This is a genomic window from Arthrobacter sp. BB-1 (genome assembly GCF_006151685.1).
GTDB lineage: Bacteria > Actinomycetota > Actinomycetes > Actinomycetales > Micrococcaceae > Arthrobacter.
In genome coordinates, this window is sequence record NZ_VDEV01000015.1 from 113,700 (window position 1) to 209,134 (window position 95,435).

Sequence of the window (95,435 nt, forward strand, 5' to 3'; positions counted from 1 at the left end):
GCGCCTGTGACCGGAGAACGCGCGCTGATCCGGCCCATCCTGTGACGGTGAGGACCAGGATGACGGTGCCCAGCCCTGGTGGCAGGAAGGCGGCCAGGATGACGAGCAGCGGCAGGCCGGGAAGGAGGAGGAAGACGTTGGTCAGCAGCGACAGTGCTTCGTCGATGAATTTGCCGAAATAGGCCGATGCCAGGCCGACGAGGATTCCGATGAAGGTGGATGCAAGCCCGACGGTAAGGCCTACCAGCAGGGAACTCCGGGCGCCGTGGATGGTCAAGGCAAGCACGTCCTGGCCCTTGGCGTTGGTGCCGAGCCAGTGTTCGCTGTCCGGTTCCAGTGAGGCCATCCCGGTGATCCGGGAGGGGTCGCCCGGGAACAGTACCGGCGCGGCCAGGGCCAGGACGATGAAGATGAGCATGATGGCCATGCCGGTCATGGCCTTCTTGTTGGTGATAAGCCCGTGGATGAAGCCGCGGTTGGTTTTGCGGGCAGCTTTTGCTTCGGTGGGCTGCTGGAGGATAACGCTGGTCATGGTCGGTCCCTTGGTTACTGGGTAAGCGCTGTTCAGTTGCTGCGCACGCGGGGGTCGAGGCGGACGTAGAGGACGTCCACCAGGAAGTTCGCCAGCAGCACGGCGGCGGTGATGGTCAGGAACAAGCCCTGCATGAGCGGATAGTCCAGGCCCTGCACGGCGTTGAGGAGCTGGTAGCCGACGCCGGGGTAGGCGAAGACGACCTCGGTGAGGAGGGCGCCGCCTACGACGAACCCCAGGCCCATCCCGAAGCTGGTCACCGAGGGCAGCATGGCATTCCGGGCGGCGTAGCGGAGCATGATCCGCCCGGGGCGCAGGCCCTTGGCTTCGGCCATGGTGATGTAGTCCTCGGAGTTCGTGGCGATCATGGTGTTCCGCATGCCAAGCATCCAGCCGCCAATGGAAACCAGGACGATGGTCAGCGCCGGAAGTACGAGGTGGGCGGCTACGTCGCCGATGAACTCGGCAGTGAACGCAGGCTCAAGTCCGTCGGTGAACGCGTGGCGGATCGGGAACCAGCCCAGCACCACGCCGAACAGGTATAGGGCGCCCATTGCTAGCCAGAAGTAGGGGAATGATCCGATGAAGACCAGCACGGGCGGCAGGGCCGAGTCGATGGCACCGCCGCGGCGCCATGCTGCGAGGATGCCCAGCAGGTTGCCTACGACGGCAGCAATCACCAGTGCGGTCCCGCCGAGCAGGAGGGTCCAGCCGATCTGGGACGAGATGACCTCGGTGACGGGGGTGGGAAAACGTGTAATCGATACCCCCATCTGTCCGGTAAGGATGTTCTGGATGTAGCCGGCGTACTGCTCCCAGATGGGCCGGTCGTCCACGCCAAGCAGCTTGCGCAGGGCCTCGAGCTGTTCGGGCTGCATCCTGTCCTGGGAGCGGGCGAACATGCGTGATACGGGGTCCCCTGGCATGAAGCGGGGGAGCAGGAAATTCAGGGTGATGGATGCCCAGAAGGCGATCAGGTAGAAACCCAGTCGGCGCAGGATGAAGCGCACGGTTTCCCTCCAATTCGGGAGTGGTCAAGATTGTGGGTACGCCCGACGGCCGGCCGATGGCATGAGCCAGGCCGTCGGGCGTAGGTGGCGTGGGACCAGGTGGGCCTCAAGCTCGGCGGTGGATGGGCCCACGCCGCCCAAGGTTCCCTGGCCGAAGCGCAGCGAGGTCAGGGCGGCGGTGGGGACTACTTGCGCGGTTCCAGGCTGGTCAGCACCAGAACCGTGGTGGGTGCGCGAACCGAGAGGGTGGCGTACGGGTTGTCCTGCGTGGGCCAGCCGGTGAAGCGGGTGTCGTTGTACGCACCCCATTCCGGGCCGGAGAACAGCGGCACCACTGGTGCGACGTTGTTGTATTCTTCCTGCAGCTTGTTGGCAATATCCTTTTGTTTGGACTGGTCCGTCGCTGCAGCGAAGTCGCTCAGCAGTGCATCGGCTTTGGGGTCGCCGAAACGGTGGTAGTTGTCGAACGTCTTGGTGCCCACCGGCTTCACCGTTGTGGTGCCCATGGTGGTGTTGAAGTACTTGTACGGGCTGGGGTCGTTCGCGCTCCAGACAATGCCGGAGTCAAAGTCGCCGGTTTCGTACCCGGCCACCACAGCGGCCCAGTCCGGGGAGTCCACTTTCGCGGTCACGCCGACCTCTGCCAGGTTCTGGGAGATGACGTTGGCCACGGAGAGCCAGTCGGACGAGGTAGCACCGACGGAGATCTTGAACTCGAATGGTTTGCCGTCCTTGAGCGTCCGCTTGCCGTCGGGGCCCTTGGGGTAGCCCGCCTTGTCCAGCAGGTCGTTGGCTTTCTGGACGTCGTGCTTGGTCCAGGTGCAGTTGTCCTTGACCTGGGTGTTCTTCCAGGTCTCGTAGTTACCGGACAGGCCGGTGCAGTCGGCGGGCTGGGCGTACCCGCTCATGCCGATCTTGGTGACCTGGTCCCGGTCCACGGCCATGCTCAGCGCCTTGCGGACGTCAATATCGTTGAAGGGCGCCTTGGTGGTGTTGAGCTGCCAGTTGATCATGGCGCCCGTCGGCGGGAACCAGTAGTGCCGGTGGTCCTTGTCCTTTGAGACGAAGGTCTTTTCGATGTTCGGGATGTACTGCGGGGCCCAGTCAACGTCGCCGTTGGCGGCGGCGAGGTTCGCGCCGTCGTTGCCTGCGAATGCGAGCATCTTGATGCCGGCGATCTTTTGCTTCTCCGGCTGCCAGTAGTTGGGGTTTTTCTTCAGCACGAAGGACTGGGCCTGGAAGTTGTCCACCTCGGTGTATGGTCCGGTGCCCACAGGCTTGGCGTTGGCGTCCTTCTCGGGGTCGGCCAGTGTGGACCAGATGTGCTTGGGCAGGATGCTGAGCTGGCCGACGTCGTACAGGGCGGGGGACCAGGGCTTGTTGAAGTTGAACGTGACGTTGTTGCCTTGTGCCGTGACGCCGTCGAGGTACTCGTAGCCGCCTTTCAGCTTCTTCTGAAGGTCGAACGTGTAGGCGACGTCGTCGGCAACGAAGGGCTGGCCGTCGGACCACTTCACCCCGTCACGCAAGGTGAAGGTGATGGACTTGCCGTCGTCCGCGGCCTTCCAGTCGGTGGCCAGCCACGGCACGGTGTCCCCCTGGGCCGGGTTGAAGACCAGGAGGGATTCGTAAATGGACTGCTGGACCATGGGGTTGACGGTCGGTGCGAACGGGTTGAAGTTCTGCACGAACGTGCCCATGTCTTCGCGGGGAATGGTGAGGAACGCGTTGGCATTGGCCGCGGCGTCGGTGCCGCCGGACTTGTTGCCGGTGGCTGCGCAGCCGGTCAGCAGCATTGCGCCTACCGCCAGTCCGGCCGCGGCGATGCGGGCGGACTTGAGGAACCTGGTTTGTGTCATGATGGGGTTATCTCTTCCTGTTTTCATCAGCAAGGTGAAGGGTGGGTGGGATTTGCTCTTCGACGTTGATTTCGCGGTCAGACCGAAGAGCGTTCTAACAGCGGACAGTCGACCAACTGCTGATTGGCAGTGATCGGCTGTCCGGCTGTAAGGGTGGCGAGCGTCTGGACTCCCAGAGCGCCCATCTTTTCGAACGGCAACGCAACAGTAGTCAGCTTGGGCCTGAGGTAGGCCGCGATGAGTTCCTGGTTGTCGAAGCCGATCACGGCGATGTCACCGGGGATGGCTAGGCCACGTTCCTTGATGGCGTCGTAAGCGCCCATGGCCATGCGGTCATTGAGGCAAAAAAGTGCGGTTGGCCTGTACTTGGCTGGGTACCGGTCAAGGATTTGGCAGGCAGCCTCGTAGCCTCCGTCTGCGGTTGCATACCCTGCCACTACGAGCTCCGGATCAAGTTCCACGCCGGCGGCGGCCAGCGCCTCCCGAACCCCCTGCAGACGCCCGACAGCTGCCGGGATGCGCGGGTCCAGGTTGATCACACCGATCTTGGTGTGGCCGGCCCTGAGGAGGCGTTCGACGGCGACCCGTCCGCCCGCGCGTTCGTCAGGGACGATTGAGGGCAGCTTCCCGTCCAGGTCGAAACAGTTGACGAGAACCGTGGGTACTTCGTGCGCGCTGCGGGGCACATGGACACCGCGGTGGTGTGTTGCGGCGTAGAGCAGCCCTTCCACGCGCTGCTCCAGCAGCTTCTCAACAGCGGCATCCTCCATCCCCTGGTTGGGGCCGGCCGCATCACCCTGGTCCGACGGGGCGATCAGGAGGAATCGACGGTCAATCCAGGCCTGGTCCTGGGCACCCTTGATGATGTCCACGGCGAAGGGTGCGGTGACGATCTCCGTGACGATGCCGTACCAATCGCTGCGCTGGGATGCCAGCGCCCTCGCCCCGGCATTTGGACGGTAGCCCAATGCCTGAACCGCGTCAGCGATGCGGGTCCGGGTCTCCTCCGAGATGCTGGCGTCTTCGCGGTTGTTCAGCACGAATGAAACGGCTGTCCGGGACACTCCGGCATGCTTGGCTACGTCATTCATTGTGACGCCACGCTGCCGGGGGGTGCCGGCTTTGTCGGGGGAGGCGGTCTTCGCCATTGAATGCTCCAGAGGTCTTCATTGAGCTGGGGTTGCCAGTACTGATGCGAATGTAACGTGGTGTTGTTTGAGTCAAGTAACTCGCGTTACTTCGGGCTGTGATCTAAGTTACCCGCGTTACTAGAAGGTGTCAACACAATTCTTCAGTGGCGGATTGGGCGCCGGGCTCTTCGTCCGGGGCGCTGCGGCAGCACTCCGGACGAAGAGCCGCTGGTGTGCGCGGACATCCCCGCCGTCTTCCGGCCGGGACGTTCGGCGGTTAGGGGCGGGTTTTGAAGGACTCGACCTTCCCCGGGTCTTTTTCGACGACGGGGCCGAGGACGTCATCGATCCTAAGGAGCAGTTCCGGGTCGAGGTTGACTCCTGAGGCCTGGACGTTGTCGACGAGTTGCTCGGGCCGGGATGCTCCCACGATGGCTGCCGAGACGTTGGGGTTTTGGAGCACCCATGCGACCGCGAAGGCTGCCATGGACAGTCCGGTCTCTTCGGCCAGGGGCTTCAGTTTCTGGACGCGGGTGAGGATGTCCTCGTTGAGAAAGCGGTGGTCATTTTTCAGCTCGCCGTTGTCGCCGCGGAAGCGGGAGCCTTCCGGGGCCGCCGCGCTGGGCGTGTACTTGCCGGTGAGTACTCCCTGGGCGAGCGGGGACCAGCAGATCTGACCAATGCCCAGTTCTTCGCTCAGGGGAACGATCTCCTGCTCGATGACGCGCCACAGCATCGAATACTGCGGCTGGTTGGAGATGAGCTGGACCCCGAGGTCCTTGGTAAGGGCACCACCGGCTCGTATCTCGTCCGTCGTCCACTCCGACACCCCGATATAGTGTGCTTTCCCCGCCCGGACAATATCGGCAAAAGCCTGCATGGTCTCTTCCAGCGGGGTCTCGTAGTCGTACCTGTGCGCCTGGTACAGGTCGACGTAGTCAGTCTGGAGCCGGCGCAGCGACGAGTTAATGGACTCCATGACGTGCTTGCGGGACAGGCCACGGTCGTTCCGGCCATCCCCGGTAGGGAAGTAGGCCTTGGTAAAGATCTCCACGCTCTCACGGCGTGTTCCTTTAAGCGCCTCACCCAAGGCTTCCTCGGCCCGGGTTCCGGCATAGACGTCGGCGGTGTCGAAGGTGGTGATGCCCAACTCCAGTGCCTGCTTGACGCACTGCGTCGCAGCGTCCTGGTCGATCTGCTCACCGTGGGTGCCCCAGTTTCCGTAGGCGATCTCGCTGATGTACATGCCGGAGGATCCCAGTTTGCGGTATTCCATTAGGCATCGTCCTTTCTGAAGTTCGTGAGTTGAAGCACGGCATTGGCTGTGCCGCCGGTTGAGTAGAGGGCGAGGGATGTATGAGCTGGATCCGGGAAGATCAATTCGGTCACGGAGACGAGCCCGTCATTCGCGAACACTTCCACCGAGCAGTGGTCGATAAAGATCTGCAAGGTGTAGTTACCATCCCCGCCGGCCGAAATTGGGGCGCGGCTGGTGGAGGAAAAGGCTTCGTGGAAGCCGGTATCACCGGAGTGGGTGCGGTCCACGATGAGGTCCCCGCTGAGGGGCCGGATCCCGATCCGTGTCCCGACCGTCCCGTCGGCTGACCCTCTGGCCACTAGGCCGAACTCCTCGGCGTCACCAGGGGAAAAGGTGACGTCAATAAGTTGTACTGCCGCCCCGCCCTCAACCGGTGTCAGCCCGTCTACGGTGACCCGGTGCACGGGACCGGGTTTCGACGTTGCCCTTACTTCCGGCGCAGGGTTCTGCACGAGCCGCGGTTGCCCGTTCACGGTAACGAGGGATACGTCCCGGACCAGGCTCATAGGGCTGCGCCAGGGCGAGGTGGGGATGTAGTTGGCGTACTGCCAGTTGTTCATCCAGCCAATCATCAGCCGCCGCCCGTCCGGAACGTTGCTGAACGAGACCGCGGCATAGTAGTCCCGGCCCCAGTCCAGCCACTGGTAGTCGGGCACGCGCTCCGGATCCTGCATCCCCACGGTGAGGGTTGTTTCGGAACTGAACGTGACGCCGTCGAACTCTCCCACGAAGTACTGCCCGGCGGACCCGCCGTTAGGGCCGCCGGGGTTCATGTTGACCGTCAGCACCCACTTCATTGCTGCCACGTCTTCGTCCAGGGGCAGCTCAAAGAGGTCCGGGCATTCCCAAATCCCGCCGGTGGCGTTGGCGGGACCGAAGGTGCTGAGGTATTCCCAGTTCTTGAGGTCGTTGGAGCGGTAAAGCAGGACGGTAAAGTCGTGTGCTTCCACGGCCACCATGACCCAATAGCTGCCCGCGGGGCCGTCGTAGCGGAAGACCTTGGGGTCTCGGAACTCGGATGAGTTCCGGGTGAGGACCGGGTTACCGGCGTACTTGGTCCAGGTGTAGCCGCCGTCCGTGCTCCACGCGATGGACTGGGCCTGGGTGCCCTGATGCAGGGAGCCCGGCTTGTACGCGCTGGTGTAGATAGCCACCAGCGGAGCCTTCCCGTCCGCGCCGAATCCGCTGGTGTTGTCAGCGTCCACCACGATGCTGCCGGAGTAGATTTCCTCGACGTCATCGCAGGGGATCGCTACCGGTTGTTCCTTCCAACTGACCAGGTCCGTTGAGGTTGCATGGCCCCAGGACATATTGCTGTGGACGTTTCCGAAGGGGTTGTTCTGGTAGTACAGGTGGTAAGTGCCCTCGTGGAAGACAAGCCCGTTGGGATCGTTGAGCCACGTGTCTTTGGCGGCGAAATGCATGGCCGGCCTGTAGGTATCAACGGTGGTGGTAACGCTGTTCATTGTTCTCTTTTCATGGCCGTGCGTGAGGTCCGCGGACCTGTGGTGGAAGCATGGGCTGGCGTAAGGGGAGCACCGCGATATCGAAAGGGCTGCCGTTGCAGGAGCCGGGTGCTCTCGGGTTCATCGCGTTTGGCGAACGCCTGGCTCGACCTGAAGAAAGAATCTGGTTTGTGTCATGATGAGTTATCTCTTCCTGTCTTCATCAGCAGGGTGAAGGGTGGGTTGGGTTGTGCTCTTCGACGTTGATTTCGCGGTCAGACCGAAGAGCGTTTAGTAGCGGATAGCCGATCAATTGCCGGATGGCAGTGGTCGGCTGTCCTGCTATAAAGGCGGAGGGACTCCCGGGTGCTTGTTTACCAGGACCCACGTCTGCGAGGGGGTCCTCAACCCCCACGTGTGGCAGCAGCCTCCTGGCAACGTTAGGCCTGAATGATTCGGGGCCCGGCTTAGGGAGCGTTCTCCGTCATTGATGCTCCAGAAGTCTCCGTTGAATTGGACGATTGACGCTAGTCGTGGATTGTCGTGGGATCCCCGGTAACTCGCGTTACCTTCGATCGTGATCTAAGTTACCCGCGTTACTTGATCGGTGTCAATGAGTCTCTTGATGCTTCCTGAGTCATCCACTACTTTCGGCGCTGACTCGACACGATACGCCCACAAGAGCCGCGGCCAAGACGACATCGAATCCCGCCGGTGGCCCCTGCGTGTCCACACTCTTACTTTTGGCTTGTGACACCCTGCTGAGGCTGACGGAATCACCATTGTGGGACTTTAAGCAATCCGCCTGCTAAAAGTCGGCGTGTTCCCGCTACCGCCGGTGGGTTTTCGCGCCGAGGTTCCTTGCCGAAGAGGGCTTAGCTGGAGACCAGTTCCGGCTTGCTGATCCTGCAGTGACAGGGATGAATGCTTTAGCGTTCAGGGTGAGTGCTTCTTGGGCCCCGAAGGCGCCCGGTTGCTGGTCGCCAAGCTGAGTCGATCGGTGGGGTGCCCGCCGCTAGATCCCACCCAGGCCGGTGCTTTGGCGAACAACAAGTTCCGGAGTGAATTCCACGGCCCGGTGGGTGGGGATTTGAGACTCCACCTCTTCGGACAGCAGTTCGATGGCCGTTCTGCCCAGCAGCTCCGTCGGCTGGCGGATGGAGGACAGCGGTACCACGGCGGATGCCGCGAAGTCGATGTCGTCATAGCCGATCAAAGCCACGTCTTCGGGAATCCGGAAGGTGTGGGTCATGGTGAGCGACTGCATGACGCCGAGGGCCAGGAGGTCGTTGGCGCAGAAGATACCCTCTGGCAGCTCACCACGACCCCGCTTCACCAGCACATCGCCCACGCTGCGTCCCGCCAGGACTGTGTGGCCCTCCGCCTCCAGTACCTCAAGCGTGGCATTTGATTCCTCCCTCACGGCGCGCTGGGCCCCGTGGAGGCGGTCTGTCACCTGTCGGATGGACGCATTTCCCCCAACAAAGGCGAGCCGGCGGCGGCCGGTGTCCAGCAGGTGTCGGGCGGCAAGGTACCCTCCGGCGTCGTCATCCACAGCCACTGAACTGAACTTTGATTCGTCAGCGAGCCGGTCCACCAGCACTGTGGGTACTCCACTCTCGCGGAGGTGATCCAGCCTGTCTGTGACGTCGCCCACCGGCGAGATCAGAAGGCCTTGGACGCGCTGTTCCTGGAAGAGGTCGATGTAGTTCGCTTCCCGGCCGGCGTCGTGGCCGCTGTCGCCCAGCAGGACGGCGCTTCCGCGGAGCGCTGCGGCGTCCTCGGCCGCGCGGGCCACTGACGTGAAGAAAGGATTGCCCACGTCCAGGACGATGAGGCCGATGGTGCGGCTGTGGCCAGCGCGCAGTTGGCGGGCGGCGTCATTGCGGACAAAACCAAGTTCGTCGATGGCGCGCAGGACCCGCTCCTTGGTCGGGTCCGACACTCGGGCCGGATAGTTCAGGACGTTGGAGACTGTGCCCACGGCCACACCCGCCTGGCTGGCCACGTCCTTGATGCTGGCTGTGCGGTTCATCGATTCTCCGTGCCGGTTTGCCCGCGGAGGTTCCTTCCGCGCGGGGATCAAATAGCTTCTTTTGTGGCTTGACACCTGATCGAATCCAAGAGTACTTTGAATCGAGCTAATGAAACGATTCAAAAACCACTGGTCCTTCAAGAAATTTTCAATAGGAAAGCCTGCTGCCGCAATAGCCTGCCGTGGCCGGACCGGGCTGCAGAACCAACCTGGCTCGCGCAGCGAGGCACCCGTAAACGCACAGACAGCGACTCAAACACCGGAAAGAACCCATATGAATGACGTAGCAACGGCGCTGGGCAGGCTCGAGGAGCTTGCGATCGAGGTCCCTTCGTGGGCCTATGGAAATTCCGGTACGCGCTTCAGGGTGTTCGGCACGCCCGGCACCCCGCGTACTGTCCAGGAGAAGATCGCGGATGCTGCCAAGGTCCATGAGTTGACGGGCCTGGCGCCGACTGTGGCGCTGCATATCCCGTGGGACAAGGTGGGTGACTATGCCGCTTTGAAGGATTACGCGGCGGGCCTGGGTGTGGGCCTGGGAACCATTAACTCCAACACCTTCCAGGATGATGAGTACAAGTTCGGTTCGCTGACCTCGTCCAACGAGGCCGTCCGCCGCCGTGCGGTTGAGCACCACCTGGACTGCATCGAGATCATGCACGCCACAGGGTCTAGGGACCTGAAGGTGTGGCTGGCGGACGGCACGAACTACCCGGGCCAGGATGACATGCGCGGCCGGCAGGACCGCCTGGCCGAGTCGCTGCAGGAGATCTACGCTGCCCTGGGCGATGAGCAGCGCCTGGTGCTGGAGTACAAGTTCTTTGAGCCGGCTTTCTACCACACCGATGTTCCGGACTGGGGTACTTCCTACGCCCAGACCCTGGCACTGGGTGAGAAGGCGTTCGTCTGCCTTGACACCGGCCACCACGCCCCGGGCACCAATATCGAGTTCATCGTGATGCAGCTGCTGCGCCTGGGCAAGCTGGGGTCCTTTGACTTCAACTCCCGTTTCTATGCCGACGACGACCTGATCGTGGGTGCTGCCGATCCGTTCCAGCTGTTCCGCATCATGTATGAGGTGATTCGCGGCGGCGGGTTCGGCAAGGATTCCGGCGTCGCTCTGATGTTGGACCAGTGCCACAACCTGGAGGAGAAGATCCCGGGCCAGATCCGCTCGGTCCTGAACGTGCAGGAAATGACCGCCCGCGCCCTGCTGGTGGACACCGCGGCCCTGGCCGAGGCTCAGCGTGCCGGGGATGTCCTGGCCGCGAACGGCATCTTCAGCGATGCGTTCTACACCGACGTCCGCCCGGTCCTGGCCGAGTGGCGTGAATCCCGCGGGCTGCCCGCGGACCCGATGGCTGCGTTCAAGGCCAGCGGTTACCAGAAGAAGATCAACGAGGACCGCGTGGGCGGCCAGCAAGCCGGATGGGGCGCCTGAATAGCCATGAGCATTGAGAACACAGCCAACAAGACTGTTGGAGACCTGATTTCCCGTTCCAACCGCCTGGGTGCGGACAAGCGGAACACCAACTTCGCCGGCGGCAACACCTCCGCGAAGGGCATCGAGAAAGACCCGGTCACCGGTGAGGACGTCCAGCTGCTCTGGGTCAAGGGTTCCGGCGGGGACTTGGGGACGCTGAAGGCCCAGAACCTTGCCGTGCTGCGGCTGGACCGTTTGAACGCGTTGAAGAACGTCTACCCGGGCGTGGAGCGTGAAGACGAGATGGTGGCTGCGTTCGATTACTGCCTGCACGGCAAGGGCGGCGCAGCCCCCTCGATCGACACTGCCATGCACGGTCTGGTGGACGCAGCGCACGTGGACCACCTGCACCCGGACTCCGGCATCGCCATTGCGACCGCGGTGGACGGCGAAGCGCTGACCACCAAGATCTTCGGCAACAAGGTGGTCTGGGTTCCCTGGCGCCGTCCCGGGTTCCAGCTGGGCCTGGACATCGCCGCGATCAAGGAAGCCAACCCGCAGGCCGTCGGCACCATCCTGGGCGGCCACGGCATCACCGCCTGGGGCGCCACAAGCGAAGAAGCAGAGCGGAACTCGCTATGGATCATCGACCAGGCCGAGAAGTACATCGCCGAAAACGGCAAGGCCGAGCCCTTCGGGGCCAGGCTGCCCGGCTACGGCGCCCTGCCGGAGGCCGAGCGCCGCGCGAAGGCCGCCGCCCTGGCACCGGTGATCCGCGGCCTGGCCTCTACGGACAAGCCGCAGCTGGGGCACTTCAGCGATGACGCCGTCGTCCTGGATTTCCTGGAAGCCGCCGGGCACCCGCGCCTGGGCGCGCTGGGCACCTCCTGCCCGGACCACTTCCTGCGCACCAAGGTCAAGCCGCTCATCCTGGACCTGCCCGCAGACGCGTCCGTCGAGGACTCGATCTCACGGCTCACTGAACTCCACACTGCCTACCGCGAGGACTACCAGGCCTACTACGACCGCCACAAGGACGAAGACAGTCCTGCGCTGCGCGGCGCCGACCCGGCCATCGTTCTGGTCCCCGGCGTAGGCATGTTCTCCTTCGGCGCGAACAAGCAGACCGCGCGGGTTGCCGGTGAGTTCTACATCAACGCCATCAACGTGATGCGCGGCGCCGAAGCAATCTCCACCTACGCACCGATCGAGGAATCCGAGAAGTTCCGAATCGAGTACTGGGCGCTGGAGGAAGCCAAGCTGGCCCGGATGCCCAAGCCCAAGTCCCACGCCACCCGGATCGCGCTGGTGACCGGCGCGGCGTCCGGTATCGGCAAGGCCATTGCCACCCGCCTCGCCGCGGAAGGCGCCTGCGTGGTGATCGCGGACCTGAACCTGGAGAACGCGCAGAAGGTCGCTGAGGAACTGGGCGGTGCTGATGTCGCCGTCGGTGTCCAGGCCGACGTGACGGACGAGGCCCAGGTCGCTGCAGCGATCGACGCCGCCGCGCTGGCGTTCGGTGGTGTCGACCTGGTGGTCAACAACGCCGGCCTGTCCATTTCCAAACCGCTGCTGGAAACCACCGAGAAGGACTGGGACCTGCAGCACAACGTGATGGCCAAGGGCTCGTTCCTGGTGGCCAAGGCCGCCGCGAAGGTCATGATCGCCCAGGGCCTGGGCGGGGACATCATCTACATCTCCTCCAAAAACTCCGTGTTCGCCGGCCCGAACAACATCGCCTACTCCGCCACCAAGGCGGACCAGGCCCACCAGGTCCGCCTGCTCGCCGCCGAACTGGGCGAGCACGGCATCCGCGTCAACGGCATCAACCCCGACGGCGTGGTCCGCGGCTCCGGGATCTTCGCCGGCGGCTGGGGAGCCAAGCGCGCCGCCGTCTACGGCGTGGACGAGGAGAAACTGGGCGAGTACTACGCCCAGCGCACCCTGCTCAAACGCGAAGTCCTGCCCGAGCACGTGGCCAACGCCGCGGCCGTCCTCACCAGCAACGAACTGTCCCACACCACCGGACTCCACATCCCCGTGGACGCCGGCGTGGCCGCAGCCTTCCTCCGGTGAGCACCCCGCGGGCGGGTGTCGACGGCGGCGTGCCCGCCCAGGGCGTGTTCGCCGCCGTCGACATCGGCGCCTCCTCCGGGCGCGTCATCCTCGGCCGCGTTTCCGGTGGCGGTGTACAGCTCGAGGTGGTCCACCGCTTCCCCAACGGGGTGGTGGAGATCGACGGCGGCCTCCGCTGGGACTTCGAGGGCCTCTTCGCCGAAGTGCAGAGAGGCATCACGGCGGCCGCGACGGTGGTTGCCGTGCAGGGCGAAACCATTGCCAGCATCGGCATCGACACCTGGGCCGTGGACTACGGCCTGGTCAACGCCGCCGGTGAGCTGGCGGCCCAGCCGTTCAGCTACCGCGACGACCGCAGCCGCGCCGCCGTCGAACCGGTCCACCGCAAACTGGACCCCGCACGCCTCTACGGCACCACTGGCCTGCAGTTCCTGCAGTTCAACACCATCTACCAGCTGGCCAGCGAACCGGACCTCTCGGGGGTGCAGGCACTCCTAATCCCGGACCTGATCGCATTCCGGCTCACCGGACAGCGGCGCACGGAAGCCACCAACGCCTCCACCACCGGCCTGTTCGACGCAGCGGCGGGGGAGTGGGCCACCGAGTTCTTCACTGCCCTCGGCCTGCGCAAGGACCTGTTCCCGCCATTGGTCCAGCCAGGCGAAACGGTGGGCACCCTGCTGCCGGAGATCGCCGCGGAGGTAGGACTGCCCCAGGACACCAAGGTGGTGGCCGTCGGTTCACATGACACCGCGTCCGCCGTCGCCGCCGTCCCCGCAACAGCAGACGACGGCGAGGAGAACTTCGCCTACATCTCCTCCGGCACCTGGTCCCTGGTGGGGCTGGAGCTGAAGCACCCCGTGCTCACCGAAGCCAGCCGCGAGGCAAACTTCACCAACGAGCGCGGTGTGGACGGCACCATCCGCTATCTGCGCAACATGGGCGGGCTCTGGCTGCTCAGCGAATGCCAACGGACGTGGGCGCAGGAGGGCTACCGGCCCGAGCTCGCGGCCCTGCTGGAGGCGGCCGCCGAGCTGCCGACGGGAGGGCCGCAGATCAACCCGGACGACCCCTACTTCATCGCCCCGGACAACATGCCCGACCGCATCCGGGCAGCCGTCCGGCGCACCGGCGACATCCTGCCGGACAACCCGGCGGCCACCACGCGCTGCATCATGGACAGCCTCGCTGCCGGGTACGCCCGTACCATCCGGGACGCGGAACGGCTGGCAGAACGTGCCGTCGACGTGGTCCATGTGGTGGGCGGCGGATCCCAGAACCGGTTGCTCTGCCAGCTCACCGCCAACGCAACTGGCCGTCCCGTCATCGCCGGCCCGATCGAGGCCACCGCCTTAGGCAACATACTCGTCCAGGCTCGCGCTGCCGGGGCAGCTCCCGGCGGTCTGCCGCAACTGCGTGGAATCGTGGCGGCCGGGACCAGCCTGCGCCCCTATGAACCGGTGAACGCCACCTCAAACGCCTCAAAGAATTGAACCCTTAAGAAGCGCACCTTCTGCTACCTGCATCCTGGACGCCATGCATTCACATGCAAGGTTCAGGCTGTTGGATTCGTAGTTGCGGTTGCAGCACGTGAAGTACGGGGCTGCAGGTCATGCTCGGGAACCGACTAAGGGCAGCCCCAGCCGCGGGTCTCGTCTCCCGTTCCGGGTACTCCACCCTGATGACCCGGGCGTACAGGTCCGCAGGCATCATGCCCGCGTCCGGTCCGGTCGAAGTCGTGGTCGGGTATTGCACCGGCACAGGGCTCTGTTGCCGTTGTCCTGGAACGCGCCGGCGAGGTGCCGCTCGTCGCCGCGGACATGGCCCATGGTCGTGTCCTTGAACCAGCAGGAAGGCACAAACGGCATCAAGGCGTGCCACCTGTGGCCAGGCGACATGGACACGCACTTCTTGTCGGTGCGGCCACAGGTTCCCGACTGGGCGCAGCCCTCGGAGATGCCCGCCGCCTAAGACGTCGCTCCAGCGGCCCACTTCGTGCTTGACAGCCCGCAGCACGCGCTCATCCACACGCTGGACACTCAATCTAATCGGCCAAAGAAGCCCGGGGCCGCTTTTAAGCGCCAGCCGGGGCTGCTGTCGTCTTTCGAACAACCAGGCGCGGCGGGATCAGGACGTGCCGGGACTCAGTGCGGCCCTCGATGCGTGAGAGCAAAAGCTCTGCGGCCTGGCGCCCCATCTCCACCCCGGACTGGTCCACGGTGGTCAGGCCGATGGGCGGCAGCGCCGTGGCTGGAACGTTGTCGTAGCCGACGATGGAGATGTCCTCGGGAACCCGGATCCCCGATTCGAGCAGGGCGGTGTAGGCACCGAGCGCTGCTACATCCGCGCCACCGTGGAGGGCAGTAGGGCGCTGCGATCGATTAACCAGCCGACGGCCAGCCTGTATACCGCCGTCGGTGCCCCACCGTCCCGGCAGGTGGTCAATCCGCCTTTCCAGGCCGTGCCGGATCATCGCCTGGTCGTAGCCTCGCCTGCGTACTATCTGGGGCATGCTGGGCTCGTTGTCGGGATGGTCGTGGTCCAGGAAGGCAATCCGCTCGTGGCCGAGGGCAACAAGGTGGTCCACAATGAGGCTGCTGCCGGCGATGTCGTCGCTGGCGACGGTGTCGAAGTTGTCTGCGGGGCCGTGGCGGCCAAGGACGACGACGGGAAGGGTCCGCCCCAACCGCTCCAGCTCCTCAACCGCCCCGAAAGGGGCGATCAGCAGGAGCCCGTCCATCCTCCGGTCCACCATGGCGTCGATCAGCTGGCGTTGCGAGTCAAGGCCTCGCCGGCCCTGGCCGATGAGCACCTGGTAGCCCAGATCCTCCGCAACATCGCGGACACCCTCGACAAGGACCGAGAAGAAGGTGTTCGAGAGGTCGACGAGGAAGACGCCGAGCGTGTAACTGCTGCCGCGCATTCCCCGGGCGAGGGCCAGGGGCCGATAGTTCAGAGCGGCGATGGATTCTTCGACGCGCGCCTTCATTCCTGGGCTCACTCCATAAGCGTCCCGGAGGACCTTTGAGACAGCAGCCGTCGAGACGCCCGCATGGCGCGCAACGTCGCGAATCGTAGCGCGCTTCAGCTGCTCTTGCACCCCACGCACACTTTCTCTCACGGAAGGCTCGTTCCGTCGCCTTCGACAACGCAGAGCCCACGAGGGACCCTTTTTTCATCCTAGCCCCTTGGCAAGGCGGTGCGAGGTGCCTTACAGTTGTGCCTGTAGAACGGTCTACATGTCACCAACCACTGCAACAATTCCCTCATAGGGCTGCAGGTTGTCGAAATGAAACGTTTCACCGGGATTTCCCGGCTTTACGAGGAGGTAAAGATGGTCGTATCGACCAAACGCCGCTGGGCTGCAATGGCCGGAGGCCTCACCGTCTTCGCGCTCGCGCTGACGGGCTGCACCGGAGGCGGCGGCGCGGGGACCGGCGGCGGGGGGGAGGCCAAGACCATCACATGGCTGGTCGACCACACCGAGAACAGCGTTTCGGCTGCGGAGAGCGTGATCAAGGCGTTCGAGAAAGCGAACCCGGACGTCAATGTCGAGCTCGAGACCCGCCCGGGTGGCGGCGACGGCGACAACATCGTCAAGACGCGGCTCGCAACCGGGGAGATGGCCGACGTTTTCAATTACAACTCCGGTTCGCTTTTCCAACAGATCAACCCGCAGCAGAACGTTCTGCCGGTGACGAACGAGCCCTACATGCAGAACGTTTCCGCGTCGTTCAAACCCGTCGTGACCGTCGGAAGCGACGTCTACGGAGTGCCGTTCGGCGCTGGCATGGCGGGCGCTGTGCTCTACAACAAAAGGGTCTACGACGACCTGGGCCTGTCCGTCCCCAAGACCTGGGACCAGTTCATTGAAAACAGCCGGAAGATCAAGGAGGCGGGCAAGGATGCCATCATCCAGACGTACCAGACCACCTGGACCTCCCAGCTGTTCGTGCTCGGCGACTTCGCTAACGTCGCCGCCGCGGATCCAAGCTTCGCCGAGAGCTACACAGCGAATAAAGCCAAGTACGCCACCAGCGAGGTCGCTATCAAGGGCTTCCAGCATCAGGAGGAGGCCTTCAAAGCAGGTCTCTTCAACGAGGACTTCGCCTCTGCAACCTATGCGCAGGGCCTGGAGAAGCTGACCAGCGGCGAGGGTGTGCAGTATCCTATCCTGACGTTCGCGCTGAACGAGATCAAGGTTAGTTTCCCCGAGCAGCTGAACGACATCGGACTCTTCCCGCTCCCGGGCGATGACGCCTCGAAGAACCCGCTCACCATTTGGCTTCCGGGCGGCACCTACATTGCCAAGAACACGGACGCTCCGGACGAGGCCAAGAAGTTCCAGGCCTTCGTGGCGAGCCAGGATGGCTGCAAAGCCCAGATCGGGGCCGTGGGCGCCAACGGCCCCTTCCTGGTGGAGGGTTGCGAGCTGCCTGACGACGTGCCGAACGCGGTGAAGGACATGCTGCCGTTCTTCCAGGACGAGACGAAGAACAATCCCGCTCTGGAGTTCCTCTCCCCGGTGAAGGGCCCGGCGCTGGAGCAGATCACGGTCGAGGTCGGCTCGGGCATCCGCTCCGCCCAGGACGCCGCCGCCCTGTATGACCAGGACGTCGAGAAGCAGGCCAAGCAGCTGAACCTCCCCGGCTGGGGCTGACCCGAAACACAGGACTAGGCCGTCCGGGCCGGGCACCCGGCCCGGACGGCTCCCCTTGGAGACACTCATGACAGTCAACACCGCAGCGACCGCACCGCCGGCCGCCCGCTCGCGAAACACGGTCGCTCCTAAGCGCGGCAAGGGCAAGTCCCCGTACCCGTACTGGTTCTACCTGCCGGCCGCGATCATCTACACCGTCCTCTTCCTCATCCCGACCTTCGCCTCGTTCTACTACAGCTTTACCCGCTGGAATCTGACCGAGGCCACCTGGATCGGCCTGGACAACTTCGTCCAGTTCTTCCAGGAGCCGGCCCTGGTCAAGGGCCTGACCAACACCTTCATCTACGGCGTCGTGACCTCTGGTCTCAAGGTCGTCCTCGGCATGCTCCTCGGCGTGCTGCTGACCTCCCAGATCATCGCCCGCGGCTACCTGCGCTCGGTGATATTCTTCCCCGTGCTCCTCAGCAGCATCGGCGTCGGCATCGTCTTCACCGTCCTAATGGACCCGAGCCGGGGCCTGATCAATGAGGCCCTGGCCGTCTTCGGCGTCGACGGCCCCAGATGGCTGACCGACCCGAGCCTGGCCTTGCTGTCGGTGGCGTTCGTGGACGTGTGGAAGGGCGTGGGCCTGGCCACCGTGATCTACATCGCCGGCATCGTCTCCATCCCGTCTGAGTACTTTGAGGCGGCCAAGGTGGACGGCGCCAGCTCCTTCAAGAGCTTCTGGAACATCACCCTGCCGCTGGCCCGCCCGGCCACCGCGACGGTAATCATCCTCTCCCTTATCGGCGGCCTGCGCTCCTTCGATCTGATCTGGGCCATGACCCGCGGTGGGCCCGGCTTCACTTCCGACGTCATCGCCTCGGTGATCTACAAGCAGTACCAGGCCGGGTTCTACGGCCTCTCCACCGCCGGCAACGTCGTGCTCTTTCTCATCGTCACCGCGATCGTCGTGCCGCTGTCCGTGTTCCTGAACCGCAAGGAGGTCGAACAGTGACCGCCTCCCTCAAACGCTACGGGCTGGGCATCCTCGCCATAACCCTCACCGTCGTCGTATTCATCGTCCCGTTGGTCTTCATGGTCCTCACCGCCATGAAGGACCGCCGCGAGGCCAACCGCCTGGAGTTCTCCTGGCCCACCGAGATCGCCTTCGTGGAGAATTTTCAGCAGGTCCTTTCTGCCCGGAACTTCATGCTGGTCACCGCCTTCATCAACTCCACCGTGCTGACTGTGGCGAGCGTGGCCATCATGGTCATCCTCTCCGCCATGGTCGCCTGGGTCCTCCAGCGACGGCGCAGCCGCTGGAACCCAATGATCAATTTCCTCATCCTCTCCGGTTTGATCATCCCACCGGCCGTGGTCCCCACGATCTGGGTCCTGCAGGCCATGGGCCTGTTCAAGACCCTCCCGGGCCTGATCCTGATCGAGGTCGCCTTCAGCCTCTCCTTCTGCATCCTGCTGTTCCGCGCCTTCATCTCCACCATCCCCAGGGAGCTGGACGAGGCGGCCGTCATCGACGGGTGCGGGCCGGTGCGGCTGTTCTTCCGGGTGATCTTCCCGCTGCTGCGCTCGGTCATCGTCACCGTGATCGTGGTCCAGGCCGTGCACGTGTTCAACGACTTCCAGAACCCGCTGTACTTCCTCCCCGGCGACGCCAACGCCACCGTCCAGCTGACCCTGTTCAACTTCCAGAGCCAGTTCACCACCGCCTACAACCTGCTCTTCATGAACATCCTGCTTATCACCGTCCCGCCCTTCATCATGTACCTCTTCTTCAACCGCCAGATCGTCGCCGGCATGACGGCTGGCGCGGTCAAGGGCTGACCCGAGAACCTGAGCAACTCATCGAACCTAACCGAGCCTTAAACCAGACCGAGCGAGAAACGAGAGAACCGCATGCCTGAAGCACGCGTTGACGGTGCTGTCCGCGTCGAGCACGACGCCGGGGTCCCCGGCCTGGGGGCGGCGGCCCCCCGCCTATCCTGGTCCATCCTGAGCGAGGACCCGGAGTGGGCCCAGGAGACTTATGAGGTCGAGCTCACCGACGACCGCGGGGAGGTGCACACCCAGCGGGTGGACTCCGCCGAGCAGGTGCTGGTCCCGTGGCCCTTCGAGGCCCTGCAATCCCGCGCCAGGGCCAGCGTCCGGGTCCGGCTCTCCTCGGCCGGCAGCTGGACCGAGTTCAGCGAACCCGCCGCCGTCGAGATCGGCCTGCTCGACCCCTCCGACTGGACCGCCCGCTTCATCACGCCCCGAACCTTCGGCGGGCTCGACGCCCCCGCTCCACTGCTCTTCAGCCAGGCGCAGGTCGGCCCCGACCTGGCCTCAGCACGGCTCTACGTCACGGCCAAGGGCAGCTACATGTTCTCGATCAACGGGCAGCGGGTCGGCGACGAGGTCCTCGCGCCCGGCTGGACCAGCTACCACCATCGGCTTCGCTACCAGACGCACGACGTCACGCAGCTGCTCCGCGAGGGCGGCAACGCCCTGCAGGCCGTGCTGGGCAATGGCTGGTACCGCGGGAACCTGATGTGGGACATGAAGCGGGACAGCTACGGCAGCCGCCTGGCCCTGCTCGCCCAGCTGGAGTTGCGCTACGAGGACGGCAGCACCGAGGTGATCGGCACCGATGCCTCGTGGCAGGTCGCGGAGAGCAACATCCTGAGCGACGACATCTACAACGGCCAGCGCACCGACCTGCGGATCGGCAACGACGCCCCAGGCAACGACGGCAGGGACTGCGAGCCGGTGGACGTGCTCGACGACGACCTTTCCGTCCTCGTCGCCCCGGACGGGCCGCCGGTGAGGGTCACCGGCGAGCAGCCGGCGACGAACGTCTTCCGCTCTCCGTCCGGGAAGCTCCTGGTGGACTTCGGCCAGAACCTCGTGGGCTGGGTCCGCCTCACCGTCCGCGGCCAGGCGCCCGGCCACGAGGTGACGGTCAGGCACGCCGAGGTCCTCGAGCACGGCGAGCTGGGCCTGAGACCATTACGCCACGCCAAGGCCACCGACAGCTACCTCCTCGCGGGGACCCCCGAAGAGATCATGGAGCCTCAGTTCACCTTCCACGGCTTCCGCTACGCGCAAGTCGACGGACTGAACGACCTTTCCCCTGACGACGTCACGGCGGTCGTCATCGGCTCGGACCTCAAGCGGACCGGCTGGTTCGAATGCTCCAACCCGAACCTGAACCAACTGCACGAGAACGTCATTTGGGGCATGCGCGGTAACTTCCTCGACGTCCCCACCGACTGCCCCCAGCGCGATGAGCGCTTAGGCTGGACCGGGGACATCCAGGTCTTCTCGCCCACCGCGAGCTTCCTGTTCGACACCAGCGGCTTCCTCTCCTCCTGGCTGAAGGACCTCGCCGTCGACCAGTACGCGGACGGCACCGTCCCTTTTGTCATCCCCGACATCATGCGCAGTCCCGATCTACCGGCCACGACGGCATGGGGCGACGCGGCGACCCTCGTCCCCTGGGTGCTCCACGAGCGCTTCGGAGACGTCGAGGTGCTGCGCCAGCAGTACCCCTCGGCGAAGGCGTGGGTAGACCGGATCGTGGAGCTCGCCGGTGAGAACCACCTCTGGGAGGGCGGCTTCCAGTTCGGCGACTGGCTCGACCCCACCGCTCCACCGGACGATCCGGCAGCGGCTCAGGCTGACCCGGACGTCGTCGCCACGGCCTACCTGGTCCGCTCGGCCCAGGTGCTCTCCAAGACCGCCGCGCTGCTGCGCTACGACAGCGACGCCAAGCACTATCAGGACTTGGCGGATGCGAGCCTACAGGCGTTCCGGCACGAGTACGTCACGGGCGCCGGGCGCGTGCTCAGCGACTGCCAGACGGTCTACGCCCTCGCCCTCGTCTGGGACCTGCTGGACCGGGAGCAGCAGAGTCGGCACGCCGGGAAGCGCCTGGCCGACCTGGTCCGCACCGCCGGCTTCAGGGTGAGCACCGGCTTCGTCGGCACGCCACTGATCCTGGACGCTCTAACCGTCGCAGGCTTCCCGCAGCTGGCCTACCGGATGCTGCTGGAGAAGGGTAACCCCTCCTGGCTCTACCCCGTAACCATGGGCGCCACGACGATCTGGGAGCGCTGGGACAGCATGCTGCCCGACGGCACCATCAACCCCGGGCAGATGACCTCGTTCAACCACTACGCGCTCGGCGCCGTCGCCGACTGGATGCACCGCACCATCGCCGGCCTGGCACCCGCCGCCCCCGGCTACCGGCGGGTGCGCATCCAGCCCCTGCCAGGCGGCAACCTCAGCTCGGCGTCCGCAACGCACCTCTCGCCCTACGGAAAGATCAGCGTCTCCTGGACCGAGCAGGGCGGGACGTTCTCCCTCCACGCCGAGATCCCGGTGGGCGTTGAGGCCCAGGTCTGGCTCCCCGGGGCCGACGAGGCCACCGTCGTCCGCCACGGGCGCCACAGCTGGAGTGTGCCCTTTGAGCCGCCGGCCATCCGCAACCACGCCGAGGAGCTGACCCTCGCCGAGCTGATGCGCGAGGACACCCTGTTCAAGCCCATCGCTGCAATCCTCAAGGAGCGCAAGCTCGTCAAGGACCAGTGGCACCTAAAGGAGAAGCTCGTTCCGCACAAGGAAGAGCACGCGTCCCGACTGCTCGACGTCCTGGATGTCCCCGAGGCCCGGCGCGCCGAGGCCGAGGCCCTCATCGAGGACGTCCTCACCTCCTGACCGCACGTTCCTCGTCCTGTCTCTGCTCTATCCTGCCGCGCTGACGCGGCCCCTACCTACCTAGGAGCTTCAGCCATGCCTGCCACCGTTCATCCGGCAACCTTCGAACACCTGCCGCAGCCCCTCGGCGTCGGCACCGCCACCCCTCGCGTCTCCTGGAAGACCAGCGCCGAGCCGGGCTGGACCCAGACGGCCTACCAGATCACCGTGACCACGGCCGCGGGCACCCAGACCAGCGAGCGAATTGACTCTGAGGAGTCAGTGCTGGTGCCGTGGCCGGCCGCTCCGCTCGGCTCCGGCCAGCGCGCCGAGGTCAGCGTCCGCGTCTGGGGCACCGGCTCCGAGGGGCCGAGCGAGTGGAGCCCCGCCTCGGCCGTCGAGACCGGGCTGCTGGACCCCTCCGACTGGACCGCCGCCGCCGTCGCACCCACCTGGGACGAGGACCCCGAGGCGGAGCGCCGGCCTCCGCTGCTGCGCAAGGGCTTCTCCCTCTCCCGTCCAGTGGCCACCGCCCGCCTGTACGTCACCGCCCACGGCCTCTACGAGGTGGAGATCAACGGCCAACGGGTCGGCGACGACACCCTCTCCCCGGGCTGGACCGTCTACAACAAGCGGCTGCGCTACTACACCTACGACGTCACCGAGCACCTCGCGAACGGCGAAAACGCAATCGGCGCATGGCTCGCCGACGGCTGGTACCGCGGCCGCATCGGCTTCCACGGCGGCTACCCCAACCTTTACGGGGACCAGGCCGCCCTGCTGGCCCAGCTGCACATCACGCACGACGACGGCTCCACCACCGTCGTCGGAACCGACGAGAGCTGGAAGGCGTCCTTCGGCCCGATCCTCGAGGCGAGCCTGTACAAGGGCGAGAAATACGACGCGCGGGAGTTCCCTGCGGGCTGGAGCAGCGCTGGGTTCTACGACGGCGGCTGGCAGTCCGTCGTAGCCGTCGAGCGCGACCCCGCAACCCTGGTGGCGCCGGAAGGGCCGCCGGTGCGCTGCACCGGTGAGGTCCGCCCGGTCAGCGTCTGGATCTCGCCCTCCGGAAAGACGCTGATCGACTTCGGACAGAATCTCGTCGGCCGGCTCCGGATCACCGTGCAGGGCGAGGCCGGCTCCTCGGTTACCCTCCGCCACGCCGAGGTGCTGCAGGAAGGCGAACTCTACACCCGACCACTGCGCGGGGCAGATGCGACGGACGTCTACACCCTCGCCGGGGGAGGGGAGGAAACCTGGGAGCCGCGCTTCACGGTCCACGGCTTCCGCTACGCCGAGATCGACGGCTGGACCGGCGGCGACGTCGCCCAGAATGTTGTGGCCCGCGTGTACCACACGGACATGGAGCGCACTGGCTGGTTCGAGTGCTCCAACCCGGACCTGAACCGTCTCCACGACAACGTGCTGTGGAGCATGAAGGGCAACTTCGTGGACATCCCCACGGACTGTCCGCAGCGCGACGAGCGCCTCGGGTGGACCGGGGACATCCAAGTCTTCGCGCCCACCGCGAGCTTCCTCTATGACTGCTCCGGCATGCTCTCCTCCTGGCTGAAGGACGTCGCCGCCGAGCAGCTGCCGGACGGCACGGTGCCTTGGTACGTGCCGGTGATCCCGGGCGGCAGCCACTGGACTCCTATCCGCCCCGGCGCGGTCTGGGGCGACGTCGCGGTGCTCACGCCGTGGACCTTGCACGAGCGGTTCAACGACCCAAAGATCCTGGCCGACCAGTATGAGAGCGCCAAGGCCTGGGTGGACCTTCTCGACCGGCTCGCCGGCGAGAGCCGCCTCTGGAACGGCAGCTACCAGCTCGGCGACTGGCTGGACCCGACGGCCCCGCCGGAGGACCCGACCCAAGCGATGACCGACCCGCACCTGGTGGCTACTGCCTACTTCGCCTGGTCCGCCCGGCACCTGGCGAAGGCCGCCGCCGTGCTGGGTAAGTCCGATGAAGAACTGCATTATCTCGAGCTCTCCCGGACCGTCGCCGATGCCTTCGCCCGCGAGTACATCAAAGCCGACGGGACCATGGAAAGCGATGCCCAGACCGCCTATGCACTGGCCATCGTCTTCGGGCTGTTCCCCGACGACGAGACCCAGCGGAAGGGCGGGGACCGGCTCGCCGAGCTGGTGCGGGAGAACGGGAACAGGATCGGCACCGGCTTCGCCGGTACGCCCGTCGTCTCGGACGCGCTCACCCTGGCTGGCGAGGTGGACGCCGCCTACGCCCTGCTGCTCGAGAAGGAATGCCCCTCCTGGCTCTACGCGGTGGAGCAGGGCGGCACGACCATCTGGGAGCGCTGGGACTCGATGCTGCCGGACGGCACCGTCAACCCGGGCGAGATGACCTCCTTCAACCACTACGCCCTCGGCGCCGTGGCCGACTGGATGCATCGTGTTGTTGCGGGCTTGGCCCCACTTGAGCCCGGCTACCGGAAGATCCTTGTCCGCCCGGAGCCCGGCGGTGGCCTCACCTGGGCCTCGGCACGTCACGAGACCCCATACGGGATGGCGTCGGTGGAGTGGCGGAACGCAGACGGCGGGGGACTAACCGTCGTCGTCGAGGTTCCCACCGGGACGACGGCCCGGATTGAGCTTCCGGGCCAGGAGCCGAAGGAGGTCGGCTCCGGCCGACACGAGTTCGCCGTGCAGCACGCGGCATAGCCGGACGGGAAGGACCGGAGTATGCGGACGCAGGGCGAGGGGACCGCGCAGGACCCGCCCGAGGCCGGGCGCCTGTCGGAGGTGGCGGAGCAATTAACTGAAGCACCGGCCCAAGAGCCGTTGAACGAGGCCGTTATCACTGCCTCGGATTACCGACCGGGGCTGATCAAGCACATTCTGCTCTTCCAGTACCGGGAGGCGACAACCCCGGCCCAGCGTCAGGAGGTCGAAGACCGGTTTCATGCCCTGCGGACATCCACCAGACAAGGGAAGGAGTACATCCTCAGCATCGAGTCCGGTCCCCAGAACAGCCCGGAAGGCCTTCACCGCGACCTCGAGCACGGCTTCATCGTCACCTTCAGCTCCGAAGGAGACAGAAACTACTACCTGGGCGAGCCGCTGGTCATGGATCCTGACTTCTACGACCCCGCGCACCACGAATTCAAGCAGTTCGTGGGCCCACACCTGAAGTCAAACGGCGTTCTCGTCTTCGATTTTCCGGTACAGCAGGGGTGACCGGGGTGGATACTTCAACGACTCGTGGGATCGAGACTCAGTTAAGGAGGTGACTGCCCCGGTTTCGCTGGCACCTGGTGCTCCGGTAGTCTTCCAGCCCTCCCGAAAGGGGTGTGGACAATGTCCACACTTTTTGTCTCGGACTGTGCCAAACAGCCTCCGGACTGGCCCGGATTCCGTATGATTTCGCGGGTTCCCAGCGTTCGCAAGGACTGGAATGTAGTTCGAGTCCCACCTCGGGCACAGCATATTCCCTCGTCAGAGGCGATTTTGCTTTGACGTGTTGACAAAGCTTGTGGTCGCGTCGCTCTGACGGCTGGTTCGCGGGCTGTGGCCTGGCCGCCGCGGAGCTATTCAGGTGTGTGGCGTGGCGGGTTCAAGTCCCTGGCTGGGGGCCTTCCGCCTGCTGTGGGTGGGGTTATGCAGTTCCTCGTTCCGGTTCTGTCGAGTAGGCCGGTAGTGGCTTACACCTATTCATGGTCCGGGGGAGCGGGGACAACATGACTCCGGCGATGTCGCTACAGGACGCCCTCTGGAAGGCGGCCTTAGGCTTGCCCGCGAGAGTCCCGCCCCGCACTTTGTCCTGCCAAAGAGGGTGTGGACAGTGTCCACACTTACATCTCCTTTGTTGGCGGCAGTGCGGGCGTGAGTCCTGATGTCAGGTCGGGACATAAAACCTTTTGATCATGTGCCTGCTCAATCTGGCTGCGATGGAGTGATTTACTGCCATGAATGGCGGCACTTCAGCGCCCCAACATCTTCACCTTCGGAGGCCCCCTCTGCAGGTGTAAGAGGCAGTCAGGCCAGCTTCGCTGCTGCCCGGTTGTCTCGAAACGCTAGCGTTTTGAGGCACAGAGGTTTCGAGACACTCCAGCTGGACTTGTGGGCGGGGTCGGTATCCCTAAGGGGATGGTTAGATGGGACTCATGGGGACCATGTCGGTGGTTGAGGAGCTGCGCGAGCACTACGTTGCCGTGGTCGGCTCCGAACCGGAGCACCACGAGATGCGTACCCGTTCTGGGGAGTCGGTGGGCGTCTTCGAGTGGCCCAAAGGTGCGAGCCGGATGGGCGTCCACCTCTATGCGTCGGCTGGCGCCACCCGTCATGGCCCGGGAGCAGGGAAGCACGCCGTTGAGCTCTTCCTGGGAGTGAATACTGGTTCGGACGCGGTAAAAGAGGGGTTCGCTAACATGATTTTGAGCGTCCTCAAAAGCAACACAGTGCCTCAACACGGCGTCTTTGTCGCGGGCAATTGGAAAGTGATAAAGGGACGGCAATTTACGGGATGGGTGCTGACCGAACGTCCCGATGACCTGATTCCGGAACTCCAGCTAGCGGGTGGCCGGCACGTTGTGTTCCTCGACGCCTTACCGGTCTTTCCCGAGGAAGCCAGGTATAGGCACGGCAATCGATCCGACGAACTCTTCGAAATCTGGGAAGAGATCGGCCTTAAATCCTGGGACTTGGACAGGGACTTACCATCGCTGATCAAGCGAGGCCCAATCCTTCGCTGGCCCTCGTGGGCACAGCGAAATAGAGGACTTTGATCCGTTTGTGATCCGGCTCCGTTAGGGCATCCCTCACCGGAGCTGTACTGGTGAGATACCTAGCCCATTACCGCTCTATTGATTTCGGCAAGCCGATGCAGCGAGATTCCCGTCGATTGTTCTCTAACCAAAGGGTGGTTCATAGACGGGTCAAGGTCTATGTAGGGAACCACTCCTGGCTCCCTGTTATGTACGTGCGTGGCAAGTGAGGTCGTCGACATGTCATAGGGAAGCTCGTTGCAGAGCCAACCGAACACCGGGGGCATCGAGGCTCGTGCTGGGTCATCCCAGCCGTCCGCAATCTTTTGCATACTTTCGTGGCTGAGGGAGACCCAGGCAGACCAACTAAAGACCTCACCGGGGGCGTCAATCAGAGGGATTTCAATGTGCCCCCTAAGGAAGTAATGCCGTTCCCCTCCGACTTCAAGCACGCACATATCGTCGGTTAGTTCGCCGGCCTCGCGTTCGGTTGCGGTCGCATGAACCCAAACATCCGGCGCTTGAGCCCCGAAAACCCTCGCAAGCCCCTGATGCCGCTGTCCGCACGTCCCGCATTTCCATCCGAATCGGCTCCGGCCAAGCATTGATTCCCCCATGTTCGTGATTACTCAGGCTTCCCGAAGCCTACCCGCGAACGATGCCCTTCTTCACTCACGTCCACTGGGGGATCCCCCGACGCTGCGTGCAGCCCGAGTCAAACGTGACTCGTAACCCAGGACCTCGAATCTCTAGAGTTTCGAGGCAGCAAGGTTTCGAGACACTGCGTTTGGATGGGAACCCTCTTCGGACAATGAGTGTTAGCTGAGGACCACTTGTACTGGCTTGAATCTGAAAGGCCCACCACACTCGCGTCCGAAGGGGTATTCGCCGGTGGATTCCGTTTCTATTGGCAGGGCACTCGTTAGGCGATTTCCGGAGGTAGTGCTGGCGTCCACATATATCGAGGTAACGCTGACCGGCGGAGTCAGGTAGGGCGGGGATTGCGGCACTAGCCATTTACCGTCCGCGCTTTTCGTCACCTGCTCAGGAGTGCAGCCCTCGCCAAAACAAGCTGACACCGATTCCGGCGGGGTGGAGAAGGATAGTTCTACATCACCCACGAACGCCCAGCCCATTGCTGGACATGCTCGGTCTGCGCCTGCCATGCTGCCGACCACGAGGGCACATCCCGCCACGGCGGCACCCGCGGTTACTGCAAGCAGAAGTACTCCCCGAGGCTTCATAGTGGGAGCCTACGCCGTCGATCAGTCACAGTCTTGCTCTTGGACTCTTTCGAAAACCGGCCGGGACCTTCGATTGTGCCCGCCTTATAGCTCGACTTCGGCTCGATCTCTTCGAACGCGGCTGGTCTGGGGGACAGTTCCTGTCTGCCGCCAACGCAACTGGTCGTTTTGCTTCCACTCTTCACTGATCGTTTGCCTCCACCCCGTGAGCGGACCCTCGCCAAAATAATCCAACGTCACCGTGTCGACTCCCTCTAGGGAATCGTCAAAAGGATCAGCGAGGGAGAAACTCGCAATCCCTTCCGGAGTGTGGAACATACCCACAGATGGAGACGTTCGACCGCGAACTTCACCAACGGGAAGCGCCCCTGTCGTGCCGTCACGGAGCAACCAAGAGAGTGTCCCGCTGCGTAGAGGGTGGACCGCCAGATTCTCAACGCTGACCTTCACCGCTGAATACCCAGTCTCGTTGTCGGCGGTGATGGTCATCGCGATCACCGGCTGAGGCTTGGTCGCGAAGGCAAGGGCTCGAGTCGAATCCTTTGCGGTACGTCGACTTTCGAGCGCCGCTCCGAAGGCGGCAAAGGCCGCCAGTGCACTAGCGACTGCTGCCACCGAATCGACGTCAAGCTTAAGGCTCCGGATCAGCCAGTACCCGCCGAACAAAAGGATTGCCACGGCAATGACCCACGCCGTCTTCGATGCATTGTGCATCAGACGGCGAATCTTTGCCCATCGGCTCCTAACAAAACCCATCTCTGCACACCCCGCATCTGTTCGAACAACCAGTACAGGGTCACCAGTCGGTTAAGCCGAACCTTCTACGGTTCTTGCCTGACGAGTTCGAGGACATGGGCATAATTCTGTTCGAGGGTGGGAAGCGGGGTAGCCAGGCGCCGTAACGCGACCCGGACGACGTCGACGGCAGTCTTCCTGGTGATACGAACCAGAGGATATCCCTCCACGACTACTTCCCAGTGGGCGCGGGGAACAGTGTGCGTGAGGAGACCTCCGTAGAACATGCCGATGGGGCGGGCAAGCTCCGCCGGCAAACCATCATTGATGGCTTGATCAAGAGTGGCGAGGCTTTCTGCTTTGCGTGGCAGTGTTTGACCTCGCTCTTGGAAATATCTGAGGAGCTCCTCGTATCCGCATACGTTAGTTGGTCGGGGTACCAGGGCATCCGAAGTTACTGGTTTATATTCTGCGTACCTTCTCGGCATTCCCGCTGGCAGTTTCTGCAGAGGTCGTCGGGATCTTCGGGGATGCTCATGTGGTCATCCTAAGCACGCTTATTTGGCGTCGGTCCGATTACGGGGAGCCGAACCTTGAGCGAAACAGAACATATTCACGCTCTCGGCCCTGTCGCGTTGGCTAGTCCGTTTTTGAGAGCTCCATAAGGAAGTCGAGGGTAGTCCGGCCAGCGAGTACAGCCGAAACATGCGCTTCACCTAAGCCTGCCTCAGCCGCAATCGCGAGTGGAGGTATGCCTGACTCACCCATGGCTCGCAGAGCTTCATCTAGCTTGCGGGCATGATCTTGCGCGGCCAGGAGGAGGGCTTGCAGAGTGACACCGTTTTCTCTGGCGACCGCAATCAATTCGGCATCAGGAGCCTCCCAGGAGGGGTCGTCGGAAGAGTACTTGGACTCGAAAGGCTGATCACTCATGGAACCATTGTTCAACGCGGTTAGGCCCAGCTCTCATCGACAGCAATCATTAGCCATCACAGAAGGCTTAGAATCTTTCCTCATGCCGGGAAGACTTCTCTACCCGCTTGGACTTGTTAGTGAATCGAACAACGAAAAGTACAAGTGCCACGGCAATGATGACGCATACGATGAGGAACACCAGCCCTAGCACCCAAGGTCCTTCAAAGAACCTGCCCACTCTATTCCCCCCTAAATTTGCCTTTCAGAAGGTGGGCCAAGGCTACATTCATCGCGCTACTCGTCCTAGTGCAGAAACATGGATTCATACACCCAGGACAATGAAAAGAAGCCCCTGCTCCCGGTGGTCTGTTCGGAAGAGGCCCGCCCGCAAGTCGTCCCGTTAGCCGGTCGATGGAAGGGCGTAACCCCTCGGATTCTCGCCTCGGTGAGGGCTGGTGTCGGGAAGCCCGTATGACCTGCCCGATTTATCACTTAGTGAAGGTCCCCCGATTGGAGCCAGTAAACCGTCTCGTAACCCTTGGGATTCTAGGCGCTGAGGTTGTGAGACCGGGGTTCAGCTGTCTCGGAAGGATCGATAACAGAGACCGGCGCGCGAACCCCGCGCCAGGTCAACGAATCGACGTTCTGGTATCCCATTCCCCCAGCACTATTCGCTTTGAACGAACGTCGCTCGCTTCAGAAACCCAGGGTTCACCTGCGGAGTAAATTGCCCGTAGTGCTTTCACCGCGACGTCTACGGCATGTTCCGTGGCTTTCTGCCGATCTGTGTCCTTTACCTTCTGGCCATGGACGAGATGACTCCGCACCGAGTATGTACTCCCAAGAGACGTCATCATCTTCGACCTAAGTTCAACGTTCTCTTCGAGAAGGATGGCGAGCGAAGAAGTTACTCGATTCACTGTTTCGAGCTTCGTTCCGACCAAGCTTTCCCAGCAGATCACCGCGTCGACCAAGCGATCGTCCGGGTCATATCTCTCGTTAATGGCCGAGACCAGGCGACGAGCTGCGATATCAAGGCTGGGATTGTGGTTCGCGTCAAGGACATTCGCCCAGTGCACAATCCCTTCAATGTCAGGCTCGCGGATCTCGATAGCCTCCTTGGGAATCCCAAACGGGCTGCCGCTCGAACCCCATCCCCCAAGGAACGGCACGATGCGGGTGGAGAATGTCAGACTCGGAGCACGCACACGGCCGTCCTCGGAAGCCAACGCAAATGCCAACGGCAGCAGGTGCCGAACCTGATGTTCATGGGCGTGAAACTCGTCCTGCAGGATTAGTTCGCTTTGATCGCCATGCCCCATTAATACGGTTGTCTTGAGCTCTCCCACCAACACTGCGGTGGTTGGGTTGATTCGGCCTCGTCTGGCTCCTTGGGCGGCTCCCACTGGAACCCCACGAATGACGCCCCATGGCGTGGCAATTTGCAATCCTTCTGGAACAGCTAGTCCTGCCAGGCCGTGAACTAGGTAAATCGTCACTGATTCACCGCGAATTGCACATTTCATCTCGGCAAGGTTTTCTAAGACCCATGTGCAAAACTCGTCTTCAGTGGAAGGTGCCACAATGTTTGCTCGGCGAAGGGCCGGAATAATAAGGCTAGATGGCAACGTCTCTCGTTGAACAATAGAGCCACCTCCTGGATACCGGAAAAAGGTTCCGAAGTCAGTACCTGCTGACCACATCCGTTCAAAATCGCTATCGGAGTTCAACGCGTCGACAGCAGCCTTATGCTGCGGCGAGTTCAGGAGTACCGAAGTTACTCCTGAACTGACGTTGAGCAGTGGCTCATCCTCTGGGTCGGTCAGGTCCCAATAGGTCTGTGGAGGGTTTTGCATTGTTGCGTAGGCCACACGTGCCAACTCGCGAAGCGCAAGCTCAGAGGCCCGATTACGCATCGAGGATCCAGCATCCATATTGAGTCCCCCCCAAGATCTTCGGCGCAACGCTCTCAATCGTGTTGTCAACTGCACCTTAGCTTGTTGTTTACTCGGATGTACCTGCGCGCTTGAGTTCGGTGGCCAGCTGCGGCGCTCTTCCAAGCTGCCCTCGGCGGGAAGTTCTTGGGATCCCGTATGACGCGCCCGCAAAACCTTTCTGGTGGAGGTGTCTAAAATGCGACGCGCCACTGTCTCAAAACCCTTGGGAAACGAGACGTCACAACGAGCGACTACTCGTCTGGCCTGCACAGACACAGGTCTTCTACGGAATCTTGGGCACGCGATGGCAAGCGCGATTCTCGTAACTATGTTTCATAACCTTCTGGCGAAAATCGAGTACTCATCGTTAGTTATGAGACAGGTGCCAGTGTCTTGCAAAACAACAGCTTTTCAAGACACTGACCCGGCGCTCGGTGGGGCCTGCGGTGGCCGGGCGAGTGGGCAGAATAGCCCGTCTCGTAAAGGCGTCTCGCAGTAAATCGTCTCGCGGCAGCTACATCGGGGCTTTTAGAGTCAGAGTTGCTTTGTGAGGCCACTGGGTTACACCCGCGTCAGTACTTCCGGCTGCAGCTGAATGAACTGGTCGCGACGGGTCTGCAGTAGCGCGATGTCTTCGCGGTTGTGACTTCCGGTAGCAAGGCGGTGGCCGATAAAAGGACCCTCGAGTACGCCGAGGAAGGCGACATAGTAGTTGTGTGCGGGTCGACAAGCTGGCCCGGACACTGATGGACGTCCTGAACACGCTGGCCCCACTGCGCGGTGGGGGTATCCATGTCCGGTCCACTAGTCAGGTGAGGGTACCGGTTTGGTACCATGACCGTATGGCTATGAATCTTCGTGTTCCTGAAGACCTCGATCGGCGGCTGGAGAAGTTGGCTGCCGAGGAACATACGTCCAAGTCCGCGCTTCTGTTGCAGGGAGCCGAGTTGGTTCTGCAGCGCCACGCGCGCCGACGTGAAATCAGCGCAGGTCTTGATTTTGTTATGAGTCATGACGCTGATCTGCTGAAGCGCCTTGAAGACGCGTGACAGCGTACCTGGACATCGAGGATGCACTTCAGATAGTTGATCGATACGGCTTCCATATCCGCGACGTCGGATTGCTGGCCTCAGCATTGGCCAGGCCGGCGACCACTGTAATGGGCGCGGAAGCTTATCCGAAGCTCGCGGTGAAGGCGGCAGCCTTGTTGGAGTCGGTCGCCCGGTTCCATCCACTCATCGATGGCAACAAACGGACGGCGTGGACGCTCATGGTGCTGCTGTTGTGGATCAATGGTTCCCGGCATGACTTCACCACGGATGAAGGCTTCGACCTCGTCGTCGGTGTCTCCGCGGGCAGTATCGACTTGCTGGACGCTGCCGCCGAGATTTCCAGGCATTTGGTGCCCCGGTAGTAGTCGCCCAGCGCCACGAAAGGGGGTGTGGACAATGTTCACAGATTTCGCCTCGTACTGGGCCAGATGGCCTTCGAACCGCTCCGGATTCCGCATGTTTTCGCGACTTCCCAGAGTTTGCGCGGGTGGGAATGTAGTTCGAGTCCCACCTCGGGCACGACAGATTCCCTCGTCAGGGGCGATTTTGCTTTGACGTGTTGACAAAGCTTGTGGTCGCGTCATCTGACGAGTTGGTCGCGGGCTGTGGCTTGGCTGCCGCGGTGGCCTGTTCAGGTGTGTCGGGTGGCGGGTTCAAGACCTGGCTGGTGGGCCTCCGCCTGCTGTTGAGGGGTTCTAGCGGCCTCCTCGTTCCGGTTTTGTTAGGTGGGCCTTGGGTGGCCTACACCTGTTCATGGATCCGGGCTGGGGTTACAACATGACTTCCCTATTTTGGTGCGGACCCGCACCTGAACCCTGCCTCCCTGCCCACACGGGAGCTGGGGTGCGCTGTTTGTCCTGCCAAAGGGGGTGTGGACACTGTCCACACTTATGTCTGCTTTAAGGGACTCCGTGCTGGCTAGGAGCAGGAGGGGAAATTGAAAATTCCGGGGGAGTGCGGGACCATGACGGACACGAGCGGATCCCCTGCTGACACTCTGAATGCTTTGACACCAGCAGTTACTCGCAGCGCGGCCTCCCGGCAACCCGACTCAGTTGGCCCTGAAGTACGCTGCCACTTCGTGCCCAGCCGGAAGTGTTGGAACTCAATCCAAGGGATTTTCCGAAGACAACGTCAGGTTAGGGTGTGCTCTAACTAAGCTGGTTATCGCCCTTGCACTGTCCACAAGAGTTCCTTTGGGAATCAGTTAGTTGCACACGGCGGCCAATCTGCACGCAAAGGAGAGCATGTGTGGTCGGTGCCGCAGACGGCCTGCAACTCATGCAAGGGCGGCTTGGGTCTGCGCGAGACTCATCCGGTAGTGACCCTGTACGGTCTTCGGTGGGCCCAGTAGACAGATCCCCCTCGCGCTACGGAGGGCAAGGAGAGCGATCCTGTCAACGAGTGAGGAGCCAAAGGCGCCACTGCGAGTTCTGTGAGGCTATAGCAGCAGTCCTTGAAGGTCTTCAGCGGAGGTGCGAAGCATTTCTCCGAGTTCGGCTCGCAACTGGTCGGACATTCGGTGGGCGGGCACCGAAACGTTTATTCCGTAAAGCGTGCCACTCGGCCCCGCAATCGCTACGGCGACCGAAGTGACGCCGTCTTCGCTTTCTTCCCTGCTTGTCGCGTAACCAATGCGTCGGATTTCGCTGAGTTCGGTTTCAAGGTCAACCCGCGACGTGATTGAATTTGCGGTCAACCGTGGGAGTTCCTTATTCGGGTACAGGGCCCGTAACTGATCCTGGGTGAGCCTGCTCAGCATTGCTTTTCCTGTGGCAGTGCAGTTGGCCGGCAATGTGACGCCCTGCCGGGACCCCACTCGCACGGCCCTTGAGCTTTCGATGGCATCGATGAATTGGGTGTCTGTTCGCTCGAGCCTGGCGAAGTGGACTGTCTCCCGTGTTTTTTGGAAGAGCTGTTCGAGTACGGGACGAGCCAGGGTCCTGATGTCCACTTGGCGTCTGATGGCGAAGGCGATCGAACTGAGCGCCTGGCCTGGTTCATAGGCGCGGGTGGCCGGGTTTTGCCGCACGAAGCCTCGGTAGAGCAACATTCCCATAAGCCGGTGCGCCGTTGAGGATGCGACGCCGAGATAGTTACTTGCATCTGTCAACCGGATACTGGGCTGTGTCTCGAATAACAGGAGAAGGCGCAAGGCATTGTCAACAGATTCGATACGGTACTGCGGGGGTGGACCGTACTTGGACTCGGTGTCCGTATCTGTAGACTGCATGCCTGATATCGTACTCAGCAACGCTGTGGGTGTCTGTTTTCCCGTGCTGGATAGCTTCACCCCGTGGCCTTCAGTCGCGCGATTTCGTGTCTCCAGGCCGTCTGGGTGTTGAACGATCCACCAAGGTCCGGAAGTTCAGCCATGTCCGAGTCGGGAAGGTCCTGGAGCCCTCCCCCGGCTGCCGTTACTTGCAGTGATAACCCTGCAAGCGTGTCTACGCTGATCGCCTGGAGCACTGCTTGCTCCACACTCCCGGCGGCGCTGGTCAGCCCATGGCCGCGAAGCAGCACTACAGGACGGTCACCCATGGCGGTGAGCATTTCCGCCGCCAGCTGGCGGTTCCTGACCAGTACTCCTCGCGGGTATACGGGTACCCCGCCTGCTGCCAGGCGGGTGCCGGGAATATCGAAGGCTCCGACAATCGGACGGACGCCAAGCCCTGCAAGGTCCGCAGCGACAACCCGCGGCGGGTGCGCGTGGACGACCGCGTTAATGTCACTGCGTTGTCGTAACAGTTCGGTGTGAAGCGGAAGTTCGTTCGGGACGGCGTAGCCTCCCTCCAGCTCGCCCTCAGCTGCGGGGTTGCCGTCGAGGTCCACCAACCGGATGTCGCTGGCCTCGGTGAATGCCAGTCCTCGCTCCTGGGGACCCCTGCATCTCACCAGCAGGCTGTTCTCGCTCATTCGAAGGCTGATATGGCCAAGGATTCCGTCTGCCAGGCCGCGGTGCGCCAGCACGCGGCAGGCCAATGCCAAGGCTTCCCTTTCCGCTGCGTGTGCCACGGGCGGCTGAGTTTGTCCCATCATGATGCCGCCAGTGGCTGGGGGTCCAGCATCGGTTCTAGTTTTTCCCGTAGTTCTTGAACCGTTATTCCTGTGCCCATGCCGCGCCGACATGCCAAAAGGGCCTTAGGCCAGTTAACGATTGCTGCACCGCTCAAGTTGATACCGTCGATCGTGTAGAGTGCTGCAAATCGGCCGTGAACTTCCGGATGCCCGATGATCACGTGTTCAGCGTTTCCACCCACCCGGCCTACTACTTGAATCTTCCAATCGTGTTGGTCGCTCCAGACGTATTCGACCGGGGTGTAGGCGCGGGGGTTCTCCGGATGGGTGATGTTGTAAGCTACGCAGGCGGCCTGCTCGACGGCGTTCGTCCAGTGCTCGATCCGGATATCTGCTCCGTGTTTTTGGTGCCGCCACCGTGCAACGTCCCCGACTCCGTAAATATGGGGGGCGTCGACCGTACGGCAGTATTCGTCGAGCACCAATCCGTTGTCCACGAGGAGACCCGAAGAACTGAGCCAGGCGTCGTTGGGAACAGCGCCAATTCCGACCAGGACTGTGGCCGCTTGCAGATTCTGTCCGTTGGTGAGCCGCAGGGTGAAGGAGCCTTGTTCGCCGTCGATGGCCTCGACCCCGGTACCAAAGATCGTCGTCACGCCGTTGCTGCGGTGAAGGTCTCCGAACCATTGGCCGACTTCAGCATTGAAGATCCGGCTCATGGGGACGGGGAGGGGGTCAATGACCGTTACTTCCAGACCGAGCCCTCGTGCTGTCGCCGCGGCTTCTGCACCGATGAAGCCCGCGCCGATGACGGCCAGCTGTCCGCCCTTTGCAAGATCTGCGCGAAGGCTGCGGGCGTCGTCGAGGGTACGAAGAACATGGATTCCGGGCCGGTGTCCCCAGGGGGAGGGCCGGGCAAAGGCGCCTGTGGCTATGACCAGGTTATCGAAGCGCAGAGCTTCACCCCCCTGCAGTTGGAGCAGGTTTCCTGCGACGTCGATCCCGGCAGCGGCATGTCCAAGCTCGAGCTCTATTCCCAGTTCTTGCGCCTGGTCGCGGTTCAGCAAGCAGGCGGAGGCTTCGGTCGCTGTACCCGCCAGGACGGCCTTGGACAAGGGTGGTTTGTCGTAGGGCAGTTCTGTTTCTTCACCGACTAGGACGATGCGTCCTTCATATCCCTCCAGGCGTAGGGACTGTGCCGTGCGCACGCCCCCGATGGAGGAACCGACGATGACAGTTGCTGTATCCAATTAGTCCTCCACTATCAGTGCGGAAACGGGGCAGCTGCGGGCTGCCTCGACGACGCGGGCTCGGTCAGTCTCGGGCACTTCAGTCTTGAGAAGGACTACGATCCCGTCATCATCCAGGTCAAAGTAGTCGGTCGCCCCGACAACGCAGTTGGCGTACCCTTGGCAGGCTTCTAAGTCTGCTTTTACGACGGGCATGATCAAGCTCCTTTGCCTAAGTGTTGTTCTTCTTGAGTTGGGCTGGCTGTTCATCTTCGGTGATGAGCGGACCAAAGGGGTTTCCAATCATGGCGGAGAACGTTGCCGGCGCCTGCCAGGTCAGCGCTTCCAGTTCCAAGGGGCACAAAGAGACCCACTGGCCGGAGCGCGGGGAGGCGATCATCAACCGGGAACCATTGCGTGTCTCCACCCTGCTGATGTGCACTTCGGAAAACTCATTGGCAATGACGATCGGACTTCCGGTGATGTGCGCTTCCAGCCGGACACGTTCCTCTGCCGCGCGAATGGCGGCAAGGCGGTCTTCTTCCTCGCCTTCCCATCCGATTTTCATAGGAATATAGCCAGATTCTGCATCCGGATAACCGACTCGTCCACCATGATCGTCCGGCGGGCGAGTTCCCATCCTGTTCCGGTACGACGCAGAAGGTCTTCCCGGCCGGCGGACACCGTGGCGGCTTCACGCACATCCCCCCGGCTCCGGAAGAGCAGCACTGCCGAATCCACGATGATTTCGTCCGGATTGTCCGTGCGGAACGTTCGAACGTTCGTGACGTAGTGCCGTAATCGTGAGGGAGGGTCTTCTGTCCAGGCATGCTCGGTCGCGAAACGCGCTACCCGGCGGCTGAGCGAGTATCTGTTCTCATCGAGATGGGCCATCCCGGGGGACGTGCTGTAACCGGCCCCGAGCGCGGTAGTGACCCGGACGGGCATGAGATAGTGCACGTCTTCAGCGATTCGTGACATCCAAGCGTCATAGTCCTGGGCGTCCAGGAGATAAGCTTCATCAACCAGCCAGCGGTGCGCCTGAAGGTGGAGGGCATCATCGAACGGAAGGGATTCGCCTGTTCTTTGTGTGCGGGGGGCGTGACCGCCCAGGACGGATTGCTCGGAAAGGGTCTTGCCGTTGCGGTCAGCTTCAATACTCATGGCTAGGCCTCCTTTGACATGATCTTGGCAGCTGGGATGGCGGTACTTCCGGTCGAAGCCCGTGAGGGGTCCGCTCCGCCAGCGGAGGGTGACTGAATCGGATCGGTGCCGACGTGGAGCTGGGCCGCTTTCTCCATCGGCCGTTCAAGGTGGTCAGCCCACCGCCGCAGCAGTTCACGCTGGTTGTATTCGCTGTACCCGATCCGGGTGGAACCTGGCCCTGAATACTGGTCGGCCGTCAAAGGTTCAACCACGTTCTGCCCGTTCTCCAGCATGCCCATGCGGCTGTTGAGCAACAGTCGCCGCGCCATTGGACCGCCCGCAGTGCTGGTCAGAGAGACCCAGTTTTCAACGTCATCCTGTTCGAACATGCCGCCGCTACCGAAGCACATCAGGTATGCCTTGTACGAAAGCGCCTTGAATTCCTCAGACGCATTCTTGTCCACCGCGAACCATGAAACGATTTCGGTCTCGTCTTCGCTGATGGGTTGCCATTGGCGGATGGAGATGAACGGCAGAACTTCGTCGGAGTCTTCTTCTACGCGGGGCCAGTTATGGACGAAACTCATGTTTGGGAAGACCGATGCGGCTGACACCATGAATCCGTCCTTGCCCACTACATCGAGCTGTTCCTGGCTCCACTGCTCCTTCATGCGCGCGATCATGTCGTCGGGGTAACCGACATATCGGAGCCGTTCCTCCAGTGTCCCCTCGGGGAGCTTGTAGGTGGTTCCACCGCCGTTGCCGGCCCAGTACGTTGTTCCGTCCTTGCGCTTCTCGGCCTTCGGCTCGCGGAAGAGGCCAATTTCAACCACCGACGTGTGCGTCTGGGGTGTGTGGTACATATCGCCGGCGAAGTTTTCGGCGCCGATCTTCCAGTTCGCTTTGACCCGCCACCGCTGCGGGCCGCGGAGTTCAATGCCGTCAGCGCTTTGCTTGGTGTAGTAGTCCATGTAGAACTTGAAATCACCCAGGAAGTCCTCGAGAGACTCCGCGTTGGGGTCAAGACTTACGAAAATGAGACCGTTGTATATGCCCAAAGACGGAGCGGGAAGCAGGCTCTGCCCTTTTTTCTTAAAGCCCTCTTCGCCACCGTAGGCCTCCTTATGGAACGGAAGGCCAACAATGCGTCCATCGTTGCGGTAGGACCAGCCGTGGTAAGGGCAACGGAAGTGTGAGGCGTTTCCCATCTCGGCCCTGCAGACCTGCATTCCGCGGTGGAGACACATATTAAAGAGGGCGCGGATTTCACCCTTTTCATCGCGGGAAATGATGAACGAGTCCTCCAGCACCCGGCGCACCACGTAGTCGCCAGCTTCTGGCACCTCCGACTCGTGGGCAACGAAGAGCCAGCTTCTTCCAAAGAGACGCTCTTTTTCGAGCTCGAAGATCTCCTTGTCGTTGTAGATGTGTGCAGGGATCATGCCCCGCTGCACGTCCTGAATGACGCTGGTCTGGTCTGTCATGAAAGGTCTCCTTCATTGGGCCTTCAGCCGAGTTTCTCTGCATCGCAGAGAGTCTTTCTGTAAACAAGAGAGTGACGCAAAATGTGAGGTTCGTCAACCCCTCTCTTTCAAAAGAGAAGGGCACCGCGGAATCAATGGCCGTTTTCGGGGGAGTCAGAGTCCCGCGCGGCCGCCTCGCCCCTGTCCAACCGCCGGATCGCAGTCATTTCGTCGGCGCTGAGCGAGAAGTCGAAGACGGACAGGTTTTCCTTGAGCCACAGGGGGTCGGACGCTTGCGGGATCGGCACGAGGTCCTGTTGGACATGCCACCGCAGCAGGACTTGGGCTGGAGACTTGGCCAAGCGTTGAGCGATCTGGACGATCAGTGGGTCCGCCCGCAGACCGGAGGACCGGCCGATGGGACTCCACGCTTCGGTGACTATTCCCAATAACCTATGGACAGCGCGCGGCTCCGTCCGCGCCAGGTCTGGGCTGAGCTGGATTTGGTTTACGTCCGGTACTACTCCCGTGGCGTCCGTTATTTCCTTCAGGTGGGCAGGTTTGAAGTTGGAAACGCCGATGGCTTTTACACGGCCTTCCTCCAATAACTTCACGAGGCCCTTCCACGCGTCCACGTACTTGCCCAGGGCCGGAACTGGCCAGTGGCACATGAACATGTCCAAATAGTCAAGGCCAAGCTTTCGAAGGCTCTCGTCGTAGGCCCGCTGCACTCCATCTATGCTGTGGGACTCCTTGTTAAACTTGCTGGAAATGAACAATTCGGATCGGGGGACGTCTGCGGTACGGATGCCCCGGCCGACTGCTTCTTCGTTTCTGTACTGGAACGCTGTGTCGACCAGCCGGTAACCGCTTTGCAAGGCCAAACGCACCGCAGCTTCACACTCGTCCTCCAACAACGGCCAAGTTCCCAGACCAAGCCGTGGAATTGCGTGTCCGTGCAGCAATTTCAGCCGGGAAATCTCAGCAGCGCTGGTGTCAATCGTTTCGGTTGTCATCGGGCACCTTTTTCTCGCGAGCTTCAAGCTGATTTTTTCGGAGGGTCCTGCAGGGACCTGATTCTGTTGGTTCCGCGTGGCTGGGAAGGTCTTTTCTGCGAATACCTCCAGCCGCCGGAAGGGTCACGAGGACGCCTGCCGTCACCAGCGCTCCGGCAACAGGGACCACACTCACCAGCAGGGCCATCACAAACGGTGTAAGGAAGAGCGCTGACGCCCTCACCGTGCCAGTCAGGGCGAGAGCATCCCCGCGTTCCTCCGGGTGCACTTCATCTGCAGCTATCGCCGGCCCGACGGTCTGGAGGATCCCCGTACCAATGCCGGAAACCACAAGGGCGACGGCGGCGGCAACTGCGGCGCCGGCCAGTGGCCCCGCCGCGGCCAGGCCCGCCCCCGTGGCCAGGAGGCCTGTGAGGAGGGACATCCTGTTTCCCCGCCTGCGCAGCCAGCTCGCCGATGCACTTCCGACCAGAACGGCAGCATTGGGTATGGCTACCAGGATGCCGATGACGGCGACGGGTTGTCCGGCAAGAGAGAGCACTATGGGAACGTAGGAGTCCAAGAGGCTCTTCCAGGCGCCCGCTCCAGCGTTCATCCAGCAGGCGGCACCGACACCGGGCCGCCGCCAGAGGCCTCGCGCCATTATTCCGCCTGTGGCACGCTCGGGAGCAAACACAGGAAGCTTGGTCAGAAGGGCTGTAGGGATTACGGCCGCCGATCCAGCCACTGCACCCACGATCAGCGGCAACGGTGCTGAAAGTTCCCACAGATAACCTGCAAGCGCAGGCCCCAGCAGTGCCCCCACCCCTGCGGCGAGATTCACGTCAGTCAATCCCTTAACAGAGGAGGTCGACATGCGGACGGCGTGCGTCTGGCTGCTGGTCCAGAACAAGGCTCGAGCCGAGCCCTGGACCAGCTGGGATAGTACGAAAATTGCCAATGCGTCTGAGACAGCGATCAGAGCGCACGAGACGGCAATCATGAGCGCTGCTCCCACGAGGAGAGCTTTGTCGGGAACCCTGCGCATCAGTGCGCCCAGGAAGAGCCGGGTCGCCAACTGCGAGACTGCTGCGAGTGCAACCATCATTCCGACTTCGACCACGCTGTAGCCCACAGCAATGGCCAATATTGGCACCACCACTGTCAGGATTCCGAGGGCGAACGAGAACAATACCGTCGCGACAATGCTCAGGATTCTGTCAGCGCCTGCGAGGCCCACAGTCTGGCCTTTGCATGATGATGGCGCGCCGCCCTTGGGCCGGAGTCCGGTTAGAGACCACGCACGGCGACTTTTGCGCCGTGCTGGGCTTACCCTCGGACATGTTCGAGATAGGTGTTTGCTTCAGCCAGCCCAACAACATCGCCGTATTTGTTGTCAATATCGAAAAGGCTCGCGAGATGCGGCAGCTCAGCCCGGTCTCCGACGCCCTCCTCAACAACAATGGTGTGAAATCCGTAGGAACATGAATCCACGGCGGTAGCTCGGATGCATCCGCTGGTGGTGCACCCGACGAGGATCAGCGTATCGATACCCTTGGACACCAGCCGGGCGGCAAGATCGGTGCCAAAAAAGCAGGATGCATACTTTTTCACCAGCAACATTTCATTGTTTTGACGCTCGAACCTGTCGTCGAGTTCCACCCATTCGCTTCCCTCAACCAGCCAGCTGTTGGACGGAATTTTCTGGATCCACTTACCGGCTTCCTGCAGGTCGGTGTCGTACGCGACAGTTGAAAAGATGATCGGAACGCCAGCACCCCGCGCCCTTCCAAGAAGTTCCTGGGTTGCCTTTAGTTGTTCGTCGAGGTCTCCGGCCAGGGGCGATCTTGCATCCGTGAATCCCCGGATCATGTCAACCACGAGAAGCGCTGGCCGTCTCCCAAACCCGATCCTTCCGCCCAGTCCTTTTTCCTTGAACTGGGACCTTAACCTCTGGTATTCCTCTCGGGCAGCAGTCGCAGACATGCTTTCCCCTTTCTTAGACGGTTCAGTGGTCAGACACCGTGAGCGTGCAGGCTTCCTAGGCCGAGGGCTAGAGTTTGTTGCCCAGCCGCCGTTCGACTGCCCACAGGGCGAGGTTCCCGGCCAGTGCGATTGCCGCGAGGAGCACGATGATGCCGTACATGGTTGGCAGGTCAAGCATTCCGTAGGCCCGCAGCGCCAAGAGCCCAAGTCCGGCACGCGCAGCGAAGAATTCGGCGATGATCACATTGATGAACGCGATGCTGAAGCCGATACGGATACCCACCATGAGCGACGGTGCCATGGCCGGAACGTATATTTTGGTCACGGTCTGCAGCGGAGATAGGCTCAGCGAGCGTGCCAGCTTTGGCAGAAGCGGGTTGATGGCGCGGACGCCAGCGGTCGTTGAGACCATGATGGGGAATACCGCTGCCAACGCGGCCATTGCCGACTGAGCTCCCACACCCACTCCGAAAATCTGGAGAAGAATGGGAAAGAAGATTACGCGCGGGATGGCGAAGGCGCCTGCGACGATGGGGTCGAAGACAGCACCTAGAAACTTACTCCGCCCAATGGCATAGCCCAGCGGAAAGCCTATTGCAGCGGCGATGAGGAACCCAATGGCTACCGCCTGCAGGGTCGCGTTGAGATGCCGGTAAATGGAGCCATCAGCAAACCGTTCCGCCAGCGCGTTAAGCGAGTCCGTGGGCGAAGCGACGAGGTCACTCATGGAAGACAGCAACGCCCACAGGAGCACCAAGGCTAACAGCACGGCGGCACGCCACACGTTGTCCCGGATGACGCTGGATCTGTTCGCACTCTGCTGAGTGGTGATTCTCGGGACCGAAGGAATCGTTACATCGGTACTCACAGCATGTCCCTTCTAATGCGTTTCTCCAGCCAGGTAAGCACGCTGTTGACCAACACGCTGAGAACGATGACAACAGCGATATAGGCCCACATGTCTGCGGTATTCAGTTCCCGATAGTAGAAGCCGGCCCGGAAGCCAACTCCTTGGGACGCGAGGATAAACTCCATGGCAACGGTGCCGATCACGGCGTAAATAAATCCGAGCTTCACACCAGGGAAAATAAGCGGTGTCGCCGCCGGAAATAGCACCTTCAAGTAGTACTGCCGCGGAGAAGCGCTGACAGAATTAGCGAGCTTGTGAAGGATAGGCTTGATGGCATTCAGGGCAACCATCGTTGTCAGGGCAATTGGAATCAGGGACATCGACGCGGCAATAACAATGATCGGTCCCGCGTTGAGTCCCATCAAGGCCAACAGAACCGGGTAGAACAACAGGGTGGGCATCGCGTAGCCGGTGACGATGAAAGGCTCCAGGATGCGCCCTGCGGCCGGTACTCGCCACAAATAAACACCGAGCGGGATTCCCAGCACGAGTCCGATGCTGAACGCCACCAGAATGGTAGTAAGGGTACGGGCGGCGTCTTGCCCAAATTGCTCCGTTGGGACAATCGAGGCCAACCGGGTAAGAATCTCAGATGGTGGCACCATAAGGGACTGGCTGATCATCCCCGTCCGCGTGGTGAACTCAAGGACGGCAACAAGCGCGAAAATAATAACCCAACGGACAAGGGCGGCACGCGGAACGAGCGGGGTCCTTTGCTGGCTCTGGACGGATGAGGTTTTCTCCTGAACCGTCACGCCAGCCGCGCTCCTGGTCCCAACGTTTTCTCCGCCTCAACCTTTACCAGCGCCCAAAGGTGGTCTTCCAACTCACGGAACCTTGGCAGCGCGTGAGTTCCCTCCGGCCGGGGCCGTGGCAGGTCGATGGTTACAACCTCTTTGACGACGGAGGGCCTGGCTGACATGACCCAGACCTCGTCGGAGAGATAAACGGCTTCCTGAATGTCATGGGTAATGAACAGCACGCGATTGCGCGTTTTTTCCCAGATACGGAGCAGTTCCCGGCCGATGAATTGCCGGGTCTGCTGATCCAGAGCGCCGAAAGGCTCGTCCATGAGTAGGACGCGCGGCTCCATGGCCAAGGCCCTGGCGATCGCGACGCGCTGCTTCATTCCACCGGAAAGCTGACCGGGGCGGTGGTCCTCGAAACCGGTGAGCCCGACAAGTTCGATCATTCGGCGGGCGCGTTCGTGGCGCTCCGCTTTCGGAAGGCCTTTGACCTCGAGGCCGAAAGCGACATTGTCCAGGACAGTGCGCCAGTGCAGGGTGGAGTCTTCTTGGAATACCATGGCAGTATCCCGCCGAGGACCCGTCACGCTTTCGCCGTTTATGCTGACCGAACCTTGAGTGGGCTTCAGCAGGCCACCGACCATGTCAAGCAAAGTGCTTTTTCCACAGCCGCTGGGACCGATAACGGAAACGAATTTGCCTTCCGGTATCGCTCCCGAAACGTTAGCAACTGCGTGGGTGACTCCTGTCGCGGTCCCGAAAGTCATTCCGATATTGTCGAAAACGACGTCGCTGTCGTGTTCTACCGAATCGATTGGGGATACCTGGCTCATGAGAGAAAGTTCCTCATGACGATGGCATCCATGTCGGGTTCTTTGGTGATCTGGCCTTGTTCTTTACCGGCGGCGACGACGGCAGCCAGTTGGGCATCCGTAAAGTCCAGACTGTAGAAGTTCTGGGAATTCTTAAGCGCCTCAAGAGCCACCGCGGGCTCGTATTTAATAGCGGTTCCGTAGACGTCGGCGGCCTTTTCGAGGTCGTTGGTGATCAGGTCCATCGCTTTCTTGAGCGCACGGCCCCAGCCCTTCAACGCCTCGGTATTTTCGTCTATGAACGATCCTGTCGCGACGAGGCAGGTGTCCGACCAGTCCGTTACATAGTCGCGGGAACGCCAGATAACCTTCGCTCCGCTCTCGGAGGCGATTTTCTCGGAGAGTGGCGAGGCCGTCCACGCGACGTCAACAACCTTCTGGGAGACGGCGGTCCAGGAGTCGCTCGCCGAGCCGACGCTGATGAGTTCGACGTCCTTGCCCGGAATAATGCCGGCTTCCCGGAGAGTACGGTCTGCGAAATACGAGGAGTTTGACCCGGGCGTGCTGACTGCGACCTTCTTGCCCCTGATGTCCTCGATGGAAGTGACTGGCGAGTCTGGCAGTGCAATGAAGTCGACTGAGGCCGCTGTGTAAACATTGCCGAAGATTTTTACGTCCATGCCCTTCTCGGCCGCAATGAAGACGGGAATAGTGGACGAGGTACCGAAGCCAATTCCCGACTCGATTCCTCGGACGGTGTCAAGCCCGCCCGGGAACTGAATATGCTCGAGGGTCAGTCCCTCTTCCTCGTAGTAGCCCTCCGACTGGGCGATGAAGAAGGGAGCCGAGTGGATGAGGCTGGCCAGACCGGTGATTGCTACGTCTCCGGAATAGCCCTTCTGACCTCCACCGCCACTGCTGGCGCCACTGCTCTGGCCGCAGGCCGTAAGCCCTCCCAGAAATAGTGTCCCGCCGGCTGCGGCCGTGACTTTAATAAATCCGCGACGGCCCATTGCTTCAAAACTCATTCGGTTCTCCCTCGTCTTTGTGTCAGATCCGTGGTTGTTCAAGTGAAACACATCACTTTACTGCTGTACAGATAAAAGTTCTGTACAGCAGAGCTACTGCCGGTCTTTTCACTGCCGCCCCGAACGTCGTTGTAATGGCTCCGATGGCTCCCTCTGCGGGTTACGACAAGAAGACGGGTCTCTGAACGAAGGGTCACGGGCCGGGGCGGCCGGTGATGGAGTTTGTCATTGCCTTCCGCCCCCGCTCGTCCCCAGCCCCTGTATAAATGCCCCCGCTTCGTTCGGGTGGCTAGTCCAGTGCGCTCTGAATTCCACGTCGCTGACGCTACCCATGTCGGCACCCTGGCACCGCGGATGCTCGGCATCGATGAAAAGGGGACCGGTCCGTCGGTGTCCTGCCCCGGCCCCAGTCGTTCTCCCTGGGGAGCCCGAGAAGGCCGACGGCATAGGCGGACAGCGCTAGTAAGCACTTTTGGGTTTATACGGCCCGTCGGATCCCAGGCCGCCACTGACTAGCCGAAAAAGACCGACTATGTCCTGCGGTGAGCGCCTCATCCCATCGATGCGCTATTTGAAACCTCGTAACCTCATGAGAGGTTGTGGGCCAATAGCACCGTAAGCTTTCAATATGACGTATGTCACTGCTATATCGCGACTAGTGAGCGCCTTCGTAATCTACCCACATCCACCGCCGTCGTGATCATGGGCTCCCTCAGACGTATCGCCCAATATTTTGCCGTAGCGATGAGGATGTACGACGAGTCAGCCCACCCGGACGTGCAGGTCACCTCCATGGAGTGGCGGGCTCGAGTTGAAGAAAAGAGTCCTTGGCCTAGCCCCATCGATTCCCGAAACAACCCGTGAGGATCCCCCGTTTCAACATCGACCGGCACTAGCGTTTAATGTTTCGTGGATTGGGCCCGTCCGGTCAAGAATGTCAGACAGCCGCGTAGTCTCTTTTGGCCCGGCAGCGGGACTGTCTGAATAACGGTGTTTGGGGTCCGGCCTGATCCGGAAGGAGACGGCCGTGTCAGAGTCCACGACCGAGATGGCAGGGGTGATGATCGATCCTGTGACGGGAGAGATCATCGATCAGAAGGAGCTTGCGGAGCGGTTGCTCGGGCAGGCCAGGGAGCAGGGCGTGAGCCTGGTGGGCCCGGGCGGGCTGCTGAACCAGCTCACGAGAAATGTGCTTGAGACCGCGCTGGAAGCGGAGCTGACTGAGCACCTCGGGCACGAGCATGGCCAGACTCCGATCGCAGCTAACATGCGCAACGGCACGAGCTCGGAGACTGTGCTGACCGAGATTGGCCCGGTCGAGATTGAGGTGCCCCGGGATCGGGACGGGTCGTTCGAGCCGGTGATCGTGCCCAAGCGGAAACGGCCTCTGGACGGGATCGATCAGATCGTGCTCTCCCTCTCTGCCCGGGGGCTGACCACGGGGGAAGTCGCCGCGCACTTCGAGGAGGTCTACGGGGCCAGGGTCTCTAAGGACACCATCAGCCCCATCACGGAGAAAGTCGCCGGGGAACTGGCCGAATGGTCAGCCCGGCCTTTGGATCCGATCTATCCGGTGCTATTCGTTGATGCGGTCGTCGGTCTTGGTCCGTGACGGGCAGGTGCGCAACACCCCGTACTACGTCGTCATGGGCGTCACCACCAATGGGGAGCGGGAGATTTTGGGCATCTGGGCCGGCGACGGTGGCGAGGGTGCCCGGTTCTGGCTGCAGGTTTTCTCGGAGCTGAAGAACCGGGGCGTGGAAGATGTGTTGATCGCCGTCTGCGACGGGCTCAAGGGTCTGCCGGAGGCGATCACGCGACGGCATCGTCAAGGCGCTCAAGCCCGTCTACACGTCCCCGTCCGAGCAAGCGGCGAAGGACCGGTTCGCCGAATTCACGGCCGAATGGGGCCAGCGGTATCCGGCGATCGTGCTGCTTTGGGAATCCTCCTGGGCGGAGTTCCTGCCCTTCCTGGAGTACGACGTGGAGATCCGACGGGTCATCTGCACGACGAACGCGATCGAGTCGATCAACGCACGCTACCGAAGGGCGGTGAGGGCCCCGCGGGCACTTTCCGAACGAGACCGCTGCCCTGAAATGCCTATACCTGGTCACCAGATCTCTTGATTCAACCGGCGGTGGCCGTGCACGCTGGTGATGAGGTGGAAGCCCGCGCTAAACGCGTTCGCTATCACCTTCGCCGGCCGGTTCGAAGGAACCACTCACCAATGAAACCGGCCGGGCCCCACACACCGTTTATCGGACAGTCCCGGCGGCGGCGGCCGCGAGAAGCGGTTGCCCGGGGGTGAATGCTGCTATCGCGACGGCTGGCGATAGGCCGTCGTTGTTGTTGGGGTTCGCCAGGGGTTGTAGAACACTTCGAATATATGGTCATGTTCGTCGCATCGCATGTCTGACCTGCGGAAACGGCCACTTCCTTCAAGCGTGGGGAGTTCTCGCAGCTACTCCGTCAACCTGACTGAACTGGGACAGAAGTGCTCTAGGGCATGTTGAAGGGCCGTGTTTTGTAGGCGGTGTCTTTGTTCATGTTCCAGCCGGCGACGATTCCGGAGCCGATCATCTGGTCGCTGAGGCGGGCGAGGCGGTAGGCGGGGTCGGTGTCGAGGGCGAGTTGGAGGAATTGGTGGGCTTTGCTGCCTCTGCCTTCCCACCAGTTGATGTAGCCAATGGTTGTGAGGACCGGGGCAGCATGTTCGGGACTGGTGCGGGTGTAGGCGTGGAGGAGCAGTTGTTGTGCCCATTCGATGCGTGACCACTTGGGGGCTTCCTCTGTTTGGGCGAAGAGGACCTGCTGCACTGGTTCGTCCACTCCGGGGATGTCGGCGATGAGCCGGTCGCGGATCGCCGGGAACTGCAGGTTGGTGACGAGGGCGTGGCAGTCGTCGTCGCTTGCGAAGGTTTTGGAGTTGAGCATGTCTGCCCAGAGTTTCCGGCCGTGCTGGAGCGCGGTGTCGGTTGGTTGGGAGGCGATGGTGTCCATGTGGTGTTCGACGGCGGTGGCTTTGGCTGCTTCCTGACCGGTAGTTGGCAGCGTGATCTCATTGGTGGGTTGTACGGCGCTTCCGCGGTAGATGAATTCGGCGTTGATCGCACTGGTCTGGGTTGAGCTGACCGGCAGAGCGAGGCTAGTGCCTGGTTCGCCGTCGTAGGGGGAGAAGGTATCGTCGCCGACGAAGAGTCCGTCGCGGATGGTGATGCCTTGTTCGGCGAGGACCCCCTGTGAGAGCTGCGATGGTCCCGGCAAGTGCGCGAGCAGGCCACGGCATACGCAGCGAAGACAGGCGCCGCGGGATGAGTCCGCCGGTTGATAGTCCATGTTGCCCTTGTGGGCGGGGGAGCGACAGATTGATCCGGTCGAGGAATCAGCTGCTAAAGCTAAGAAAGGAGTGTGGACATTGTCCACACTCCGGGCTTCGTACCGGCCCGTATAGCCCTCGAACTGTCTTGGATTCCGTATGTTTTCGCGGGTTCCCAGTATATTCAGGGCCGGGAATGCAGTTCGAGTCCCACCTCGGGCACAGTGTTTCCGCAGGTCAGTAGCTTTTTGACTTTCAAGTGTTGACAAAGCTTGACATTCTCATTTTCCATTGATGGGTTGGGCTCTCGCTGAATCCGAATCCTATGGACAAACTTTGCTGGTACAGCGACCTGCATCCCGAGGATCTCGCCTGAGACTTTGCTAAAGTCCGAGGGTGACGACTGACTTCACTGCCGAAGCGGAAAAGCTGACCGAAGTATGCTGGGAAATCTTCAAATGAGGCCCAGTGGATCGCAGCCGATGGCTCCCCCACAGTTCGGCGCTCTGCATCATCGACTCGCAAAGATCGAGGGGAGCTGAACATGGACGCTGAAGCGTCAACGGGTAGTGGGGCGTCTGAGGTTGCTCTTCGCGAGTTGGCACGGACCGCCTTCGTGACAATGCAGAATCCTCCACATGCCCCTTGGGACCTGAACGACCCAGAGGATGAGCCACTGCTCAAGGTCAGTTCAGGAGTAACTTCGGTGCTTCTGAACTCACCGCAGCATCAGACGGCTGTCGACGCGTTGAACGCCGATAGCGACTTTGAACGGATGTGGTCGGCAGGTACTGAATTCGGAACCTTTTTCCAGTATCCAGGGGGTGGCTCTATTGTTCAACGCGAGACACTCTCATCTAGCCTTATTATTCCAGCACTCCGGCGGGCGAACATTGAGGCACCCTCCACTGAAGACGAGTTTTGCGCATTAGTCTTAGAAAATCTTGCCGAAATGAAACGTGCAATTCGCGGCGAACCAGTGACGATCCAGCTTGTCCACGGCTTGGCAGGACTATCTGTTCCAGACGGCTTGCAGATCGCCACGCCATGGGGTGTCATTCGTGGGATTCCAGCGGGAACCGCCCAAGCAGCCAGACGAGCTCGACTCAACCCAACAACCGCAGTATTGGTGGGAGAACACGAAACGACCCCATTGATGGGTCGTGGCGATCTAAGCGAGCCAATGCTACAAGATGAGTTTCAAACTCATGAAAATCAGGTCCGGCACCTGCTGCCGTTGGCATTTGCATTGGCTTCCGAGGACGGCCGTGTGCGTGCTCCGAGCCTGACATTCTCCACCCGCATCGTGCCCTTCCTTGGGGGATGGGGTTCGAGCGGCAGCCCGTTCGGTATTCCCAAGGAGGCTATTGAGATCCGGGAACCTGACATTGAGAGGATTGTGCACTGGGCCAATGTCCTTGATGCGAACCACAATCAAAGCCTTGATATCGCGGCTCGTCGGCTGGTCTCGGCCGTCAACGAGAGATACGACCCGGACGATCGCTTGGTCGACGCTGTCATCTGCTGGGAAAGCTTGGTCGGAACGAAAATCGAGACTGTGAACCGAGTAACTTCTTCGCTTGCGATCCTTCTCGAAGAGAACATTGCACTTAGGTCGAAGATGATGACGTCCCTCGGGAATACATACTCGGTGCGGAGTCAACTCGTCCACGGGCAGAAGGTGAAGGACGGAGATCGCCAGAAAGCCACCGAACAGGCTGTAGACGTCGCGGTGCAAGCACTACGGGCGATTTACTCCGCAGGCGAACCGTGGGTCTCGGAAGCGAGTGACGTTCGTTCAAAGCGGATCGTGCTTGGGGAGTGGGATAACAGAACGTCGATTCGTTAACTTGGCGCACGATTCGCGGGCCGTTCTCCGTTAATATCTGGGCCGGTACCACCCAGCGCCGCACGCCCTCGCGGTGGAGGGTTATTGGGTAGGCGCCTCAGCTTCCATCTCGCGCGTAAGGGCGGAGACAGCGGGACGAGGATGCAACAGCCTCGGTGTTGACACTGTCAACACCGCCGGGGGCGGATTGGGTGGGACTGCCCCGGCTTTTGTTGACGGACTTGGTTGCGAAGCACCTCCGCACGGAGACGATCGACATCCGAAGGAGTTGCAGGGCGCTGCGGCGCTCCCGGACCGCGTGCGCGGGTGATGCGCAGCACGCGCAGAGCTTCGACGGCGCCGTCCTTGCTTTTTGGGATGCTGGTGCGTCGGCCATGCAGAGCGGCGCGGGCTGCATTGATTGCGTCCAGATCGTCGTCCTTGCCTTTACGGAGGCGGTCAGACCGGTCGGGCCGGTCGACCTCAAGGATCATGACACCGGGTTTGGCAAGGTGTCGGGTTAGGCCCGCACCATAGGATCCGGCGCCCTCGACGCCGATCCGGGCCAGATCACCGAAATCGCCGATCCAGGCGAGCATTGACCGGTAGCCGGTGCGTGTTGTCGGGAAGCTCTTAGTGCCCAGCACTGTCTCGCCGGCATCAATGACGGCGGCGACGTGCAGTTCTTTGTGCGTGTCGACGCCAGCGAAGACGGGCGTCGGTGCCTGGTCCGGGTCGCTGGTTTCGGCGTTTTGGTCATGTCGTTTTCCTCCGTTCCATCCGATGTGCAAGGGGCACGGCCCCGGGCATCGACCACCGGCGGACAAGACAGTGATGAGCACACTGGCGCAGAACCCTGGGCGCACCCGGCACCAGCATCCTGTCGCATCCATCACCCTGCGAGTCAAGGATCCTCTAGGAATACCGGTTCAGACAGTCTCACTGTCCGAGTGAACCACGGTCCCTTCCGGGCGCGTACCCGCACCGCGTTCTCCAGCCCAGCGACGGCCAGCGAGGACTTCATCCGCGAATCCATCGAGTACCCGACGATCCTGCCGGAATAGACATCTGAAGTCCCGCTCCACGAGGTCGTCGTGAACCGGTGGCCCCGGCTTCCGGTTCAGGCCCCGCTTCTTCGAGAACACCGACCAGATGCCGTGGTCCCTGCACAGGCGCTGGACCCTGTTCTCACCCGCCACGATGCCCATCTCCGGGAGCTCATCGGCGATGAACCGGTACCCGAAGGCCGGGTCGTCGGCGTGGATGTCCCGCGCGGCGTTGACTAGGTGCGCATCAACCAAGTCCCGTTCCGTCACCGGGTTGGCCCTCCACCGGTAATAGCCTTGCTTGCTGAATCCCAACACCCTGCACGTCACCGCCACGGGAACACCGTCGGCGGCAAGATCCGTGACCAGCGGGTAGATCATTTTGGGTTGATGTCCTTGGCCAGATAGGCAGCAGCACGGCGCAGAACCTCGTTCTGCTGCTCCAACAACCGGTTCCGCTTCTTCAGCTCCCGCATCTCAGCCGACTCCGCAGCCGCCGGGCCAGCATCGGATTCCTTGCGTTCGGCAATGGCGATCCAGCGTTTGAGCGTCGTGACCGAAAGCCCGAAATCCTTCGCGATCTGCGCCAGGGGCGCTTCACCCTTGCGGGCTACATCAATAACATCCTGGCGGAACTCCGCCCCATACGGCGTGGGCATGGTCAACATCCTTCCACGAGCACAAGCTCGTTAGGTCAAGGAGTCAACAAAACCGGGGGCAGTCCCTTCATGTTTGTTCGTCCTTCCGCTGGTTTTTCGCATCCACCAGTTCTTGATGGCTAAGGCCGCGCGCAACATGACTTGCTGACTATTCTTTGGATGGACTTGGGTTTGCGGCGGGCCAGGAGTTTCCGCCCTGATACCTGTTCATGCAGGCAAGCGCAGGGAGCGGCATGACATGACAACCGATCCGGTTCTGATCATAAACTCGCCGAGCCTGGCCACTGACGAGCCGGGGCCGGCATCGAGGGCGAGTTGTAAGAATTGGTGGGCCTTGCTGCCTCTGCCCTCCCACCAATTTATGAAGGCGATGTCGGTGAGGATTGGGGCGGAGTGTCCGGTGCTGATGCAAGTGTGTGCTGGGATAAAGCGCCCGGCCCGCACCGCCATCGGGCCGGCCTTGGCTCGTCCGGCCGCCGCATTCTGGACCCCGGATGGTCCGACGACGAGTTGGTACCATTGCCGCCGACACGATAGCGGCCAGCGCCCACCTCGACGTTGTAGCGGTTCCTCAGAGAAGGACCCAAAGGGGATTGCAGCGGCAGCGGACGACGGCGGGAAGTTCCGCCGTCGTCCGCTCACTGCTGCCGCGAAAGCTGCTCGTATGCTGTATGTTCAGGGACCCAGTGCGGGTACCCATTGGACGCTGCGGTGCAGCTGTCCGCTTCTCACGTGATCCAACGCTGTTCTTTGAGAAACGGACAGTCCCTTTAACGCTCCGCAAAGGTCAAACCCTGGTTTGCTCCTGAACAGCCTCCTCTGCGGCCGGACTGGCCCTGAGTCCGCGGCGGGACTTGATGAAGCCGCGGACCGGGGGAACCGCGAGCGCTAGTACAGCAACGGTGAGAAGGACTACTGCGATGGGGCTGCTGTAGACCGTGGCCCATCCATCGATGACGAGGGCTCGGCGCAGGTTCGACTCCGCAAGCGGCCCAAGGATAAGTCCAAGAACGGCTGGGCCGGGAGGGAATCCGAAACGGACCATGAAGAGTCCGACTAGGCCGAAGACCATCATCATGATGACGTCGAAGATACTGCTTTGGACCGAGTAGGTTCCGCCCAGACAGAAGAGGAGAACGATAACCCAGAGGTAGTGCTTGGGCAGTTGCAGGAGTTTCGCAACCCCCCGCATCCGGACGAGGCTGAGGATCAAGGTCACGATGGACGCGATAACCATAATTCCGACAATCGAGGTGACTAGGTCGGGCTGCTCGGAGAACAGTGCGGGGCCGGGAGTGATGCCCCAGACGAGCATTGAACCGATCATGACGGCCATAACGGAGTCACCGGGGACACCCAAAGCCAGGGTGGTCGTGAGGCTTCCGCCGAGGGTTGCGGCGGAGGAGGTGTCACCGGCCGTGAGTCCTTCGAGTGATCCCTTGCCGAATTCTTCGGGATGCTTTGAGGCTTTGCGGGCGTTTTCCCATGCCACGATGCCGGCGATGTCGCCGCCGACGGCGGGAATGAGGCCAATGACCCCGCCGGTGGTGACGCCGATGGCCATGGGTTTGCGCAACCGCTTCATGACCTGCCTGCTGGGCCACCATTCTCCAAGTTGGGTAACGGGCTTAGCCGTCGGGCCCTTCCGGTGGACGATGATCTGGTTCATGATTTCGGCCAGGCCGAACAGGCCGATGATCACTGGAATGAAGGGGATTCCTCCATTGAGTTCGTTGATGCCGAAGGTGAACCGCTGGTCACCGGTGATGGGGTCCCGTCCCACTGTGGCAAGCAGCAGGCCGAATGCGCCGGCTGCGAGGCCCTTCCAGAGGCGGCCGGCGGAGGCCCCGACCATCATGGTGATGCCTACTACGACCAGAGCGAAGAGTTCTGCGGGCCCGAACTGGAGGGCGAACGCCGCCAGTGGAACGCCTGCGACGGCGAGGACCGCCACGCCGGTGAGCAGTCCGACCGCGGTGCCGATAGCGGAGGTCGTCAGCGCCAGGCCTGCTTTGCCTTGCTTCGCCAGGGGATAGCCGTCAAAGGTTGAGGATATGGAAGCTGGTGTTCCTGGAGTGTTCAGAAGGATTGCCGGGAGGCGGTCTCCGAAGGTGGCGCCGACGTAGATGGTGATAAGTATGGCAAGGCCCTGCAGTGGCTCCAGTGTGAGAGTGAATCCGCTGGCCAGCGCCACCCCCATGGTGGAGGTGATTCCGGGGAAGGCACCGACGAGCATGCCTACGAGGAGTCCAACGACGATCCACATGAGGACTGCCGGGTCCAGGACCGCGAGCAGTCCGTCAATTATTGGGTTGCCGTTCATTGGATCGGGACTTTCAGTAGGACGATGAAGAAGAGGTGGAAGAGGATGCCAAGTCCTGCGGGGAAGTACAGCCAGGACGTGAGGTTTCGGCCGCCGAACAGGTAGGTCATGACGCCTGTGACAACCGCCGTGGACAGGGCAAACTGAATGGTGCCCCAGGACGCCACGTATGCGGCCAGGAGGACGATGGCGGCGGTGAGCCGCAGCATCCCGGGGACTGAGATTTGTTCCTGGTCAGACACGGCAGGCGTTTTCTTGAAAAACGCGACCAAGGCTATGGCGGTGCCGGTGACGATCAGGGCGGTGGCGAGCATCGTGGGCCAGAAACGCCCGTTGAGGGCGCTCGGTCCGCTGCCGCGGTCCGTGATGGCGTCCATTTGGAGGAGAACGATCCCGGCAATCAGGAGACATGCTGCTGTGCAGACGACGTCCCGGAAGCGCGACACCGGGCGGGTGTGTCCTGAATGTTCGGTGATTAGGAGAGTGACGTCGTCCTGCGCCTCAAATGGAGGGTGCTGCTGGACGTCGTGTCCCGTCCTGGTGTGCTCTCCGGAGCTCATCACTAATGCCTTCTGCCGGTTCAAGGATCTACTTCTCAGTCAGCCAGGCACGGTACAGCTCGGTCTGCTCATCGACGTAGCCCGCCAGGGACTGAGCATCCTTGTAGGCAACCTCTTGGTTGGTCTTCTTGGCGTGTTCGATAAACCGCGGGTCATTCACCGCCTTCTTGAAGGCATCGGAGAGTGTTTTGAGCACTTCACTGGATGTCGACTTCGGCGCGGCAACACCGTTCCATGAAGCATTTACCAGGTCAACGCCGGCCTCCTTCGCAGTGGGCACATCCGGCAGGGCCGGCAAACGCTCGTCGGCGAATACTGCGAGGTACCGCAGGGCACCGGACTTCACCTTCGGGTCGATGTTGGCAAGGTTGTCGATTACGAGGTCGACCTGCCCGCCGACGGCCGCGGTCACGGCCGGGGCTGAGCCATCGAAGGGGACAGACGACAGCGTGATCCCGGCCTCCTGCTGGAAGCCGTTTCCGGTAGCCTCGAAAATGGAACCGGGGCCCGGGTTGGAGTAGGAGAGACTGCCCGGCGCAGCCTTAGCGGCTGAGACGAGGTCTGCCAGGGTCTTGAATTCGCTATTCGCGGGAACAGCAAGGGCTGCTTGAACGCTGACAATTTGCGCAACAGCAGCGAGGCTCTCTGGTTTCACTTCGTAGCCAATGTGCTGCAGTGATGCCAGTTCAGCGCCGACAAAACCGATAGTGTGGCCGTCGGGGTTCTGGTCTGCCAGCCACTCCATGCCTACCGAACCGCTCGCTCCCGGCCGGTTCTCCACGATGACACTCACTCCCAGGATCTCCTCCAGAATGGGGGCCAAGGTCCGTGCGTTCAAGTCGCCGCCGCCGCCGGCGCCCCAGGGCACGCTGAGGTGGACGTCCTTGGACGGGAATTTCCCCGCCTCGGCTGAGCTCTTTGCGACGCAGCCGGTAGCGGAAAGGCCGACGAGAGCCACCAAGCCCATTGCGGTAAAGGCACGAAGATTCACGGAATACTCCTTTGTATTGTGATCCCGGCGTCACTTCGCACACTTAACGGAGTCGGAAGCGCCGAACCGGGGACAGGGGGTAAGCATCGACCCTTGGGAGGGTGCTGTGACGAGTTTCACCAACAATTTCTTCCTTAGGTAGCGAGTGTTCCACCCACCGAAACGACTGATGGCAGGGGTTGGTCCGGACCAGATGGGGCGCCATCTGTCCCTCGGTCCGGACAAGATTGCGGCCGCCGTCCGTTGGCTGTAGCTCCGCCGTGTCCCGTTGAGCGAGACGGAATGCACCTTTTCGCTGTGAAGCCTGTCACTATCACTTACGGTGCATGCAGGCCGACGGCAGATGGAAGGGAGTCGCAAGGATGCGATCAAGGAAACACGGACTCGGGCGGGATACCGCCACCTCGGTACCTAGTTCACACGTTGGCAGCGAGCAGGTTGCCGATGTGTGCTGAACTTCTGGTCGGTGGGAGAACGGGCGAGGCGACGGGAAGTCATACCCGTCAGGACCAACACCCCGGCGATCTGCGTAAGCCGGCATATCTGATCGGCCTGATCGGTGACGGCGTTCTTCCGTCCCTCAGCCCAGGGATGCATGAGCGCGAAGCCGAATTCCACGGTGTGCGTTTGGTCTACCGGCCGATTGACATGCCCACGCTGACTCTTGGCCAGGGCGATCTCGCACAGCTGCTCCGCCATGCCCGGTTCCTGGGCTTCGATGGACTGAACATTACCCATCCTTACAAGCGATCAGTGCTTGGATTGCTCGATGAAATCAGCGACGACGCCCGGATCCTCGGCGCCGTGAACACGGTTGTCTTCCGGGACGGCCGTATGCTCGGCCACAACACCGACCACGTGGGGTTTCAGAAAGGTTTTCAGGAGGGACTTCCGGGCGCGGAGTTGAACAACGTAGTGCAGATCGGTATTGGCGGGGCAGGGGCCGCGGTGTCACTGGCGCTGCTCCGCCTTGGCGTGCAGCAACTGACGGTCAGCGATCTCTTCCCAGAACGTGCACGACAGCTCGCCATGACGCTCAACAAGGCAGCGGGACGCGAAGCGGTGCAGGTCGCAGATCCAGGGGAGCTGATCGCGTCCATCCGTTCAGCCGACGGGGTGGTCAATGCCACCCCGGTCGGTATGGCCGGCCACCCTGGCACCTCCTTCGACACCGGGCTCCTTAATAAAGGCCAGTGGGTCAGTGACGTGGTCTACCGCCCGATCCACACTGAACTGCTGGCCAGGGCCGAAGCGCTCGGCTGCCGCACGCTCGACGGCGGACGCATGTGCGTGCACCAGGGCGTCGAGGCGTTCAGGCTCTTTACCGGCCTTGAGCCAGCGCCGCAGCGCATGCGTCAAATCTTCCTTTCCCTGATCGAATCCGAAACCCAGAATTGAGCTCGAACATGACAATCTCCGTTAGCGGTCCGGCACCGGCGCCCGGCCACGCACCTACTCCGGTGAAGGCTGCCGTCGCAGCATTCCTTGGTTCCATGGTGGAGTACTACGACTTTTTCATCTATGGCGTGATGGCAACGCTGGTCCTGAACAAGGTCTTCTTCACCGACACCGACCCGGCGACAGGGACCCTGCTCGCGTTGGCCACCTTCGGCGTGGCCTATGTTGCACGCCCCGTCGGTGCCTTCTTCCTGGGCCACTACGGGGACAAGATCGGCCGCAAGAAGGTCATGGTCTTCTGTTTGCTTCTCATGGGCATGTCCACGTTCCTCATCGGCGTCCTGCCGGACTACAACACCATCGGCCTCTGGGCGCCGGCCCTGCTGGTCTTCCTCCGGCTGTGTCAGGGACTTTCCGCCGCGGGCGAGCAGAGCGGCGCGAGCTCACTGACGATTGAGCATGCCCCCTTGGGCAGGCGGGCGTTCTTCGCCAGCTGGACCCTGAATGGCACCCAGGCCGGACTGATCCTGGCCAACCTCGTCTTTATCCCCTTCGCGACCTTGCCTCCAGAACACCTCTACACCTGGGGCTGGCGCGTTCCCTTCCTGTTCAGCGCGGTGCTTGTGGTCATCGCCTTTGTCGTCCGCCGTACCCTGGACGATGCTCCCGTCTTCACCGACCTTGAAGAGGAACACCAGGTCGAGGACATGCCTATCAAGGCGTTGTTCCGCGACCAGTGGCGTGACATCATCCGCGTTGTCGGCTGCACCAGCATCGGTGTCGTCAGCTCCGTTACAGCCACCTTCGGAGTGGCCTACGCTTCGAAGCCGGAATACGGGCACGCCAACTTGGTCTCTTCCAGCACGATGCTCTGGGTGGTTATTGGGGCGAATATCGGTGCCCTGATCGTGCAGCCGCTCGTAGCCATGCTCTCGGACAGGATCGGCCGCAAGCCTGTTCTCATCACAGCAGCGGTGGGATCCGCGCTCTCCTCCTTCTTCTATCTGAGCACCCTCACTTCAGGCAACGGCTGGCTAATCTTTCTCGGTCAGTTCACGCTCACGTCCCTCTTCTATAGCTGCTACAACGCCATCTGGCCGTCCTTCTACCCGGAGCAGTTCGCCGCGAAGGTCCGCTACTCGGGTGTTGCTGTCTCCACCCAGCTGGGCGTGGTCCTGACGGGCTTCGCCCCGTCCATCGCCGCGGCGATCGTCCTCAAGGGAGAAATGGGATGGCTGCCGATCGCGATATTCGTCTGCATCGCGGCCACCATGACGGTCGTGGCCGTGCTGTTCAGCCGCGAAACCTATAACGTTCCACTGGAGGACCTCGGCAAGAAGAATCCGCGCCGGATGGACGTGAAGGCCATACATGCGGAGCGGGTCAAAGAGACTGTTTAATCCTGCGATTGGTCGGATGGCTGCGTTCGCAGCGTAAGCCTGCAAGTCCCAACAGGAGTGGCCCCGTCCCGAACGCCAGTTCGGCACGGGGCCACATTGCTTTAGCGGCAGGAAGGCTGGAATCGGCACGCTCAAATTTTGTTCAGCAGCGTGTTGTTCCTGATCAGCCGGTTGAGTCCCATGGTGGCCGCTTGGACGGCAGGACCCACCCTTTCAAGCTGTACGACGCCGAGGGGCCCGGACACGCTGAGTGCCGCCAACGGCTCGCCGTTCTCGCGCCGGATGGCCGCTGCGGCGCAACACACTCCCGCGGCGGACTCCTCCTGCTCATAGGCCACTCCGTGGGTGCGCACCGACTCCAGCTCCACCCGCAGATCACGTGCAGAAGTAAAGGTCCGTGGGCCGATTTGCTCAAGAGGATCCGCCAGAATTTCCTCCACAACGCTTGCCTCGGCAAAGGCGAGCAGGGCTTTCCCCACCCCGGTAGCGTGGGCAGGCATTCGTCCCCCTACCCGTGACGGCAGCTGCACGCTGTCCCGGCCGCGGAGGATCTCAATATAGACGACTTCCCGGCCTTCACGGACGGCCAGATGCACCGTATGGCCGGTGGCCTGGCGGAGATCGGCCATGGTGGCTAGCGCCAGTCGGCGAAGATCCTTGGGCCGCCGGCTGACCGACCCCAGCTCGAAGACCCGCAGACCCAGCCGAACTGAAGTGCCGCGCTTTTCTAGGAAGTCATAGTCGATCAGCTCGCGAATGATCCTGGAGACCGTGGCCTTCGCAATGCCCGTCCTGCGGGCAATCTCTGAAATACCGAGGTCCTCATCTTCGGGACCAAAGGACCCCAGGATCAATGAGACGCGGCCGATCATGGACTCAGGAACGTCTCGTTCAGTGGGACACATGCTTGGAGTATGGCCTAGAGACGGGCAGTATTCCAAGTGTTCGTTCCATTCACTGGCCGTTATGGGCCGGACCACACCGACGGAGACAGGCATGACCACCAGCACCCGCGACAACGACGCCGCGCAAGCACTTCTTGAGGCCTACCGGACACGCCAGACCGTTGCGCCCCTCACCGAAAACATTCCGGACCTCGACGTCGAAGGTGCCTACGGGATCCAGCTGGCGCAGGTTCAGGCGTGGAAGGTCGAAGGCCGCGCCGTCAAGGGACACAAGGTCGGTCTCACTTCACGTGCCATGCAGGTGCAACTGGGCGTGGACCAGCCGGACTTCGGCCACCTGATGGACGACATGTTCTTCGCCGACACGGATCCAATCAAGGCCGGCCGTTTCATCAGCCCCAAGGTGGAACCGGAGTTCGCCTTCGTCCTCGGGAAGTCCCTGACCGGCCCGGGCGTCACCGCCGCCGAAACGCTCAGCGCCATCGACTACGTCGTGGGGGCCTTGGAGATCATCGATTCACGGATCACCGACTGGAAGATCAAGCTGGCGGACACTATCGCTGACAACGCCTCCTCCGGCGGGGTCGTACTCGGTTCACGGCCCGTAAAACCGGCGGATTTAGACCTGCGGACCACCGGCGTGAACCTTTCCAAGAACGGCGAGCTCGTTGCCAGCGGCGCCGGCGGCGCGGTGCTCGGCTCGCCCCTGAACGCAGTCGTCTGGCTCGCGAACACCCTGGGTTCCCTCGGCGTCACCCTCGAGGCAGGCTCCATCATTCTTCCCGGCTCCATGACGGCCGCTGTAGCCGCCAGACCGGGCGACACCATCTCGGCCAGCTTCGCCAGGGGACTGGGCACCGTCACCGCGAACTTCGCCAACTAGCAAACCTCTAACAAGGCACAGGAGTAACTTCATGGACCACCGTCCACGTCCCATCGCGGCCATTGTCGGCCCGGGAAACATCGGCACCGACCTGCTCGTCAAACTCCAGCGCAGCGGAGCCCTCGATGTCCGCTACATGATCGGCGTCGACCCCGCCTCCGACGGGCTGCGCAGGGCACAGGAGCTCGGGGTCGAAGCCAGCGCCGAGGGAGTCGACTGGCTCCTCGACCAGACGATCCTGCCCGATGTCGTCTTCGAAGCCACCAGCGCCAAGGCCCACGAGGCGAACGCTCCGCGATACAGGGCAGCCGGCATCGCCGCCGTCGACCTCACTCCGGCTGCGGTCGGTCCCTTCGTCTGCCCGGCAGTCAACTTGGAGGATCACCTGGCCGCGGAAGACGGTACCGCCCCGAACATTAACATGATTACCTGCGGCGGCCAAGCCACCATCCCCATCGTTGCGGCCATCTCGAGGGTCTCCCCGGTGCCGTACGCTGAAATCGTCGCGTCCATATCCTCACGCTCCGCGGGACCCGGAACCCGGGCGAACATTGACGAATTCACCGAAACCACTTCCCACGCCATCCAGGCCGTGGGAGGCGCCACCCGGGGCAAGGCGATCATCATCCTCAACCCGGTGGAACCCCCCATGGTCATGCGGGACACTATCTTCGCCGCCATCGGACCTGACGCCGACCGCGGCCCCATCACTGAATCGATCCACCGCATGGTCGCGGAGGTCCAGCGGTACGTCCCGGGCTACAAACTCAAGTCCGAGCCCCAGTTTGAGGATCCCCGCATGGATTGGAACGGTAACGGACGAGTGGCCATCTTCCTCGAAGTCACCGGCAACGGCGACTACCTGCCCCCTTGGGCGGGAAACCTCGACATCATGACGGCAGCCGCAGCACGCGCTGGCGAAAGGCTGGCCCTCGCCTGGAACCTCAGAAGACCGGCAGCCACCAACCAGAAAGAGCAGGTGGCAGCAAAATGACGACCCCCGAGAACAACCACGCCGCAAACCCGCCCGTGCGAATCATCGACACGACCCTGCGCGACGGCAGCCATGCCGTCAGCCACAGCTTCACCATCCAGCAGGTCACTGACATCTCCCGGGCACTGGACAGCGCCGGCGTACCGGTCATCGAGGTCACCCACGGCGACGGCCTCGCCGGCTCCTCCTTCAACTACGGCTTTTCCAGCGTCCGTGACATAGATCTGGTGGCCGCAGCCGCCGAAGAGGTCACCAACGCCAAAATCGCTGTTCTGTTGCTGCCCGGGCTGGGCACGGTGGAGGATCTTCGCGAAGCCCACGCCGCCGGGGCCGGGATGGTGCGCGTTGCCACCCACTCCACCGAAGCTGACGTCAGCATCCAGCATTTCCGGGCCGCCCGGGACCTCGGCATGGAAACCGCCGGCTTCCTTATGCTCTCGCACCGCACCGAACCCGTCCAGCTGGCCAAGCAGGCCCGCATCATGGCCGACGCCGGCTGCCAGTGCGTCTATGTCGTGGACTCCGCCGGGGCACTTCTTCCCGACGGCGTCCGGACCCGCGTCGACGCCCTCGTCCAGGAACTCGGCGAAGACGCCATGGTGGGCTTTCACGGTCACCAGAACCTGTCCATGGGCGTGGCGAACTCGGTGGAGGCCTACCGCGCTGGCGCCCGCAGCATCGACGGCACCCTCCGTGCCCTCGGAGCCGGCGCAGGCAACACACCCACAGAAGTCCTCGTCGCCATCTTCGACGCCCTGGACATCCCCACAGGCGTCAACGTTGAAGCTGCCCTCGCTGCCGCCGAAGAAGTCTTGGCCCCGACCGTGACGCGCATGCCGCTCATGGACCGTGCCTCTATCGTCCAGGGACGTTACGGTGTTTACAACTCATTCCTGCTCCACGCGGAACGCGCCGCGGAACGCTACGGCGTTCCGGCGTACCAGATCCTCCGCCGGGTCGGCGAAGCCGGCTACGTCGGAGGCCAGGAAGACATGATCATCGACGTCGCCATCGAACTGGCGGGCCTGCAGCGCCAGGCCGCCGAACACAACGAAAGAGTCCCCGCATGAGCAATGAAGCCACCACGCCCACGTCGGCCCAGGGGGGCGACTGGACCGAAGACCGCGTCGCGGACGTCCTGTACAAACGTGAATTGGACCGGACCGACGGCGGAAAGATCACCGACGAATATCCCGAGTTGGATCTTGAGGCCGCCTACCGAGTCCAACGGAAGCTCATCGACCTCAAGGTTGCCGGCGGAGAGCGCGTCATCGGCGTCAAGCTCGGCCTGACCGCCCGTGCCAAGCAGCAGCAGATGGGCATCGATTCGCCCCTCACCGCCGTCATCACCGACAAGATGGTCCTCGAAGCCGGTGTTCCGATTCCGATGGATGAACTCATCCATCCGAAGATCGAACCGGAAATCGTCTTCGTCATGAAGGAACGCCTCGCCGGACCCGGAGTGACAGCGGCGACGGCCATGACCGCCGTCGGCAGCGTCCACGCAGGCTTCGAAGTCATCGACAGTCGCTTCACCGACTTCAAATTCACGCTTCCCGATGTCGTGGCAGACAACGCCTCATCCTCTCGCCTCTTCATCGGCGCCTCAGGCACCGATCCGGCAGGCCTGGACCTCGCCCTTGAAGCCGTCATCCTGTCCGTGAACGGCACCGTGGTTGCCACCGCCACCGGTGCAGCCGTTCAGGGGCACCCCGGGGAGGCTCTGGCCCTGGCCGCCAACGCCCTCGCGGAGCGCGGGGAGTCCATCGAAGCCGGAGCAGTTGTGCTGACCGGCAGCCTGACCGACGCCGTATTCGTCCGCCCCGGCGAACAGATCACTGCCGAGTTCACCAATCTGGGAACACTGACGGTCAGCGGCGCCTGACCCGCCCCTCGCACTACCGGAAGCCAATTACGAAAGAAGGGACGGTCATGACCGCCACCGAAGGCCAGAACTGGCAGATCGACGAATTCCTGGACACCTACCGCGAACTGATGGGTTTCGTGCCCCCGCGCATCCAGGCCCGCTTCGACCAACTCCGGGACACCAACCCTGAGTTGCTGCTCGCCGAAGAACGCGTCCGGAACCTGATCTGCTACACGGACAAGCTCGACCAGAAAACCGTTCAGCTGATCCTGTTCGCGGTCCTGGCCGTCAACGTGCGTGATGCCGCCAAGCTGCACGGCCTCGCAGCCCGCCGCGCCGGGGCCAGCTGGGAGGAACTGCAGGCCACGGTCGACCTCGCCTATCTGTTCGGCGGGCTGTCCGTGGCCAACCACGCTCCCGCGATCCTGGACGGCATCGCCGAGCTGGAACAGAAGAACGAAGTGGGCCTTGGCGCCACTGCCGCGCCGCGCTGACCTTACCTGCATTTCAGATTTACCTGGACCACACGTTTCGTGCAAAGGAGCACCATGGTTGACATTTCCCACCACGCCGAACGGCTCACAGATCCACGGGAAGACACGTACAAGGAGCCCATTTATGACGTCGCTCAGCTGGGCCACGTGGAAATCCTCAGCCCGGACCTTCAGGCCACGGCGGATTTCTTTACTCGTGTCTATGGCCTCTACATGGTGGAGGAAACCGCTGATTCGGTCTATCTGCGGGCCTGGAACGACGACGTGCTGACGTCGTTGAAGGTGACGGCCGCGGCCCAGCCCGGCCCCGGCCACGTCGCGTGGCGCTGCACCAGTCCGCAGGCTCTGGGCCGCAGGGTCGCCGCGCTGGAGGCCAAAGGAATCCAGGGACAGTGGGTAGACGGGGACGTCGGGCACGGCCGCGCCTACCAGTACCGCGGCCCCGGCGGGCACCTGCAGGAGATCTACTTCGAGACCGAAAAGTTCGTCGCCCCGGATGGGCAGAGGCCCTACCTGCCGAACCAGCCGCAAAAGTATGATCCGCACGGCGTCGCGGCAGCGCACCTGGATCACATCAACCTCCTGGTGCCCGACGTCGCCCTGGCCAGCACATTCGCCCAGGAATCCCTCGGTTTCAAGTTGCGGGAACGGCTGGTCCCCGCCGGTGGTGACCAGGAGGTCGGGGCGTGGCTTTCGGTCATGACGAAGGCCCACGACCTTGCCTTGACCCAGGAGCCGTACCCCACCGAAGGCCGGCTGCACCACTTGGCGTATGCCGTGGGAAGCCGCGAGGACGTGCTCCGCGCCGCTGACATCTTTATGGAAAACGGTGTGCCGATCGATTTCGGCCCGGCCAAGCACTCCCGCACCCAGGGGTTTTTCCTTTACGTCATCGAACCCGGTGGAAACCGGATCGAGGTGTTCTCCGGCGGGATCCACATCTTCTCCCCGGACTGGGAACCGGTCACTTGGGACACGGAGACTGGCGGGCGCAGCACGGCCTGGGGCCTTGCCACTCCGCCGAGCTTTAAGGAATATGCCACCCCGCGTTATGTTCCCGCCGCAGCGCCGGTGGGCTGAGGCGTGGAGAATTTGCTGGAGGAAAGCGACGGCGACGCCGGCTCCTATGTGGCAAGCTTCTTCACCCTGTCCGGCAGTGGCTTCGGACAACCGCCAAGGCACCCGTTCTCCGACCGGGTCAGCGCCGCTAAAAAAGCTGGCTATGACGGCATCGGCCTGCACCTGAACGAGCTCACCGACCCTGCGTGGAACGAGCTGAACACCGCCGACCCGTCGAGGGTGCTGGACCACATGGCCCGCATTCTGGACGGGACCGGGCTGGACGTCGTCGAAATCGAATTCGTGGGCGGCTGGTGTGACGGGCCCGGCAACCCCGCTGTGGCCAAGGCCGCTGAACTCGTTGGCGAGGTCGCCGGGCACCTGGCCACCGACACTGTTGGGGGGCATCACGTAAGCGTGGGGGAGTTCATGGCCGGACCCGCCGCCGACCCGCAGCTCGCGGGCCGGGGACTGGCAGAATTCGCCGAGGCCCTGTCCGGCACCGGTTACGTCCCCGCGATTGAGGCCTTCGCCTGGTCGAAGATTCCGGACTACGTTCTGGTCCGGGACATTCAGGCGGTCACAGGCGTCGGCGGCGCCCTGGCAGATACGTGGCACGCCTTCAACACCGGAAGCACTACCGACGGGATCACCGGGGGAGAGATGGGCCTGATCGCAGCCGTGCAGCTCAACGGTGGCTACCGCGTCCACGACGATTTTCTGGCCAACGCTCGCTCAACCCGACGGCTGCCCGGGGACGGCGACCTCGACGGTGAAGGCTTCATCCGCGCGGTCCGCGCCGCCGGCTTCACCGGGCCATGGTGCGTCGAAGTCAATTATCCCGAATTCCGCGAGCTCGACGCCGCTGCAGCCGCCGGCAGGAGCATATCCGCCGCCCGCACCCTCGTGTCCGTGGCTCTGTCGGCCTCCCGGAAGCATCAAACGCTTTAGCGCCCAGCCCCGCCCGCCCACACCATCAGAAAGCAGCCCATGTCAAACCGTGTCCTGGTCCTGAACGGACCCAACCTCAACATGCTCGGAACCCGCGAACCTGAAATCTACGGGAGCGACTCCATTGCCGACGTCGAACGCTTGGTCCGGGACCGGGCAGCCAAGCACGGACTGGAAGTGGACTTCCTGCAAAGCAACCACGAAGGCGACCTCATCGACGCCCTGCACCGGGGACGCAGCGAAAACATCGGCTGCGTGGTCAACCCCGCCGGGCTGACCCACACCTCCGTGGCGCTGCATGACGCCATCAAGGCCTCCGAACTGGACGTCGTAGAAGTCCACATCAGCAACCCCCACACGCGCGAAGCTTTCCGCCACCACTCCTTTGTCTCGCCCGTGGCCAAGGCAGTGATAGCCGGTGCCGGGGTCAGCGGGTACGCCTTCGGCCTGGATATCATCGCCGCCCGACACGCCGCACGATGCGCTTCAGAAAGCACGACCGCACAGGAAGGCTGACATGTCACAGTGAAAACTCCGTGCCGGCATCATCGATCCTGGGGGCCTTTGGTGGAAGAAGTGGGGACGCGGACAGCGTCCACACTTCGGGTTCCGGACTCGGTCATACCGTTGCCGGACTGGGTTCGGATTCCGTACCTTTGCGCGCGAGGCTAGTGTCTGCAAGCGCTGGAATGTAGTTCGAGTCCCACCTCGGGCACGACGTTTTCCCTCGTCAGAGGCGATTTTGCTTTGACGTGTGTACAAAGCTTGATTCTCGTCGCTCTGCGGGTTGGTTCGCGGGCTTTGGCCTGGCTGCCGTGAAGCCTATTCAGGTGTGGTGTGGGCGGGTTCAAGTCCCTGGCTGGTGGGCCTTCCGCCTGCTGTTGCCTGGTTACGGTTCCTCGTTCCGGTTCTATCGGGTATTTCGTAGGTTGCGTACACCTACTCATGCCGCGGGGGAGCGGGGACAACATGACTTGTCCGCACCTGCTCTCCTGCGCTGCCGCAGGCCGGTCTGGAGGATCGGTGGAAAGGATGCCTGCATGCCTTTGTCCTGTCGAGCGGAGTGCGTACAGTGTCCACACTTATTTTCGGGACCAAGTTATTGAGCTTGTGCCATCCCTGACAGTTCTGATCACTGCACAAGCCGTCCACCTTATAAACAGCAATGACCCTCAGTTCCCAGATCCTTCGATCATTTGCGAACCCAGCCAGAGGACCTGCGGGAACTCAGGGTGGTCCTTCTCGGCGACCTATTGGGTATGTCGATTTCAGAAGCTAACTGCACAACTCCGGCTGAATTCCGCGGTTTGTGCAGACGGGTTGTGATCGGTTGTTGATCGCTACTCCCGTGCACAAGTGCGCGTGTGCCCTATACCTCGTGTTCACAATTCGCGACATCGATCAGCTCGTACTTAGGCCCAGCACGACGGATGGTCTGCCACTGTGCTCCGGCTTGGTGAAGGGTCCCCCTTGGATGCGGGGAAGGGCATCTGTCGCGGGTAGGCTTCGGGGAGCCAAAGCGGACCATGAAATGGGGGAAATTAATGGATGACCAGCGCGTGAACGGATGGCAGTGCGGGTCCTGCGGACAGCAACACCAAGGACTCGCTACGGTTTTCGGAGCCCAAGCTCCGGATGTGTGGATGCATGCCACCCTAGCCGAACGGGAAGCAGGCGAACTGACCGGCGACATGTGCGTACTTGAAGTCGGAGGAGAACGGCATTACTTCCTTAGAGGACATATTGATATCCCTCTGCTTGATTCCCCCGGCGAGGTCTTTAGCTGGTCTGTCTGGGTCTCACTCAGCCAAGAGAGTGCCCAAAAGATCGCGGACCACTGGGATGACCCGGCACGAGCCTCTATGCCCCCGGTGTTCGGTTGGTTATGCAACGAGCTTCCCTACGACCTGCCCACGACCTCAATTGCGACGCACGTGCATAACAGGGAGCCAGGAGCGGTTCCCTACATCGAGCTCGACCCGTCCGTTGACCATCCCTTGGTGAGAGAACAAGCGACGGGAATCCCGCTTCACCGGCTGGCCGAAATCAACAAAGCGGTAATGGGCTAAGTTCAACAACGGTACATTATCAGTCCTGACTTCCAAGGAGTTCGGCCGCGTTCCGCAAGGCCGACCGCCACCTCAAGGTTCAGATAGCGGTACCGAATGACCCTCCGGCTGATCCGTATGCGTACGTGGTTCACGCCATGCGGGATGCCGTGGACGCAGCCGAAGCCTGGTCCGTGCGTCGGCGCGGCGACTTCGACGCCGAGCCATTCCGGTTCCTGCTCGCCATACTGAAGGAGGATCTGTGAAGGACTTGAAAATCGATGGTCATTGATCTGGGCATACGGACTAGCCGAGTGGAGAGCTGACGAGCGAACCAAAGGGCAAGTCCTCCGAGACGCCCTTAAGTACCTTCAAGTAGTCGAATACGAAGACCGGGACGCCGAGGAGGCCTGGCCCCTTTGGTATCTGTGGGACGAGCTCGGCAGCACCTACGACCCGCCTAGGACCGATGCTGAGACTTGGGCCGATGTAGACAGCTACCTCAAGAGCTTCGATTGACCTATTGCTCAACCGCGGTGTCTCCAAACGCTAGGAATTTGAGCCGCGAGGTTTCGAGACACGAGCTGGAAGAGTCCAGGCGACGTCCTCGTCTCCGAGAAGGCTGATAAGTCGGGCGCCGTCTTAGTTCGTGAGACCGTCTGTATATGACAGCACCAATATTCATATCCTGCCTCGGTAGCTGTTGACGTGGGAATGAGAAGCCTCAAGGCACGAAGGATGCCATATGAAGGCCGGGTCCTGTGGCGGGACGGCCAGACTGAGCGTGCTAGGAGAGTCGCGCTTTGTGCACTGGATCCGCTGCCCCGAGCTGCGAGCGAGCGCCTCGCAGGTCTGCGTGACGATCCCGCCTCAAATCTTCGTCTGTCTTCTTCTTGGGGTTTTGCTTGGAGGCCGTCAAGGGTTGTGCGGTGCTTTCCCGCGCCGGGGAGGAGGGGAGGGGCTTACGGTTCGTTTTGGCGTGGCTCCTGTACGTTTCGGCTTTGTGCGTGTTGGTGTGTGCGCATTTGGAGCAGTGCGGCGTCGAGCAGGGGGGTTGGGACGTGGAGGGTCTTGGCGCGGGCGGCCAGGGCTCCGAGGATGTGTTCGGATTCGACTGGGTCACCGTGTTGGAGGTCGCGGTATAGCGAGGATGTGAACGATGAGTCCGGTTCGGTGAGCATCTTGATGCTTTAGGCGTGGCTGCTTGCCGTGACGGGGTGACCTGAAGCGCGTGCAACATCTTCGGCCTCTGCTATGGCTTGCAGGATGTGGTGTTCCCCACCGGCGGCGAGGATATCCCCGATAGCGCCGCGGAAGAGGCAGGTGATCACTCCTGCAGCGGCGATGAAGGCCCACTTTTCCCACAGGCGCGTCAGCATATCTCCGTCGACGGTGAGTGCGATGCCTGGAACGCTGAGTGTTTCCCTGAGGTCGGCGTTCAGGGGTGTCCCGTCGAGGGTGCCCACAGTCATGGTGCTCAAAGAGGTCTTCTGGAGCACCGCTCCTGACCCGTCAAGGGTGGCAACGATTTTCACGAGGCCGCCGAGAACGTGGCCAGGGTATGCCGCCTGCAGTGTGTCCAGGTGGTCCATGCCGTTGAGTATGGGCAGAATCATTGTTTCTGGCCCGATGGCAGGTGCTGCTGTTTTGAGCACCTGTTCCAGGGCTGGTGCTTTCACGGCAGCGATCACCAGGTCGTAGTGGTCATCGGGCTGAATTGAGGTGACTGCCCGCACCTTCAGTGTACGGCGGCCGTCCGGAGCGTCCAAGGTCAGCCCTGCGCGTTGCAGGGCGTCGGCTCTCTTCGGACGGGCAAGGAAAGTCACGTCTCGTCCCGCCTCGATAAGGCGGCAACCGTACGCGCCTCCGGTGGCTCCGGCTCCGGTGATCAGGATTCTCATTGTGGCTCCTCAAGTGTTTGAACCATGACGGCGGGTCATAAGGACCATTGTTTCGCGAGGGCCTGCCGGCTGTGGAGGCGGCTGGGCTACTGGGGTAGGTCGCGCAGTGCGGAGGACTCGCACAAGATCGGCGGCTTTGTCTCTGCCGCGTCCGGCTGCAGGTCGGCGGGGTCGGCATTAAACTGCCTCCGCCCTTCTTAGACCCACCAGAACAGCAGGGCCCACCAGACGGTATTGCTCCAGGAGTCCTTGGTGCCGGGCTTGGTGCGGTTTTCTGTGCCGTCACCGGCGGTTTTTGCCGTCTTCGCACCCGGCGCCGGCTTAGTGAACACGTTTTTGGTAGCGAGGTAGAGTCCGGTCGCCATGGAGGCGAAACCCAGGAGACCGATGATGAGGTTGGTTGCGGGGTCCGGCAGTGCCAGCCCGGCGAGGAGGACCGCGATGCCGGCAACTGTCAGTAGAACGCCGCCTATGACGAGTCGGCTGTTTGAAGGCCGGTCCGGTTGGGACTCCATGGCCTGGGCAAACTGGGGGTCGTCGGCTTTGAATTGCTTCTCCAGTTCCTCCAGCTGTTGCTGTTCGCGCTCGGTGAGGGCCATCAGGGCGTCCTGCCCGTGTGTTGTGCATGGATGAGGGGTGGGTGTTTACGTGCGCTGCGCAGGGCGGGGGACGGCGCGCTTGTGCTGTGTCTGCTGGGTTGGCGGGTAGCCATGGGTTTTCTCTCTTGCTTGTTCGTTGGTGCGGGCAATTGATGGGGGAGCGTGATGGCCAGCCGAGGCGCAGGAGCGGTGCCCGCGGTTACCGCGAGTACCGCTCCTGGCCCCGGCCGGTGAAGAGCGCCCGGAGGGCCTACTGCTGCTGTGGTAGCTGTTCTTGCGGTGGGCGGCCGTAAGTCTCGAGGAGGCGGAGCCATATCTCGCTGACGGTTGGGTAAGCAGGGACTGCGTGCCAGAGCCGGTCAAGGGGGACTTCGGAGACGACGGCGATGGTGGCTGCCTGCAGCAGGTCGCTGACGTCCGGTCCGGCGAAGGTCACGCCGAGGATGACTTTGCGTGCCTCGTCGACGACCATCCGTGCCGTGCCCTTGTAGCCTTCGGCGTGCAGGCCGGCCCCGGCAACGTGTCCGATTTCGTAGTCCACTACCCGGGTGTTGTACCCGGCGGTGGCGGCGGCTTCGGCGGTCAGACCGACGGAAGCGATCTCAGGGTCGGTGAACGTGACCTGGGGGACCGCGGTGTGGTCTGCCGTTGCCACGTGCCGCCCCCATGGGGCGTCGAAAACCGCTGCGCCGGTAGCCCGCGCCGCGATCACGTCTCCGGCCGCGCGTGCCTGGTACTTTCCTTGGTGGGTCAGCAGGGCACGGTTGGTCACGTCTCCGGCGGCGTAGAGCCAGTCAAAGCCCGGGACGCGCATGGTGTCGTCGGTTTCTATCCAGTCCCCGGGGGTGAGTCCTACTGTGTCCAGGCCTGCATCCCGGGTGTGAGGTGTGCGGCCGGTGGCGATGAGGACTTCCTGAGCGGTGATGGTGGTGCCGTCGCCGGTTTCGATGGTCACGAGGCCGTCGGCGCGGTGGACGCTGGTGGTTTTGGTGTCCAGGAGCAGGGTGACGCCCTGCTCCCGCAGGGACTCCGCGACCAACTCCCCGGCGAAGGGCTCCATCGTGCTGAGCAGGCCGCTGCGGGAGATGAGGGTCACGGTGGTGCCGAACCCGGCAAACGCTGTTGCGATTTCGGTGGCGACGACACCGCCGCCGATGATGGCCAGGCTTTCCGGGACTGTCTTGATGCTGGTGGCTTCCCGGCTGGTCCAGGGACGGGCGTCCGCCAGTCCTTCGATATCGGGTATGAGCGCTCCGGAGCCTGTGGCCACGGCGACGGCGTGCCTGGCGGTGAGTTCCGTCGTCGAGCCGTCCGCCGCGGTGACGGTGACGCGCTTTGTCCCGCTGATTCGCCCGTGACCCCGGATCAGGTCGATGCCGGCGCTATTGAGCCATTGGACCTGCCCGGCGTCGGACCAGTTGCTGGTGTAGTAGTCCCGGCGTGCCAGGACAGCTTGGACGTCAAGGTCCCCGGTGACGGCCTCGGCGGCGCCGGGCAGTTGTCGGGCTGCCCGAAGTGCCTGGGCGGAACGGAGCAGGACCTTGGAGGGCATGCAGGCCCAGTAGGAGCACTCTCCGCCGACGAGTTCGTGTTCGACGATGACGGTGGTGAGGCCGCCCTGGACGGCGCGGTCTGCGATGTTCTCACCGACGGCACCACCGCCCAGGATGATCAGGTCATATTCCGTCGTACTGGACCCGCTCATCGTCCGGGCGCCCGGGTGAGGACTTCCTGCAGGAACCAGCCGTTGCCGTCCGGGTCACTGAAGGAGGCAAAGGAGCCGTAGTCTGCCCTGTCGGGGGAGGGTCCGCTGACCCGGTTCCGCCCGCCCGGGCGGTGGAAGAGCCCGTCGGCGTCGTGCCAGACTTCGCTGATGTCGATCCCGCGGTTGTGCAAGTCCGCCTGCGCTTCGATGATGTCCTTGACGATCAGGTGCAGGTTCTGGACCGACCCTGGCTCGGACTCCGTGACGCCGGTGCCGAAGATGATCGACATTTCCGAGCCCGGAGGGGTGAGCTGGATGATGCGCAGTTCTTCGCTGATGTTGAAGTCGGCGTCGAGGCGGAAGCCGGCCTTCTGGTAGAAGTCTTTTGCTCGGTCGACATCCGAGACGGGCAGGACAAGGACTTCCAGCTTCAACTCAACAACCGGCTGTTTCTCGGCCGCTTTCTGACTTGTGTTAAGGCTGTAGCCGGCGTCGGAGAGGGTCTTGGCCATGTGGTCCGCGTACCAGGCTGGCCATTCGGCGTCGTGGACGCCTCCCAGGGTGTCGGCTTCGTAGACTCCGTGGTCGGTGGCGGCCTGGTCCAGGGCGTTCTTCAGGATTTCGGTGGTGGGGGTAGACATGGTGGTGCTCCTAATGGGTGGGGTGTTTGTTGTAGTGGCGGTGGCGGGGGATGTCAGTTCAGGGGGCGGAGGTCAGTCAGGTCCAGGAGGATGGCGGCGAAGGTGTGGATTCCGTTGTTGTCCTTGTCCCGGAGCAGGACCCGGCGGCGGGTGGGGGCGGCAAGTCCCTGGAAGTCTTTGTGCTCGGAGGTGTAGTGGGCCACTTCAGCCCAGCCGTTGACTTCGACGTCATAGTCCATCCGCCGCTGCAGCCCTGTCTCGGCGTCGAAATAATAGGTTTGGACCTCGCTGTGGCTGTGGATGGACTCGGGGAAGGTCACCTCGAGCCGGCGCCAGGTTTCGCCGTCTTCGTCCCAAGGATCGATTTCACGGGTTTGGACACCGGGGAGTGTGAAGAGCAGCGGTTCTGCCAGGTAGGTCCAGGTGGCGTAGGAAATGAAGTAGCCCATCTGGGTCGGGGACCACCGGGTGTCGCCCAAGTAGCCGGCCATGCTCAGCCGGGGGGCGCTGAGGCTGTCAACGACCGCACCTGTTGCGTCGGTAATGGTGACAAGGTCCTGGGCGGCGTCAAAGGTTAGGGTCTGCCCCTCACCGAACGGGGTCATGCTGATCCGCTGGCGGGTGAGGTCAGCCGTCACCGTGACGTCTCCAAGGAGATCCGGCTGGCCCTTGAAGGGCCAGAACACTCCGTGAACACGGAGTTTGGCCGAGACCGCCCGTGCGGTTTCCCATGACGGATTGCTGCCGTGTTTGGTCTGGACTAATTCAACGAGGTCGTTCATGGTCTTCTTCTTTCGTGGGTTACTGCGTGTGTTTTTTGCATGGGGTGCTGCGGGGAGGAGCGTCTTTTGGTGGGGCAGCCGGTTCGGGAGCTTGCCCCCGCCGGTTACGGCAGGTCTATGGGGTTTCGATCTTGGAGAACAGGCCGGTGAAGGTGCCGCCTGCGGCGGTGAGTGCTTCGAAGAACGCTCCCGCTTCGGGCGTGGCCACGGCCCTGGCTGCGGATGCGTAGTCGGTGAAGTACAGGTCCAGCGTCCGGTACGCCGGTGTTGGCGTTCCGTCCTCCTTGGGCCAGACCTGGGCCGACTCAATCCGGAGCAGTTCGGGGAGGCCCTTGGCCAGGGCAAGGAGTGCGGGGGCTTGTTGCTCGAACGCTTCCGGAGTTGCCGGGTTGTCGATGATGAGAGTGAGTTTCGTCTGCATGGTTTGTCCTGGTGGTTGGGGGAGCGGTGGGGCTGTTGGGGTTAGTTCCGGGTGAGGAATGCCAAAACTTCGGCGGCGAATTCGTGCGGGTACTGGAAGAGGAATCCGTGGTTGGCGTTCGGGTAGATGATCAATTCGGCGTTCGGGATCGTGCCGGCAAGAAGGTAGGAATTGGCGGTGGGAACCATGATGTCGTTATCGCCGTTGGCCACCAGGGTGGGGGCCTTGATCGCGGCCAAACGGGACAGTTTCGCCGGATCCGGAACTCCCCATGCAATGTTCGCTGCGGCCTGGGCATCGCGGGCGGTCAGTGAAACGTCGGCGTCACGGCCCTCGGTGCGGGTGAAGATGCGGCCGATGAATTCATCACCCCTGCGCTTGCTCTCCGCGGTGGTGTTGAAGAAGAGGTAATGGATGTCCCCGCCGTTCTGGACGTCCTTCATGGCGTGTGCCCGGGGCTCATCGGCCCAGCCGTTCATGTCACGACCGCCCTCGGGCCCCGTGCCGGCCAGGATGATGCGGCGGACCAGGTGCGGGCGCTGCAGCGCAACTTCCTGGGCTACGAAGCCGCCGATGGAAAAGCCGAACAGGTCCGCCTCTTCCAAACCGATGGCATCGATGAACGCCAGGGCATCGCGGCCGAAGTCCTTGAAGGTGGCGGGCACCTGTCCGGTCGAACCCGCCACCCCACTGGCATCAAAGAGGATAACTTCCCGGTCCGCGGCGATTGTGTCGACAAGGGCCGGGTCCCAACTGTCGAGGTTCCCCCGGAAATGCTGGAAAAAGACGAGGGGTGTGCTGCCGGTCCTGCCGAACCGGCGGTAGGCGTAGGTGGTGCCGTTGCTTCCCGTGACGCTGAGGTTCGGGGCGCTGTACTGGGACATTGCAAAGCCTTTCATTGGAGAGTTAGTAGACCGGTCGTCTACAAGTGAGCAGTCGGAGGTAGGTGCCTTATGGGACCAGAGCTCAGGCCAGGACGTCCGAGTAGACGGTTTCCAGAAAGCCGTCGAGAGGCGCCCGTGAACGTGTTACTTTCGAGCGGGCGACCGCGCCTTCGAAACTTGCGATGATGAAGCCGGCGAGCCGCCGCGGATCGCTGCGGTTGGAGATCTCCTCCTCGGCTTGCGCCTCTGCAATGGCCGCCGCAAGCTTGTCTGTCCACAGGGTGAGGGATTGTTCAACAACGGCTGTCACCACAGCGCTCTGGGAGGGCATTTCGTTGGAAAAGTTCCCCAGCAGGCATCCCCGCTGAAAGTGCTCCGCCTCCGCCATTTTCGTGATGTGGGCCAGGTGCTCGCGAATCCGCTCCAAGGGAGACTGAGAGGATTTCTCGAGAAGCTCGTACCTGACTACGCCCTGGTACTGCTTCACTGTTTCAACCGCGAGGGCTTCCTTGCTCTGGAAAAAGTGATAAAAGGAGCCCTTGGGAACGCCGGCCGCCCGGGTGATGTCCAGCACGCCTGTCGCAGAGTAGCCGTTCGCATGGAAGAGTTCGAGGGCGGTGCTAAGGATGCGATCCCTGGTGTCGGTGCTCATATCGGTGCCGTTCTGTGAGGGCGATGACCTAAGACTAGACCGGTCGTCTAGTAAAGGCAAGAGTTATTTTTTATGAGTACGGATAAATTCCATCAGTGACTCCCCGTCTGCCGGAAGTACCGAGGGGTCCGGGGCGGAGTCAAGAGAGACGAACACTCGTCCCGTGGCTACGATTCACAAACCGGCATGGGTGGAAACCAGTGAACATTGCCCGTAAAAACGTTCCATTGCCTATGGGGTTGGAGCTCTCCCAGTCACCTCTACTGCCGGTATTTAAGAGCCGGTAATGGTGATTCCGTAAAGGCGCATAGCGCCTCGACGATCCATAGCTCTGTGCCCGACGGCGGGGGACTCAGTCCACGGCGGCGACCCCGAGGTCCGCGGCGTGGCCGCTGATGGTGCGGGCCAGGTCGATGTCGCGGCTGGTGATCCCGCCGACATCGTGGCTCGAGAGCGTGACGCCGACCTCGGGGTAAGTGAGCGTGAGGTCGGGGTGGTGGTTGGCCTCCTCGGCGGAGGCGCCGATGCGGTTCACGAGTTCCAGCCCGGTTGAGAACTTCCGGGTCCTGAAGGTGGCGGTGAGGGCCTCGCCGGTCAGGCGCCAGCCGGTGAGCCCGGCTTCGGCGAGCTCGGCGCTGGACAGCTTTCGCTGGGGATCAGTCATAGTGCCATCATGGCTCCGGAGGGTTGCCGTTAGCTACCCCTGGAAGGCATCACGCCTCCCAGCGTCCTGGCCCGCTGGCAACTTCGGTAAAACTCCGCACTGTGCGGGGATCCGCCTGCCGTGACTGGGTTGCTGCGGTACCTCGTTCCGGTTTTATCGGGTGGGCTGCTGGTGGCCTACACCTATTCATGGCAGGGGGAGCGGGAACAACATGACTTCAGCGATCCCGCTATGTGACCCGCCCGGGAGGCGGTCTTATGCGCAAAGGCGTGTCCTGCGCCGCGCTTTGTTCTCACAAAGAGGGTGTGGATGGTGTCCACACTTATGTCGGGTTTATTCGATGACAGTGGGAGCGGCTTTCCCCAGTTCGGTTTGGGCCTCGGTGTCCCTTCCGGATTGCATTACATCCGTTTCGAGCTCTCCGGCTCCGGGTCGCCGCTGGCCTGGAACGGCGAACGTCCCGACGAGCTCTGGATTGGGCACCGCAACCGCCGCAACGAACTTCTCCTGCGCGACCCGGCGCTCCTGTCTCGGCCGCCGCGCAGATGTCCCGGATTCCGGGAGGCCATGCCGAGGGCCACCGACTGTGGGACGCCCGCCATCCGGGGAGGCCGCCCATCCTCCTTGTATGGGCGGCTCGCTGTATCCTGCAGCCTTCGATGATTGGTCTGGGATCAGTGCGCAGTCTCTAGTCTTGCTGCAGGAGCTGGGGAAATGCATGCACAAGCTCTAGGGCCAGGAGTGTGGTCATAGGGTTTTCGTTGATGGGCCGCCCGAGAAGCTCGACGGCCCGGCCCGTTTGACGCGGTATGCCACGGTATTCGTTGCCAGATGAAGGGCTTGTGCTGCGGCGATCCGGCTCCTGCCAGCCAGCAGGAAGTGCCGCAGGGTGTCGCGGATGTCGGTCACTCTTTGGTCCGGACCCAGCAGCCCGGCAAGCTGTACCTGCACAAATCTCGCGGCGCCCTGCGGGTCAGCGATGAGCAGCGCAAGCGTAGCGGCGTCGTCGTAATCCCAGAATTTCTGCCTCGGCGATAGCTTGGCGACCCGGGCCGCCTGCTGCGCCTCAAAGTGGCTTTCCCGCAAGCCCGCAAGCCCGCCAGCCCGGAGCCGGGCCGTCCGGCCGCAAGCCGGATCCAGTCGGGGCGCGGCACCCGCGACAACGCCCAGCCTGCTTGAATTCGCGGACCCGGCCAAGATCGTATACGGAAGCGATAGCCCCTTCGCGCCCAGCCCAGCCGTCGAGTTCATGACGTCCTCTCTCGACCAGTTCAAGATGAGCAACTCACAACAAGTGGCAATCAACCGAGGGAACGCTCACGCACTCTTCCCAAGACTCCAACCATCCGCGGGCCGGTGAAGACTCGGAGAAATGACACCCTCGGAGTTGCCGTCTGCCCTTCGGACTGAGGATGTTCTCTAGAGCCGTCGCGCCTGGCAGCTCAAAGTGCTGAATTTGCCTAGCCCACTGTAAGTGAGCAGGAAAGCCCCTCGACTGACGTGGACAGCCGAGGGGCTTTCCCATTTTCGCTGGGGCTTATCTAAATCCCCGTGGGGGCGGCCGTGATGCCTTCCGGCCGCCGGACCCGCCACTGTCAGGCCCCGCGTGCCGCGGCCTCGGCTCTCGACGATAGCGAGCGGGTCCGGGCTTTTCCGTGCAGTCACGCAGCCTGTGCGCCTGACTCGATTCGCGGGCTGCGCTCTGGCCGGTCTTCCGCCCCTACCTCGACGTGCTCGACGAGGCCGCAGCGGTTAACCGTGAGGTGCGCAACTTGGTCGAGGTATGGCATGAGGAGGTTATCTCGGACATCGTCCGCGGCCTGCATCTGGCCAGCCGCTTCCGCGCGGAAACGCACCACATCCGCGGACGCTGGCCTTTTACGCAACTCGACTACGTCGCTACTCTCCGGACCCGCCGCAGGCTCGAGCCGAACCGCGATCACGCGCTGGAGGTGCTCGCCGACAGCTGTACCACCTGCTCTGCGACGAAGGCTGAACCCGCCCGACACACAGATCCGTTGGGAGGCGGACCTACCGGGTCCGTCCCGCGAACGGCGGTGAGGGTGTTGCCGTCCAGGTCGTGGTGTAGTTGGCGACGACGGCGGTGCCGTTCTTGACCTGGGTGACCCGCCCGTCGGCGTCGTAGGTGTAGCCGGTGACGGCCCCCGTCGGGGCTCGTCAGGCCGGTCAACCGGGAGGCGGCGTCGTAGGCGAGCGTGAAGGTACGCCCGGCCCCGGGTGACGGCGGTGAGCCGGTCCAGGGAGTCGTAGGCGTAGGTGGTGGTCCCGTTGGGGTCGACCATGGAGGACGGTTGCCGCTGGCTTCATAGGTATAAGTCGTGCCTGTCCGTGCCCGGCAGATCCGCCTTGGTCTGCCTGCCCGCGGCGTCGTACTTATAGGACGTGACGGCGTTTTGCGGGTCATTGACGGTCGCGATTTGGTTCCGTCTGGTGTAGGTCAGGCGGGATTGCCCCGGCTCTTGTTGACTCGCCGTCTTAGCGAGGGAGGTGAGCAGCCTCGTGCTGACTCCGAGGCGGGCCAGGCCGAAGGCGACATAGCCCGGTGATCCGCCTGGGTGCTCGTTGGTGCCCCACGGTGTAATGACGATGTCGGTGAGGGATTCCCCGATCACGACGGCGTCCGACGCTTGCCGTGGAGGGCAGGGCCTGGCGCGGTTGTGCATGTCTGTCTCTCCTGGCTTGGGGATTCCCTATGCGATCTGCGTGACGTGAAGGTTGTTGATCGTTGCTGTACCGCCGACGGCGAAGACCCCGAGGTGGGTGCTGTTCTCGGCCGGGAAAATCAGTTCTGTCATGGTGACCTGGCCGCCTTGGGCAAACACTTCAACGGAGCAGCGGTCAACGACGATGCTGAGGTCGTAGGAACCGGAGGTTGACCGGACGGGCGCGGTGTCGAGGGAGGGAAAGGACTCGTGGAAGTTAGTCTCCCCGGACTCCCGCCGGTCGATGAACAGTTGGCCTTCGTCCGGGCGGATGCCCACACGGGTCCCTTTGGCACCGTCGCCCCGCAGGACAAGTCCGAATTCTTTTGCACTTCCGGGAGCGAGGCTGACGTCGATGCGCTGGACCGTGCCTGCCGCGCCCGGCAGCACCTGTTCGCCGTCGTTGATAGTGGTTTCCGCAAGTGAGAACGGCTCTTGGGCGGCCAATGCGGTCCAGTCGCCTGCTGGTTGCTGAACCAGTGAGGGATGTCCGTCGATGGTTTGGAGGGAGACTTCGCGGGCCAGGGTCATGGGGCTACGCCAGGGGGTGGTGGGGATGTGGTTGGCGTACTCCCAGTTGTTCATCCAGCCGATCATGAGGCGGCGGTTGTCCGGGGCGTCGTTGAAGGAGACGGCCGCATAGTAGTCCCGGCCCCAGTCGAGCCATTGGTAGTCGCCCCGTAGGTCAGCGCCGTTAAGGCCTGAGGTCATCGTGCTCCTGGAAATGAAAGAGGTTCCGTCGAAGTCACCGACGAAGTATTGGCCGGCAGAACCGCGGTTGGGGCCGCCGGGGTTGAGGTTGACGGTCAGCACCCACTTGGCGTTTTCCGGGTCGCCGTCCACTGGCAGTGGGAAAAGGTCGGGGCATTCCCAAATGCCGCCGGTGGCGTTCGCGGGGCCGAAGGTACTCAGGAATTCCCAGATCTTAAGGTCTTCGGACTTGTAGAGCACCACCTTGAAGTCTTTGGCTTCAACGGCGACCATCACCCAGTAACTGCCCTCGCTGCCGTCGTACCGTATGACTTTAGGGTCGCGGAAGTCGGCTGACCCGCGGTCAAGTACAGGGTTGTCGGCGTGCTTTGTCCAGGTGTAGCCCCCGTCCAGGCTGTATGCCAAGGACTGGGCCTGGATCCCCTCGTGCTGCGAGCCCGCTTTGAAGGCGCTGGTGTAAATGGCCACGAGCGGGGCAACGGAACCGGCGCCAAAGCCGCTGGTGTTGTCCCGGTCATAGACCATGCTCCCGGAGAAGATGTCTTCGTTCTCGTCGCAGGGGATAGCGACGGGATGTTCTGTCCAGGTCAGCAGGTCCGTGGATGTCGCGTGTCCCCAGGACATGTTTCCCCAGACGTTGCCCAGCGGGTTGTTCTGGTAATAGAGGTGGTAGACGCCCCCATGGAAAATGAGGCCGTTGGGGTCATTGAGCCAAGTGTCTCGGGCTGTGTAATGCAGGGCAGGCCTGTAAATGTCGGTCGCTGCTGCTTTGTTCGTCGCGAGGGTTTCCATGAGTTCCTTTCGAAAGCAGTTATTTACTGGCGCCGGCGGTGAGGCCTTCTCGCAGGGTTCGCTGGCCGAAGATAAAGACGACCAGTGCCGGCAGCATGGACAGGATCACGCCGGCGAGGACCACGGAGATGCTGCCGGTGCCGAGGTTGCCTTGGAGCGTGACCAGGCCGAGGGGAAGGGTGAAGTTCTGTTCGCTGATGGTGAGGATCAGTGGCCGGAAGAACTCGTTCCAGTGAAAGTTGAAGGCAAGGATCCCGACGATAGCCATGCCGGGGACCGCCAGGGGGACGTAGACCGAACGGAAGATCCGCCACGGTCCGGCGCCGTCCAGGGCGGCGGCTTCGGCGAAGTCGTTTGGCAGGCCAAGGAAGTACTGGCGCATCAGGAAGGTGCCGAACGCTGTGGGAATGGCCGGCAGGATCAGGGCCAGCAGGGTGTCGGACAGGCCCATGCCCCGGATCAGCATGAACACCGGCACGATGGTGACCTGCACCGGGACCATCATGGTGGCCAGCACCAGCGAGAAGATGGCGTTCTTGCCGCGGAAGTCCAGGCGGGCGAAGGCGTACCCGGCCAGGGTGGCGGACGCCATCTGGCCAAGCGCGATCAGCCCGGTCACCAAGGCGCTGTTCAGGACCAGGAGACCGACGTTGATCTGCTTGAACACCTCCTGGTAGGCGGTGAAGTCAGGGTTGATGGGCAGGAACGACGGCGGCAGGTTGAACGATTCCGACGGCGTCCGCAGCGAGGTGGACAAGGTCCACAGGACAGGGCCGAGGGTCAGCGCCGCCGCCAGGGCCAACGCCGCGTATCTGCCGACGGTGCCGGCTGCGGGCAGGCGGCGTGTGCGGGAGGGCCTACGGGTGGCGGGCGGTTCGGCGGTGGAACCGGAATGCTTGCCGGTCCCGGTCTGCAGAGTCTGGCTGGACATGGGGGACCTCACTGGTAGAAGACGAAGCGGCGGCTAAGGCGGAATTGCAGGGCAGTGACGGCAAGGATCAGCACGGTGAGGACCAGGCCAATGGCGGAGGCTTTGCCGAACTCAAGCTGCTGGAAGGCGGATTCAAAGATCACCATGACGGCGGTCCGGGTGGAATCGCCGGGACCGCCGTTGGTCAGGACGTACGGCTGGTCGAAGACCTGCAGGGCACTGATGATGGCCATGACGGAAGCCACGAGCACCGTGGGGCTGATCAGCGGAAGAGTCACATTGCTGAACTGTTTCCAGCCCGTGGCGCCATCCAGGTTGGCTGCTTCGTGCAGTTCTTTCGGGATGTTGGTGAGGGCGCCGAGGAAGAGCAGGAAGGAGAACCCGAAGTTTTGCCAGACGTAGACCAGGACAACGACGGCCGCGGACGCCGCGGGACTGGTCAGCCAGGGCACAGCAGGGATCCCGACGAGCGAGAGGAGCCAGTTCACGACGCCGAACTGTTCGTTGAACATGTAGCGCATGAAGATGGACACCGACGCGGCGGACAGGACCAGGGGGAAGAAGAAGGTGGAGCGGAGGAATACCCTCAGCCAGGACGGCATCCTTGCCTGCAGCATGGAGGCCAGGCCAAGGGCGATGCCCAGTTGAAGGATTACCGCGATGACTACGAACCCAATGGTGTTCAGGAAGGACACGCGGACGGTGGGGTCCTGTGCCAGTGAGGCGAAGTTGGCGAAGCCGACGAACTGCGGCGCGGAAATGATGTCCCAGCGGAAGAACGCAAGGACCAGTGAAGCGATGATCGGCAGGAAGGTGAACAGGGCCATGCCGAGCACTGTGGGTGCCAGGAAGATCCGTGCCAGCCATCGCTCAACAAAGGAGCGGCGCACGGCCGGTGGTTTCACTGTTTGCCGTGGGGCGGTGGAAGTGGTGGTCATGAGCTCCTCCTCAGAGCCAGTTCAAGGTCGCGCTGCAGGTTGCCCATCGCTGTCCGTACATCGGCGGAGCTGCCGCTGACGGCGGTGGAGACGTTTTTCATCAGGGCAGTTTCGACGGCGGCCTGCTGTGGCGGGGCGGGGATCGGGCCGGAGGTGGGGAACCTGTCCAGGGTGTCGTAGAAGACTTTCCAGTGCCGCGGCCCGGTGGCGGCGTAGAAGGACTCGTTGACCATCGAGCGGCGGGTGGGTGTGGTGTTCGGCTTGGGAATGGCCAGTTGCATGGCTTCGCGGCTGGAGCAGAACTTCACCCATTCCCATGCCGCGTCCTTGTCTTTCGCGGTGCGCATGATCGCGTAGCCGGCGGCCCCGAACTGATGCCGCTGGGTCCGCCAGCGGGGGAAGAACTGCACGTCGAATTGATCGGCGGTCATCCCGGCCTCGTGCAGGCCCTGCGCCCAGTAGCCGCCTGCGGGCGTGGTGCCGATGCGGTTGTTGCCGAAGAGACCGACCAGGGCGTTGCCGCCCCCGGATTCGGGACGCACGCCGAGTCCTTCGGCTACCAGTTCGCGCAGGTAATCGAAGGTCTCGAGAACCCGCCCGTCCTCGGCGTTGGGAGCCAGCCATTGATATCCGCCGCCGCGGGTGCCGCGGGCTGGATCGTTGGGGTAGAAGCGGTCCCAAAGCCAGTCCCCGCCGGGAGCCTTCGTTTCGGACAGGAAGCTGGTGTCGTTGGCGTAAAGCCAGGGCACAACCCCGCCGAAAAGCCGGTTGGTCCAGTAGTACGGGGTGAAATCAGCCGGGCGGGCCTTGCGGAGGGCGCGCAGGGTGGCGCTGAAGTCGTCCTTCGTCCAGTCGTCCTTTGGCCGGTCAAGCCCGGCTTGAGCGAAGGTGGTGGTGTTCAGGTACATGTTCGCCGCGTTCCAGTCCAGGGGAAGCTGGTACAGGCTTCCCTGGTACATGAAGGCTTCCAGCAGGCTGGGATGAACGTCGTCAAAGTAATCGATCATCGCTGCCGCGTCCCGGCGGACATAACCGTCCAGGGGCTCAGCGAGCTTGTCGGCAAACAGCTGGGCGCCTTCGGTGGCGACATAGACGACATCCGGCGGCGTTCCCGCGGCCACCATGGTGAGGATCTTGGAAAAGAAGTCTTTCCAGTCCGCCCCCTGGATGGCTTGCAGCTGCACCGGGATATCGGGGTGGGCGGCGGTGAAGGCCTGGATCAGGCCCTGGCGTCCCGCGGCGTCCGCTGCCGTCCCCAGGATGGCGATGTTCAATGCCTTGCTGCCGCGGCCCGGGATGTCGGTTCCGGTCAGTCGGGGCCAGGCCCCCACGGTGGCTCCTGCCACGGCGAGCCCGGTCAGGCCCAGCATGGAACGGCGGGTGAGTTGTGAGAGTTTGCTGCTGGACCGCAGCGGATGCGAAGGGGCTGGTTGCCCCGGTGTCTTTTCAGACGTCATTGTCGGCTCCTCCTAACACGTGTTAAGTAGGTTAGGAGACGCACCTAACACGTGTCAAGAACTATTTCGAGCGGTCACTGCCGGCGACGCAGACGGAAGGAAATCAGGGCAACAGCCTTACCTGGGGACTGCGGAGACAGATCGAACGTCCCGCCGAAGCGGGGTACCGGGCATCGGCCGCGACGCTTGGGAAATGCAGCGGATCAGGAAGCCGGGGGAGCGCCGGTGGATGCCCGGTGGATGACCTGGCAAGGTACCAGCACGGTTTCGCCGCGAGGCATCTCTGCAGCGGGCGTTTTTCCTTCAACCTCGTCCAAAAGCATGGTCATCGCCGTAGCCCCGATTTCGGCGTGCGGAAGTGCCACGGTGGTGAGGGCGGGAACGAGGTTGGCGGCCACGTTCTGCTGATCGTCGTATCCCACCACGGACAGATCCTGCGGTACCCGCAGTCCTGCCGCGGCGGCGTACAACAAGACGCCGGTGGCCACCCTGTCGTTGGAGCATATGATCGCCGTCGGCCGGTCTCCGCCGCCCAGCACAGCGGACGCGGCCCGGTAGCCGTCATCGATGTCCCAGCCGGCGAGGTGGACATCTTGTTGCTCGCGGCCTAGTCCCGCTTCTTCCATGGCCTCGCGGTAACCCTGTTCGCGCTGCGGGGCGGCGGGGGAGCTGAGAGTCCCGGTCAACAGGGTGATGCGTCGGTGGCCGAGGTCGATCAACAGTTGGGCGGCTGCACGCCCGCCGTCGACCTCTGCGGGTATGACCGAGCCGAACGGGGAGGCGGCATCGGTGCAATTGGCAAGTATCGCCGGCAAGGTGCGCATCGTGGCCGGGGTGGTCACTTCGCGCAGGCTGCCGGTGGCGTACATGATGCCGTCCACTTGCCGGTGCGCGAGTTGCTGCGCCGCAGTGCTTTCGCGCGACACGTCATGCTCTGAATCAACAACAAGAACCATGTACCCACGGGCCAGGGCCGTGCGTGAAGCGCCGCTGATCAGCCGGCCGGCGAAGGGGCTGGTGACGATATCGTCTGTGATGACTCCAATAGTTGACGTCTGTTGATTTCGCAGACTCAAGGCAACCGAATTGGGCGTGTAATCCAGTTCCGCGGCAGCGCGGAGGACGCGCTGCTGTCGTTCCAGGGTGACGTTGCCATCGGCCCTGCCGTTAAGCACCAGCGATACAGCGCTACGGGACACTCCTGCCCGTCGTGCGACATCCAGTGCCGTAGCTTTACGTTTGATCATGCCGGTCCCCCTTGCTTTCCCAATAGCATAGCTAACTCGTGTGAGGTTGGGGGTCTGCGCCGTTACCCCACGAGTAGCTTCCCTGCCCAAAACCAGCCACTATGGCCGCTAGAACGTGTTCTCGGCTCTAAACGACCCACAGCCGGATCGGCCAGAATCCTCGGGACGAAACCCGGAACGGCACCAGTCGCTGTCATCCCCAAAATCCTGGAACGTGCAGGAAACCTGAAGCTTCGGCGGTCAGTGCAGCAAATCCGGGTAGCTTCAACGTGATCGAAGTCGAAGGAACTGGCGGCTATTGACTACCTCGAGAAGTTCAAACGCGTGGCTCCGCCGCCGTGGGATCTAGCCCTAAGCACCCCTGCCGCGGCCGCTCCCGAAACGCCGATAATAGTGACTCCGTCGACCTGATCAGGCTCGGACAAGCGGGCGGTGGCGACTCTATTCTGTCACCAGTTGGGGTCAATTCGGGTTATCCAAGGCTGAAGGTCGGGAGCCGCTGGGGAGCTCCTATAGCAGCAGCGGCGGATAACTCATAGGAATTGTCCCCGTGTGGGTACGGCGGCAGGACTCAGCCTCTCACCGGACCCAGATCTAAGTCCACTATTCTGTGTCCAAGCCAAGACGCCCTGTGTCAGTTTTGGGTGTAGCTTTGCCGCCTATCAGGCGCCGCCGACGGTTAGTTACCCGTCGGCCCGCCTTGGTTTTTGTTCGGCGTCCTGACCAAGTCACGTTGGGCCCCGGGAAATCATGTCAAGCTGCCCGCCTGGGTTGTTTCGTGGAATCATTTGGTTTTGCCCGGATGGCGGGTTGGGGTTTGGTGCCCTGCTTCGCGGTGGTCAGGGTCAGTAGCTCCGTGAAGAGGGCCTGGATTTGGCGTTGGATGCGGCCGGGTTAGAGACTTGTTTTCGCGTTTCAGACGGGTTTTGAGGGTCTTGATGATGGTGCCGGTGTTGGCCAGGACGCGCTGGTACGGGGTCGCGGGCTTATCGTAGGTCTTGGTGATCTTCGCGCCGTTCCGGACTTTCGCGAGGAGTTTTTGCTTGGGTCCGAAATGGTTGGTCAGCAGCCGCTGAAGCGCCCAGTTCCGGTTGAGCAGCTCCAGCTCGCCGGGTGTGTCGTAGCGGTGATAGCCGACAGTCTGGCGAACGATGTGCCAGTTCTTCTGCTCGACATGGGCGCCGTCGTTCTTGTTCCCGGACCGGGACCTGGTGAAGGTCAGTTTCTCCTGCTCGCACCAGCGGAAGAGCTCCCGGTTGATGAACTCAGAACCGTTGTCCGAACCGATCCCGAGGATAGGGAACGGGAACGCGGCAGTGGGCGTCTTTGATCCGCCGCGAAAACCCATTTTTGGGCCTTGTTTCCGCACCGAGCGGGTTTCCGTCCAGCCGGTCGCAATGTCGGTGATATCAAGGGTGAACAGAACTCACCCTGGTTATTGCCGCCCTCGTGGCCGACCAGATCGATCTCCACGAACCCGGGCACCCCGTCGTTCCACTCGGCCCAGGTCCGGATCGGCATCGAGTCTTTCAGCAGTGTTCCGGGCTTGGTGTGGGACCGGCCGCGGGGCTCCAGTTTCGCCCGGTCGGCCTTGAGCCTGCGGTCGATCGATGGTCGCCGGGGAGATCGTCAGCAGCTGCGCGGCCGTGCCGACATCAAGGTTCAGCTCCTTGAACCGCCGCAGGCGCGGCACCAGGTCCGGCAACGCTGCCGCGGGGAGCCGCCCGCCCGGCGTTCCCTGCACCGCCCAGCAGAACCGCAACGCCTCGACCACGGGCTCCCGGTAAAGCGGCGGCCGGGGCGTCCTTGCCCGCACGGGTTTCAGTACCAGTACCTGCCGCAGGGCCTTGCGGGCGTGGTCGCGGTGCCATCCAGTCGTCGCACACAGCTCATCCAGAATCTGCTTCTTCCCGGCCCGGTCCGTCCGGGCATAGCGGGTGGCGATGACCTTCGTGACAGCCCTGCGTCCACTCGTCGAAAGCTCCATGGCTCGCAATGCCGACGCGGCCGAGACCGCCCCGGCGGACACGCCGCTACGCGGGCATTCTCAAATGATTCTTCGAATACCGCAACGCGAGGATCTTTGATGAGTCAACGCGGGGCCTAGACCGCGGACAGACGTTGCCCTATGGTTGGGGCATCAACGGTCCTTGGCCGGGTGGAGCTCCACCCGGGAGGTGCATCATGGGTATCATTTCATCCGGTTTCCGTGGACGGCGGTCCGAGAATCCCGCCCTGCCTCCCGGGCAGCATGAAACGGCGGATTTTCCTGTGCTCACGGCGGGGCCTGCCCCCCTTATCCGTATTGACGATTGGGAGTTTTTCATTGCCGTGGAGACCGGCCGGCGGCTCTCTTGGTCCTGGGACGAATTTATGGCTTTGCCGCAGGAGGAAATCACTACGGACATTCACTGTGTGACCAGCTGGTCAAAGCTGGGAACAGTGTGGCGTGGCGTTTCGGTGGACACGCTTTTCGAAGACGTCGAAAGCACCAGTGATTTCGCTACGGCCTATTCCTTCGGCGGTTACACAACCAATGTTCCTCTGTGGGACCTCCTGGGCGGCAAGGCGTGGGTGGTATGGGAATTCGATGGCAAGCCTCTCGAACGCGCCCACGGGGGCCCGGCACGGCTTTTGGTGCCGCATCTGTATTTCTGGAAAAGCGCCAAATGGATACGCGGTCTGGAGCTGATGGGGGAGGACCTGCCCGGTTTCTGGGAATCGAATGGCTACCATCTTCACGGGAACCCGTGGCGCGAGGAGCGGTACTCATGAGGCGCGTGCCGTGAGCAGCCAGTGGCAGGTCGCCGAAGTGGTGGGCGGGTTCCCGGAAAATGCCACTGCCCGGACCATTACCCTGCGTGTGGATGGTTTGACGGGACACTTGGCCGGCCAGCACATCGACATCCGCCTCACCGCCGAGGACGGGTACGCCGCAATCCGCTCTTACTCCGTGGCATCGGCAGGTATGGATGAGCATCTGGACATCACCGTTGACGAGCTGCCCGACGGCGAAGTGTCACCGTATTTGGTCCGGGACCTGGCCGTCGGGGACAGGCTGGAAATCCGCGGGCCGGTGGGCGGCTGGTTTGTCTGGAGGCCCAGTAACGCGAATCCTGTACAGCTGATCGGGGGAGGGTCAGGTGTGGTGCCGCTGATGTCGATGATCCGCGCCCATCAGGTTTCCTCCAGCGAGTCTCCTTTCAGGTTGCTCTATTCCCTTAAGTCACCGGAGACCTCGTTATACAGCGAGGAGCTGCGTCGGTTGGACCGGGAATCGGACAAGCTGATGGTCGACTATGTCTATACGCGGTTGGCCCCGGAAGGCTGGGCGGCCCCGCCGGGGCGCCTTACGTCGGATACGCTTCTGCGCAAGATCTTCCCGGCTGAGGAGAATCCGGATGTATTCATCTGCGGCCAAACGGTTTTCGTGGAGACCGTTGCGGACTGGCTGGTGAAGGCCGGCTACCCGGTGGCGTCGGTAAAGACCGAACGGTTTGGCGGGACGGGAGGCATCTGATGAACGGCGCGGACGATTTCGCTGTCCCCGACCCGGGCGACCAAGATATTGCAGCATCACCCCATGATCCGATTCCGTATCTGGACGGTAACGCAACGGCCGGGGCACTGTCGGAAGTGTTCCGCGTCGACATCATCGCGGCGCTCGCACGCTGCAGGCATTGCGGTTCAGTCAGGGCTTTTGGCGAGGCAATGGTGTTCGCCGACGCGCCCGGCATTGTGGTGCGCTGCCGCAACTGCCAGGGCGTGCTGCTGAGGCTGGTGGAAACACCAACCCAGTACTGGTTGGATCTGAGCGGCCTTAGCTACCTGGAGATCAACCGCGAGGAATAGGCCGCAGGAATCCTGCATCACCCAGGTCAGGAGGATGTGGTTGAGCAGGGAATCCCTGCTGGTCCTCCTTAACTTCTTCCATGACTGCACGCGCTGCGGCCACGCCGTGAAGGTCGGGCAGGTCCTTCTCCCTGCTCTTCGATTTTGCGGCGGAGGAAATCACGGGCGGTTTGTCTCATGATCCCGAGTGCTTCGCCAATCGGAGCCTTAGTCCGCGCGCCCTCAGGCGCAGGTTGATGACCCATCAGCGCCTGGCCGTGAGCAGCCCGACGGACTTCGCCGTCGCACGGCAGGCCTCCAGCGCTGCAACTTCCCTTACCTCCGTAAGGAACTGTGCTGGGGCCGCCCGTGTCTGGCCCGCGGGCTGAAACACCCGGGACCGGAGGCTGGTTCTCCGGCTACTGGAGCCAGTGGGGCACCGCCACGTGCCACAGGTTGCTGGCACATGTCGGTGATGTGGCCCATTCCGGCATACTCGCGCATGTCCCGGATTCCTGCCACGGCAGAGGCTTTGTCGGGGAAGGCGCGGGAGGTGGCCATTACTGCACCGTCGGGGCCTGTGATTCTGAACCTGAAGTTCGAGTCTTCGTCGTTGAAGAGTTCGAACATTCCTGCCATGGGTCTCCTCCCGGCCTGGCCACTGTCGCCGGCCTTGGTCCTTGTTGCCAGAAGGACAGCGCGACGTTGGGCTGCCATCTGGACGGTCTAGCGGATGCAAAAGACTTCAATCGTGGAAATCAGGGACGCCACGCGCCCCTTCGCCAATGTACGCGGCGCATCAGTTACTTGTCAGTAGAACTTTCCCTCCACAGCCACCGAATGTTCCCGCCGAACACAAGACCCTGCTGCAAGGGATCCTTCTGGAAGCCAGCCGAAGCCAGGAAAGGAACCTGTCTTGTTCGTCTGATGGCGACTGTGACCGCAGGCGAGGACCTTGGCGTTGAACTTCGCTCAACCGTTGGGAGGCTGCCTCCCCGACGCCTTAACTGCCCATCCGCTCGCCTGAGAAAACACAGGCAGCGTGCAATACGGCGCGGACTTGTCTGCATTGTGTGGCACTCCCGCCACACTTCAACGACCCCGATCCCGTCGCCAAGCGTACTTCACAGCAGATCATCATCCGACCTGTCCGGCTCTCCCGGACGGGAGCACCGTTTTCCGTTTTCCGCAGTGACTCTGACGGCATGGGGGGTACGGGCAGATGTTTAGTCCCGCGGTTCATTGTTTACCCGTATCGTGTTAGCACCAAACTCAGATTCAGGATTGGGCCAGCGCCGGTGAGAGAGCCGTCAGTGGCCTCGTTTCGATCGAACTGACGGGTGCGTAGCTTGACAGCAATTGAAAGGCAGCCATGAAAACACATGATCCATTTGCACCAACATCCGGGATCGAATCCTTCGAAGTCATCAGCGAATCCTTCGAGGATGGCCAGGTTCTTCCGGAAGCCCAACGCAGCGCCGTCCTGGGAGCCGGCGGGCGGGACGAATCGCCCCAGCTCACCTGGTCGGGCGCGCCTGAGGGAACCAGGAGCTACGCAGTCACCGTCTTCGACCCCGATGCCCCAGGCGCCGGCTACTGGCATTGGGCTGTGGTGAACATCCCGGCAGACGTCACGTCCCTCCCGGCCGGTGCAGGTTCCCGGGACAACTCCCGGTTACCGTCTGGTGCAGTGCAACTGAAGAACGATGCCGGATTTGCCGGTTTCGTGGGAGCTGCCCCGCCTCCCGGGCACGGTCAGCACCGGTATTTGCTGGTGGTTCATGCCGTGGATGTTGAGCGGCTGGACCTTCGCACTGGAGACGCCCCGGGCGCCCTGCAATCCGCGCTCTCCACCCACACCTTGGGCCGGGCGAGGCTGACGGGAACCTTCGAACGCCGCTAGGGCGTGTCTCCCAAGCCCTGAGGCGGTTGCCCGGAATGCATGATGCGTGTTTGGACTGATCGGCAGTCGGCCCTTATTTAGCCGTTACTGCCGTCTTCTATTTCTCGCCGGGATCGCCCTTTCCGGGACGACCGGCGGGTGGTCAGGGGCCTTGTATATCGATACCGCTGCGGGATCGCTCACCTGCGGTTCGGAGATGCTTCGAAGTGGCAAAAGAGAGTGTTGACACTGTCAACGCCTTCGGCGCCCGACTGGGCGATATATCGGCCGGACGGCCTTCGGATTGGTATTATTTTCGCGGCATCCCAGCGTTTGCAACAGCTGGAATGCAGTTCGAGTCCCACCTCGGGCACGGTGTTTTCCCTCGTCAGAGGGATTTTGCTTTGACCTGTGTACAAAGCTTGTGGTCGCGTCGCCCTGACGGCTGGTTCGCAGGCTTTGGCCCTGCCCGCCGCGGAGTCTTTTGGGTCCTCATCTCTGTTCCAAGCGACTGGCTGGGGTAAAGACAAAAGGCTGCACCTGTGGCTCGCAGGATGGGCGCCCCGCCCGTACTGGCGCAGGGGAATCGACGTTGCTGCTGATTGGCTAGCCGCCATGGGCGAAACTTCGTCAGCTACCAGTCAAGGACCCCTGATGCCAGCGGCCGTGACCCTGTAGTGAAAGCACCTGCCCGCCAGGTGCCGCGCCTCCGCAATTTCGCCTTCATACACTGGCGTTGGCGGAAGAAAATCGTGTCTTGTGGTGACCGGCGATCACTGGGACACTGGGCAGTGCGTCGCGCCGCTCCCTCGATAGTTGAGGAGGTGCCACGAGGCCTGCTCGGTACCATCCCAGCCGCAAAGCCGTTCCAAGGAGGCCCGCCATGAAAACTGTCGTGGAGTATGGAATCCACCAGGTCGAGCCGGGTGAGGGAGCATGATTGAAGTTGCATTGTCCGTGATCTTGAAGGCCAAGCCCGGCAAGGAGGAGGACGTCGCGGATTTCCTCCGCGGCGCGCGCTCCGTCGTCGAACAGGAGGAAGGTACGCGCGCCTGGTTCGCCCTCCAATTCGACGAATCGACTTTCGGGATCTTCGACGTATTCCCCGACGACGACGCCCGCCGGACCCACCTTTCAGGGGGTGTCGGGCAAGCACTTGCAGCTCAGGGGACAGAGCTGTTCAGCGCGGAACCGAACATACAGCACGTCGACGTGCTCGCATACAAGCTGCCCGGTGAAAGCGGATAGAGGCCTACCACGCGCCGTCGCAGCACGACTATGCTGCTTTCCTGCGTTCCATTTATCTGTGGCCCGAGGCGCCGGCGCGATGTTCGGCCACCGTTTTCCTCAGGCGTCGGCCGGCAAAGGCATCGGGCAGGAGGGCCTCCTCATGCACAGGCGTAGGAGCAAAGCGTGACACGTTCGGACACTAGCCGTGCCGAGGCGTTCAGCGACGCCGTTATCGCGATCGTTATCACGCTCCTGGTACTTGAGCTCACGCCGCCCGAAACCGAGCCAGGGGGGCTGCTGACTGGCTTGCTGGGTCAATGGCCGACATACCTGGCGTATGCGGCCTCCTATATTTACCTGGCCGTGATCTGGCTCAACCACAAATCCGCCTTCTCCCGTATCCGGGAGATGGACATCGGCCTGCAGTGGGCCAACCTGGGAATCCTCGCGACGCTCGCGCTTTTACCTTGGCCGACAACCGTGATCATCGATACCGCCAAGACGGGCAATCCTGCCGACGAACGGGTCGCTGTCGCGCTGTATGCGCTCGTTGGGGCACTGCTGTGCCTGTCATGGCTGGTGTTCTTCTCGCACCTGGCGCGGCATCCCGAGCTCACCGAGGAGGAGGTGGAGGAGTCATACTTCGCACGTGAGCGACCGCGTGCTCTTGCCGGGGTCGTGCTGTACCTCGCGGCGGGGACGGTGGGTGTCCTGGTCTATCCGCTGGTCGCATCGGTGATTTTCGTGATACTGCCCGTTTTCTACGGACTCACCAGCCACGGGCTCGACCATCGGCCAGCCTTCCTCCGAGGTCTGTAGACCAAATGGCAGGAAAGCGTTTAGGGCGGAGGCCGGCCAACCCGGTGGGTCCTGGACCCAAGGTGTGATGTCAGGGGCTACAACCCCCTTACCGCGCCAGTAGGCGCACCGCGCAGAACGTGGACCCGAGGCCAATCGGGTCCAGTGTTCTTCACCGGCACCCAGACTGCTGCCTGGTATTCGCCGGATTATCGGCCGGCATGCTCGTATCCGGCTAACTTATGAGACGAAGTTTGGCTGCACGCTGGAAGAGGACTGGGACGTAGCCGCGGGTTGGCCCGTCATTGAGCAGTTGATTCCTCGGTGACTATCTCCTCGACTCAGGCCGCAAGAGGCTCCGTCAATGCAGGCTTGGCGAGGGATCAGAGCCGCCGATGCCGCGTGTTTGCCTGACAGCCTACGCGAGCCGGGTCGGTGCCAGGGACAACACCCCCGGCTGCGAGGAATTAGCGGTGCTCTGGAGCACAGTTGGGGGAGGGGCTGGCAGAAGGCTCCTTAGGCTGTCAAAGCCAGCCCGGGATACATTCCCTGGCATTCAATAGGATGTCAGCGGGCTCCCTGTCGCGTTCGGCGGCGGCGGTTCACGGTGTCGGAAACTGCTACGCCTACGAGGGGAAGAACGGCTCCCGCGGCGGCAACGAAGGCGGGGAGGAGAAGGCTGAAATTTGCCAGCACCACCAAGGCTCCAATGCCGAAGAGATCAGATGAGTGGCGTAGGCCCAGTACCCGTCGAATAAAAAAGCCCCGGCTGGCAAGGAAGAGAGCCGGCCCACTAAAGAGAAGTAGAACTGTGGACAGATCGGGGCGGGCGGCCGGATCGCTGATCACGAGCTGATCACCAACCGCCACCAGGATCAGGCCTGCCAGTAACACGACCAAGGTGTTGCCAGCCAAAATGCCGGGCCGAAACTGATCATCGACAGAAGCAAGCTTTTCCAGGATGTCCTGTTCGAGGCCATGGAAGTAGCACCACCAGATCGCGACGCTTCCGGCCAAACTTATGGTTCCGGTCAGAAATATCCAGGGGTCGTCCAGATTGCCTGCAATGGCCAGACCGGTTGAAAGGATCGTCTCGCCGAGCGCGATCAGGTAGAACAACCCGAACCGCTCAAAGATCCTCTCTCCCGGGAGCGGGACCCGGCTTCCTTCGGTTTTCCGGCCCGGCAACCGGTGCGCCAGCATATGGCCGCCCAGATCGATCGCGGCAGCGACACCCCAGAACAGCAAACGCGGCCCCGGACCGAAGAAGACGCCGGCAATCCAAAACGGCGCACTCATACACCCCCAGATCAGAGTGCGCACGAAATGGTTGTGGGTAGTGCGGTCAAGTCCGACAGTCAGCATCCACGCACCCCGGCCCAGCTGGACCAGGAGATAGCTCGCAGCAAAAAGCCAGCCGAAGGCGCCAAACGCTGAGCCGATTGAGGCGTTCATGAACAATGTGACAAGCATGACGATCAGCAGCATCCACTGCACCTCAAGCCGCGAAGTTTCCAGCAAAGTCGCCGACCAGGTCGTGTACACCCACACCTTATAGACCGCAAGAAGAAGCACAAATGTCTCGCCGGCCCCAACCCAGGAGGGATGTTCCAGCAAATGGTGGGACAGCTGCGCTAGCGCGAAGACAAAGACCAGATCGAAGAATAGCTCGAGGCGTGTGACCCGGTCTCCTGAGGTCGCGGAACGCATCAGCGACCTGGCACGGAACATCAGTATCCTCCACTGGACCAGGAACGGACGGATTCGCCGCCCTGTTGTCGACAAGACTGACGACGGTCATCAAGAAAGTCAAGAGGG

80 protein-coding genes and 7 pseudogenes (1 of these 87 only partly in view) are annotated in these 95,435 nt (G+C 62.4%); 31 read left to right on the plus strand and 56 right to left on the minus strand.

The window, feature by feature from the left end; genetic code table 11:
• The 7 genes from FHJ30_RS09040 to FHJ30_RS09070 form a co-directional block, all read right to left on the minus strand.
• Positions 1 to 532: the 5' portion of an ABC transporter permease gene (locus FHJ30_RS09040; protein ID WP_139028969.1), read on the minus strand. Its footprint begins 395 nt before the window's first position; the window shows 532 of its 927 coding nt (coding positions 1–532); its start codon is at positions 530 to 532; its stop codon lies beyond the left edge, outside the window.
• Between the two features lie 32 nt (positions 533 to 564).
• The gene (locus tag FHJ30_RS09045; protein ID WP_139028970.1) at positions 565 to 1,542 is read right to left on the minus strand and encodes an ABC transporter permease; all 978 of its coding nucleotides are present in this window, start codon (positions 1,540 to 1,542) and stop codon (positions 565 to 567) included.
• A gap of 185 nt (positions 1,543 to 1,727) precedes the next feature.
• Positions 1,728 to 3,401, minus strand: coding sequence for an ABC transporter substrate-binding protein (locus tag FHJ30_RS09050; RefSeq protein ID WP_139028971.1), 1,674 nt, complete (start codon positions 3,399 to 3,401; stop codon positions 1,728 to 1,730).
• 77 nt (positions 3,402 to 3,478) lie between these two features.
• Positions 3,479 to 4,549, minus strand: a complete 1,071-nt coding sequence (locus FHJ30_RS09055) for a LacI family DNA-binding transcriptional regulator (protein WP_139028972.1) — start codon at positions 4,547 to 4,549, stop codon at positions 3,479 to 3,481.
• A gap of 259 nt (positions 4,550 to 4,808) precedes the next feature.
• Positions 4,809 to 5,807: an aldo/keto reductase family protein gene (locus tag FHJ30_RS09060; protein WP_139028973.1), complete on the minus strand. Its 999-nt coding sequence runs from the start codon at positions 5,805 to 5,807 to the stop codon at positions 4,809 to 4,811.
• Positions 5,807 to 7,315, minus strand: coding sequence for a glycoside hydrolase family 32 protein (locus FHJ30_RS09065; RefSeq protein WP_139028974.1), 1,509 nt, complete (start codon positions 7,313 to 7,315; stop codon positions 5,807 to 5,809). The genes FHJ30_RS09060 and FHJ30_RS09065 overlap by 1 nt, the downstream gene beginning before the upstream one ends.
• A gap of 994 nt (positions 7,316 to 8,309) precedes the next feature.
• Entirely contained in the window at positions 8,310 to 9,329 is a 1,020-nt protein-coding gene (locus tag FHJ30_RS09070) for a LacI family DNA-binding transcriptional regulator (protein WP_139028975.1), read from the minus strand.
• A 274-nt stretch (positions 9,330 to 9,603) separates the two neighbouring features.
• On the opposite strand from FHJ30_RS09070, the gene rhaI reads away from it, so the two are divergent.
• From rhaI to FHJ30_RS09085, 3 genes are read left to right on the plus strand one after another with little or no spacing between them, the layout of a single operon-like run.
• Positions 9,604 to 10,770 (plus strand): L-rhamnose isomerase, encoded by a 1,167-nt coding sequence (gene rhaI, locus FHJ30_RS09075; RefSeq protein ID WP_139028976.1) that lies wholly within the window; start codon positions 9,604 to 9,606, stop codon positions 10,768 to 10,770.
• Between the two features lie 6 nt (positions 10,771 to 10,776).
• Complete coding sequence (locus FHJ30_RS09080; protein WP_139028977.1) at positions 10,777 to 12,828, plus strand: bifunctional aldolase/short-chain dehydrogenase; 2,052 nt, start codon at positions 10,777 to 10,779, stop codon at positions 12,826 to 12,828.
• Positions 12,825 to 14,321 carry a rhamnulokinase family protein gene (locus FHJ30_RS09085; protein WP_139028978.1) on the plus strand — a complete coding sequence of 499 codons (1,497 nt, stop codon included), beginning with the start codon at positions 12,825 to 12,827 and terminating at the stop codon, positions 14,319 to 14,321. Before FHJ30_RS09080 ends, FHJ30_RS09085 begins: the two co-directional genes overlap by 4 nt.
• 581 nt (positions 14,322 to 14,902) lie before the next feature.
• Here FHJ30_RS09085 and FHJ30_RS09090 read toward each other — a convergent pair.
• On the minus strand, positions 14,903 to 15,949 hold the full coding sequence (locus FHJ30_RS09090; protein WP_306669375.1) for a LacI family DNA-binding transcriptional regulator: 1,047 nt from the start codon (positions 15,947 to 15,949) through the stop codon (positions 14,903 to 14,905).
• A gap of 168 nt (positions 15,950 to 16,117) precedes the next feature.
• Between FHJ30_RS09090 and FHJ30_RS09095 the strand changes: the two genes are divergently transcribed.
• The 7 genes from FHJ30_RS09095 to FHJ30_RS09125 all read left to right on the plus strand — a co-directional run bounded on the left by FHJ30_RS09095 (position 16,118) and on the right by FHJ30_RS09125 (position 26,910).
• The gene (locus tag FHJ30_RS09095) at positions 16,118 to 17,488 is read left to right on the plus strand and encodes an ABC transporter substrate-binding protein (protein ID WP_240793646.1); all 1,371 of its coding nucleotides are present in this window, start codon (positions 16,118 to 16,120) and stop codon (positions 17,486 to 17,488) included.
• A 67-nt stretch (positions 17,489 to 17,555) separates the two neighbouring features.
• Positions 17,556 to 18,485 carry a carbohydrate ABC transporter permease gene (locus tag FHJ30_RS09100; protein ID WP_139028980.1) on the plus strand — a complete coding sequence of 310 codons (930 nt, stop codon included), beginning with the start codon at positions 17,556 to 17,558 and terminating at the stop codon, positions 18,483 to 18,485.
• A complete protein-coding gene (locus FHJ30_RS09105) occupies positions 18,482 to 19,312 on the plus strand; it encodes a carbohydrate ABC transporter permease (RefSeq protein ID WP_139028981.1) in 831 nt (276 codons plus the stop codon). The genes FHJ30_RS09100 and FHJ30_RS09105 overlap by 4 nt, the downstream gene beginning before the upstream one ends.
• Positions 19,313 to 19,384: 72 nt before the next feature.
• On the plus strand, positions 19,385 to 22,186 hold the full coding sequence (locus tag FHJ30_RS09110) for a glycoside hydrolase family 78 protein (RefSeq protein WP_139028982.1): 2,802 nt from the start codon (positions 19,385 to 19,387) through the stop codon (positions 22,184 to 22,186).
• 75 nt (positions 22,187 to 22,261) lie between these two features.
• The gene (locus tag FHJ30_RS09115) at positions 22,262 to 24,847 is read left to right on the plus strand and encodes a glycoside hydrolase family 78 protein (protein ID WP_139028983.1); all 2,586 of its coding nucleotides are present in this window, start codon (positions 22,262 to 22,264) and stop codon (positions 24,845 to 24,847) included.
• A 21-nt stretch (positions 24,848 to 24,868) separates the two neighbouring features.
• Positions 24,869 to 25,363: a Dabb family protein gene (locus FHJ30_RS09120; protein WP_139028984.1), complete on the plus strand. Its 495-nt coding sequence runs from the start codon at positions 24,869 to 24,871 to the stop codon at positions 25,361 to 25,363.
• A 917-nt stretch (positions 25,364 to 26,280) separates the two neighbouring features.
• Positions 26,281 to 26,910, plus strand: coding sequence for a suppressor of fused domain protein (locus FHJ30_RS09125; RefSeq protein ID WP_139028985.1), 630 nt, complete (start codon positions 26,281 to 26,283; stop codon positions 26,908 to 26,910).
• 59 nt (positions 26,911 to 26,969) lie between these two features.
• On the opposite strand, the gene FHJ30_RS21990 is transcribed toward FHJ30_RS09125, so the two are convergent.
• The 5 genes from FHJ30_RS21990 to FHJ30_RS09145 form a co-directional block, all read right to left on the minus strand.
• On the minus strand, positions 26,970 to 27,506 hold the full coding sequence (locus FHJ30_RS21990; RefSeq protein ID WP_139028986.1) for a DUF2199 domain-containing protein: 537 nt from the start codon (positions 27,504 to 27,506) through the stop codon (positions 26,970 to 26,972).
• Between the two features lie 711 nt (positions 27,507 to 28,217).
• Positions 28,218 to 28,847 (minus strand): hypothetical protein, encoded by a 630-nt coding sequence (locus FHJ30_RS09135; RefSeq protein ID WP_139028987.1) that lies wholly within the window; start codon positions 28,845 to 28,847, stop codon positions 28,218 to 28,220.
• 107 nt (positions 28,848 to 28,954) lie between these two features.
• Positions 28,955 to 29,356, minus strand: a complete 402-nt coding sequence (locus FHJ30_RS21995) for a DUF6278 family protein (RefSeq protein WP_373683130.1) — start codon at positions 29,354 to 29,356, stop codon at positions 28,955 to 28,957.
• Between the two features lie 151 nt (positions 29,357 to 29,507).
• Entirely contained in the window at positions 29,508 to 29,801 is a 294-nt protein-coding gene (locus FHJ30_RS09140) for a hypothetical protein (RefSeq protein ID WP_139028988.1), read from the minus strand.
• A 611-nt stretch (positions 29,802 to 30,412) separates the two neighbouring features.
• Entirely contained in the window at positions 30,413 to 31,930 is a 1,518-nt protein-coding gene (locus FHJ30_RS09145; RefSeq protein ID WP_139028989.1) for a HEPN domain-containing protein, read from the minus strand.
• 632 nt (positions 31,931 to 32,562) lie between these two features.
• Here FHJ30_RS09145 and FHJ30_RS09150 point away from each other — a divergent pair.
• Together FHJ30_RS09150 and FHJ30_RS09155 are read left to right on the plus strand one after the other, a co-directional pair.
• Entirely contained in the window at positions 32,563 to 32,769 is a 207-nt protein-coding gene (locus tag FHJ30_RS09150; protein WP_229666519.1) for a ribbon-helix-helix protein, CopG family, read from the plus strand.
• Entirely contained in the window at positions 32,766 to 33,134 is a 369-nt protein-coding gene (locus FHJ30_RS09155; RefSeq protein WP_139028990.1) for a type II toxin-antitoxin system death-on-curing family toxin, read from the plus strand. Before FHJ30_RS09150 ends, FHJ30_RS09155 begins: the two co-directional genes overlap by 4 nt.
• Positions 33,135 to 34,213: 1,079 nt before the next feature.
• Here FHJ30_RS09155 and FHJ30_RS09160 read toward each other — a convergent pair.
• The 14 genes from FHJ30_RS09160 to FHJ30_RS09225 form a co-directional block, all read right to left on the minus strand.
• Positions 34,214 to 35,005, minus strand: coding sequence for an IclR family transcriptional regulator (locus FHJ30_RS09160; protein ID WP_139028991.1), 792 nt, complete (start codon positions 35,003 to 35,005; stop codon positions 34,214 to 34,216).
• A 56-nt stretch (positions 35,006 to 35,061) separates the two neighbouring features.
• Complete coding sequence (locus FHJ30_RS09165; protein ID WP_205677044.1) at positions 35,062 to 35,811, minus strand: class II aldolase/adducin family protein; 750 nt, start codon at positions 35,809 to 35,811, stop codon at positions 35,062 to 35,064.
• A complete protein-coding gene (locus FHJ30_RS09170; RefSeq protein WP_139028992.1) occupies positions 35,808 to 37,040 on the minus strand; it encodes an NAD(P)/FAD-dependent oxidoreductase in 1,233 nt (410 codons plus the stop codon). The genes FHJ30_RS09165 and FHJ30_RS09170 overlap by 4 nt, the downstream gene beginning before the upstream one ends.
• A complete protein-coding gene (locus tag FHJ30_RS09175; RefSeq protein ID WP_139028993.1) occupies positions 37,041 to 37,235 on the minus strand; it encodes a ferredoxin in 195 nt (64 codons plus the stop codon).
• A gap of 16 nt (positions 37,236 to 37,251) precedes the next feature.
• The gene (locus FHJ30_RS09180) at positions 37,252 to 37,587 is read right to left on the minus strand and encodes a hypothetical protein (protein ID WP_139028994.1); all 336 of its coding nucleotides are present in this window, start codon (positions 37,585 to 37,587) and stop codon (positions 37,252 to 37,254) included.
• Entirely contained in the window at positions 37,584 to 38,183 is a 600-nt protein-coding gene (locus FHJ30_RS09185) for a 3-phenylpropionate/cinnamic acid dioxygenase subunit beta (protein WP_139028995.1), read from the minus strand. The genes FHJ30_RS09180 and FHJ30_RS09185 overlap by 4 nt, the downstream gene beginning before the upstream one ends.
• 2 nt (positions 38,184 to 38,185) lie before the next feature.
• Positions 38,186 to 39,649, minus strand: a complete 1,464-nt coding sequence (locus tag FHJ30_RS09190; protein ID WP_139028996.1) for a Rieske 2Fe-2S domain-containing protein — start codon at positions 39,647 to 39,649, stop codon at positions 38,186 to 38,188.
• Positions 39,650 to 39,780: 131 nt separating this feature from the next.
• The gene (locus tag FHJ30_RS09195) at positions 39,781 to 40,644 is read right to left on the minus strand and encodes an aldo/keto reductase (RefSeq protein WP_139028997.1); all 864 of its coding nucleotides are present in this window, start codon (positions 40,642 to 40,644) and stop codon (positions 39,781 to 39,783) included.
• Entirely contained in the window at positions 40,625 to 41,863 is a 1,239-nt protein-coding gene (locus tag FHJ30_RS09200; RefSeq protein WP_139028998.1) for an MFS transporter, read from the minus strand. The genes FHJ30_RS09195 and FHJ30_RS09200 overlap by 20 nt, the downstream gene beginning before the upstream one ends.
• A gap of 89 nt (positions 41,864 to 41,952) precedes the next feature.
• A complete protein-coding gene (locus FHJ30_RS09205) occupies positions 41,953 to 42,609 on the minus strand; it encodes an N-carbamoylsarcosine amidohydrolase (protein ID WP_139028999.1) in 657 nt (218 codons plus the stop codon).
• A 67-nt stretch (positions 42,610 to 42,676) separates the two neighbouring features.
• Positions 42,677 to 43,477, minus strand: a complete 801-nt coding sequence (locus tag FHJ30_RS09210) for an ABC transporter permease (protein ID WP_139029000.1) — start codon at positions 43,475 to 43,477, stop codon at positions 42,677 to 42,679.
• Positions 43,474 to 44,274 carry an ABC transporter permease gene (locus FHJ30_RS09215; RefSeq protein ID WP_171058974.1) on the minus strand — a complete coding sequence of 267 codons (801 nt, stop codon included), beginning with the start codon at positions 44,272 to 44,274 and terminating at the stop codon, positions 43,474 to 43,476. The genes FHJ30_RS09210 and FHJ30_RS09215 overlap by 4 nt, the downstream gene beginning before the upstream one ends.
• The gene (locus FHJ30_RS09220) at positions 44,271 to 45,098 is read right to left on the minus strand and encodes an ABC transporter ATP-binding protein (RefSeq protein WP_171058975.1); all 828 of its coding nucleotides are present in this window, start codon (positions 45,096 to 45,098) and stop codon (positions 44,271 to 44,273) included. The genes FHJ30_RS09215 and FHJ30_RS09220 overlap by 4 nt, the downstream gene beginning before the upstream one ends.
• Positions 45,095 to 46,105 carry an ABC transporter substrate-binding protein gene (locus FHJ30_RS09225; RefSeq protein WP_139029001.1) on the minus strand — a complete coding sequence of 337 codons (1,011 nt, stop codon included), beginning with the start codon at positions 46,103 to 46,105 and terminating at the stop codon, positions 45,095 to 45,097. Before FHJ30_RS09225 ends, FHJ30_RS09220 begins: the two co-directional genes overlap by 4 nt.
• A 1,060-nt stretch (positions 46,106 to 47,165) precedes the next feature.
• On the opposite strand from FHJ30_RS09225, the pseudogene FHJ30_RS09230 reads away from it, so the two are divergent.
• A pseudogene (locus tag FHJ30_RS09230) lies at positions 47,166 to 48,337 on the plus strand (IS256 family transposase).
• 268 nt (positions 48,338 to 48,605) lie between these two features.
• Here the strand turns inward: FHJ30_RS09230 and FHJ30_RS09235 are convergent.
• Positions 48,606 to 49,370 (minus strand): DUF4192 family protein, encoded by a 765-nt coding sequence (locus FHJ30_RS09235; protein WP_240793647.1) that lies wholly within the window; start codon positions 49,368 to 49,370, stop codon positions 48,606 to 48,608.
• Positions 49,371 to 50,038: 668 nt separating this feature from the next.
• Here FHJ30_RS09235 and FHJ30_RS09240 point away from each other — a divergent pair.
• Positions 50,039 to 51,271, plus strand: a complete 1,233-nt coding sequence (locus FHJ30_RS09240; protein ID WP_139029002.1) for a HEPN domain-containing protein — start codon at positions 50,039 to 50,041, stop codon at positions 51,269 to 51,271.
• A gap of 244 nt (positions 51,272 to 51,515) precedes the next feature.
• On the opposite strand, the pseudogene FHJ30_RS09245 reads toward FHJ30_RS09240, so the two are convergent.
• From FHJ30_RS09245 to FHJ30_RS09265, 5 genes and pseudogenes are all read right to left on the minus strand, one after another.
• Positions 51,516 to 51,972, minus strand: a pseudogene (locus FHJ30_RS09245) (transposase); the annotation flags it as partial.
• A 222-nt stretch (positions 51,973 to 52,194) separates the two neighbouring features.
• Positions 52,195 to 52,955 (minus strand): annotated as a pseudogene (locus tag FHJ30_RS09250) (IS3 family transposase); the annotation flags it as partial.
• Between the two features lie 787 nt (positions 52,956 to 53,742).
• Positions 53,743 to 55,278: a tripartite tricarboxylate transporter permease gene (locus tag FHJ30_RS09255; RefSeq protein WP_139029003.1), complete on the minus strand. Its 1,536-nt coding sequence runs from the start codon at positions 55,276 to 55,278 to the stop codon at positions 53,743 to 53,745.
• Positions 55,275 to 55,838: a tripartite tricarboxylate transporter TctB family protein gene (locus FHJ30_RS09260; protein WP_139029004.1), complete on the minus strand. Its 564-nt coding sequence runs from the start codon at positions 55,836 to 55,838 to the stop codon at positions 55,275 to 55,277. The genes FHJ30_RS09255 and FHJ30_RS09260 overlap by 4 nt, the downstream gene beginning before the upstream one ends.
• Before the next feature lie 28 nt (positions 55,839 to 55,866).
• On the minus strand, positions 55,867 to 56,829 hold the full coding sequence (locus tag FHJ30_RS09265) for a tripartite tricarboxylate transporter substrate binding protein (protein ID WP_139029005.1): 963 nt from the start codon (positions 56,827 to 56,829) through the stop codon (positions 55,867 to 55,869).
• A gap of 444 nt (positions 56,830 to 57,273) precedes the next feature.
• Between FHJ30_RS09265 and FHJ30_RS09270 the strand changes: the two genes are divergently transcribed.
• Complete coding sequence (locus tag FHJ30_RS09270) at positions 57,274 to 58,227, plus strand: shikimate dehydrogenase (RefSeq protein ID WP_139029006.1); 954 nt, start codon at positions 57,274 to 57,276, stop codon at positions 58,225 to 58,227.
• Between the two features lie 14 nt (positions 58,228 to 58,241).
• A complete protein-coding gene (locus FHJ30_RS09275; RefSeq protein WP_373683134.1) occupies positions 58,242 to 59,627 on the plus strand; it encodes an MFS transporter in 1,386 nt (461 codons plus the stop codon).
• A 131-nt stretch (positions 59,628 to 59,758) separates the two neighbouring features.
• Here the strand turns inward: FHJ30_RS09275 and FHJ30_RS09280 are convergent, their stop codons facing one another.
• A complete protein-coding gene (locus FHJ30_RS09280; RefSeq protein WP_205677045.1) occupies positions 59,759 to 60,532 on the minus strand; it encodes an IclR family transcriptional regulator in 774 nt (257 codons plus the stop codon).
• 91 nt (positions 60,533 to 60,623) lie between these two features.
• Between FHJ30_RS09280 and FHJ30_RS09285 the strand changes: the two genes are divergently transcribed.
• The 9 genes from FHJ30_RS09285 to FHJ30_RS09325 all read left to right on the plus strand — a co-directional run bounded on the left by FHJ30_RS09285 (position 60,624) and on the right by FHJ30_RS09325 (position 68,849).
• Positions 60,624 to 61,415 carry a 2-keto-4-pentenoate hydratase gene (locus tag FHJ30_RS09285; RefSeq protein WP_139029008.1) on the plus strand — a complete coding sequence of 264 codons (792 nt, stop codon included), beginning with the start codon at positions 60,624 to 60,626 and terminating at the stop codon, positions 61,413 to 61,415.
• 31 nt (positions 61,416 to 61,446) lie between these two features.
• Positions 61,447 to 62,409 (plus strand): acetaldehyde dehydrogenase (acetylating), encoded by a 963-nt coding sequence (locus FHJ30_RS09290; RefSeq protein ID WP_139029009.1) that lies wholly within the window; start codon positions 61,447 to 61,449, stop codon positions 62,407 to 62,409.
• Entirely contained in the window at positions 62,406 to 63,479 is a 1,074-nt protein-coding gene (gene dmpG, locus FHJ30_RS09295; RefSeq protein ID WP_139029010.1) for a 4-hydroxy-2-oxovalerate aldolase, read from the plus strand. The genes FHJ30_RS09290 and dmpG overlap by 4 nt, the downstream gene beginning before the upstream one ends.
• The gene (locus tag FHJ30_RS09300; RefSeq protein WP_139029011.1) at positions 63,476 to 64,294 is read left to right on the plus strand and encodes a 2-keto-4-pentenoate hydratase; all 819 of its coding nucleotides are present in this window, start codon (positions 63,476 to 63,478) and stop codon (positions 64,292 to 64,294) included. The genes dmpG and FHJ30_RS09300 overlap by 4 nt, the downstream gene beginning before the upstream one ends.
• A gap of 47 nt (positions 64,295 to 64,341) precedes the next feature.
• Positions 64,342 to 64,770 carry a carboxymuconolactone decarboxylase family protein gene (locus tag FHJ30_RS09305; protein WP_139029012.1) on the plus strand — a complete coding sequence of 143 codons (429 nt, stop codon included), beginning with the start codon at positions 64,342 to 64,344 and terminating at the stop codon, positions 64,768 to 64,770.
• 54 nt (positions 64,771 to 64,824) lie between these two features.
• Positions 64,825 to 65,850 carry a VOC family protein gene (locus tag FHJ30_RS09310; protein ID WP_139029013.1) on the plus strand — a complete coding sequence of 342 codons (1,026 nt, stop codon included), beginning with the start codon at positions 64,825 to 64,827 and terminating at the stop codon, positions 65,848 to 65,850.
• Positions 65,851 to 65,853: 3 nt separating this feature from the next.
• Positions 65,854 to 66,780, plus strand: coding sequence for a sugar phosphate isomerase/epimerase (locus FHJ30_RS09315; protein WP_139029014.1), 927 nt, complete (start codon positions 65,854 to 65,856; stop codon positions 66,778 to 66,780).
• 39 nt (positions 66,781 to 66,819) lie between these two features.
• Positions 66,820 to 67,296 (plus strand): type II 3-dehydroquinate dehydratase, encoded by a 477-nt coding sequence (gene aroQ, locus FHJ30_RS09320; RefSeq protein ID WP_139029015.1) that lies wholly within the window; start codon positions 66,820 to 66,822, stop codon positions 67,294 to 67,296.
• 1,028 nt (positions 67,297 to 68,324) lie between these two features.
• Complete coding sequence (locus FHJ30_RS09325; RefSeq protein ID WP_171058976.1) at positions 68,325 to 68,849, plus strand: DUF2199 domain-containing protein; 525 nt, start codon at positions 68,325 to 68,327, stop codon at positions 68,847 to 68,849.
• Positions 68,850 to 69,790: 941 nt separating this feature from the next.
• Here FHJ30_RS09325 and FHJ30_RS09330 read toward each other — a convergent pair.
• From FHJ30_RS09330 to FHJ30_RS09430, 20 genes and pseudogenes are all read right to left on the minus strand, one after another.
• Positions 69,791 to 70,729: pseudogene (locus tag FHJ30_RS09330) on the minus strand (ketopantoate reductase family protein).
• A 197-nt stretch (positions 70,730 to 70,926) separates the two neighbouring features.
• Positions 70,927 to 71,328, minus strand: coding sequence for a DUF3040 domain-containing protein (locus FHJ30_RS09335; RefSeq protein WP_139029017.1), 402 nt, complete (start codon positions 71,326 to 71,328; stop codon positions 70,927 to 70,929).
• 250 nt (positions 71,329 to 71,578) lie between these two features.
• The gene (locus tag FHJ30_RS09340) at positions 71,579 to 73,033 is read right to left on the minus strand and encodes an NAD(P)/FAD-dependent oxidoreductase (protein ID WP_139029018.1); all 1,455 of its coding nucleotides are present in this window, start codon (positions 73,031 to 73,033) and stop codon (positions 71,579 to 71,581) included.
• A complete protein-coding gene (locus FHJ30_RS09345) occupies positions 73,030 to 73,674 on the minus strand; it encodes a VOC family protein (protein WP_306669376.1) in 645 nt (214 codons plus the stop codon). Before FHJ30_RS09345 ends, FHJ30_RS09340 begins: the two co-directional genes overlap by 4 nt.
• Positions 73,675 to 73,727: 53 nt before the next feature.
• Positions 73,728 to 74,456 (minus strand): hypothetical protein, encoded by a 729-nt coding sequence (locus tag FHJ30_RS09350; RefSeq protein ID WP_139029019.1) that lies wholly within the window; start codon positions 74,454 to 74,456, stop codon positions 73,728 to 73,730.
• Positions 74,457 to 74,571: 115 nt separating this feature from the next.
• Positions 74,572 to 74,877: an EthD family reductase gene (locus FHJ30_RS09355; protein WP_139029020.1), complete on the minus strand. Its 306-nt coding sequence runs from the start codon at positions 74,875 to 74,877 to the stop codon at positions 74,572 to 74,574.
• Between the two features lie 41 nt (positions 74,878 to 74,918).
• Complete coding sequence (locus FHJ30_RS09360; RefSeq protein ID WP_139029050.1) at positions 74,919 to 75,761, minus strand: alpha/beta fold hydrolase; 843 nt, start codon at positions 75,759 to 75,761, stop codon at positions 74,919 to 74,921.
• 82 nt (positions 75,762 to 75,843) lie between these two features.
• Positions 75,844 to 76,413, minus strand: coding sequence for a TetR/AcrR family transcriptional regulator (locus tag FHJ30_RS09365; RefSeq protein ID WP_139029021.1), 570 nt, complete (start codon positions 76,411 to 76,413; stop codon positions 75,844 to 75,846).
• A 352-nt stretch (positions 76,414 to 76,765) separates the two neighbouring features.
• Positions 76,766 to 77,077 carry a 4a-hydroxytetrahydrobiopterin dehydratase gene (locus tag FHJ30_RS09370; RefSeq protein WP_139029022.1) on the minus strand — a complete coding sequence of 104 codons (312 nt, stop codon included), beginning with the start codon at positions 77,075 to 77,077 and terminating at the stop codon, positions 76,766 to 76,768.
• 747 nt (positions 77,078 to 77,824) lie between these two features.
• The gene (locus FHJ30_RS09375) at positions 77,825 to 78,328 is read right to left on the minus strand and encodes a CdaR family transcriptional regulator (RefSeq protein WP_139029023.1); all 504 of its coding nucleotides are present in this window, start codon (positions 78,326 to 78,328) and stop codon (positions 77,825 to 77,827) included.
• 780 nt (positions 78,329 to 79,108) lie between these two features.
• Positions 79,109 to 79,243, minus strand: a pseudogene (locus FHJ30_RS22000) (hypothetical protein); the annotation flags it as partial.
• Positions 79,227 to 79,301, minus strand: a pseudogene (locus tag FHJ30_RS22005) (hypothetical protein); the annotation flags it as partial. The pseudogenes FHJ30_RS22000 and FHJ30_RS22005, both read right to left, overlap by 17 nt.
• Positions 79,302 to 79,317: 16 nt before the next feature.
• Positions 79,318 to 79,380: pseudogene (locus tag FHJ30_RS22010) on the minus strand (hypothetical protein); the annotation flags it as partial.
• Positions 79,381 to 79,401: 21 nt separating this feature from the next.
• Positions 79,402 to 79,761 carry an RHS repeat domain-containing protein gene (locus tag FHJ30_RS22015; protein WP_139029024.1) on the minus strand — a complete coding sequence of 120 codons (360 nt, stop codon included), beginning with the start codon at positions 79,759 to 79,761 and terminating at the stop codon, positions 79,402 to 79,404.
• Between the two features lie 27 nt (positions 79,762 to 79,788).
• Complete coding sequence (locus FHJ30_RS09405; protein ID WP_139029025.1) at positions 79,789 to 81,303, minus strand: glycoside hydrolase family 32 protein; 1,515 nt, start codon at positions 81,301 to 81,303, stop codon at positions 79,789 to 79,791.
• A 19-nt stretch (positions 81,304 to 81,322) separates the two neighbouring features.
• Positions 81,323 to 82,234 (minus strand): carbohydrate ABC transporter permease, encoded by a 912-nt coding sequence (locus FHJ30_RS09410; RefSeq protein ID WP_139029026.1) that lies wholly within the window; start codon positions 82,232 to 82,234, stop codon positions 81,323 to 81,325.
• A gap of 8 nt (positions 82,235 to 82,242) precedes the next feature.
• Positions 82,243 to 83,172, minus strand: coding sequence for a carbohydrate ABC transporter permease (locus tag FHJ30_RS09415; protein ID WP_139029027.1), 930 nt, complete (start codon positions 83,170 to 83,172; stop codon positions 82,243 to 82,245).
• Positions 83,169 to 84,629 (minus strand): extracellular solute-binding protein, encoded by a 1,461-nt coding sequence (locus FHJ30_RS09420; protein WP_139029028.1) that lies wholly within the window; start codon positions 84,627 to 84,629, stop codon positions 83,169 to 83,171. Before FHJ30_RS09420 ends, FHJ30_RS09415 begins: the two co-directional genes overlap by 4 nt.
• Positions 84,630 to 84,832: 203 nt before the next feature.
• The gene (locus FHJ30_RS09425; protein ID WP_228405858.1) at positions 84,833 to 85,876 is read right to left on the minus strand and encodes a LacI family DNA-binding transcriptional regulator; all 1,044 of its coding nucleotides are present in this window, start codon (positions 85,874 to 85,876) and stop codon (positions 84,833 to 84,835) included.
• 784 nt (positions 85,877 to 86,660) lie between these two features.
• Positions 86,661 to 87,224 (minus strand): transposase family protein, encoded by a 564-nt coding sequence (locus FHJ30_RS09430; RefSeq protein ID WP_139029029.1) that lies wholly within the window; start codon positions 87,222 to 87,224, stop codon positions 86,661 to 86,663.
• Positions 87,225 to 88,060: 836 nt separating this feature from the next.
• Between FHJ30_RS09430 and FHJ30_RS09440 the strand changes: the two genes are divergently transcribed.
• The 3 genes from FHJ30_RS09440 to FHJ30_RS09450 are packed head-to-tail and all read left to right on the plus strand — an operon-like array spanning position 88,061 to position 89,728.
• Positions 88,061 to 88,651, plus strand: a complete 591-nt coding sequence (locus tag FHJ30_RS09440; protein WP_139029030.1) for a sulfite oxidase-like oxidoreductase — start codon at positions 88,061 to 88,063, stop codon at positions 88,649 to 88,651.
• Between the two features lie 10 nt (positions 88,652 to 88,661).
• Complete coding sequence (locus tag FHJ30_RS09445; protein ID WP_240793650.1) at positions 88,662 to 89,396, plus strand: ferredoxin reductase; 735 nt, start codon at positions 88,662 to 88,664, stop codon at positions 89,394 to 89,396.
• On the plus strand, positions 89,396 to 89,728 hold the full coding sequence (locus tag FHJ30_RS09450) for a DUF6510 family protein (protein ID WP_240793651.1): 333 nt from the start codon (positions 89,396 to 89,398) through the stop codon (positions 89,726 to 89,728). Before FHJ30_RS09445 ends, FHJ30_RS09450 begins: the two co-directional genes overlap by 1 nt.
• 315 nt (positions 89,729 to 90,043) lie before the next feature.
• On the opposite strand, the gene FHJ30_RS09455 is transcribed toward FHJ30_RS09450, so the two are convergent.
• Complete coding sequence (locus tag FHJ30_RS09455) at positions 90,044 to 90,424, minus strand: DUF1508 domain-containing protein (RefSeq protein WP_306669377.1); 381 nt, start codon at positions 90,422 to 90,424, stop codon at positions 90,044 to 90,046.
• Positions 90,425 to 91,079: 655 nt separating this feature from the next.
• On the opposite strand from FHJ30_RS09455, the gene FHJ30_RS09460 reads away from it, so the two are divergent.
• The 3 genes from FHJ30_RS09460 to FHJ30_RS09470 all read left to right on the plus strand — a co-directional run bounded on the left by FHJ30_RS09460 (position 91,080) and on the right by FHJ30_RS09470 (position 93,638).
• A complete protein-coding gene (locus FHJ30_RS09460; RefSeq protein WP_139029033.1) occupies positions 91,080 to 91,610 on the plus strand; it encodes a YbhB/YbcL family Raf kinase inhibitor-like protein in 531 nt (176 codons plus the stop codon).
• 915 nt (positions 91,611 to 92,525) lie between these two features.
• Positions 92,526 to 92,837: a putative quinol monooxygenase gene (locus FHJ30_RS09465; protein WP_139029034.1), complete on the plus strand. Its 312-nt coding sequence runs from the start codon at positions 92,526 to 92,528 to the stop codon at positions 92,835 to 92,837.
• 165 nt (positions 92,838 to 93,002) lie between these two features.
• Positions 93,003 to 93,638: a TMEM175 family protein gene (locus FHJ30_RS09470; RefSeq protein ID WP_139029035.1), complete on the plus strand. Its 636-nt coding sequence runs from the start codon at positions 93,003 to 93,005 to the stop codon at positions 93,636 to 93,638.
• A gap of 546 nt (positions 93,639 to 94,184) precedes the next feature.
• Here FHJ30_RS09470 and FHJ30_RS09475 read toward each other — a convergent pair.
• Positions 94,185 to 95,348, minus strand: a complete 1,164-nt coding sequence (locus tag FHJ30_RS09475; protein ID WP_139029036.1) for a low temperature requirement protein A — start codon at positions 95,346 to 95,348, stop codon at positions 94,185 to 94,187.
• Between the last annotated feature and the right edge of the window lie 87 nt (positions 95,349 to 95,435).

Bases quoted from the DNA above. Each gene is read 5' to 3' on its own strand.
- aroQ (WP_139029015.1), top strand. From the start codon at position 66,820: ATGTCAAACCGTGTCCTGGTCCTGAACGGACCCAACCTCAACATGCTC.
- FHJ30_RS21995 (WP_373683130.1), bottom strand. From the start codon at position 29,356: ATGCCGAGAAGGTACGCAGAATATAAACCAGTAACTTCGGATGCCCTG.
- FHJ30_RS09095 (WP_240793646.1), top strand. From the start codon at position 16,118: ATGAAACGTTTCACCGGGATTTCCCGGCTTTACGAGGAGGTAAAGATG.
- FHJ30_RS09370 (WP_139029022.1), bottom strand. From the start codon at position 77,077: ATGACTGATCCCCAGCGAAAGCTGTCCAGCGCCGAGCTCGCCGAAGCC.
- FHJ30_RS09325 (WP_171058976.1), top strand. From the start codon at position 68,325: ATGGATGACCAGCGCGTGAACGGATGGCAGTGCGGGTCCTGCGGACAG.
- FHJ30_RS09290 (WP_139029009.1), top strand. From the start codon at position 61,447: ATGGACCACCGTCCACGTCCCATCGCGGCCATTGTCGGCCCGGGAAAC.
- FHJ30_RS22015 (WP_139029024.1), bottom strand. From the start codon at position 79,761: ATGCACAACCGCGCCAGGCCCTGCCCTCCACGGCAAGCGTCGGACGCC.
- FHJ30_RS09260 (WP_139029004.1), bottom strand. From the start codon at position 55,838: ATGAGCTCCGGAGAGCACACCAGGACGGGACACGACGTCCAGCAGCAC.
- FHJ30_RS09465 (WP_139029034.1), top strand. From the start codon at position 92,526: ATGATTGAAGTTGCATTGTCCGTGATCTTGAAGGCCAAGCCCGGCAAG.
- FHJ30_RS09255 (WP_139029003.1), bottom strand. From the start codon at position 55,278: ATGAACGGCAACCCAATAATTGACGGACTGCTCGCGGTCCTGGACCCG.
- FHJ30_RS09410 (WP_139029026.1), bottom strand. From the start codon at position 82,234: ATGTCCAGCCAGACTCTGCAGACCGGGACCGGCAAGCATTCCGGTTCC.
- FHJ30_RS09050 (WP_139028971.1), bottom strand. From the start codon at position 3,401: ATGACACAAACCAGGTTCCTCAAGTCCGCCCGCATCGCCGCGGCCGGA.
- FHJ30_RS09110 (WP_139028982.1), top strand. From the start codon at position 19,385: ATGCCTGAAGCACGCGTTGACGGTGCTGTCCGCGTCGAGCACGACGCC.
- FHJ30_RS09185 (WP_139028995.1), bottom strand. From the start codon at position 38,183: ATGAGTATTGAAGCTGACCGCAACGGCAAGACCCTTTCCGAGCAATCC.
- FHJ30_RS09450 (WP_240793651.1), top strand. From the start codon at position 89,396: ATGAACGGCGCGGACGATTTCGCTGTCCCCGACCCGGGCGACCAAGAT.
- FHJ30_RS09280 (WP_205677045.1), bottom strand. From the start codon at position 60,532: ATGTGTCCCACTGAACGAGACGTTCCTGAGTCCATGATCGGCCGCGTC.
- FHJ30_RS09345 (WP_306669376.1), bottom strand. From the start codon at position 73,674: ATGTCTACCCCCACCACCGAAATCCTGAAGAACGCCCTGGACCAGGCC.
- FHJ30_RS09135 (WP_139028987.1), bottom strand. From the start codon at position 28,847: ATGCACAATGCATCGAAGACGGCGTGGGTCATTGCCGTGGCAATCCTT.
- FHJ30_RS09440 (WP_139029030.1), top strand. From the start codon at position 88,061: ATGGGTATCATTTCATCCGGTTTCCGTGGACGGCGGTCCGAGAATCCC.
- FHJ30_RS09340 (WP_139029018.1), bottom strand. From the start codon at position 73,033: ATGAGCGGGTCCAGTACGACGGAATATGACCTGATCATCCTGGGCGGT.
- FHJ30_RS09270 (WP_139029006.1), top strand. From the start codon at position 57,274: ATGTGTGCTGAACTTCTGGTCGGTGGGAGAACGGGCGAGGCGACGGGA.
- FHJ30_RS09100 (WP_139028980.1), top strand. From the start codon at position 17,556: ATGACAGTCAACACCGCAGCGACCGCACCGCCGGCCGCCCGCTCGCGA.
- rhaI (WP_139028976.1), top strand. From the start codon at position 9,604: ATGAATGACGTAGCAACGGCGCTGGGCAGGCTCGAGGAGCTTGCGATC.
- FHJ30_RS09310 (WP_139029013.1), top strand. From the start codon at position 64,825: ATGGTTGACATTTCCCACCACGCCGAACGGCTCACAGATCCACGGGAA.
- FHJ30_RS09430 (WP_139029029.1), bottom strand. From the start codon at position 87,224: ATGGGTTTTCGCGGCGGATCAAAGACGCCCACTGCCGCGTTCCCGTTC.
- FHJ30_RS21990 (WP_139028986.1), bottom strand. From the start codon at position 27,506: ATGGGGGAATCAATGCTTGGCCGGAGCCGATTCGGATGGAAATGCGGG.
- FHJ30_RS09375 (WP_139029023.1), bottom strand. From the start codon at position 78,328: ATGAACTCGACGGCTGGGCTGGGCGCGAAGGGGCTATCGCTTCCGTAT.
- FHJ30_RS09165 (WP_205677044.1), bottom strand. From the start codon at position 35,811: ATGATGGGACAAACTCAGCCGCCCGTGGCACACGCAGCGGAAAGGGAA.
- dmpG (WP_139029010.1), top strand. From the start codon at position 62,406: ATGACGACCCCCGAGAACAACCACGCCGCAAACCCGCCCGTGCGAATC.
- FHJ30_RS09115 (WP_139028983.1), top strand. From the start codon at position 22,262: ATGCCTGCCACCGTTCATCCGGCAACCTTCGAACACCTGCCGCAGCCC.
- FHJ30_RS09225 (WP_139029001.1), bottom strand. From the start codon at position 46,105: ATGAGTTTTGAAGCAATGGGCCGTCGCGGATTTATTAAAGTCACGGCC.
- FHJ30_RS09120 (WP_139028984.1), top strand. From the start codon at position 24,869: ATGCGGACGCAGGGCGAGGGGACCGCGCAGGACCCGCCCGAGGCCGGG.
- FHJ30_RS09180 (WP_139028994.1), bottom strand. From the start codon at position 37,587: ATGAAAATCGGATGGGAAGGCGAGGAAGAAGACCGCCTTGCCGCCATT.
- FHJ30_RS09055 (WP_139028972.1), bottom strand. From the start codon at position 4,549: ATGGCGAAGACCGCCTCCCCCGACAAAGCCGGCACCCCCCGGCAGCGT.
- FHJ30_RS09300 (WP_139029011.1), top strand. From the start codon at position 63,476: ATGAGCAATGAAGCCACCACGCCCACGTCGGCCCAGGGGGGCGACTGG.
- FHJ30_RS09220 (WP_171058975.1), bottom strand. From the start codon at position 45,098: ATGAGCCAGGTATCCCCAATCGATTCGGTAGAACACGACAGCGACGTC.
- FHJ30_RS09420 (WP_139029028.1), bottom strand. From the start codon at position 84,629: ATGACGTCTGAAAAGACACCGGGGCAACCAGCCCCTTCGCATCCGCTG.
- FHJ30_RS09160 (WP_139028991.1), bottom strand. From the start codon at position 35,005: ATGCAGTCTACAGATACGGACACCGAGTCCAAGTACGGTCCACCCCCG.
- FHJ30_RS09150 (WP_229666519.1), top strand. From the start codon at position 32,563: ATGGCTATGAATCTTCGTGTTCCTGAAGACCTCGATCGGCGGCTGGAG.
- FHJ30_RS09350 (WP_139029019.1), bottom strand. From the start codon at position 74,456: ATGAACGACCTCGTTGAATTAGTCCAGACCAAACACGGCAGCAATCCG.
- FHJ30_RS09080 (WP_139028977.1), top strand. From the start codon at position 10,777: ATGAGCATTGAGAACACAGCCAACAAGACTGTTGGAGACCTGATTTCC.
- FHJ30_RS09360 (WP_139029050.1), bottom strand. From the start codon at position 75,761: ATGTCCCAGTACAGCGCCCCGAACCTCAGCGTCACGGGAAGCAACGGC.
- FHJ30_RS09060 (WP_139028973.1), bottom strand. From the start codon at position 5,807: ATGGAATACCGCAAACTGGGATCCTCCGGCATGTACATCAGCGAGATC.
- FHJ30_RS09175 (WP_139028993.1), bottom strand. From the start codon at position 37,235: ATGCCCGTCGTAAAAGCAGACTTAGAAGCCTGCCAAGGGTACGCCAAC.
- FHJ30_RS09305 (WP_139029012.1), top strand. From the start codon at position 64,342: ATGACCGCCACCGAAGGCCAGAACTGGCAGATCGACGAATTCCTGGAC.
- FHJ30_RS09405 (WP_139029025.1), bottom strand. From the start codon at position 81,303: ATGGAAACCCTCGCGACGAACAAAGCAGCAGCGACCGACATTTACAGG.
- FHJ30_RS09455 (WP_306669377.1), bottom strand. From the start codon at position 90,424: ATGGCAGCCCAACGTCGCGCTGTCCTTCTGGCAACAAGGACCAAGGCC.
- FHJ30_RS09140 (WP_139028988.1), bottom strand. From the start codon at position 29,801: ATGAGTGATCAGCCTTTCGAGTCCAAGTACTCTTCCGACGACCCCTCC.
- FHJ30_RS09365 (WP_139029021.1), bottom strand. From the start codon at position 76,413: ATGAGCACCGACACCAGGGATCGCATCCTTAGCACCGCCCTCGAACTC.
- FHJ30_RS09475 (WP_139029036.1), bottom strand. From the start codon at position 95,348: ATGTTCCGTGCCAGGTCGCTGATGCGTTCCGCGACCTCAGGAGACCGG.
- FHJ30_RS09070 (WP_139028975.1), bottom strand. From the start codon at position 9,329: ATGAACCGCACAGCCAGCATCAAGGACGTGGCCAGCCAGGCGGGTGTG.
- FHJ30_RS09190 (WP_139028996.1), bottom strand. From the start codon at position 39,649: ATGACAGACCAGACCAGCGTCATTCAGGACGTGCAGCGGGGCATGATC.
- FHJ30_RS09415 (WP_139029027.1), bottom strand. From the start codon at position 83,172: ATGACCACCACTTCCACCGCCCCACGGCAAACAGTGAAACCACCGGCC.
- FHJ30_RS09205 (WP_139028999.1), bottom strand. From the start codon at position 42,609: ATGTCTGCGACTGCTGCCCGAGAGGAATACCAGAGGTTAAGGTCCCAG.
- FHJ30_RS09355 (WP_139029020.1), bottom strand. From the start codon at position 74,877: ATGCAGACGAAACTCACTCTCATCATCGACAACCCGGCAACTCCGGAA.
- FHJ30_RS09065 (WP_139028974.1), bottom strand. From the start codon at position 7,315: ATGAACAGCGTTACCACCACCGTTGATACCTACAGGCCGGCCATGCAT.
- FHJ30_RS09125 (WP_139028985.1), top strand. From the start codon at position 26,281: ATGGGACTCATGGGGACCATGTCGGTGGTTGAGGAGCTGCGCGAGCAC.
- FHJ30_RS09195 (WP_139028997.1), bottom strand. From the start codon at position 40,644: ATGACAACCGAAACGATTGACACCAGCGCTGCTGAGATTTCCCGGCTG.
- FHJ30_RS09335 (WP_139029017.1), bottom strand. From the start codon at position 71,328: ATGGCCCTCACCGAGCGCGAACAGCAACAGCTGGAGGAACTGGAGAAG.
- FHJ30_RS09460 (WP_139029033.1), top strand. From the start codon at position 91,080: ATGAAAACACATGATCCATTTGCACCAACATCCGGGATCGAATCCTTC.
- FHJ30_RS09425 (WP_228405858.1), bottom strand. From the start codon at position 85,876: ATGATCAAACGTAAAGCTACGGCACTGGATGTCGCACGACGGGCAGGA.
- FHJ30_RS09285 (WP_139029008.1), top strand. From the start codon at position 60,624: ATGACCACCAGCACCCGCGACAACGACGCCGCGCAAGCACTTCTTGAG.